Origin of the sequence: Myxococcus sp. AM010 (assembly GCF_013372585.1) — a bacterium.
GTDB classification, from domain to species: Bacteria; Myxococcota; Myxococcia; order Myxococcales; family Myxococcaceae; genus Myxococcus; species Myxococcus vastator.
In genome coordinates this window covers 1-99,382 of record NZ_JABXEO010000021.1, presented here as the reverse complement: position 1 = coordinate 99,382, position 99,382 = coordinate 1, and the positions used below count along the sequence as shown (strand labels likewise).

Genomic DNA, 99,382 nt, shown 5'->3' with positions numbered 1-99,382 from the left:
GAGATGTGTAATAAGAGACAGGCGCCAGGCTCCGCTCCAGCCCCACCACGCGCCCCGAGGGCCCCACCGCCAGCGACGCCACCATCGCGTCCTGCGCCAGCCCCAGCGTGCAGTCCAGCACCGCGTCCCCGGCGCGAAGCTCCGCCACCCGAACGAAGGCATCCGGCTCCCCCGCCCGCAGCCGCATCCGCCGCAGGTGCGCCATGCCCGCGTGGAATCCAAACGAGCCCTCCGCGTCCCACAGCGTCACGCCGTCTCCGCCCACCACCAGCAGCGCCGCCGCCTTTGTCCCCAGCCACGGCGCCACGCTCTCCTTCGCGCGCCGCGGCAGGAAGGGCACGCCCCACCGCGCCGCCACGGCCCGCGCCTCGCGCACCAGCGCCGCGTCCACCTTCGTGCTCGTCGTCACCGCCAGCGGTACCAGGACCACCTCCTGCCTCGCATCCACCATGCCCGCGGCGAAGGGGCAACGGATTCCGCCCTCCATGACGCTCCGCGCCACGTCGCGACTGGCCCATCGCGTCAATCGTGGAAGGCCCTGCCTGCCTCCGTCTCGGAGCCGACAGGATTAGTACGAATTAACGAACTCCATAGGAATTCCTGCCTTCGTGCCTCAGAATCGGACTTCCTTCGGACGATGGAGAATCTCCCCAATCCGCGCCCGGAGTGGATCGCTTGGAGAGGACAACGATGCACAACAGAGCAACAGGAATGGCCGTTGTCGTACTGGTCGCAACCCTCTTGGTGGGCGACGCGTTCGCAGCCACCTTTGGAGTCACGCCGTCGGGCTCGTCCGCCGTCTTCTTTGTCGACACCACCGCCTGGGCGGACATCCACTACGTCCGCAACAATCAGGGGCAGCTCAACTATCGGATGGGCATCGTCAACGGCCGGAACCAATACACGGTGACCGGCCTGTCCGCGGGCGACACCATCGACTACTCCTTCACGTACTGGGACGTGTCCTGCAACTGTGCTCGTGACACGGCCTGGACGCGCTACACGCACTCCGGCACGCAGCCTCCGCCGCCCCCGCCGGACGCGGGCACCGACGCGGGCACGCCGCCGCCTCCCACGGACGCGGGCACGCCGCCGCCTCCCACGGGCCCCATCGTCCCGCTGTACACCACGTCCACGCCGCTGGAGCCCGCGACGGTCCAGGAGACGGCCACCGCCATCATCACCCGCGTGGGCGACCGCGTCCGGGATCGCCACGCGCGCGAGGACATGTTCCAGTCGTATGACCACTACCTGCCCCTCTATTTCCAGGCGCGCACGCACTACATCGAAATCGTCGACGAGGTCGCCAAGGGCGGCAACCGCGTCACGGTGAACCTGCACACCGTGTACCCGTATGACCGCCCCGACTTCCGCGCCTTCTTCCGCGGGCTCGGCACCGTGGCGGAGTACTTCCACAACGCCCAGTTCACCACGGTGAACGACTACCTCTACACGTCCAGCGTCAACTTCAACGCCAAGGAAGGCCGCGCCATCCGCGTGGGTGACCGCATGGAGCTGGAGGTGGGCGTCTTCCTTCGTCAACCGGTGGAAGGCCGTTTCAACTACTACTCCACCACGTACCTCTACATGGTCGGCTCGGGCGGCGTGGTGCCCTACGACGTGACGGGCGCCATCCGGGACTCCATCCCCATGCCGCAGGCGGGCTGGAGCGGCGGCCGCACCACGCTGAGCTCGCCGCAGTCCAACGAGCCCGACAACCGCTTCCTGCAGATGGCCAACAACCTGGCGCCGGTGAGCGCGCAGGCCTTCGTGGAGGGCCGCCGCATCCACCACACGAACTTCGGTGATGGCAGCCACTCCGAGCCGGGAAACCCCGCCCTCACCCAGCACCAGGGCAAGCTGGGTCCCAGCTACGTCGCCCCGTCCTGCGTCTCCTGCCACGTGCAGAACGGCCGCGCCCTGCCCCCGGGCACCAACACGACGCTGACGAACTACGTGGTGAAGGTGGGCCAGGCCAACGGCGCCGCCGACCCGTTCCTCGGCTACCGGCTGCAGCCGCGCCGCACCAGCGGCACGCCCGAGGGCGCGGCCCGCATCACCGGGTGGACCGTCACCTCCGGCACCTACGGGGACGGCGCCGGGTTCGAGCTGCGCCGGCCCAACTACGCCTTCACCAACAACACGCCCACGAACTACTCGGCGCGCATCTCCCCGCAGTTGGTGGGTATGGGCCTGCTGGAGGCCGTCCCGGAGTCGGCCATCGCCGCGCTGGCGGACCCCAACGACAGCAACGGTGACGGCATCTCCGGCCGCATGCACCAGGTGAGGGATCCGCAGACGGGCGTGACGCGGCTGGGCCGCTTCGGCTGGAAGGCCAGCACCGCCACGGTGCGCCACCAGGTGGCCGAGGCCCTCAACAGCGACCTCGGCGTCACCACCTCCGTGTTCCCGTCGCTGGACTGCGGCCCGTCGCAGCAGGGCTGCGCCGGCACCAGCACCGAGCTGGCCAACACCGAGCTGGACAAGCTCACGCGCTACATCTCCCTGCTGGGCGTGCCGGCGCGCCGCAACCTGAGCGACGCCACGGCGCTGCGCGGTGAGACGCTGTTCAACAACGCGGGCTGCGCGCGGTGCCACACGGCCTCCCTGACGACCAGCGCGTACCACCCGCACGCGGAGCTGCGCGGTCAGAGCATCCGTCCATACACGGACCTGCTGCTGCACGACATGGGCCCGGGGCTGGCGGACAACCTGGTGGACGGCCAGGCCACCGGCGCGGAGTGGCGCACGCCTCCGCTGTGGGGCATTGGCCTGACGGCGGGCGTCAGCGGCGGCGAGGCCTACCTGCACGACGGCCGCGCCCGCAACCTCTCCGAGGCCATCCTCTGGCACGGCGGCGAGGGCCAGGCGGCGCGCAACAACTTCGCCAACATGAACAGCGCGGACCGCAACGCGCTGCTGGCGTTCCTGCGCTCGCTGTAGGCCGCTGAAGCCTTTCCAGGGGGCCGCGCGTCACGGGCGGCCCCCTGCTTCAAACTCAGGACGCGTTCGCCGCCTGGAGCTTCCGGCCGCCCTGCATGATGGCCACGGTGACGGACTGGTTCCGGCCGTTGCGCTTCGAGTGGTAGAGGCACTGGTCGGCCAGGTCGATGAGCTGCTGCTTCTCCGTGCCGCTGTCGGGGAAGGTGGCGATGCCCAGCGACATGGTGATCTTCAGCGGCCCCATCTCCGTCTGGAACGTCTCCGCCTTCACGGCCTCGCGGATGCGCTCGGAGATGATGAAGGCGCCCTTGGCGTCCGTCTCCGGCATGATGATGACGAACTCCTCGCCGCCGTACCGCGCGACGATGTCCGTGTCGCGCGCCATCGTCTTGATGATGCGGGCCACGCCCTTGAGCACCTGGTCTCCCGTCGGGTGGCCGTAGGTGTCGTTGACGCTCTTGAAGTGGTCCACGTCGGTGAGGATGATGGAGCACTTGCGCTGGTACCTGCGCGCCTGGGCCAGGATTTCATCCGCCTTCGTCTGGAAGGTGCGGTGGTTGAACAGGCCGGTGAGGCCGTCCGTGGTGGCCATGCGCTCCATCTGCTCGAAGAGCTGCGCACGGAGCACCGCCTGCGCGGCCTGGATGGCGATGACCTCGATCATCCGCAGCACGTCCTGCTCGAACGCGGCCTTCTTGCGCGAGCCCGCCACCAGCGTGCCAAGAATCCGGTCCCCCGCCACCAGCGGGAAGATCTTCAGCGCGCCCAGGCCGCGAATCTGCGTCTCGTCGTCGAAGATGATCTGCCGGTCCATGGCCTTGATGTCGCGACCCGGCAGCGGCGCCCCGTAGCGGACCACGTTGGCCACCAGCCCGTTGTTGTCCTCGAAGCTCTGGCCGGACAGCGCCTGGCCCTGCGCCGTCACGCCGGACATGCGCACCACGCGGTGCATGCGCTTGCCGTCCGCCTCGGACACCAGCGTCACCGCGCAGAAGTCCAGGCCCGCCAGCTGCCGGGTGCTCTCCAGCACCGCCACGAACACCTGGTCCGGGCTGCCCGCGCGGTTGAGCTCCTCGATGGCGCGGAAGAACCGGTCCTTCTCGTCGCGCGTCTTGCGGATGTAGCTCATCACCCGCTCCACCTCGATGGAGCGCAGCACCTCGCCGGCGATGATGGAGAGCAGCTTCTCATCCTGGTCGCTGAAGGGCTCGTTCGCCAGCCGGTCCGCCACCAGCACGCCGCGCACCAGGCCGCTGGCCTCCAGGATGGGCACCGCGAGCAGCGCCTGCACTGCGGGGCCGCCGCCCTCGTAGTGCGTCACGCCCTTGAGCCCGCTCGGCGAGTTCATCCGCACCGGCGCGCGGCGCTTGAGCACGCCGCCGATGATGCCCTCGCCCGCGTTGAAGCGCTCGCGCTGCACCCGCTCGGAGCCGGAGCGGCAGTCGTACAGCTTGAGGCTCCGGTCATCCGACGTGAGCAGGAACGCGGCGCAGGTGTTCGTGCGCAGCCCCGTCTCCGCGATTTCGAGCGCGGCCTGCACGGCGCCTTCAATCTCCTTCACCGAGGCCACCAGCCACTTCTCGTCCGAGCTCATCCCGCTGAAGCTGTCCTGCGTGCCGGACGACACCAGCCGGAAGGTGCGCGCCCGCTCCTCCACCTCGCGGATGCGCTTCTGCACCGCGTCGCTCTCCGCCCGGCGCGCGGCGGCGATGCGCGTCGCCAGCACCAGGTGGTAGAGGCCGGAGAACAGGGCCAGGAAGGCCGCGTGCGTCAGGTAGCCCGTGGCGTTGGGCACCGGACCGACCAGCGTCACCAGCGCGTCGTACACCAGCGCCACGCCCAGCAGCGTCAGGCCCGCGTTGCGCGGCAGGAAGGCCACCAGGAACGCCATCAGCAGGTAGACGATGGGGAACAAATCCCCGCCGCCAATGGCCACCACGACGAAGGCCGCGGAGATGAGCGCGCCGCCCAGCTCCAGGTCGTCCCGCAAATCGATGACGGCGCCCACCGCGCCGCGCATGGCCCGGCGCCAGGCGGCCACGGCGATGCCCACCAGCAGGCAGCCCACCAGGGCCGCCTCGGTCCACCCCAGCGTGCTCAGCCCCCGGAAGCCGCCGCGCGCCAGGTGGATGAACGTGGCGAGCGCGGCCGCGGCCGGGATGGACCGGACCGCGAGACGCAGCAACCTTCCGGGAGACGGAAACTCGGGCAGCGACGTCATGGGGACTCCAGGTGGAAGACCAGCTCCCCCGGCTTCACGAAGCCGAGTTCCTCGCGCACGGCGCGCTCCAGCGCGGCCGGGTCCTTGCGCAGGGCGGCAATCTCCTTGCGCAGGGCCTCATTCTGGGTCGACAGGGAGCGGTTGCGGGCCTGCACCGACTCCACGTCCTGCCGGAGCGAGAGGTAGCGGCGGAAGCCCTTCGCGTCCACGACGGACACGAGGCTCAGGGCCGCAGCCACCCCCACCGCCACCACCAGGAACTTTCGCCTCGCCGTCATGAGCGCGGAGGACCGTACCAGTGGCCCCCTGCCCCGCAAGATTTCCGCTCCAGGCCTGTAGCAATGCCGAGGAGCTACTCGGGCTGGGCCAGCAGCTTCTCCACGGCCTTCGCCATGTCGGTGTGGGACTCCACGCCATGCCAGCCCGCCACGGCCCGGCCCCGGCGATCCAACAGCACGGTGGTGGGCAGGCCCTGGATGGCCCCGAAGGCGCTGTGGCCTTCAATCATCGCCTGGTTCGCGATCAGCACCGGGTAGCGCAGCGCATAGTGGTCCGCGAAGGGGGCCAGGACCTTCTCCCCCTCCAGGTCCATGCCCACCGCCACCACCTGGAAGCCCCGGGGGCCGTAGTCCTTCTGGAGCGCCTCCAGCGTGGGCATCTCCGCCAGGCACGGGAAGCACCACGTCGCGAAGAACGAGACGAGCACCACCTTCCCGTCCAGCGCGCGCAGGTCATGCGGGGTGGGCCCCACCGACGGCAGCGCCAGCGCGTTGAGGAAGGCGTGCCCCGCGTCCACCGGGCGAGTCCCCCGGCAGCCGGCCAACGCCACCAGCGCCACGAAGGCTCCCCGGAGCAGCGCGCGGGACATGACGCTCAGGCCTCCGAGGCGGGCGGCCCGGCCCGCTGACAGTCACGGCACAGGCCGTACAGCTCCATCTTGTGCGACGTCACCTTGAAGCCGTGCTTGCGGGCCACGGCGTCCTGGAGCGCCTCGATGCGCTCGTTCTCGAACTCGATGATGGCGCCGCAGCGCGTACAGACCAGGTGGTCGTGGTGGTCGCGCCCCGCGGCCGCCTCGTAGCGCGTCTGCCCGTCCCCGAAGTTGCGCGCGTGGGCCAGGCCACACTCGTTGAGCAACTTCATGGTGCGGTACACGGTGGCGACGGACACCTTGGTGTCCTGTTCGCGCACCTTGTTCCACAGTTCCTCCACCGACAGGTGGCCTCCCACCGAGAAGAACGTGTCGATGATGAGGCTGCGCTGGCGCGTGCTCTTCAGGCCGTGCTGGGCCATGTAGCGGGCAAGCACCTCGTCCTTGTCCCGGTCGTCGTCGTGGTGGTGATGGCTGTGGCTCATGTGAAATCCTTCAAGGTCGACCCGGCCATTTCCCACCAAAGGCGCCCCGCCGGAGAAGAAAACGTCACCGACATGTGTTGGTCTGCGAACGCGGCGGGCCTGATACTCCTGTCCCATCCTCCCCGCAACGCCTGGCGTGCGGCCCCGGGGGGCGCCTCCCCTCCCGCCCGCTCGTCCCCTCGACTTGCACTCGCCGTAGGCTGTTTAGATTGGAATCGGACTGGCTCATTGACACCTGTCTGCAGGCGAAGATAGAGGCATCCGCCCTCGTAAACGAGCATTTTTCCGCGACCTTCATGAACAGTCCCTGGCAGAGAAGACGGCAGCCCGACGACGTCCCCACCCCCGTGGCGGTTGCCGTCTCGGACTTCTGCAGGCGCGCGAAAGCACCCGCACCGGCACCCGAGGTCCGCGAGGCGCTGGCCCTCCTGGCCGAGGCCGATGATTTCCGCGTCCGCGCACTGACGGACGGCGAACCCGAGGCCTCCCCCCTGGGGCCCTTCGCCGTCATCGACATCCTCAGCGGCACCCAGGCCGCCGTGGCCGCGCAGCGTCAGGCGTGCGGCTTCTATGAGGTCGCCCGCGAGCTGGCCCACGTGCGCGAGCAGAGGACGCCTCCTCCAGCTCCCGCGGAGCCCACCCTCACCTTCGCCCCGCCACCCGCCGCGGAGGCGTCCTCCGGGAAGAAGGGTGGCAAGGCCTCGAAGGAGGACCTGGAGGCCACCGTCAAGGAGCGCATCGCCCCGCGCAAGCGCGCCCCCACGGAGGACACCCTGGGGTCGCCCGCCGACTTCGCCGAGGAGCCCGCCCTCTCGCGCAGGGACCTGCCGCGCCCCCGGGGCCGCTTCACCCGCGTGGAGGCGCCGCGCGCGTCCTTCCTGGAGCTGACGCGCCTGACGGGCAAGCCCATCGTAGAGGCCGCGCTGGAGGCGGCCGACCACCGCTTCGCGCTGCTGCGGGCCCTGTCCCAGCGCTTCAATGGCGCGCGAGGCGAGCTGACGCAGATGGACCTGGAGAACGTGCTCCGGGACCACGCGCTGATGGACACGATGGTGGAGAAGGAGCGCCGCCAGGTGCTGGACGGCTTCACCGGCCAGCGGGGCGCCGCCGGCCGCGTGGCCTGGGCCCTGGGCCTGAGCCCGTCGGAGCTGCAACGGCTGGTCTCCGTGCTGTCGCTGACGGAGGAAGTGGAGGCCCTGCGCGAGCGTTTCCGCCGCGAGGCCCTGGCCGCGCCCCACCTGACGCACCGGCTGGATTTGCTCGGGCGCGAGAAGTACCTGGCCGACCTGGGCATCCAGAAGAAGTTCGCCGACATGCTCCGCAAGGAACTGGAGCGGCTGGTCGGTGAGGTCCTGAACGATGCCAGAGACCTGCACGAACTGGCGGATGCCGTCGCCCGCAAGCACGGCGCCCCGGCCGAGCTCGTCTTCCGCGCCTTGGAGCGCTTGGGACTGGCGGACGGACTGCGCAAGCAGCTGCTGGCCGGCTCCCGCTGAATCAACACCCTGACGAGGCACTGAGAACCATGCCCATCTACGAGTACTCCTGCCAGAGCTGTGGAAAGATGATCGACGTGCTGCAGAAGATCTCCGACCCCGCCCCTGCCACGTGCAGCGCGTGCGGGGCCGAGGGGTCGATGACCAAGGTCGTCAGCCGCTCGAGCTTCGTCCTCAAGGGCGGGGGGTGGTACTCCGACCTGTACAGCTCCACCAAGAAGGACGGCGGCGGCTCCACGTCGAGCAGCAGCGCCTCCTCCTCGTCGTCGAGCGCGTCCTCGCCGGCCAGCAGCGCGCCCAGCACGCCGGCACCGGCCCCCGCCGCGCCGGCCGCCTCGGGCGACAAGAAGTAGTCCCCGGCCCGCGCCCCCTTGGGGCCGGGCCCGCCGAAAATTCGCTCCGGGCATGGGAGCGGCGCACACTCACGCCCCGTGCCCTTTCCCCCCTCCAAGCGTCCTCCCCGTCACTGCGCGCTGTGTGGTCATCCGGAGCTGACGGACACCCGCGGGTTCGGCCGTTTCCTCCTCGTCGCGGACCCGCATGGCCGCGGCCCCATCTGCCCGTCCCAGCGCGGATGCCGCGGCGGCAAGCGCGAGGCGCTGGAGCCATCCCCGCTGACGCAGCCAGCCCGGTGAGCTAATCAGGACACCTGCCGGGCCCTGTCCCGCGGAGGTGCCATGCCGCTCGCCCCATTCCGAATCCTGTCCCTCTCCCTGCTGACCGTGCTTGGCGCGGGCTGTGCGTCCCAGACGCGCATGCCACCCGAGGCGCGGACCTCCCTCCACCAGACGCTCTCCGGCCCGGAGGCGGAGCAGTACCTCCGCGTCTCCAGCAACGTCACGCCGCTCTTCGGTGACGCCTCCAAGCGCCTGCTGACGCCCTACGCGCCCGAGGACGTCCGGCTGCTCGACGACACGAAGGGCGCCCCCATCAACCCGGGCGCCGTGGAGCGCGTGCTCCCCGCCGGGACGAAGGTGCGCATCACCCGCGTGGAGTTCCCCACCTCCTGGGTCATCACCGAGCGCGTCCTCTACAGCCCGCGCGCCTGGCCCTGGGTGTACCTCACGGAGGCCGGCGCGCCCGCCAACGCGCCGCCGCTCATCCTGGTGATGCCGCCCAACCTGGACCGCCCGGAGGACTTCCGCACGGAGCTGGAGAAGTACCTGTCCGCGCGGGACTTGAAGCCCACCCTGGACGCGCTGCCCCCCGCGGTGCAGGAGGCCGTGCGCGAGAAGCGACTGGTAGCCAACATGTCCGCGGACGCGGCGCGCATGGCCTGGGGCCCGCCGGAGACGGTGCGGCGCTCCCTGGAAGGCACGGCCAAGAACGAGGAGTGGATCTACCCCGGCGGCCGCCGCCGCGCCTTCTTCACGGACGGGCGCCTCGCTCGCGCCGAGGAAGGCGGCGGCCAGGTCGTCCCCTGAGCGGACCGCGGTGAGCGCCGGCTAGCGACGGCGGCGCTTGCCACCACCGCCGCGGCCACCACCACCGGACTTGCGCGCCGCCTGGGCTTCTCCCGGGCGCGTGAGCCGGGGAAGGTCGCCGGCCATCACCGGCCAGAAGTCGCCCTTCAGCAGCTCGGCCACCAGCTCGGCCTGCGTCTGCACCGGCCGCTTGAAGAGCGTGGCACCCCGGCCGACCTCGTCGAGCGAGCCCCGGGCGTCACTGTCTCCGACACACGGAAGCTTCAGCGCCGCCGCGGCCTCCACGGCCAGGTCATTGGACGTCTGCTTCACCCGGGCGTTGTAGCCCTCCACGGCGCTCAGCACGCTGAGGGAGCGGATGAAGTCCATGGCCGGGTTCTGCGAGTCCCGGTCATAGGGCCGCGCGGCGATGATGGCGGCGCCCAGGGCCTTCACCTTGGGCAGGCACTCGGCGGCGCTCCACGGCTTCTCGCGGTTGCTGCCCCACATCTGCACCGGCTCCGGGGCCAGCTCCGGCTTCGGGAAGAAGCACAGGTACTGTCCACGGTCCGTCACCAGCTCCAGCCCGACGAAGACCTTCAGCTTCGACTTCGCGCCGATCTCGAAGAGCTCGTCACAGCCGTCCTGGGTGTTCGTCTCGGTGAAGGCCACCCCGTCCAGGCCGAACAAGGCGGCCCGCTCCAGCACGGCGCGAGGATCCAGCTCGCAACCCTTGGACAGGTGGGAATGGGCGTGCAGGTCGATGAGCATGGGCGCTGCTCCCTAACAGGCTCCCCCGAGCCCTGTCGAGCCTGCAACGCCCTGCCCCCGGCTCAGGCGAACGCGTAGGACTGGAAGGTGCCCTGGGTGGCCTGGGTGTTCTTCTCCTCGTAGGTGCGGATGAGGTACCCCATCAGCATCAGCGAGGACGTGTTCTCCAGCACCCGGGACGGGTCCTTGGAGATGAGATTCGCGCTGTAATTGAGGAAGAACTGGGCCAGCTCTTCACCTGCCTCCTTGACGATGAGCGCATTCAGCGCGGAGGGCTCCATCGTCCGGATGGTGTTGATGAAGTCTACGGCCAGGTCCTTCTTGGTCTTCATGTCCACGGGCCTTCCCCCTTCCCCACTCCGCCGCCACTCGCGGCCCCCTGCCACGAGCGCCCCACGCAATCAGGTGCGACTCGAGCAACATAGGCACGGGCAAGAGGCTGCAAACCCCCAGGCGTGGACGAGCAATATCCCCGCGGCAGGGAAGCCGGGTTTTTGACACCCCGGAACGGCGCGTGCGATAACCCCCTATTGTCCTGAATCAGCACCGCACAAGGAGTGGCAGGCGATGTTCACGGGCGTGAAGGTCTTCTCCGCCACCAAGGCGAAGGAGCGCGAGGAGCTGGGTGAGAACGTCACCCGGTGGCTGAAGAGCAACTCCGACCTGGAGATTGTGGACCGGGTCGTGTGTCAGTCTTCCGACAACGAATTCCACTGCTACACCATGGTGTTTTTCTACAAGCACGGCAAGAGCGAGCAGGCGGCCCCGCAGTCCTGAGCGGGATGCGCCGGCGGAAGGGGGACGGCCCACCCCTCCACCGGAACATCCCCGCGCGGTTACCCCTGGTGAGGCACGTAGACAGCGACGCCGCGCGGCGGGACGACGAGCACCGTCTCCGTGCCGGCGAGCTGCAGCGTCTGCCCCGTGAAGATGTCCGCGTAGGTGTCGCTGCTCGCGGCCAGGCTCCCCATCAGCTCCAGCACCAGTGAGCGCTCCACGGCGCCGCGGTTGATGGCCACCAGAGCGCCCCGCCCGTCCGGCAGATCGCGCTGGAACACGTAGAGGTCGTTCTCCACGCGCAGGGTCCGCCGCGCGCCCGTCTGCAGCGCCTCGTGCGCCAGGCGCGCCTGCCCCAGCTTCTGCACGAAGCCGAGCAGCTCCTGCTCCAGCGGCGCCAGCGTGCCGCCGAAGCGCATGAAGCGGCGGTTGTCCGGATCCCCCGCGCCCGGCAGGCCGACCTCGTCGCCGTAGTACACCAGCGGCACGCCCGGCTGCGTCAGCACGAAGGTGAAGCCGTACTTCATCTTCTCGAAGGCGGTCGGGTCCGTCACCACCGCGGACGGGCGGTTGGGGCCGAAGGGGTCGCTCCCCTCCCCTTGCAGCTGCCCCGCGGCCTGGGAGATGAAGCGCGCCACGTCGTGGTTGCCCAGGAACGGCGAGTTGAGCGTCCCCGGCGCGTAGAAGACCTCGTTGGCGCGCACCGCGTCGTCCACGCGCTGCAGGCCCTGGCCGTCCGCGAAGGCCTCGCGCACCGGCCAGTACAGGGGGAAGTCGAACTGCCCGTCCAGCTCACGCGGGCTGATGTAGCGGGCAATCTGCGAACGGCCGTCCGCGCCGACGAACGTCTCGCCCACCAGGTAGAACTCGGTGCCCGTCATGGCGGTGATTTCCTTCAGCTTCCCGCGGATGGTGCGCCCGGCCACCTGCTCCATGTGCTTCACCGCGTCCAGGCGGAAGCCGTCGAAGTCCGCCTGCTCCAGCCACCACAGCGTGTCCGCGGCGAACTGGTCCACGAAGTCCGTGGAGCGCCAGTTGAAGTCCGGCAGGTAGTCCGTGAACTTGCAGATGAGGCGCTGGGCCTCCCAGTCGCAGTCCTGCGAGCCGCACACGCAGCTGGCGGAAGTATTGAACCAGCCTTCCTGGCCGTGGTTCGTCCAGTAGGGGTGCTCCTGGTGGACGTGGTTGAGCACCAGGTCGGCGATGACGCGGATGCCCCGCTTGTGCGCGGCCTGGGTGAGGGCGCGCAGCTCCTCCAGCGAACCGAAGCGGTGCTGCGTCTCGCGCGGCTTCGACGGCCAGTAGCCGTGGTAGCCCGTGTAGTACTTGCCGCCGGTGCCGATGAAGCGCCCCTCCGGGTTCTGATCCACCGGCGAAATCCAGAGCGTGCGCACGCCCAGCGCGTCGAAGTAGCCCTCTTCCAGCTTCTGGGTGATGCCCGCGAAGTCACCGCCCAGGTAGTTGGCGATGGGGTCCACGTCCGCCACCGGGCCGTCGTTCTCCGGCCGGGCATTGTTGAAGCGGTCGGTGAACGCGAAGTACATCAGCCCCGACTCCCAGCGGAACCGCTCCGGCTCCACCCAGAACGGCAGGTAGAGCGGCTCCGCCTCTCGGCCCTGGCTGTCCCGGGCCACCACCTTCACGTGGTGCTTGCCCTGCGCCAGGCCCTGCACCTTCAGGCTGAAGCGGCCGGTAGCGGCGTCATAGGCGTCCGGCCGGGGCGTCCCGTCCAGCGACAGCACCAGGCCCTCACCCGCCGGGCCGGCCTTGTCAGTCCCATCGAGGTAGGAGACGGCCACGTCCAGCGCGCCCTCGGGCGTCACCGTGAAGCGGTTCAGCTCCAGCACGGGCTGGCGACAGTCCGGCACGGTGAGGCGCGAATACTCCTCCGCGCGAACCCAACGCGAGTACGGGTTCTCCGGGTCCAGCTCCTGCTTGTCGCCCAGCACGAAGCGGTAGCCGTAGTCGCGCGGCTCCAGCCCCTCCAGGCGGAGCGTGAACACGCCGTCGCCCCGGTCGGTCATGGCCTGAGGCAGGGAGGCGAAGTTGTTCCACTCCCCCATGACCTGAACGTCGCCCGCGACGGACTGCTGCGGTGCGTAGGTCAACGTCACGTCACAGGTCCGGACAGGGATGGAGTCAGACTCACCACATGCGGCCGCCGTCAGCAGCGCAGGGAGCGTCAGGAGTCGAGGAAAGCGGAGGTGCGTCATGCGAGCCCCGTTGTACGGGAGGCTCCCTCGCTTTTCCAAGCCCCCGGCGCGCAACCGGATGACTCGTTGCGTCGAATCATGGACGGCCGGGCTGGCGGGCTTCGTACTCCTGCAGGGTGCGCAGGACGGTGCTCGCGAGCGGATGGTCCGAAGGGGCCAGCTCCAGGAAGCGGTGGTAGTTGCGAGCCCCCTCCTCGACTCGCCCCAGCTTCACCTCCACCGCCCCCAGCAGCAGGTAGCACTCGGCGTTGTCGGGCTCGAGCCGGACACACTCGCGGGCGGAGCTCCGTGCGGCCGTGAACTTCCCCTCGCGCTGGAGGGTCCGCCCGGCGATGAGCACCCTGTACGCGGGCCCCGCCGTCACCTGCGACGCCGCCAGGGCGTTGCCCGCCTCGCCCAGCCGCGTCGCCTGGGCCTGCCGCGTCGGTCCTCGTGCGCCCGAGCCAGTCGCGGGAACGACCTTGCCGCTCCGCGCTCCGGAGACCGGCCGCGCCACGCCGGAGCGTCCGGCTGCGGCCTCCGGCGTGTCTGCGTTTTCCGACACCTCTTCGTCATCCGCGCTCTCAACCACGGCCGCGGAGGCCCGCGAAGGCGCCGCTGCCGCGACCGGGCGTGTGGCGGCTGCGACGGGAGGAATGATCCGCTGCGCCACGGGCGGCCCGGGCACGCGCGCCTCCTCCCTGGCGGCGGCCAGCAAGTCGGACCCCACCCGCGTCACCGCCACCGCGGCGAGCACCGCGGCCACCACCAGGCCGACCCTGGCCACCCACTGGGAGCTCCGGCTGCCTTCGGCGAACAGGCCCACCCGCGTCACGCGCGGCGCGGGCGCCTCCCGCGCCGCGTCGTCCACCTCGACCGGCCCGCGCTCCTCGGTGCGGGAGTCCGGCGCCAGGTCCAGCGCTGGCACGCCGTGCTGCGTGGGCGCTGGCAGCGGGGGCGCCTCGCGCCAGATGGACAGCTCCTCCGCGAAGGCGGCCGGCACGCGGGCATCCACCCCCAGCGCCTCCAGGTCGGGGCGGAACAGCTCCCGCAGCAGGTACGCCACGGACATGGGCGAGAAGCGCGGGGTGGACGAGTAGAGAAAGCCGGCCAGGGCATCCCCGAGCGCGTGAGCGGACGCGAAACGGGAGTCCTTCCGGAGCGCGAGCGCCCGCTGGAGGATGGCGTCCAGCGCCACGGGGATGTCGGACCGCACCTGTCGCGCCGAGGGCAGCGGCTGGCCGCTGTTCAACCGCTGCAACACCGTGTGGACCTGGCCCTCCAAGGGCAGCCGGCCGCAGAGCATCTGGAACAGCACCACGCCGGTGGCCCAGACGTCCGTTCGGGCATCCACCGCTTCGCCCCGCGCCTGCTCCGGCGAGAAGAACAGGTACTTCCCCTTCACCACGCCGGGCTCGGTGTTGAAGCTGCGCAGGGAGCGCGCCTTGGCGATGCCGAAGTCGACGATCTTGACCTCTCCCTCGTAGCCGATGAGGACGTTGTCGGGAGAGATGTCCCGGTGGACGATGCCCAGCGGCTCGCCCTTCTCGTCACCGCGCGTGTGGGCGTAGTGCAGGCCGCGGCACATCTCCATGGCGATGAAGACGGCGATGGGCACCGGCAGGGAGTGGAAGCCGGAGCGCAGCGCTCGCTTCATGATGCGGTTCAGCGGCTGGCCCTCCACCAACTCCATGGCCAGGAAGTACTGCCCGTCCACCTTCCCGAAGTCGAAGACCTGGGCAATGGCCCCGTGCGACAGCGTGGCGGAGATGCGCGCCTCGCTGATGAACATGGACACGAAGGCTTCGTCGTTGGCGTACTCCGGGAGCACCTTCTTGATGAGCACGGACTTGGTGACGCCCGCCGCGCCCCGGAGCCGGGCGCGCCACGTCTCCGCCATGCCGCCATGGCCCACCCGCTCTTGAAGCTCATACCGGCCGAATCGCTCTCGCGGCGCACTTGCCATCGCGGCTGACACCCCCTTTCAAAGTTTACCGCATAACCCGGGAATGCGGAGGCCAACCCCGCAAGGCGGCTGTGATATCGTCCGCGCCGTGGCGAGTCTGGGAGATGAGGACGGGGACGACGAGCTGGTCCGCACCGATGCGTTGCCGGCCATTCGCGTCCAAAGGGTACGTACCCGGCTGGTGGTGTTGTCGGGTCCGGACGCTGGCCGCGACTGGCCGCTGATGCCTGGACGTTATCGCGTGGGTTCGGGCCGGGATGCGGACATCCTCCTCTCGGACCGGGCGGTGTCGCGGCAGCACCTCCTCCTCGAGGTGAACGAGAGCGGCGTGCGCGCGGTGGACCCGGGCTCGCGCAATGGCTCCTTCTGCGAAGGCATGCGCTTCCAGGAGCTGGAGGTGCGCACGGGCGCGGTCCTCAAGCTGGGCACCACCGAGCTGAAGCTGATGCCGGAGAGCGAGCGGCCCCGGGCGCGCCCCCTGTCCGCGCGCAGCGCCTTCGGCGCGCTGGTGGGCAACAGCCGCCGCATGCGGGAGCTCTTCACGTTGCTGGAGCGGCTGTCCGCGGGTGAGTCGGACGTGCTCATCCAGGGCGAGACGGGGACGGGCAAGGAGCTGTGCGCGGAGGCCATTCACACGCACAGCCCTCGGGCCCGGGGGCCCTTCGTCATCGCCGACCTGGCGGGTATCGCGCCCGCGCTGCTGGAGAGCGAGCTCTTCGGCCACGTGAAAGGCGCCTTCACGGGCGCGCACGCCGACCGCGCGGGCGCCTTCGAGCGCGCCCACGGCGGCACGCTGTTCCTGGACGAGGTCGGCGAACTGCCGCTGGAAGTCCAGCCCCGGCTGCTGCGCGCGCTGGAGCGCCGACAGGTGAAGCGCGTGGGCTCCAACGACTACCGCACCGTCGACGTGCGCGTCGTCGCGGCCACGCACCAGGACTTGGAGGGCTCGGTGCAGACCGGGCGCTTCCGCGGCGACCTCTTCCACCGGCTCGCGGTGCTCCGCGTCGGCCTTCCGCCGCTGCGGGAGCGACTGGAGGACGTGCCGCTGCTCGTCGACACGGTGCTGCAACGCATGGGGCGTCCTCCCAGCGCGCTGTCGGACCAGACGCGCGCTTTGCTCGCGCAGTACCCGTGGCCGGGCAACGTCCGCGAGCTGCGCAACGTGGTGGACCGGGTGGTGAACCTGGGTGACGAGGCCCTGCCGGACATCCCGGACCTGCCCTCCCACGCCGAGGACCCCACCACCCTGCCGCCGCCTTCGGACGACCCGGAGAGCACGCGCCCCATCTCCCTGGACCTCCCCTTCAAGGAAGCCAAGGACCGCATCATCGAAGGCTTCGAGCGCGACTACCTGCGCGCCCTCATCGACCGCTGCGAGGGCAATGTGTCCCGCGCGGCCCGCGAGGCGGGCATCGACCGCGTGTACCTGCGCAAGCTGCTGCGCAAACACGGCCTGGACACGTCGCCGGCGTAAGTGGGTGTAGGCCTCCGGCCGCCCTGCTTTCGCGGTGACGTGTGCAGGTTCGCGTGGCCGGAGGTTTCCGGGCTGGGTCATTACGTATCGAACGGCCCGGAATTCCGGCGGGCCCCTTTCGGGACGTGCCGACCATGACTCTTCGCTCGCGCTTGTTGGCCCTGCTGCCCATCGCCCTGCTTCCCCTGATGGCGTGTGGCGGCAATGAAGGCAAGGTCACCCTGCTGCTGACCGACGCGCCGGGGGACGACCTCCGCACCGCCGTCGTCACCATCTCTGAAATCTACCTCCAGGGCGGCGACGACGGCCGCGTGGTGCTGCGCGATTCGCCCGCCACCGTGAACCTCCTGGAGCTCGCCAATTCGACGTCCGAGCTGGTCTCCGAAGCCGTGGTCCCCAATGGGGACTACTCCGAGCTTCGCTTCGTCATCACCGGTGGCTACATTGAGGTGGCGAACGAGGATGGCTCGTCGACCGTGTTCGCGTCGTCAGCCGACTACGCCGGCCTGCCCGCGGGCACGCAGGTGGGCGGCCAGCTCCACATGCCCAGCTACGGCGCGTCCGGGCTGAAGGTGAAGTTCTCCGAGAAGCTGACCATCGAAGGCGAGCAGAAGGTGCTGCTCGTGGACTTCGACGTCGGCCAGAGCTTTGGCAAGGAGGCGGGCAACTCAGGCAGGTGGGTGATGAGTCCGGTCATCAAGTCCGCCGAGATGACGGCCTCCGGCAGCATCCGCGTGACGGCGGACACGGCCGCCACGGTGGCGCTGCCAGTGGTGGACGGCCGTCAGGTGACGCTGGGCGACTTCAGCGCGGTGATGACGAACGAGGCGGGCAGCCGTGAGCGGCTGGCGCTGGCCGACGCGGACGGAGACGGCACCTATGATGCGGTCTTCAAGTTCCTCATCCCGGGCACCTTCACGGTGCAGCTCGAGCCGCCCGCCTCCGTCAGCGCCTCCACCGCGCCTGAGCACCCGGTGACGGTGGACGTGGGCTCGGGCCGCGATGTAGCGCACCACTTCACGATTATGGGCGCGACCCGGCAGTAGCGCGGGCGCGACCTGCACACGGTTTCATGGGGACTGGCGCGGGGTCGGTTTCCATGGCGAGGCGTCGGGGCGAGTTCCCCGACGCCTCGTTTTTTTTCTGCGTCATCAAGGCTTTCGTAGGAAATCCGGTCACGGGTACGCTCGGTGATTCCACCACGCCGCGAAGAGGCAAGCGTGCTCACCGAACAGGTCCGCCAGGCGCGTCAGAAGCTCGTATTGGCCCACTTCCGTGACGAGGTCCGGCAGGACTGGGACGCGGTGCTGTCGACCTTCCCGCACCCGCATTACGAGCTGGTCCCGACCCTGACGGTGCACGATGGCGACAGCGCGGTGCGCACGTACTACCGCGACACCCGCATCGCCTTCCCGGACCAGACCCACGAAATCATCTCGCTGCGCCACAGTGACGACGCCGTCATCGTGGAGTTCTGGCTGATGGGGACCCACCTGGGGCCCCTGGGCGCGATACCGCCGACGGGCAACCGTTTCCGGGTGAGGATGACGGGGTTCTTCATCTTCGATGAAGCCGGGACGCTGGTCTGCGAGCGCGTCTATTTCGACACGCTCAGCATCCTCAAGCAGCTCGTCGGCGGGCTCGACTTGAAGCGCCCGAAGAACTGGCTCCTCGCCGTCCGGTGCTTCAAGGGACTCCTCGCGATGTCCAGCGGTCAGCCTGCCCCGGCCCTGACGCAGACCCCGCCGCCGTCCTTCAGCGACGAGCCCGCGTCGAAGGCCGCTCAGTAGACGACGAGCGCCTGCGGCGCGTGGTAGCTGACGATGGTCAGCACCGGGATGCGCGGCGCCTCGTCATCCGTCTCCGCGCCGCCCGACGTGAGGCGGACGCCGTCGAAGCGCGCGAGGATGACGTAGTCGCGCCGGGTCTCCAGGAACGGGTCGGCGCTGGCCAGACGGCCGAGTGCCTCGCGGCCCGTCTCGTCGGAGATGTTCTCCACGAAGCGCCGCGTGGTGCCGCGGCCGGAGCGCTCCGCCGTGGTCACCGCGCCGCGCCCGCCCACGTCACCCGAGTACGCGATGACGGAGTCGATGCGCTCGCCATAACCCACGACCTCGTCCGTCTGGACGGAGCGCAGGGCTTGCTCCACCAGCCACACCGTGGGTCGCGCACCTTCCGAGCGCTGGTCCGCGACCTGAGCGCGCAGCAGCACGTAGCGGCCCTTGTACGTGTCCGGCCGATCCATGGCGGAGGTCAGCGAGAAGATGGGGATCTGCTTCTCCTGGAGGTAGCGCAGCTCGCCCGTCACGCTGCCACCGCGCTGGGCCACCACGCGGGCGATGAGCTTCGCGCCTTCGGGACGGACGCTCAGCTCCTTCGCCCAGGCGCGGCCCAGCAGCGCGTTGAGCTGGGTGAAGGGCGTGTGCTCGATGCAGGCCTTCAGGCCATCCCACGCCTCATCCCGTGAAGCGCCCTGGAGGCGCCGCGCGGCGGCTTCACACACGGCCGGGTTGGCGTACCGGGCGGCGAAGGCCCTGGGGTCCGCGGTGGGGCTGGGCGCGGGCGGCTCCGGCGGAGGCCTGACGGCGAACACCTCCTCCTTCGGGTGCGGCGCGTCCTCAGACCACGTCACATGGGAATGCGAGGCGCCGCAGCCGGCGGCGAACGAGCCCAGCAGGGCCCAGGTGGACAGCTTCCAGGAAGGATGGCGCATGGGCGGAACCCCTAGAGGGAAGCGGAGCCAGGGCTGGTGGAGCGGTTGCGCTGCTGGACGGTGGGCGCGGGGTGCGCACCGGAGCGAGGCGCCGGCAGCACGACGGCGCACGCATCCGCGCACCTGTCACTCAGGCACGCCTGCGTCTGGGGCGCGGTGGCTTGCTGGGCGACCTCCGCATAGCAGCGGTCCGCGGTGCCCGGACAGTTGGCGCGGGCGGCGCACTCGCAGCACGGCGAGGCCACCGTGGCCATGAACTGCACCTCTTGAAGGACGCTGGCCAGCGCGCGGTAGCAGGAGCGAGCGCCGGGAGCGAAGCGGCCCTTGGCATCCACCACGAACGACGTGCCCTCCAGGCCGCACTGGTCCACGGCGGTGATGTAGCGCCGCTCACAGAGCGCGGTGAGCGTCGCGTCCGGGCGGCCCTCGCGGATGTTGCCCACCGCCTCCGTGCACAGCGCGCGGCTCACGTCCTGGAGGAGCTTCTTGTTGGACGCGTCCTGCGCATCGCTGGGCGAGCCCGCGGACAGGTCCGCCTCAAAGACGCATTCCTTTCCAGCGCGCAGGGTGTCCACGGTGCAGGACCACGCGGTGGGAGACTCATCCGCGACAGGGGGCGCCGCGAGCGCTTCGGGCGGAATCGCTGGCGCGCTGGACTCCGGCGCCGAGCCCAACAGGAAAAGGGAGACGAGGATCGCCTTCATGGACATGGCAGGTTAGGACGACGCCTCGCCGGGCACAAACCGCCCCGCGTCAACTGTTCCGCGAACAGCGGCGTGCTCCCCTTCCCTACCTCCGCCGCGCCGGTCCGACGTCCACCGCCCGACGAAGCGGAGGCCTCGGAGCCCTGGAGCGTCCGCCCCGAGCCACGCATGATGGCGCCGGTTTCCTCGCAAGGGGTGGATGGTGGGACGTTCGGAAGACGCGGCGTGGCGGCCATATGAAGACGGGGGCTCCATCGGGTGGATGGGGACCCAGGGCGGCATCATCGCGCGGGATGAGGACTTCGGCGGGCTGGCGCGGCTCACCTACGAGCTGGATGACACCCGCTCCTTCCACGCCATTGCCTGCTCCGTCACCGGCTGGCTCCTCTACCACCGCTTCTTCGACAACGCGGCGGCGGCCACCGCCGCCTTCGAGGAGATGAAGCCCGCACTGGAAGCGCTCCTCACTCAGCTCCCCGAAGGAGGGCCGACGTCTCCCGCGAACACCCGCCTTGCCGGGCCCGTGTTGGCGGCCTTCACCGTGCGTCATGGATAGATGCCCGGAGCGAAATGCCTTGGCCAGCGAGCGCCCACTGGCGTTAGTGACGGGCCCGCCATGTCCTCCCAGCGCCTCCATGAAGAAGACAGCTTCGAGAACGAGACCTTCGCCGACCTGAACCTGCAGGAGGCGGACCTCGGCGGGAAGGAGTTCTACCGCTGCACCTTCCGCGACTGCACCCTGCAGGAGAGCCGCTGGACGAGGACTCGGATGGAGGCCTGCGTCTTCACCGGCTGCGACCTCACGCGCGCGCGGTTCACGGAGACCTCCCTGCGAGACGTGCGGTTCGAAAGCTCCAAGTTGATGGGCATCGACTGGAGCGACGTGGGCACCTTCCCCGAGGTCACCTTCGACGGCTCCAACCTGCGCTACTGCACCTTCGCGGGGCTCAGCCTGCGGAAGACGGCGTTCCTGCGCTGCACTGCGATGGAGCTGAACTTCATCGACACGGACCTGTCCGAGTCGGACTTCAGCGAGTCGGACATCACCGGCAGCAACTTCCGAGGCTGCACGCTCACGAAGGCGGACTTCGGGACCGCGAAGGGCGTGTTCATCGACCCCGCGCGCAACCGGGTGAAGGCCACGCGCATCCCCGTGGAGGCCGCGGTCAACTTCGTCCAGACGCTCGGGCTCGTGGTGCCCGGCTACGGAGAGGCCCCGTCGGCGAAGACGGAGCGCAAGAAGGGCCGTTGAGGGAATCTCAGGCGCTTGGGCGCAGCACCTCCAGGAGCGCCCCCAGCTTCTCCAACGCGAGCCGCGCGCGCGTCTTCACCGTGCCCAACGGGTCGCCGGTGCGCTCGGCAATCTCCCGCTGGGAGAGGCCTTCGAAGTAGGCCAGCGCCACCACCTCGCGCTGCTCCGGCGGGAGCTGGGCCAGCGCGGCCACCACCCGGACACGCGCCTCCCCTTGGCTGGCCGCTTCGTCGGGCGCGTCGGGCGCGGCGCTGACCGGAGGCGCCTGGCGCGCCGCGCCCTCCACCAGGCGGGCCGCTGTTCCCTGCGCCCGCAGCCGGTCGATGGCGCGCGTGCGCACAATCGTCGTCACCCAGGCCTCCAGGCCGCCGCGTTCTGGATTGAACTCTCTGGCGCGCCGCCAGACCTCCAGGAAGGTCTCCTGCAACACCTCCTCCGCGTCAGCGTGGTTTGGTAGCAACCGCAACGCGATGGCGAAGCACCGTCCGCCGCAGCGCGTGTAGACGTCGCGCATGGCCCGCGGGCTTCCCAGGGCGACCTGCCGGAGGAGGGCCAGGTCCAGCGCAGGGTCGCTTGCTCGGAGCACAGCGGAGGAAGGAGGCGCCATGTTCGTCCCGGATAGCTCAATCAGCAGGGCAGTTCCCAGCTTCAAGTATCGGCAGGCGGGCGCCCGGGCGCGCTGTGCCTTCCAGGGTGGGCAGTGCCCGCCCCCATCCTTAACGTTGACGAGCCAACGCGGCCGGCGCGCAAGCCGTCCAGCATCGACAACAATCGCGATTCGCCGCGAGGCCATCACAACCCAAGACCTATAAGGGCCGCCAGCCACCATGACTGAACGACTCGGAAGCGTATTCATCGAGGGAGTCAGCCCCGAGCTGGACGCGGGACGCCACGCCGTGAAGCGCGTCGTGGGAGAGCGGTGCACCGTCAAGGCCGATGTCTTCAAGGAAGGCCATGACGTCCTCGTCGCCGTCATCCGCTGGCGCCAGGTGACACCCAAATCCCAGCAGACCGACTGGGCGGAAGTGCCCATGCGCTTTCTCGGCAATGACCGGTGGGAAGGCGACTTCCCCCTGACGCGGAACGGCCGCTACGAGTACACGATAGAAGCCTGGCCAGACCTCTTCCGGACCTGGACGTCCGAGCTGAAGCGCAAGGTCGACGCGGGCCGCGACGTGCGCAGCGAGCTGCTGGAAGGCGCCGCCCTGCTGGAAGGCGCCGTCGCCCGAGCCCGCTCGGCGAAGCAGTTGGACGACGCGCGGGTGTTGACCGAAGCGGCTGCCCGGCTGCGACAGGCCCCCTCCCCTGACCTCCTCGCCGTGGCCCTGGCGCCCGAGCTGGCCGACGTGGCCTCGGCCCATCCGGACCGGTCGCTGGCCCGCCGCTACGACAAGGTGCTGGAGGTCTTCGCGGACCGGCAGAAGGCCCGCTTCAGCGCGTGGTACGAATTCTTCCCCCGTTCGGCGCTGCGCGACGGCGTCACCCACGCCACGTTCCGGGACGCGGAGGCCTGGCTGCCGTACATCCAGCAGCTCGGCTTCGACACCGTCTACCTCCCGCCCATCCACCCCATTGGCCGCACGGCGCGCAAGGGCAAGAACAACAGCCTCACCGCGGCGGCCGACGACGTGGGCAGCCCCTGGGCCATTGGCGCCTCGGAAGGCGGCCACAAGGCCGTGCACCCGAAGCTGGGGACGCTGGAGGACTTCCGGCACTTCGTGGAGACGGCGCAGGCGCACGGCATCGAGGTGGCGCTGGACCTGGCGTTCCAGTGCTCACCGGACCACCCCTATGTGAAGGAGCATCCGGAGTGGTTCCAGCACCGGCCGGACGGCACCATCAAGACGGCGGAGAACCCGCCCAAGCGCTATGAGGACATCGTCAACTTCGACTGGATGGGCCCCGCCCGGGAGTCGCTCTGGGCGGAGCTGGAGTCGGTCGTCCTCCATTGGGTGAAGCACGGGGTGAACACCTTCCGCGTGGACAACCCCCACACCAAGCCCACGCAGTTCTGGGCCTGGCTCATCCGCCGCGTGCAGGAGGCCCATCCGCAGGTCCTCTTCCTGTCCGAGGCCTTCACCCGGCCCAAGGTGATGAAGGCCCTGGGCAAGGTGGGCTTCACCCAGTCGTATACCTACTTCACCTGGCGCAACTTCAAGGGCGAGCTCCAGGAGTACCTGGAGGAGCTCACCCAGCCGCCGGTGTCCGACTACTTCCGCGGCAACCTCTGGCCCAACACGCCGGACATCCTCCCGGAGTTCCTCCAGAACGCGGGGCCTGGCGCCTTCCGCCTGCGCGCGGCGCTGGCGGGCACACTCTCCTCGGTGTGGGGCATGTACTGCGGCTACGAGCTGTGCGAAGGCCGCCCCATCCCGGGCAAGGAGGAGTACACCGATTCGGAGAAGTACCAGTTGGTCGCATGGGATTGGGACCGGCCCGGCAACATCCGGGACTGGATTGCGCGCCTCAACGCCGCGCGCCGCACGCACCCCGCGCTGCACCAGTACGGGACGCTGCGCTTCTTCTCGTCGAACAACGACCGCGTCCTCTTCTACGGCAAGCGCACGCCCGACGGCGGCAGCATCGTGCTGATGGCCGTGAGCCTGGACCCGTATGCCGCCCAGGAGGCGCTGCTGCACGTCCCGCTGGAGTGGCTGGGCGCGCGCCCCGACGAGACGTATCAGGTGCACGAGTTGATGTCGGACCAGCGCTCGCTGTGGCAGGGTCCCGACGTACAGGTGCGCCTGACGCCCGAGCAGCCCGCGGCCCTCTGGGCCGTCCACCGGTTCCGCCGCACCGAGAACGCGTTCGACTACTACGAGTGACACCCCGAGAGGCGTATGGACCTGGATCCCCTCTGGTACAAGAAGGCTCTTATCTACGAGCTGCACCTTCGTGCCTTCCATGACTCCAACGGCGACGGCCACGGGGACATCCCCGGCCTGATAGAGAAGCTCCCGTACCTCCAGGACCTGGGCATCAACTGCCTCTGGCTTCTGCCCCACTACCCCTCACCGCTGCGCGATGACGGCTACGACATCGCGGACTTCTACGGCGTCCACCCGGACTACGGCACGCTCGCGGACTTCCAGCGGCTGGTGGATGAGGCGCACAAGCGCGACATCCGCGTCATCACCGAGCTGGTGGTGAACCACACCAGTGACCAGCACCCCTGGTTCCAGGAGGCGCGCAGCGACCCCAACAGCCCCAAGCGCGACTGGTACGTCTGGAGCGATACCGACGAGCAGTACAAAGGCGCGCGCATCATCTTCCTGGACACGGAGCGCTCCAACTGGACGTGGGATCCCGTGGCCAAGCAGTACTTCTGGCACCGCTTCTTCAGCCACCAGCCGGACCTCAACTACGACAACCCCGAAGTGCAGGAGGCCATGCTGGACGTCATGCGCTTCTGGCTCAACATGGGCGTGGACGGGTTCCGCTGCGACGCCGTGCCCTACCTCTTCGAGCGCGAAGGCACCAACTGCGAGAACCTCCCGGAGACGCACGCCTTCCTCAAGCGCCTGCGGAAGACCATCGACGCGGAATACCAGGGGAAGATGCTGCTGGCGGAGGCGAACCAGTGGCCGGCCGACGTACGCGTGTACTTCGGCGACGGCGACGAGTTCCACATGGGCTTCCACTTCCCGGTGATGCCCCGCCTCTTCATGGCGGTGCGCCGCGAGGACCGCACGCCCATCGTCGAAATCATGCAGCAGACGCCGGACATCCCGGACAACTGCCAGTGGGCCATCTTCCTGCGCAACCATGACGAGCTGACGCTTGAGATGGTGACGGACGAAGACCGGGACTACATGTACCGGGAGTACGCCACCGACCCGCGCATGCGCATCAACCTGGGCATCCGCCGCCGGCTGGCGCCGCTGATGGACAACGGCCGCCGGCGCATCGAGCTGATGCACAGCCTGCTCTTCACCCTGCCCGGCACGCCCGTCCTCTACTACGGGGACGAGATTGGCATGGGCGACAACATCTACCTGGGCGACCGCAACGGCGTGCGCACGCCCATGCAATGGACGGGAGACCGCAACGCGGGCTTCAGCCGCGCGGACTACGCACGCCTGTACGCGCCCGTCATCGCCGACCCGGTGTACGGCTATCAGTCCATCAACGTGGAAGCCCAGGATCGGGTGAAGTCCAGCCTCCTGCACTGGGTGAAGCGGATGATTCGCATCCGCCAGCGCTACCCTGTCTTCTCCTTGGGGAACCTGCGCTTCCTCCAGACGGACAACCGCAAGGTGCTGGCCTTCATCCGTGAATGGGAAGGCCAGACAGTCCTCGTGGTGTGCAACCTGTCGCGCTTCGCCCAGCCCGCGGTGCTCGACATGCGTGATTGGGAGGGCTCGGTGCCGGTGGAGTTGATTGGAGAGACCCCCTTCCCGCGGGTGGGTGAGCTGCCGTATCAGCTCTCCATGGGCCCCTACATGTTCCTGTGGTTCCGGCTGGACAGGCCGCAGCAGGTGAGGAGCCTCGAATGATGACCCTCGATTTGACCAAGCTGCCTGACTACCTCAAGCACCAGCGCTGGTTCAGCGGCAAGGCTTGGCCCATCAAGCAAGTCACGGTGATGGACCACGCCACCATCGAATCAGGCGGCTGCTCCTTCAGCCTCGCCGTGGTGGACGTCATCTACGAGCTGGGCAGCCCGGAGCGCTACCTGCTGCCCGTGCATCCCTCCACGGAGGGCGTGCGGGACGCGCTGGAGAGCGACGAGTGCCTGCGGGGCCTCTTCGACCTCATCCGGACCGGAGGCCAGGTGGCGTCCGCGTCCGGCCGCGTGCAAGGCGAATGGATTGGCGGTCAGGACGGCTTGCTCGCCCTCCCCGCGTCACCGGAGGTGCGGCGGCTGCAGGTGGAGCAGAGCAACACCTCGGTGGTGCTGGGTGAGCAGGTCATCCTGAAGATCATCCGCAAGCTGGAAGCCGGCGTGAATCCGGAGCATGAGGTGGGCCGCTTCCTCGCGACCAGGACGTCGTTCCGCGCCACGCCGACGCTGTTGGGCGCGCTGCAGTTGGAAGGGGCGGCGGGCGCGACGCTCGCGGTGGCCCACCGCTTCGTGCCGGATGCGACGGACGGCTGGAAGTACACGCTGGACCGGCTGCGCCAGGAACGCGCCGTGGGTGAGCGCTTCCAGTCAGAGATGCGAGACCTGGGCGCGCGTCTGGGCGAGCTCCACCTGGCGTTCGCCTCGGCGACCGACGAAGACCCGGCCTTCACGCCGGAGCCGCTGTTGCAAGAGGACCTCCAGCGCTGGAGCGCCTCCATCGTCGGGGAGCTGGGCGTGACGCTGGCGGACGCCAGCCGGCAGAACCCGGAGCTGGAGCACCGGCGCGAGGACCTCATCGAGTACGCCAGGCGCCTGGCGCAGGTGTCGCCCTCCGGCCAGAAGATTCGCATCCACGGCGACCTCCACCTGGGGCAGGTGCTGCGCGCCAAGGACCAGTGGCTCCTCTTCGACTTCGAGGGCGAGCCCGCGCGCTCCTTCACCGCCCGCCGGGAGAAGTACAGCGCGCTGCGCGACGTGGCGGGGATGATCCGCTCGTTCGACTACGCGGAGGCGACGGTGGCGCTGGAGGGTGGCACGCCCCACGAGCGCATCAACACCATCCGCGACGCCTTCGTGGAAGGCTACCGGCAGGTGACGCGCGGCGCGGCCTTCCTGCCCACGGACGAAGACGCCTTCGACGTCATGCTGCGCGCGTTCGAGTTGGAGAAGCTCCTCTACGAAGTGCGGTACGAAATGCAGAACCGGCCCGACTGGGTGCGCATCCCCGTCCAGGCCCTCTTGCGCATGGAGGCATCCAAGTGAGGAAGCCAGCCGACAAGGCCCAGATCGACGCGGAGCTGCAGCGCGTCGTGGAGTTGCGGCATCCGGAGCCCCACTCCGTCCTGGGCATCCACCCGGATGGGGATGGCGTGGTGATTCGCGCCTTCCGCCCGGACGCCGTGGCCATCCACGTGCTGCCAGAGTCCGGCGGTCGCGTCGCGATGACGCACCGCCTGGGCGGCGTCCATGAGGCCCGCATCAACGGCAAGGACCAGACGTTCAACTACCTGCTGGAGGTGGAGTACCCCGGCAAGCGCGTCTTCACGCTCCGCGACCCGTACAGCTTCCTCCCCACCCTGGGGGAGATGGACCTGTATTACGCCGGTGAAGGCCGCCATGAGCGCCTCTGGGAGCGCATGGGCGCGCACCTGCTGCATCACAACGGCGTGCGCGGCACCTCGTTCGCGGTGTGGGCCCCCACGGCGGCGGGCGTGTCCGTCGTCGGTGACTTCAACGGCTGGGACGGCCGGCTGCACGCCATGCGCCGCATGGGCTCCTCCGGCATCTGGGAGCTCTTCGTTCCCGAGGTGGGCGAAGGCACCCGGTACAAGTTCGAGATTCGCCCCGGCCAGGGCGGCCCCAACGTCCTCAAGGCGGACCCGTTCGCCTTCCGCACCGAGGTCCCCCCCGCCACGGCCTCCGTGGTGCACGACCTGGCGCGCTACACCTGGGGCGACGCGGCGTGGCTGGAGCAACGCGCGCAGCGGCGGGACGTCCATCACCAGCCGTGGAGCGTGTACGAGGTCCACCTGGGCAGCTGGCGCCGGGTGGTGGAGGACGGCGACCGGCCCATGACGTACCGGGAGCTGGCCCCCGCGCTGGCCGAGTACATCAAGTTCACCGGCTTCACGCACATCGAGCTGCTCCCCGTGGCCGAGCACCCCTACGGGGGCTCCTGGGGTTATCAGGTCGGTGGCTACTACGCCCCCACGGCGCGCTTCGGCCACCCGGACGACCTGCGCTTCTTCATCGACCACATGCACCAGGAAGGCATCGGAGTGCTCGTGGACTGGGTGCCCGGACACTTCCCGCGCGACCTGCACGCGCTGGGACAGTTCGACGGCACGGCGCTGTATGAGCATGCCGACCCGCGCAAGGGCGCGCAGCCGGACTGGGGCACGCTGGTCTTCAACTTCGGCCGCAACGAGGTGCGCAACTTCCTCATCGCCAACGCGCTGTTCTGGATTGAGGAGTACCACATTGACGGGCTGCGCGTGGACGCGGTGGCGTCGATGCTCTACCTCGACTACAGCCGCAAGCAGGGCGAATGGATTCCCAACCGCTGGGGCGGACGGGAGAACGAAGAGGCCATCCATTTCCTGCGCGAGCTGAACGAAACGGTCCACCGCAAGCACCCGGGCGTCGTCATCATCGCGGAGGAGTCCACGGCCTGGCCCAAGGTGTCCGCGCCGGTGTCCGACGGCGGCCTGGGGTTCGACTACAAGTGGAACATGGGGTGGATGCACGACACGCTGTCGTACTTCTCCAAGGACCCCATCTACCGGCAGTACCACCACAACCAGCTCACGTTTGGCCTGCTGTACGCGTTCAGCGAGCAGTTCATGCTGCCGCTGAGCCATGACGAGGTGGTGCACGGAAAGGGCAGCCTGTATGGGCGCATGCCGGGCGACCCGTGGCAGAAGCGCGCCAACCTGCGCTCCCTGTTCGCCTGGATGTGGGCGCACCCGGGCAAGAAGCTCGTCTTCATGGGCGGCGAGTTCGGCCAGCCGGCGGAGTGGAACCACGACAAGAGCCTGGACTGGCACCTGACGCACGATGCGGGGCACCACGGCATCCTCCAGCTCGTCTCCGACCTGAACCGCATCTACCGGGACATGCCCGCGCTTCACGACGCGGACGGCGAGCCCGTGGGCTTCCAGTGGCTCCAGCCGGACTCGGCCGCGTACAACGTGTTCGCCTTCGTCCGGCGCGCGCGTCAGCCAGGACGGCACGTGGTGTGTATCGCCAACCTGTCGCCGACGGTGCGGGAGGACTACCGCGTGGGCTTCCCGCTGCAGGGCCGCTACGTGGAGCTCATCAACACGGACGCCGAGCAGTACGGCGGCTCCAACCTGGGCAACATGGGGCAAATTCACACCGAGCCCACGGGCTGGGATGGCCAGCCGGCGTCGGCCACCCTCACCCTGCCCCCGTTGTCCGTGTTGTGGTTCACGCCGGGCTGAGCCAGGGCCTGGGCGCGGGGGCGTTCACCACAGCATCACCGCGGACTCCCCTGCCCGCTCCTCGTAGAACATCCGGACGCGAAGCACGTACTCGCGTCCCTGAAAGAGCTTGAGCTTCAGGGACGCGTTGACGTCCTGGCCGCTGTCGTCGGCGCCCGTCAGGAACTGGTAGGCGCCCTGGGTGTTGTCGAACAGCACCATCACCGTGTCCGACGTGCCGAAGGTCCGCAGCTCGAACTCGCGGGTCTCCGGCGCGGTGAAGGTGAAGTTGCGCTGCTGGCCGGGCTTGAGCGCCAGGCTCACGGACTGGAAGGGCTGGAGCGGCGTGAGGTCCTTCTCCGCGATGGGCGGATAGAGGCGCTTCACCCATTCCCTGTCCCGGTCGGAGATGCCGCCCTTCGGATTCAGGCCCTTGTCGAAGTAGGGCCTGGGCTCCTTGATGAGGCCCGGACCGAAGGGATAGTGCATCACGGAGTCTGGATCCCAGGTGGAGCCCTCCACCGAGGTGGGGTCCAACTGCCGGATGATGTTGAAGAAGGTCGTCTGCCGGCTCCAGCGGTTGGGCGGCTTCGCGAGCGCCGCATAGACGGCCTCCTCGTCCCACACGATGCCGGCGTTGGGGTTCTGGTGCTCGTGCGGGAAGCCCAGCGAGTGCCCTATCTCATGGATGGCGGTGTCGAGCTCCCGGCTGCTCTCGGTCAAATCCCAACCGAAGTTCATGGTCCGCTCGTCCGGACCATGCCGGAGGACGTCGCGCCCGACAAAGGACCAGGCACCGTCTTCGCGCATGAAGCCGATGCGAAGCTCCGCCTCGCTCCGGGACTTCACCTCTTTGAACTCCAGGCCGATGCCCACCTGTTTCCATCGGCGGAAGGCCTCGCGCACGACGTCCTTCTCGGCGTCCGTCGTGGTCCACGGTATCCATTGCGTGCCGCCGTCCTGGAGCCGAACGTTCTCCCCATCCGTGGACCGGTCGAAGAAGTAGTAGCGCAGCACGGTGCCGTTGGCCCACTTCTTCTCGTTCACCCGGATCAGATGCACCCGGTGCGGATTGAGGTCCGCGGGCAGCACGCGCTCGGGTTCCTGCTTCAAGGCGCAGTGCGCGAGCTCGGGGGCGACGGCGACGACCGCTCCCCGCCGTCCCGAGGTCGCGGCGCGCCCCACGGACTTGCGGCCCTGCTTGCGCTCCACCTCCTGGCTCCTCTGAGGCTCCGATTCCGTGCGCGCCGTCCGCCCCCTGCTCCGCCCGCCTCGTCGCCTGGTGTCGTTCGTCTTCGCCATGGTTGCCCTCCCAGTGGCATGGGTTCACCCGACAATGTGATTCCCCCCTGCTCCGCGAAGCGACGTTCGGCCGGAGCAGCCGCCGCCCCACGCGTGAATCAGCCTGCGCTCCAGCGAGCCCTTCAATGCCTCTCCGCACTGAGCAACGGTGAAACACAGACATCAAAGACAAGCATCAATGACAGACAGACAAATATACATGCACTATCATCAGGCGCAGTGGGCTTACTGAACATCCAGGCATGTGGGTGTTGGCATTCGGGGGCTCCCAAAATCACTGAACATCTAGTCAGCCTGAAGACAGCGATCAGTCCCGTGGTGCCACTGAACATGACATCATGTAGGCATGATCATTTCAGACAGTGCTCGAACCACTAAACATCCAATCAGTCACAGGCGGCGATCAGCACGAGGCGCGGCACTGAGCGCACAGATGAGGTCGAGAATGCCTGCTAGTCCGTTCATGTAGGCACGACCCAGCCAGTCGCCGCACGACACACTGAACATCCGGACAGGCAACCGGCTCCGATCAGCAACCCCGGGACTCCTGCTCCGATGTTCACGTAGGCATTGCCCGGCGGGATTCCGACACACCGCCCGCACACCAGGCGCGCAGGCACCGCCGCTTGCTCCCTCCTTCATTCGACCCCAGCCTACTCCTGGGCGATCGACTCACCAGGAGGACGGGGATGACGAAGAAGAAGATCAGCGAGGGGTACGGCGGGACCAGTGAGCAGCGTCAGCGCCACCTCCAGAACGACAGCTTCTCGGAGCGGGCGCCTCGAACGCCGGACGAGACGGAGGCGGTGCGCAGCACGCCCGACAAGGACGGGCGCGAGATCACCATCCATCCGCTGGACGCCGAGGACTCGGACGACCTGTGGCGCGGCCAGCCGTGAGCCGAGCCCAGGGGCCGGCCTCAGCGCATGAACAGGAAGTAGAGCACCGCGCTCAGGGCGACGGACACCAGGATGCTGCCGATACAGCCGAGCCGGTTCGAAAAGAAGAAGAACATACGCGCGGCCCAAGCTGCGCACTCCCGGCGCGGAGGGAAGGCACCTCGCCGCGTTCTGTCCGGGGGCTTACGGAGTGCCCGCGTCGGCTACTCGCCGCGCTTCAGCCGCTCCACGTAGTCCGCCGGTAGGCCCGCGGACTGGGCGCCACGCACCAGCGCGTCCACGAAGCGGGGGCTGATGGAGCCCTCCGCCGACGCACGCCGTGGATTCGTGACGAAGGCCGTGGCCTCCAGCTCCTGACCGTCCACCCGCACGCGCACCGGTCGCTCCACGCACATGCTCGTCACGAAGCCTTCCTTGTGCTGGATGATGGGCCAGTCCTGGCCGCGAATCTCGAACAGGCGGCCGTACACCTTCTGGCCCGCGGAGTCCGCCAGCCCCGCGACACGCCCGCCCCACCAGCGCGACGGGAAGTCATAGACCAGGTCCACATCCAGGGCCTCGGCCAGCCGCCCCTCGGGCAACTCGAAGAAGTCGTAGCTGTGCTGTGAGCGCCACTCCTCGAACGCGGCGCGGTCCAGGATGGTCGAGTACGCGAAGTACAGGCGCGTGGCCGACGGGTCCGCCCCCGCACGCGCCTTCATCACCTGATCGTAGTGCGAATCCATGTCCGACCCTCCTCCAGGCTACTTCGAGCCCCGGCGCGACCCAGTGGCCTCGTCCCGGAACACGGACAGCACACCGGACACGTCCAGCCGGGACGTCTTGATGAACAGCCGCAGCGCGCGCTCCACGTGCTCGGCCAGCGTGGCCATCTTCTCCAGCCGCTGGAGCCGCTCCGGGGACAGCCCATCCTGCGTCTCGGCCAGCCGCCGGGCCTCCGCCAGGTCGGCGCGGATGCGCGCGACGAAGCCCGCCTCGCGCTCCTCGATGACGTGCGTCACCATGCGGACCAGATCGTTCTCCGCGCCGTAACGCCAGACGGTGTCCTGGGGCAGGCGCACGCGCTGGATGACGCCCCAGCGCTCCAGATCGCGCAGCAGCATGGAGACCCCGCCCTTGGACAGGTCCAGCTCCCGCTCGATTTCACCCGCGGTCAGGGGCTCACCACGCAGGTACAGCAGGGCCCAGACCCGGCCCTGGTTGCGCTTGAACCCCCAGAACTCAATGACGTTGCCCACCGCGTCCACCGCGATGGCTTCCCAGGGCGCCAGCCGGCCCTCCGCTGGCGGCGCCTCCGAGGCAGCGCTACCGGGTCCCCCCGTCCACAGGTAGCCTTTCATGCGGCGCGCCCCTGGACTTGCTCGGCGATGCCGTCCGACAGCCGCCGCGCCCAGCTCACCAGCTCCGCGCCCGCGGGCTCCTTGGCGAAGTGGCCCAGCTTGTCGAGCGCCGCCTCGATTTCGACGTTCATCCGCGCCATGGAGGCGTCCACCGCGCCCGTGGCTTCGATGGCCGCGCCAATCTCCTTCGTGCGCTCCGGCGTGATCGCGGAGAACGCCCACGCGTCCTTCAGCTTGCGCCGCAGCGACTCATCCTTGGCCACCGCCAGGAGGATGGGCATGGACGGCGTGCGCGAGTGCACGTCCGCATAACGCGGCTTGCCCACGTCCGTGCCCAGGATGTCGCGAATGTCGTCGGCAATCTGGAACGCCACGCCCAGGTGACGCCCGAAGCCGTCGAAGCGCTCCACCGCCTCGGGGTGCTCCGCCAGCGTCGCCGCCGCGTTGCCACACCAGCCAAACAGCGAGCCCGTCTTGCCCTCGGCGATGAAGCGCAGCCGGTTGAGCGGCAGGTCCAGGTCGCCGCGCGCCTCCACCTCCGCGATGGCCGCGCGGGTCATCTCGGAGACGACCGACAGCGCGCTGCGCGTCAGCCGCGCGTCCAGCAGCGACAGCTGGTGCAGGCCCGTGGACAGGATGAGGTCGCCGCTCATCACCGCGACGATGTTGCCCCAGCGCGCGTTCACCGTGGGCCGGCCGCGGCGGAACATGCCCGCGTCCACCACGTCGTCGTGCAGCAGGCTGGCGGAGTGGATGAGCTCCGCGGCCACGGCCACGTCCACCAGCCGCTCCGCCGCGACCCCCACCGCGCCGCCGAACAGCCGCGTCAGCATGGGGCGCGCGCGCTTGCTGCCGCTGCCCAGACAGAGGTGGCGGGCCGCCTCCATCAGCGTGTCGCCCTTCACGTCCGGACCGGCATCGCCATCCACCAGGGTGCTGCCAAGCCGCTGCTCCACCGCCCCCAGAAAGTCCGTCAGCTCCCGAGCCAGATCCATAGTGCGCCGTCTCCTCGTCCGTTCATATAGTTCAAGACCGCTTGAACTGCACCTGATTCCAGCGCCGCTCAGCAGCCGGGCGCGGACGGGTGCCAGGGCATGTGGGACAGCCGCGCCGCTGCCGCCTGGAGGGCGGCCGAGCGCCCTGGGGCTCACCCGGAGTGGATTGAGAGGGCCCGGCGGAGCGTGCGACAGAGAGCGGACCTGTGACTCGCGCAGCCCTCCGCCGGAAGTTCCTCCGCAGCTTCAGCTTCGCCTCCCTTGCCTCCGCGGTTCCGCTGTTCCGGCCCGGCGCGTCCCTGCCCGGCTCGACGGCGCCGCTCCTGGGCGCGCCGCCCACGGACGGGCCCGGGCCCCAGGTGCGCCCCCAGCAGGGCCGGCTGCGCCGGACGCTGGGTGTCTCCGTGGTGGAGGGCATGTTCTCGGAGGTCTTCACCGCGTGCGCGGGCGCGACGGTGCTCACCGCGTGGGCCATCGCGCTGAAGCTGGGGCCCTTCCTCGTCGGGGTGATGACGGCCCTGCCCTTCTTCGCGCAGTTCGTGCAGTTCCCCGCGGCCTGGCTGACGGGCCTCTTCGGCCACCGGCGCGTGGCCCTCACCGCCGTGTGCCTGTCCCGCGTGGTGATGTTCCCCCTGGCGGTGTTGCCGTGGCTGGACCTGCCCTTCGAATCCCAGCAGCGCCTGCTGCTGACGGTGGCCGGCGGCTCCGCCGCGCTGAGCGTGGTGGGCAACAACGCCTGGGTGGCGTGGATGGGAGAGCTGGTGCCCCGCGCCGTCCGGGGCCGCTTCTTCGGACGCCGCACCGCGCTCACCACGCTGGCGGGCACGCTGGCCTCTTTGGGCGCGGGCCTGCTGATGGACCGGCTGCGCCCCACGGGCGGCGTGGGCGTGGCCCTGCCCCTGCTCGCGTTGGGCGCGTGCGTCATGGGCATCGTCACCACCCTGTTCATGGCCTCGCAGCACGACCCGGCGCCCCCGGGCACCACCCCGCCCCTGGAGCTCAAGGGCGCGCTGGTCCCTTTCAAGGATGACAACGCGCGCCGGGTGCTCACCTACCAGGTGACCTGGAACGCGGCGGTGGGGGTGTCCGCGCCCTTCTTCGCGCTGCACAGCCTCCAGAACCTCCAGATGACCTTCGTCGTCATGGCGCTGCACGCCGCGGCGGTGGCGGGCGTGCGCATCCTGACGGCGCCGCTCTGGGGCCGCGCGATTGACCGCTGCGGCGCCCAGCCCGTGTTGATGGCGTGCTCACTGGGCATCGCCGCCATCCCCGCCCTGTGGCTGCTGCCCTCCGCGGGGACGCTGTGGCCCCTGCTCTTCGACGTCCTCCTCGCCGGGGCGCTGTGGAGCGGCCACGGCCTGGCCATCTTCGAGCTGCCCCTGGCGGTGGCGCCCCGGAAGAACCGTCCCTTCTATCTGGCCGCCTTCGCCACCGCCGGCGGCCTGGCCTATGCCGCCGCGGCCGCCCTGGGAGGCGCCATCGCCGCCGCGCTGCCCACCCAGTTCACCTTGGGAGGCCAGGTCTGGGTGAACCTGCACGTGCTCTTCGTGCTGTCCTCGGTGGCCCGCCTGGGCGCGGCCCTGCTCACGGCGCGCATCCCCGAGCCCGGCGCCCACCCCGTGCGCTCCGTGAGCGCGATGCTGTCGCGCCTGCTTCCGCGGCCAATCGCTGCTCATCGCACCGCGTTAGACGATTGACACTCAAAAGACATGACAGCGCCATTGCTTGTCATACTGCGGGACTGTGCAAATTCGTCGCGCAAAACCGGAGAATTCCAGACTAGCTGGTGATTTGCTATTTTCACTCAAAGTATGCTTTCTGCCGTGCCAGCACCGCAGCTCCCAGAGAGCGCGGTCAACCCGCAGTGCAGGAGCACGACATGTCCTCAGGTCCTTACCGAAGGCGCCTTTTTCATGCGGTGTTTCTCGTGGGAACCCTCTCGGGTTCTGCCGCAATGGCAGTCCATTCGGAGGAAGGCGTTCGCAATTACGATGCGCGTGATGCCTACAACGCGCAGGCTCGGTTTGGCGTCTCGTCTGCCCAGAAGTCCAGCCAGGCCGCGCTGAGGCAGACGGTGCCGGAGCTGATGGTGGAGTTCGACGAGTCCAACGGCCTGGTGCGCTCGCTCACCAATCCGGTGGGTGCGCTCTCCAGTCCGCGCAGCGGCGACCCGATGGCCATTGGCCTGGACTTCGTCCAGAAGCACCGGGACGCGCTCGGGCTGGGGCTCAACGACCTGGCGAACCTCGAGGTGACGGACCGCGTCTATTCGAAGGTGAGCGGCATCACCAACCTGTACCTGCGCCAGACGTACCGGGGCCTGCCCGTCTACAACGGCCAGCTCCAGATCAACGTGGACCGCGATGGCCGCGTGCTCAGCGTGCACAGCGACTTCCTCCCGGCCCTGGAGTCCTCGCTCGCGGGCACCTCGCCCCGCCTGAGCGCCGCGGACGCGGTGGTGGGCCTGGCGAAGCACCTGGGCGTCCGCATCTCCGCGGCGCCGGAGGCCCTGAAGGCCGAGCCCGGCGCGCGCCAGCGCACGCGCGTGGCGGTGGAGGGCCTGTCCACCGAGCCCATCGACGCGGAGCTGGCGGTGCTGCCGGTCCGCCGAGGTGAGGCCCGGCTGGTGTGGCGCTTCCAGGTCCACACCCTGGACAGCGACCACGCCTACGACGTCACCGTGGACGCGTCCACCGGCGAGGTGTGGACGCGCTTCGACTGGGTGGCCGCCGATACCTACCGCGTCTACCCCATGCCGGTGGAGAGCCCCAACCACACCACGCCGCTGCCGCCGTCGGACGGCCGCGTGCTGGTCACCAACCCCGCCAACACCACGGCGTCGCCCTACGGCTGGCACGACACCAACGGCGCGGCTGGCGCCGAGTACACCACCCTCCGCGGCAACAACGTCCACGCCTACGAGGACACCGACAACAACGGCCAGCCGCCCGCCTCGCAGCCCAACTGCACCGCGTCCCTCGCCTGCAGCTTCCCCATCACCCTCACGGGCGCGCCGTCCACGTACATCCCCGCGGCCGTCACCAACCTGTTCTACTGGAACAACATCATCCACGACGTCCAGTACCAGTACGGCTTCGACGAGCGCTCCGGTAACTTCCAGGTCAACAACTACGGCCGGGGCGGCGTGGGCAACGACGACGTGCGCGCGGAGGCCCAGGACGGCGGCGGCATGAACAACGCCAACTTCCTGACCCCGCCGGACGGCCAGCGGCCGCGCATGCAGATGTACCGCTGGAACACGGTGACGCCGAACAAGGACGGAGACCTGGACGCCGGCATCATCGTCCACGAGTTCGGCCACGGCATCTCCAACCGCCTCGTGGGTGGCCCCAGCAACGTGTCCTGCTTGTCGAACCGCCAGCAGCCGGGCGAGGGCATCAGCGACTTCCTGGCGCTCTTCTACACCGCGAAGGCGACGGACACCGGCGCGCAGGGCCGCGGCGTGGGCACCTACGCCTTGAACCAGCCCACCACGGGCCCGGGCATCCGCCCCCAGCGCTACAGCACCAGCCCCTCCGTCAACACCTGGACCTACGCCAGCATCAACGGCATGGCGGTTCCGCACGGCGTGGGCGCGGTGTTCGCCCAGGGCATGTGGGAGGCCTACTGGGCCCTGGTCAACCACCACGGCTTCAACTCCAACCTGTACAACGCCACGGGCACCGCGGGGAACCAGCGCATGATGCTGTACTTCACCCAGGGCCTGAAGAACACGCCGTGCAGCCCCACCTTCACCCAGGTGCGTGACGGCATCATCACCGCGGCCACCACCCTGCACGGTGGCGAGGACGTCTGCCGCCTGTGGACGGCCTTCGCCGCCTTCGGCCTGGGCAGCAACGCCGTGTCCGGCAGCTCCGGCAGCACGGCGCCCACCAACGGCTTCGCGGTGCCCGCCGCCTGCGCGTCCTTCAGCGCGACGGCGGCCAAGCTCTAACCGTTGAACGCCACCGGGCCGGAGCTCCCTCGTGGGCTCCGGCCTGGCCCCAGTCGCGCATGGCAGGCGCCGCGTCTTGAGGTATCACCCTCTGGATGCGCCCCCCCGTCGCCTTGAGCATGCTCCTGCTCGGCCTGTCGCCACTGGCCTGGGCCTGCAAGAGCGAGCCACCGCCAGCCTATGTCCGGCTCCACGAGGCTGCGCCCGCGCTCGCGGACGTACCGCCCTCCCGCGCCGTGCTCGTCGTGTTCTGGGCGACGTGGTGTCCCCCTTGCCGGCAGGAGACGCCCCAGCTCGTCGCCCTGGCCAAGGCGCCTCCCGAGGACCTCCAGGTCGTGGTCTTCAGTCATGACGAGACACCCCAGGCGGTGGAGTCCTTCTTCGAAGGGCCTCCGCCCACGACGCTCCACCTGCGCCTGGACACGGGCAAGCAGGCCGGCAGCGCGTTCGGCGTGGAGCAGCTCCCCGTCAGCGTCCTCGTGGTGGACGGCGGCCAGGTCGCCCGCTTCTCCGGCCCCCGGGACTGGAATGCCCGCGCCATGCGTCGGCTGCTGGAACGCTTGATACGCGAGTCACACCCGCTGGATTGACACCGACAGGCCCCTTTTAATAAGCCGGTCCTGAATGCAGTTCCTCCTGCGATTCCTCGCCGTGCTCCTCGTCCTGATGACGGGCGGCGTCTTCCAGACGCTGGCCCTGGCGTCGGACGTGCACGACGACTGCGCGGAAGAGTCCTCCGACGAGTGCGAGGACTGCTCGCCCAGCTGCGTGCTGTGCGTGTGCTGCCCGCTGAGGGCCGCCCCCGGTCCCGCGTCATCCATCGCGCGTTTCATCCCGCCGCCCCGGCCGCTGCCCATCCCCTCGCGCGTGGATGAGCCCACGCTCTCCGGCGTGGGGACCGACATCTTCCAGCCGCCCAAAGCCTGACACCGCCCTTCACGGGAGACGTGTGTCTTGGCGAGGGCCGTGGCCGGATGTGCCCGCACGTCCTCCCGCTCCGCCCAAGCCCTGTCCGACCTTCCCGCGCACCTTCGCGCGGACCACCACCGCCGTGGGCGCGCGCCCCGGCAGGAGCGCTTCACCATGCACTCGCTGCGTACGCTGTCCGTCGTCCTGTCCCTGTTCGCCGCCCCCGTCCTGGCCGACGAGAGCAAGCCCGCCCAGACTGCCGCGTCGCAGAAGCCGCGCTGCGAGCACGGCGTCCAGAAGCGCCTCTGTGCCCGCTGCAACCCGAAGCTGGCCCCCGTCTTCAAGGCCAAGGGTGACTGGTGCCCCGAGCACGCGCGGCCCGAATCCCAGTGCGTCCTCTGCAACCCGGAACTCGCCAAGAAGGGCGTGAAGTAGATGCGTGCCTCCCGAGTCGGCCCCAGCGTCCTGGCGGTGCTGCTGGCACTGAGCGCCGCCAGTTGCAGCCAACCAGCGAGTCCCTCCACGGCGAAGGCGCCTCCTCCGCCGCCAACCGCCTCGGGAGGCACGTCCACCCCGTCCGAGCTCGCGCGCTGTGAGCACCGCGTCCCCGCGGAGCTGTGCACCCGGTGCAACCCCGACCTCATCGACGTCTTCAAGGACCAGGACGACTGGTGCGGTGCGCACGGCGTCCCCGAATCCCAGTGCTTCCAATGCAACCCGGACCTCGCGTTCACCGCGCGGGACACCGCCCCCAAGGATTGGTGCAAGGAGCACGCGGTCCCCGAGTCTCGCTGCACCCAATGCAACCCGTCGCTGGTCGCGAAGTTCATCGAGGCCGGTGACTACTGCCGGGAGCACGGCTTCCCGGAGTCCGTCTGCCCATACTGCCACCCGGAGTTGGTGAAGGCCGCGGGTGCCCAGCCCCCCACCTTCCCCGAGCCGGGCACACGCGTCCGCCTCGCGTCCGCCGAGACGGCCCGCGAGGCTGGCATCCAGACACGCCGCGCGGTGAAGCGGCCCTTTGCCCGGACCCTGGACGTCGTCGGGCAGCTCGACTTCAACCAGAACCGGCTGGCGCAGCCGTCCGCCCGCAGCGAGGCGCTGATAACGGACGTCCGCGTGGACGTCGGCGACGAGGTGAAGGCGGGCCAGCCACTGGTGCTGGTCTCCTCGGGGGCCGTGGGCGCGGACCAGGGACGGCTGTCGGCGGCCCAGTCGCGGCTGACGGTGGCGCGCTCGGCGCTCGAACGCAAGCAGCGGCTGGCCGCGAGCGGAATCAGCGCACGAAAGGACGTCGAGACCGCCCAGGCGGAGGTCGCGGCCGCGGAGGCCGAGCGCAATGCCGCCCGCGCCGCGCTCTCCGCCGCGGGCGCCAATGTCCAGGGCCCACAGGGTACCTATGCCCTGTCGGCGCCCTTCGCGGGGACGGTGGTGGCACGAGACGCCATCGCCGGACGCCATGCGTCCGCCGGACAACCGCTCATCCAGGTGGCGGACCTGAGCACCATGTGGGCCCTGCTGGAGATTCCGGAGGCTGACGCGGCCCAGGTTCGCCCGGGACAGCGCGTCACCCTCACCTTTGAAGGCATGCCCGGACAGACGCGTGACGCCACGCTCACCCGCGTGGGCGCCTCCGTGGACCGGGCCTCTCGCACGGTGCGCGCCCGGGTCGAGCTGCCCAACCCCGACGGCGCCCTCAAGGCCGGGCTCTTCCTCAGGGCCCAGGTGCAGGTCGCCCCGAAACATGAGGCGGTGCTGGTTCCCCACGCGGCCATCCAGCGCGCACATGGCCAGACGCTGGTCTTCGTGCGCAAGCAGCCAGGGCTCTACGAGCCCGTCGCGGTGGAGCTGGGCGCCAGCACGCGCGAGGAGGTGGAGATCGTCAAGGGGCTCTCGGCGGGGGCGGAGGTCGTCACCACCGGCGCCTTCCTTCTCAAGACGGAGATCCTCAAGGACGCCATCGGCGCGGGCTGCTGCGAGACGGCGGGAGGCGAGTAGCCGCGATGCTCACCCGGGTCATCGAATGGTCGTTGTCCCACCGCTGGGCCGTCCTGCTCGGAACGGGGGCCCTCGTCGTTTCGGGCCTGCTCGCCTTCCGGGCGCTGCCCATTGACGCCATCCCGGACACGACGCCCACGCAGGTGCAGGTCAACACCGTCGCACCGGCGCTCACGCCCAACGAAGTGGAGCGCCAGCTCACCGTCCCCGTGGAGCAGGCGCTCGCGGGCTTGCCTCGCGTCAGCGAGCTGCGCTCCATCTCCAAGTTCGGCCTCTCCCAGGTCACCCTCCAGTTCGAAGACGGAACCGACCTGTGGTTCGCGCGGCAGCAGGTGTCCGAACGGCTGAGCCGGGTGCGGATGCCAGCAGGCATCGCGCCCCCGACGCTCGGGCCCGTCGCCACCGGCCTGGGCGAGGTCTTCCACTATCTCGTCAAGAGCCGGACGAAGGGACTCGAGGAGCTGCGCACCCTGCACGACTGGGTCATCGCGCCCCAACTGCGCAGCGTGCCGGGCGTGACGGAGGTGAACGCCTGGGGCGGCGAGGAGAAGCAGTGGCACGTCATCGCCGACCCGCGCCGCCTGCAACAGTTCAACCTCTCCCTTGGAGACCTCTACCGGGCGCTGGAGGAGAACAACGCCAACGTCGGGGGTGGCGTGCTGGAGCGAGGCGGCACGGCGACGCTCGTGCTCGGGGTGGGCGTGCTCGCGGACGGCAAGGCCATCGAGGACGTGGTCATCGCGGCGCACCACGGCGTCCCCGTGCGCATCCGGGACGTGGCCCGCGTCAAGGTGGGCCATGAAATCCGGCGCGGCGCCACCACCGCGGATGGCGAGGGCGAGGCCGTGCTGGGCCTGGGCTTCATGCTGGTGGGCGAAAACTCCCACACGGTGACCAGGGCGCTCGCCCAGCGGCTGGAGGACCTCCGGCGGACGCTGCCGGAGGACGTCCGCGTGGAGCCCGTCTATGAGCGCACCGAGCTGGTGGACCTCGTGCTGCGCACCGTCCGGACCAACCTGCTGGAGGGCGCGCTGCTCGTCACCGCGGTGCTCTTCATCTTCCTGGGCAACTGGCGCGCCGGCCTCATCGTGGCGGCGGCCATTCCGCTGTCGCTCCTGTTCGCCTTCAACGCGATGCTGCGCTTCGGCATCGCTGGCACGCTCATGTCGCTAGGCGCCATCGACTTCGGGCTCGTCGTCGACTCCTCCGTCATCATGGTGGAGAACGCGGAGCGGCGGCTCTCCGAGGCCCGGGACGGACGCTCCCTGCTGGAGGTGGTGCGGGATGCCGCCGTCGAGGTCCGCAAGCCCACGCTCTTCGGCGAGCTCATCATCATGGTGGTCTACCTGCCCATCCTCGCCCTCGAAGGCGTGGAGGGGAAGCTGTTCCGCCCCATGGCGCTCACGGTCATCTTCGCGCTCCTGGGCAGCGCGGTGCTCTCCATGACGCTGATGCCAGTGCTGGCCTCCTTCGCGCTGAAGCGAGGCGTTGGCGGCCCCCACCCCGAGCCACGGCTCATGCGCTGGCTCCAGCGCCTCTACAGGCCCGTCCTCGCATGGGCGCTGGCCCACGCGCGGGTCACGCTGACGGCCGCCGCGCTCCTCATCGTGGGAGCCACCCTCGCCGCCACGCGCCTCGGGAGCGAGTTCGTCCCCCGCCTGTCCGAAGGCACGCTCGTCATCAACACGGTGCGCCTGGCGGAGGTCTCCCTCTCCGAATCCATCCGCTATGGCAGCCAGATAGAGCGGGTCCTGCTGTCCCGGTTCCCAGACGAGGTGCGACGCGTCTGGACGCGGACTGGCACCGCGGAGGTGGCCACGGACCCCATGGGCGTCGAGCTGTCCGACGTCTTCATCACCCTTGAACCCCGGGCGCAGTGGAAGCGGGCCGCCACACAGGAGGAGCTGGTGAACGAGATGAAGGCAGAACTGGCGGACCTCCCGGGCATGCGCATGGCGTTCCTCCAGCCCATTGAAATGCGCGTCAACGAGATGATCGCGGGCGTGCGAAGCGACGTCGGCATCAAGCTCTTCGGGGATGACCTTGACGTGCTCAAGGCCAAGGCCCGCGAGCTGGAGGCCCTGGTGAGGGCCATTCCCGGCGCCGCCGACGTCACCGTGGAGCAGGTGACGGGCCAGCCCGTGCTGGAAATCGCGGTGGACCGGGCCGCGGTAGCCCGTTACGGGATTCCCGCCCGCTCCGTCCTCGACGTGGTGGAAGCGGTGGGCACGCGCATCGTCGGAGAGGTGCGCGAAGGCGAGCGGCGCTTCGACCTGGCGGTGCGCCTCTCCGAGGAGTACCGCGAGGAGCCCACGCGGCTCGCCACCATCCCCGTGGCCGCGCCCGGCGGCGAGCGCGTTCCCTTGGGACGGCTGACGCTCATGAAGGAGACGTCCGGCCCCACCACCATCCAGCGCGAGTGGGGCAAGCGGCGGCTGGTGGTCCAGGCCAACGTGAGCGCGCGCGACCTCGGCGGCTTCGTCGCGGAGGTCCGCCGCACACTCGACGAGAAGCTGGAGCTGCCCGCGGGCTACTACCTCCGCTACGGTGGTCAGTTCGAACACCTCGAGCGCGCGCAGACGCGCCTGCTCATCGTGGTGCCAGTCGCGCTGGCGCTCATCTTCCTGCTGCTCTACCTCACCTACCAGCGTGTCCTGGACGCCGTGCGCATCTTCGCGGGCGTCCCCTTCGCGCTCGTGGGCGGCGTGCTCGCGCTCCTGCTGCGGGGCCTGCCCTTCTCCATCTCCGCCGCCGTGGGCTTCATCGCCCTGTCCGGGGTCTCCGTCCTGGGGGACATGGTGCTCGTCTCACGGGTCCGCGCCCTGCTGGAGCAAGGCCAGGGCCTGGGCGAGGCCATCCGTCAGGCGGCCGTGTCCCGGCTGCGGCCCGTGTTGATGACCGCCGCGGTGGCCGCCATCGGCTTCGTGCCCATGGCGCTCAACACCGGCGTTGGCGCGGAGGTCCAGCGGCCCCTGGCCACGGTCGTCATCGGAGGCATCCTGTCGTCCACCCTGCTCACCCTCGTGGTGCTCCCAGTCCTCTATTCGGTCTTCGGCGCCGGGAAGGACACGCCCTGACAAGGAGTCCGTGTCAGTTCTCCGGACTCGCTCTACCCTGTGGGCATGTGCCGGAACATCAAGCCCCTGTTCAACTTCGCGCCGCCCGCCACGGACGCAGACATCCGCGCGGCGGCGCTTCAATTCGTCCGGAAGATCGCCGGGACGCGGACGCCGTCGAAGCAGAACACCGACGCCTTCGAGGTCGCCGTCGAGGAGATCTTCCAGAGCTCGAAGCGCATGCTCGACGGCCTGGTGGCCACCACGCCTCCCAAGGACAGGGCCCGCTTCGAGGCCATGAAGCGCCTGCGCTACAAGAAGGCCGAGCCGCGCTGACGGAGGAGACTCCCCGTCCCCCGCAGCCATGCCTACCCTTCCGCTCGGCAGCCTCCTGAAGACGGGGTGGATGTGACGCGGAAGTCCAGAAGCTCGAAGCCACGGCAGTTGACGTCAGCGGGGAAACGCTCCGACACGGCCCTGCTCATCATCGACGTCATCAACGACCTGGACTTCCCCGGCGGGGAGAAGGTCCTCCCCTGGGCCCTGCGCATGGTGGAGCGCCTGGGCCCCTTCACGGCGAGGATGCGGCGGGCCCGCGTCCCCGTCATCTACGTCAACGACAACTTCGGGTACTGGCGCAGCAACTTCCGCGACACCTACGCCCACTGCACCCGCAAAGGCAGCCGGGGCCAGCGCGTCGCCCGGGCCCTCAAGCCGAAGCCGGATGACTACTTCATCCTCAAGCCCAAGCACTCGGCGTTCTTCGCCACCTCCCTGGTGCCCTTGCTGGAGCACCTGGGCACCCGGAAGCTCATCCTCGCGGGCCTGGCCACCAACCTGTGCGTCTTCTTCAGCGCCCATGACGCGCACATGCACGAATACCCGCTCACGGTGCTGAGCGACTGCTGCGCGGCGGAGAGCGACCACGACCATGACCTGGCGCTCTCCCAGCTCCAGCGCTTCCTCCACGTGCGCGTCTGCCGGAGCGATGAGGTGCGGCTGAGCGCGAAGCGGCGCCGTCAGATGTCGTAGGCCCGGACGACCTGGGAGACGCGCTCGGAGAGCATCTTCAGGGACAGGGCGGAGTCGCTGGTCGTGGAGATGCGGGACACGGTGTCCGTCATCAGGGTGTTCAGCTCGTTGACCGCGGTGAAGATCTGCTCGATGCCCGTGGCCTGCTGGCTGACCGTCCGCGCGATCTGCCGCGCCGCCGCGGTGCTGTCCTCGACGATGGCGGTGAGCTGCTTCAGGGTCTCCCCGGACGTGCGGACCTGCGTCAGCCCCGCCTCCATGAGCTCGGTGCCTTCGACGGTGATCTCCACCGTGCCGATGATGGCCTGATTGATGTCCTGGAGGATGCGCCGGACCTGGTTGGTGGCGCGGATGGACTGGTCCGCCAGCGCGCGAATCTCCTTCGCCACCACGACGAAGCCCTTGCCGTGCTCCCCGGAGCGCGCCGCTTCAATGGCGGCGTTGACGGCCAGCAGGTGGGACTGGTCCGCCAGGTCCTTCACCGTCTCGGTGATGCCGCTGATCTGCTTGGTCCGCTCGCCCAGGGAGGTGATACGCGCGGCGATCTCCGACACCTGGTTGCGCACCTCCTCCATGCCGTCGATGCTCGCCGAGACGGCCTCTTCGCCGGTGCGGCTCAGCTGCTCGGCGCGCTCGGCCACCTGGATGACGGACTCCGCGGAGCCCGACGCCAGCATCGCCGTCTGGCGAATCTCCTGCGCCGTCACCTGCGTCTCCTGCAGCGCGGCCGCGTGGCGCGTCACCATCTCATTCTGCTGGTCCGCTGACTCCGACAGCCCAGACACCGAATCACTGAGCAGCTCCGTGGAGGACTGGAGCTGGTGAAGCAGCTCCTTCAGCTTGCCCACCAGCAAGCCCACGGCCCGCGCGAGCTGCCCCACCTCGTCATCCGAGTCGATGCGAATGGTCTGCCGCAAATCGCCGTGCTCGGCGATGTGGCGCACCGCGGAGGAGAGCTGGAGCAAGGGCGCCACGATGGCGCGGCTGACCATGAAGGCCGCCGCGACGAAGACGAGGAGCGCGACCAGCACGGTGAGACCCACGTTCGCCAGCGCGCCCTCCACGCGCCCACGCGCATGGGTCCGGTCGAAGCCCACGTGGACCCAGCCGGCGTCACCCGGAACCGGCGCCACCAGGTCCTGCAGCTCCGTGTCTCCATCCCGCAGGACGAGCCCACCCACGGAGGACTTCAACTGCTCGCGAGCATCCCGCAGCACCTGGGCCTTCTCACCGGCCACGCCCACCAGCGTCCCGCCCGCGTCGAAAGCGGCGACGTAGGCCAGCCCCCCATGTCGCGCCACGGCCTCCAGCGTCTGCTGGACCTCGTCGTGCGCGCTCCGCTTCATGCCGTCCGCCAGCGCGGAGGCGAGCACCGTGGGCAGCGCGCCGCTCAGCTCCCGCCCCTGCGCCTCGAAGGCTTCCTGGAGCCGAGGCACGGTGTAGCCCTGTGAGAGGAAGACGAACAGGAGCGCCACGACGATGGGCGCCAGGGTGATTTTATGAGTGAGTGAGAGTCGCATCCGGCCGTGCCCGACTCGGGCTCAAAACGGGGAATGATGCTCCATCCAACAATCCAGACGCGTCGCATTGTGGGCGGCTGCGTGCGGGGGTGCAATCCCTCGGGAAACCACTACTCCGCGGATACGTGAGGCCGCTTTCTCAGCGTAAATTCACGCCGGACATGGACTTCGCCTGGCGCAGCTGACGTCAGGTCCTCCGCGGAGCCTCAGGGCGTGTCGCCAGCGACAGCCGCCGTCCGCACCGTGCTCCACCACGCCGTGTCCGCCCGCTCCCGCGTCGGCTCCACGGGACGCCCCAGGACCGGCGTAAGCAGGCTCACGCCTCGCTCGCGGGCCTCGGCCGCCAGCTCGTTCGCGGGCGCGTCCCAGGCGTGCAGCGCCAGGTTGAACGTCCCCCAGTGGATGGGCAGCAAGGCGCGCCCACGCACCATCTCATGCGCCTTCAGCGCCTGATGCGGCCCCAGGTGGATGCTTCCCCAGGACGGATGGAAGGCGCCCACCTCGAACATGGTGACGTCGAACGGACCGAAGCGGCGGCCCACCTCCGCGAACTCCTCCGTCAGCCCCGTGTCTCCGCTGAAGAAGACCCGGTGCCGCGGGCCCAGCAGCGTCCACGACGTCCAGGACGTGCTGTCGCGGTCCGTCAGGCCTCTACCGGAGAAGTGCTGCGCGGGCGTGGCCACCATCCGAAGGCGGCGCTCCCCCTCCCCCAGTGACACCTCCTGCCACCAGTCCAGCTCCACCACGCGCTCCGCCGGAACGCCCCACTTCTCCAGGTGCGCCCCCACGCCCAGCGGCACGTAGAACTTCACCTGACGCGGCACCAGCGCCCGGATGGTGGGCATGTCCAGGTGGTCGTAGTGGTCATGCGACAGCAGCACCGCGTCCACGTCCGGCAGCGCCTCCAGTGGCAGCGGAGGCGGATGGAACCGCTTGGGCCCCGCGATGGTGGACGGCGACGCGCGCTCGCCCCAGATGGGGTCGGTGAGGATGCGGAAGCCGTCAAGCTCCACCAGCAGCGTGGAGTGGCCCAGCCACGTCACACGCAGACCGCTCTCCGGCGGCTTCGCCAGCGCCGCGGCCACGTTCCGCTCCATGGGCAGCGCGGACGGAGGCGTGCGCTGCTGCGTGCCGAAGAGCAGCTCCTTCAACGTGCCCCAATCCGGTCCGTTCCGCGGCAGCGTGGCACCGGCGGTGTTGAGGAAGACGCCGTCCTGGTAGCGCGGCGAGGCCTGCATCCGCTCCAGGCGCGCCCCCTCCGCACGCGCGCCCAGGGACTGGAGGCCGTCCGTCGTCGTCCAGGTGAGGACGGCGCCAACCCCAGCGCCCAGCCCCACCACGCCCAGGGCATAGCGCCACCGGCTCCGCCGCTTCGGACGACCTCCACCCAGGAACACATTGCGCATGGCCCCAACGTGTAGCGCTCCCGTAGGGACCGCGCCTGCGAAATCAGCAGCGGCGGGCCAACAGCTACCGGCCGCTGGTGACCTTCAAGCCCACGATGGAGATGACCAGCAGCGACACGAAGAAGAGCCGCGCGGGCGTGGCGGGCTCCTGGAAGAGCACGATGCCCATGATGGCCGCGCCCACCGCGCCAATGCCGACCCACACTCCATAGGCCGTGCCAATGGGCAGGCTCTTCGTGGCGAGCCCCAACAGCACCATGCTGGCGACGATGGCGCCGCCCGTGAGGACGCTGGGTACCAGCCGGGTGAAGCCCTCGGTGTACTTGAGCCCGATGGCCCAACAGACCTCGAGCAATCCCGCGATGACGAGGAGAATCCAGGACATGACGTACGACTCCCGTTGTCGCGTCGTCTTGTCCTGACCGGGTACGGCGCGCCTCGTCCGGGCAAGGCGACCTCACCACGAGGGCGCCCGCCGCCCCTGTATAGAGGCCCGCCGCCCCTGGTTCAACTGGATCGCCGTGGCACTGGCCCGGGCCCTGCCGGGCAGCCACGCCCCGCGCCACCGCCCGCGGTGCTGGCGCACGAGCACGCGGCGCTCCGTCACGCCGTCGCGAGGACCATTCCCTCGGCCCCGGGCGCCTCCCAGCTTGAAGAGACGCGCATGACTCAAATGACAACGAATTGGAGAAAGAGCGATGAAAGGATTGTTACTGGGGACAGCCTCGATGCTGGCCCTGTGGGGCTGCGCGAACAACGACGCCAGCGAGCGGTCGGCCGCGTGGCAGGAGGACCCCGACAGCACGGGTGAGTATTTTGAGCCCGCGGCGGAGAAGGAACGCGAGTCGAGAGCCGCGTCGGACGAGACGGTCTACGACGACTCCGCCACGGGTGGCAGCGGACAGAACGAATCCGTGACGAACGAGTCGGGGACGTGGGACACGCTGGAGGAGCCGGGTGGCGATGAGCCGCGAGTCCAGCCGAAGCCGGAGCGCGATGTGCCCAAGGCGGACTCGGAGGTCATCGACGAAGGGCCGAACATCCCCCGCCCGGTGGAGCGCTGAGCGCAGGCCGAGTGCGCGCCGCCTCCCCGTCCCCCCCCCAGGATGCGCGGGCGTCTCGTGATCCGCATCAGCACCTCCGCCACCAACAGGCACCCGAGGGAGGGCTCGCGGCGGAGCAAGGCTGGTCCAGGTTGAACCGGGCGACCCACGGTCCCAGCTTCTGACGGAACAACCCATCCGTCGGAGGCACTTGAGATGAAACGAATCCAGGCACTGGTCGTGGCGGGCGCGGTGTGCGGAGGCGGTGGGGCCCTGGCCCAGGATGCGGCGAACATGAGAGGGCTCACCGTCACCGTGGGCGGCGGCGTGGAGGGCTACAGCGGTGGGCTGGCGCCCCGCCTCGACCCCGGCGCGGCGTATGGCGCCACGGCCACGCTCAAGCCGTCCACCGTGCTGGGCATCGAGGTGGGCTACACCGGCGCCATCAACAAGATCGACTTGCGCGGCCTGGAGGAGCTGGCGCGAACCCCGGACATCGTCCGCAACGGTGGGCAAGCGGTGGCCACCATCGGCCTGACGGCGAGCCCCGTGCAGCCCTACCTCCTCGGCGGCATCGGCATGAACTGGTACAACGTCCGCCGGGGCGGCGAAGTGTTGGGCTACCGCGACGACACCGCCGGCGCCGTGCCGCTGGGCGCGGGGCTGCGCTTCTACACGGGCTCCTTCACCGCGGACCTGCGCGCCAACTACAACCTCCTCTTCGACCAGGAGCTCGTCCCCACGCTGCCCCCCGCGGAGAACCAGCCCGTGACGGACGTCACCTTCGCGGGAGGCTCCAGCTACAACGCCATGCTGAACCTCGGCGCAACGTTCTGAGCGCGCGTCCGGATGACCGGGCTCGGAGCCACTCTGGGCCCGCGTCACCGCAGACCGTCGTGGATGAACTTGAGGACGGCGAGGAACTGCCGGTCCACCACCAGGAGCAGGACCAGCGGCGCCAGCGCCGAGCCCACCACGGCCTGCAAGGCCAGCAGGTCCCAGGGAAACAGGCGCATCTTCCGCGCCAGGGTGAAGGCCGTGCCGATGTCCGCAAGCGAGGACAGCTCCGGCGCTCCCAGCAGCTCCGGCTCCGGTCCGCGCCGGAACCACTTGTGTTCGAACTGCCGCGAGTGCTTCGACGCGACCTTCGAGAAGGCCTCATCACCCAGGCGCTTCGCCCGCACGAGCTGGGGCACGAAGAAGCTCATCGGCGCGAACACCAGCACCACCGCGCCGGCCGCGATGACCATCAGCGGAATCACATAGGCCACGGGGTTGGCCGACAGACCCTTGGGCTCCACCCGGGACGTGTACGCCGCCACCACCACGGCCAGGGAGAACACCACGGGCGAAAAGCTGGCCTGGCAGAGGGGCAGGAACCCGAGCCCGCCCATCATGTCCGGATGTGTCGGCACCAGCGTCAACGGCAGCCGAGACACGCGCAGCAGGAAGGCGCTCCACACGACGCCGCGCCAGATCCACCGGAGCGCCAGGAACCGGAACAGGGGCTGGCTCACGGCCAGGTTCCACCAACCCGCCATCGAATACCCGTCACCGCTGAGGGTCCACGACCGGCTGGCGTCGGCAGGGGCGATGAACGTGAGCGCATACGCCAGGATGAGCAGCAGCGCCTCCACGACATAGCTGTCCCGCCACCGCATGACGCGACGGGCATCTTCTTCGAACGTCTGAAGGCCATCCGTCGCCACCAGGTTTGAATTGAGGAACTGGCGGACCGCGGCCGACAGGCGGCAATCAATGTAGGGCTCCGCGACGAGAAGCACGGGCAGCGCGATCAACAACTGCGCATGGACCTGGAGCTCCATGAACAGGGAGTTCACGGTCGCACCGCCCGACGGCAGCGTGAAGAGCAGCAGGGGCAGCCATCCAATCGCCGAGAAGGCCAGCGCCCGCCACACCAGGTCATGGCGCTTGCGCGGGCCCCGCCGGAGCCGGCGCTCGGTTTCGAAGAGCAGCCCGCCCTTCACCAGGGAGAATTCAGCAATCGTCGAATGCGGGTCCATGTGGGCGCCGTCTCCACGTTGGGGATGCGTCCAGGAACCCACAAGCGGCCTCCGCGCCAGGGACGACCGGGAGGCCCAGGCACGGACACGAGGCCTACCCCCGAGGGCCGGATTGCTCCGTGCCGCGCGGCCCCCACGTTTCAAGCCGGGGCACGGCGCGCCCCTCCGTTCTCGCAGGGAAGGAGGCACGCACATGAGCATCGACGTCGTCGACGAAGTCGCGGCCCGGGGCGGCCGGCCCCTTGAGGGCGGCACGGCGCAGGAAGCCCGCTCGCTACCGGGCATGGTCTACATCCCTGGTGGGACGTTCTGGATGGGCTCGGACCACCACTATCCGGAGGAGCGGCCGACGCATCAGGTGACGGTGACGGACTTCTGGATCGACAGCCAGCCGGTGACGAACTCGGACTTCGCGCGCTTCGTGGAGGCCACCGGCTACGTCACCGTGGCCGAGCGCCCCTTGAACCCCGACGACTTTCCCGGCGCGAATCCGGCGCTGCTCGTCCCGGGCTCGCTCGTCTTCAAGAAGACGCTGGCGCGCGTGGACCTGCGGGACTTGACGCAGTGGTGGTTCTACACGGCGGGCGCCTGCTGGAAGCACCCTGAAGGCCCGGACAGCACGTGGCAGGGACGCGAGCAGTACCCGGTGGTGCACGTCTGCTTCGAGGACGCGCTCGCCTATGCGCACTGGGCGGGCAAGGCGCTGCCCACCGAGGCGGAGTGGGAGTACGCCGCGCGCGGAGGACTGGAGCGGAAAGTCTACGTCTGGGGCGACGAGTTCGCGCCGGGGGGCAAGCTGATGGCCAACACCTGGCAGGGCGAGTTTCCCTGGCGGAACCTGAACACGGACGGCTTCGAGGGCACGTCCCCCGTGGGCAGCTTCCCACCGAACGCCTTCGGCCTCTTCGACATGGCCGGCAACGTGTGGGAGTGGACCTCGGACTGGTACCAGGAGCGGCACGAGAGCCACGGCGGGAAGCCCTGCTGCATCCCCGTCAATCCCCGGGGACCGGCCACGTCGGATCGCAGCCTGGACCCATGCCTGCCGAAGGTGAAGATTCCCCGGCGCGTCCTCAAGGGCGGCAGCCACCTGTGCGCGCCCAACTACTGCCTGCGCTACCGCCCGGCGGCGCGCTCACCCCAGGCCGAGGACAGCGGCACGTCGCACATCGGGTTCCGCTGCGTCGTCCGCCCCTGAGCCGCCTACAGCTCCAGGACTATCTTCCCGAAGCTGGCATTGGACTCCATGCGTCGGTGCGCGTCCGCCACGCGCTCCAGCGGAAACGTGGAGTCGATGATGGGACGCACCCGCCCCGCCTCCAGCTCCGGCAGCCACCGCTCGCGGAAGCGGCGCGTGACGGCCACCTTCTCTTCCAGGGGCAGCGGGCGCAGCGACATGCCGCGAAGCTGGAGCCGGCGCAGGATGGCCTGCCGCACGTCCAGCGCGCCCTCCATCCCGTCCAGCACGCCCAGCAGGAGCAGGCAGCCGCCGAACTTCAACACGGACAGGTTCCGCGCCAGCGCCGCGCCGCCCACGAAGTCCGCCACCAGGTCCACCCCCGCGCCTCCCGTGAGGACGGGCAGCTCCCGCGCGAAGTCCTGCTCGGTGCGCAGCACGCCCGCCTCTCCACCCAGGGCCAGGCAGCGGCGGCGCTTCGCCTCGGTGCTCACCGTGAAGAACACCCGCGCGCCCACCGCGCGGGCCACCTGGATGCACGCGGTGCCAACGCCGCTGCCTCCCGCGTGGACGAGCACCGCCTGTCCCGCGCGCAGGCCGCCCAGCTCCAGCAAGGCTTCGTGCGCGGTGAAGAAGGCCTCCGGCGTCGCCGCCGCCTCCACGAAGCTCCAGCCGGCCGGCATGGGGATGGCCATCCCCGCCTCCATGAGGCATGCGTCCGCGTAGCCGCCGCCATCCACCAATCCGAAGACACGCTGGCCGGGCTCGAAGCCGTGCACCTCCGCGCCGCGCGCCTCCACCTCGCCCGCGACCTCCACGCCAATCAACGGACTGGCCACTCCCGGAGGCAGCGGGTAGGCCCCGCTGCGCTGGAGGATGTCTCCGCGATTGAGGGCGGACGCGCGCACCCGGACGCGGAGCTGACGCGGACCCGGCATCGGACGCGGCAGCGCACACAGCCGGAAGACCTCCGGCCCGCCCGGTCTGTCCTGCGTCACCGCGCGCATCACCGCGTCAGTAGTTCGCATCCACGTCCACGCTGTGCTTCTTGAGCGGCACCAGGAACGAGCGCTCGAACGTCATGAACACGGTGCCGTCCGCCTTCACGCCCTTCGTCTCCACGGAGACGATGCCCTGCGTTCCGCGGGAGCGGGACCTGCGCTTGGCCAGCACGCGGCTCTCCGCGTAGATGGTGTCCCCCACGAAGACGGGCGCCGTCAGCCGGACCTTGTCCCAGCCGAGGTTCGCCACGCCCTTCGCGCTGGTGCTGTTGAGGCTCATGCCGCCGACGATGGCCAGCGTCACCAGGCTGGACATCAGCGGCCGCTTCCACTCCGTCTTGCTGGCATACACCGCGTCGATGTGCAGCGGATGCGTGTTGAGACACAGCAGGGACTGCCACATGTTGTCCACGTCGGTGAGCGTGCGCCCGGGCCGGTGCTCGAACACGTCCCCCACCTCGAAGTCGTCGAAGTAGAGGCCGTGCGTCTCGCGGTAGCGCTGCTTGCCCACCTTCTTGTGGGCGGTGACCATCTTCTTCATGTGTCTCCTGTCCTGGCGCCCTGCCGCCGGGGCGCGGACTCCAGCTCCTCCATCCGGTGCTCGTTGGCCAGGACCCGCCGCGCGGCCGCCACCAGCGGAGGCCCCACCATGCCGTTGCCCAGGCGCCGGATGCCTCCCTTCCCGTCCTCCGCCTGCGCCACCACGCGGCGCGCGTGGTCCACCGAGCGCGCGCACGGACGCAGGGCCCGGTGGACGGCGGCCACCTGGGCCGGGTGGATGACAATCTTCCCGCCGAACCCCAGCGCCCGGGCGCGGCGCGTCTCCTCCTCCACCGCGTCCAGGTCCGCCAGGTCGAAGTACGGTGAGTCGATGGCGGACAGCCCCGCCGCCCCCGCCGCCATGGCGATGCGCGCGCGCGCGTACAGCATCGGCTCCCACGTCAGCGGGATTCCCAGCTGCGCGGACAGGTCGGCCGCGCCGAACACGAGCCCCTGGAGCCGCGGCGTCGCGCTCGCGATGTCCTCCACCGAGGCCACGCCCCGCGACGTCTCGATGATGGCCAGCAGCGCCACGTCCGGCAGCCGGGGACTCAGCAGCGCGTCGAGTTGTTGCAGCTCGGCGGGTGACTCCACCTTGGGGAGCAGGACGATGTCGGGCCGGGCCCCCGTGTCCAGCAGGGCCAGCACGTCCCGGAGCCCGTCCTCCGTGCGCAGGCTGTTGATTCGCAACGCCATGGGGCGCGAGCGGCGGCCTCGCGCCAGGTGCTCGGTGGCCAGGTGGCGTGCCTCGGGCTTGAAGGCCCTGGGCACGCCGTCCTCCAGGTCGAGCAACCCCACGTCCGCGCCCACCTCCGCCGCCTTGTCGAAGCGCGTCGGCTCCAGCGCGGGCGTCACCAGCATGGACCTGCAAGCCATGGACAACGGCATGACGCCACCTCCACTCACTCAGGCTGTGGGTGCGGAAATCTCCCGCACGGCGTCGCACAAACGCCGCACGTCCGCCTGCGACAGGTTGGACCGCAACATGATGCGCAGGCCCGCGCGTCCCTTCGGGACGATGGGGAAGAACACCGCCGACGAATAGAACCCGCGCTCCAGCAGGCGCCGCGAGCGCTCCACCGCGACGTCCTCCGGGCCGACGTCGATGACCTTGATGGGGAAGTCCTCGCCCGCGGTCCGCGTCGGGATGTGCTCGTCGAAGAGACGGATGTTGGCGCGCAGGGCCTGCTGCCGCTTCGCCAGCTCCGGCGTGCTGTGGATGCGCGCGGAGGCCATGCTGGCGCCAATGGCGGGGATGGACAGGCTCTGCGACCAGCCCAGGGGCCCGGCGAAGCGCCCCACCAGGTCCGCGTGCTGGCTCGGCCCGAGCATGACGGCGCCACCCGCGGTGCCGAAGCCCTTCCCCAGCGACGCGATGATGATGGTGCGCGGGTTCAGCTCGCTCCCCGCCAGCGTCCGCACGAAGCCCTCCCCCGCCGCGCCGTAGACGGAGAGCGCGTGGGAGTCATCGAAGTACAGGAACAGGCCGTAGCGGTCCTGGAGCGCGAGCAGCTCCTTCACCACCGCCGCGCCGCCCATCGAGTAGAAGCCGTCCGCGACGTAGGCCACGCGCGCGTGCTTGCGGCAGGCGTCCTCGAGGAACTCGAGGTCATTGTGCGGCGACGTCAGCACCTCCGTCTCGTCCGCGCAGATGGGCTTGATGAGGTTCATGGAGAAGTGCGCGGACTTGTCGAAGACCATGACGGGCCGCGAGCCCTCCGGCAGCAGGTGCCCGGATGCGATGAGCGGCAGCAGGCCCGCGCTGGCGTAGCTGGCCGTGGTGGTGACGATGACCTTCGAGCGCCAGAGCGTGGACAGCCTCGCTTCGAGCTCGTCCAGGATGGCCAGCCGGATGCGCAGCCGGGAGATGGCCATGTCCATGGTGCGCTCGCGCTGGAGCACGTCGATGGCGCCCTGGAGCACCTCGGGCTCGGCGTCCAGGCCCAGGTAGGAACACGAGCACATGTTGATGAACTCGCGGCCGTCCGGCAGCGCGAGCGTGCCATGCCCCGTGTTGTGCACCGCCAGGTCCAACAGCCCCGCTTCCTTCGCCGCCTGGAAGGACGGGTTGCCGTGGACAATCATCGACTCGCTGTTGCGGTACCGGTTCTTCCCTTCCATCGACGCCTCCTTCAAGAGCGCGCGTCGACCATGTTCTGACTATTCACGCCTTCCTGGGAAGGTCAGCCCATGAATTGCTCACGAGCCATCGTTCGCGCGCACAACGGCAGTGGAAACTTGGAGCCAGAGCCCGGGTGCCGGTTTGACCCGCCCGTGTTGGTGAGCCTGCCTGGCAAGGGACCGGGCATGCGAGCAACGCGGCTCATGAAGGCACGCGGGAGTCGTGGCTGTCGCTCGTGGGGCGCTCCAACTCCGAGGTCGAACTCGCGTCACCTGCGACGAAAGAACGTGTGAGGGCGGCGAGACACTCGCCCGCCTCACAACCAGGAGCGTACCCAATGACGTGCAGGCACTGGCGCTGGCGTGTTGCCACCACCCAGCGGGAGCTCGATGACGTGGCTCGCATCCGCTGGGCTGTCTTTGGCGGAGAAATGGGACTGCTGCCCGAGCAGTCCGCGCTGTCTCGGCGGGAGGTGACCTGCGTCGACACGCTCGACACCACGGTGCACGTGCTCGTCTACGCCGGCGACGAGCCGGTGGCGACCATGCGAGTGGCGTTGCCCAACGCGGAGGTGGCGGCGAACCTGGGTGGGAAGGTGGGGCTCGAGATGGAGCAGCAAGTGGACCTCTCGGGCCTGCTCCAGCCGGACAGGCTGTTCGCGGAGCCCTCGCGCTTCTGCGTGTTGCCGAAGTGGCGGCGCTCGGAGGCCGTTACGTGGCTGCAGGCGGGCATGTACACGGAGAGCCGGCGGCGCGGGGTGACGCACTGGATTGCGTCCGCGAACCTGGAGACGGACTCGCCCGAGGACGCGCTCCTCTCATGGAAGGTGGCGGCCCGTCGGGGGTGGCTGAGTCCGCACTGGCGTGTGGCCGTGCCCGACCCGAGGCGGGCCCCGGTGCATCCCCGCAGTCCCTTCTACACGCCGGAGGAGCGGGCGAAGGCGGCGCAGGGGCTGTTGGACGGGCTGCGGCTGCCCAGGGCGCCCGCGCTCTTCGCCACGACGATGGGGGCGCGCTTCATCGCAGAGCCGCTCTACGACACGTATTTCCAGTGGTTCACGCTGCCGCTCGTCATGGCGCTCGCTGAAATCCCGGCGGACTCCGTGGCGCGCTTCCTCGCGTTGGAAAACAGCGCGAGTCCCGCCGCCTAGAACGGGGCGGTTCCTCCCTTCCTTTTACCTTCAACACGCTGCGACCGGGAGCCCCACGGGCACCGGACAGGAGACGTACGTGCGAACACAGGCGGAGCATGACGCGGGGACGAATTGGTTGGCGGCGCTGGACGCGGAGGCGCGAGGACTGGTGGCGGCGGTGGATGCGCAGCCCGACGCCCGCCGCCTCTTCGACGGCACCCTCGACACGGCGGGCTACATCCACTACCTCGTCCAGACGTACCACTACGCCCGCTGGAGCACGCCGATCCTCGGCGAGGCGGGCGAGCGGCTGAAGCGGCTGGGCCGGCACCCGGAGCTGGCGGAGCTGCTGATCCAGAAGGCGGAGGAAGAGCGAGGGCACGACCGGTGGCTGCTGTCGGACCTGAAGAACCTGGGGTGCCCGGAGGCGTCCGTGGAGACGGCGGCGCGGAGCCCGGCGGTGGAGGCCTATACGGGGTGGAACTTCTTCACGTCCCGCGCGGGCGTGCCGACGGCGGCGTTGGGGACCTCGTACGTGCTGGAGTACCTGTCGCAGACGCGGGCGGGCGTCTGGGCCAAGCGACTGCAGGAGGTGGCCGCCATTCCCAACATCCACAAGTCCGTGACGTTCCTGCGCAGCCACGGGGCACTGGACGGAGACCACGTGGCGGAGATGGCGCGGCTCCTCGGGCGGCTGACGGAGCCGGAGGACCAGGAGGCAATCCTCTTCTCGGCCCGCGTCGCCCGGAGCGTCTACCCGTGCATCTTCCGTGAGGGCGGCGCCTCCGGCCTACCCCTCGGGAGGTAGAGACAACCGCACGCAAGCTGGGGGAACCTCCCGTTTGAACCCTTGCACTCGGGAGGCGCCTTCCCATGCGGTCCCTCACGGCAGTCTCCGCCCGTCGCGAGGGTGCGCGGGCTGCGTCACACCGGCCTGTTGAGGTGGGCTGCCTGGTAAAGGAAGTCGACGCGGCCGTCGACGCCCAGCTTGTCGAAGAGGTTTCGCACGTGGGCCTTCACTGTCTGGCCCGAGATATTGAGTTCATCGGCGATTTGTCCATTGGACCAGTTTCGAAGCACGCCCCTCGCGATGTCGAGCTCGCGGGGCGTGAGCGCGCGCTGCATGTCCAAGGGGAGTGGGATGGAGTGGGGAAGCTCGGACAGCAGGAGGGCCCATTGCCGCGGTCCGTCACTGGCGGGCAGCTCGACGAACCGGCACGTGCGGTAGCCCTCGGGATGGTTGATGACCCAGAGGTTCTTCCCAATCCGCGAGTCCGCGTCCATCCGAACCAGGGCATCCAACTGCTCCTGGAGGACGCGAGGCAGCCCGGAGGCGTGGAGGTCCGAAGGGGTGAACCAGCGCTCCAGCAGGGCGGTGGCGTGCAAGGAGCGAGACACCTCGCGAGTGGGAGGCTTCAAGACAAGGAAGGCGCAGTCCTTGCGATGGTAGAGCTCTTGAAGCAGCTGCGCGCCAGCGGTCAGGTCCTGATAGGCGTGGCAGTTGCCCAGGGTGCTCGCCAGGTGTCTGGTGAGGCCGGAGAGGGCGGTGATGCTCTGGGACGGGAACGGGTATCGTTCGTGCCGGTAGAACGCGAGGGCGCCAACGAGACCGGGCCGGATGGGCACGAGGACGGCCATGATGTGTTCCAGGCGCGGCTCCAGCTCCAGGCTGCGCTGGTAGATGAGGGTGCGTTCGTACTCCGCGCGAGAGAGCAGCTGCGTATCGCAGATGGGCACTCCGGGCCGGGCGAGGATGGGGTCCCGGAGGAAGTCATGGTCGACCACGCCGGCATACTCCTCGAGGATGGGGATGGGAGGGCCCGGGACGTGCCATCGGAAGTCGAGCGAAGGCGCGACGCGCATGAGGCACAGGGCCATGGAGTCGGCCTGGACGAACTCGAGAAGCGGCGCTCGAGTCGCTGACAGGACCTCCGGAAGGGACAGCGAGCCGCAGAGTGCCTCGGTGACCCTGTTCCGAGCCATGAGCTCGTGAGCGTTGAAGTCCATCGGGTTGAACATCCGCCTCTCCTTGTCAGACAACTCCGTGAGGTGTGCGGGGATGTCCTCCGTCCCTAACTCCGGACTGAAAATCCGTCCCTCACCCCTGGGGGGTATTGACAGAATACCTTACGGAGGCCTGGGCGCGTTGCGTCAAAGACAGTGCAGCATCAATCCATCAAACCCGATGAAATTGCATGGCTTCCGAATGTGGAGGCGGCGGGAATCGAAGCCGCGCGGGTGGCGATGGGATCCACGCTCTTACGATCCCCCAGCAGGTCGTTCAGACCTCTTCGAATTTGCCCCCGACGATGCCGTTCACTTCGAGGGCAGCCTTGATCTCTTCATCGACAATGATGGGGATGTGATAGCCCCAGAGCCTGAAGACGCGGGCGTCACGGACCTTCGCCTTATAATAGGCAGCTATGGGGCTCGTCCTGTCGCTGGCAAATGCGCTCGTATGCCGAGGACCAACTGCAAGCACATCGACAGGCAAAGAGGCCACACCCCAGCCACGTCTGACAATCTCCATGGCCCTGGGAGACGATGCGAACCTTAGAGGTCTACTGCATCGTCGGCCCCTGAGGCGCCGCAGAATTGCCTGGCGCGGGGGGCCGAATCCTCACGGAGACGAGGGCGGCTCTTCCATGTCGTCGAGAATCGCGAGCGCGAGGGGCTTCGCTTCGCGGTTCAGGTTGAAGGCGTGCGCCGCGCGAATCCTTGGGATGGACGCGCGGTCGCCAAGCAGAGCGAGGCTCAAGGAGGCCAGCGCGCTCTCATTCATGGAGTTCGTCCGCGCGAAGAACCGCTCGTCCAAGACGCGGTGCAGCGTGGGAATCACGCCCGGGTCTCCCGCGAGAGCCCCCCTGACCGCGTCCGCCAGCTGCGCGTAGGCACTGAGTGGCCTCCCCTCCTCGCGAGTCGCCCGCTCCCAGTGGGGCACATGATTCAGGAGGATGGCGCGAGCGCGCTCGATGAGTCTCTGCTTCTCCTCGGGAGTCATGGTGGCTCGGGAGGCTAGCCGCCCCCGCGTGCCTCCGCGAGGGGTTCGTCCTCGGCCAGCCTCGGCTCGTCCCGCGCCACATGGCCCTGGAGCAGTTCGAGGAGTCGCAGCGCCCGAGGGCATTGGTGGGTTTCCGCGCCGCTCCGGGGTTCACGCTCCACGCGTCGGCCGCCGGTTTCCACGCGTGGAAACCGGCCGTTCCCACGCGTGGAAGGGCCGCTCCCCCACAGAAGCCTCGGGCGGCGGCCCCGTGGCACGTCGGCTGCTCTGGGCAGCGGCGCGCGGTCGCGGCGAGCCGGTATGTCGCCGGCCCCTCCGGCCGCGTGAACCCCATCCAGAGACCGATACATGTCCCCGACCCGAATGTTCCGCCTCCCCTGGTTCGTCAGCCTCGCGGGCGCCGCGCTCCTTGGCGCGTGCTCCCCCGACGCCGCCGAGCAGCTCCCTCCAGCTGACCTCACTGGCACCACCGCGCCGCAGGCGCTGCTCCCCACTCCCAACCTCGCGCTCGGCAAGCCGACGCAGCAGTCGAGCTTCTATCTCGGCGGCGGCGGTGAGCCGTCGCTCGCGGTGGACGGAAATACCGACGGCGACTTCTGGGACGGCTCCGTCACCCACACCGCCCTGCAAAGCCAACAAACCCAGCCGTGGTGGCAGGTCGACCTCCAGGCGTCACACCTCATCTCCAACGTGGTCCTCTACAACCGCACCGACTGTTGCTCGGACCGGCTCCAGAACTTCCGGGTGCGCATCTCGGACAACGGCACGACCTGGCAGGACTACCCCTTCGCGGGCGTGGCGCCGCGGCAGACCTCCTTCAGCATCCACAGCAAGGCCCGCTATGTCCGCGTCCAGCTCGGCACCACCAACAACCCCCTGAGCCTCGCCGAGGTCCAGGTCTTCGGGCAGGACGCATACATGCACTTCGGAGGCATGTATGGGTTCTTCAATGGGGGCACCTACGTCAACCCCTATACCGGAAGCCCCTCCTGCCCTCCGGAGTACACGGCGTACCAGACGCTGGGGACGACCAACGTCGACTACAACATGTACTTCTGTGGCCGCTACGCGGTGGAAGGGACCGTGCCCCTGGCGGAGTTCGGCGGGGCGTATGGCTTCGGGAGTATCGGCGCCTACAAGAATGACATCACCCAGGCCGCCTCATGCCCCAATGGCTACCTGACCGACGCGGCGTTGGGGTCCTCGGGCATCGACTACGACCTCCGCTACTGCCACCGTCCCTACGAGCCCCATCTGCCGTCTCCCTTCCGCTTTGGCGGAATGTACGGTGAAGGCAGCGGCGGCCCGTATGTGAATCCCCTCACCGGAATGGCGTCTTGCCCGGATGGCTTCAAGGCGGTCCAGATACTGGGAACCTCCGGCGTCGATTACCCCGTGTTCTACTGCTATCGCAAGCAGTAGCACGGCCGCGGACAACCGACACCGGAGACGTCCGGCCACCTGGAAGCCAAAAATCGCGTCATGCGGCAATGGCTCACGGACCTACGTCTCGCGTCATTGTCCACGCCAGGGGCAGACAGCAAGATGCCTTTGCTGCTCTGCCCCGTCGTGCCATCCCCCAAGGAGAAGTCCGAATGACACCCTCGAAGCCACGGCCCAACTGGGTCGCGAGGCAGCCACGCGCCCATGCGCTGGCGCTGCTCGCGGCCGTCCTGCTCGCGCTGCCCACCGCCGCGCGCGCCCAGCCGACGTACACGCTGTTCGCCCCCACCTCCACCCCGGCCGTCCCCTCCGTCACCAATGACTTCGCCCCGGTGGAGCTGGGCGTGAAGTTCCAGTCCGACATCGAGGGAGACATCCTCGGCATCCGCTTCTACAAGGGCACCGCCAACACCGGCACCCACGTGGGCAGTCTCTGGAGCGCCGCGGGCGCGCGCCTCGCCTTCGCCACCTTCACCGGTGAGACGGCCTCCGGCTGGCAGGAGGTGATGTTCTCCACGCCCGTGCGCATCAGCGCCAACACGACCTACGTCGCCTCGTACCACGCGCCCGGCGGCGCCTACGGCTTCACCAGCGCGGGACTGGCCTCGGCCGTGGACGCCCCTCCCCTCCACGCGCTCGCGGGCGCCACCAGCGGCGGCAACGGCGTCTTCACCTACGGCGCCGCGGGCTCCTTCCCCAGCAGCAGCTTCGGCGACTCGAACTACTGGGTGGACGTCGTCTTCCGCCCGGCGGAGCCCGTCACCCTGTGGCCTTCCACCGCCACGCCCGCTGTCGCCTCCGTCACCAACGACTCCGCCCCCGTGGAGCTGGGCGTGAAGTTCACGACGAACGTGAGCGGCAACGTGCTGGGCGTGCGCTTCTACAAGGGCGCCGCCAACACCGGCACCCACGTGGGGAGCCTCTGGAGCGCCAACGGGCAGCGCCTGGCCTTCGCCACCTTCACCTCCGAGACGGCCACCGGCTGGCAGGAGGTGACGTTCTCCACCCCTGTCGCCATCGCCGCCAACACGACCTACGTCGCCTCGTACCACGCCCCCGTCGGTGCGTACGCCTTCGACAACGGTGGCCTCGCCAGCGGCCAGGACACCCCGCCCCTCTTCGCGCTGCCCGGCAGCACCAGCGGCGGCAATGGCGTCTTCACCTACGGCGCCGCGGGCTCCTTCCCCATCAACAGCTTCGGCAACTCCAACTACTGGGTGGACGTCGTCTTCCAGGCCACCGGCGCCTTGCCCCCGACGCAGCCTCCGGACAACACCTTCCGCCTCTTCGCCCCCTCCGCCACACCCGGCACCGCCACCGCCCCTGACACCGCCGCCATCGAAGTGGGCGTGCAGTTCCGCGCGGACGTGGACGGACAGGTGACGGGCGTGCGCTTCTACAAGGGCAGCGGCAACCACGGCACGCACGTGGGCAACCTGTGGAGCGCCACGGGCCAGCCGCTCGCCACCGCCACCTTCACCCACGAGACGGCCGTCGGCTGGCAGGAGGTGACGTTCGCATCCCCCGTCGCCATCACCGCCGGCACCACCTATGTGGCGTCGTACTTCGCGCCACTCGGCGGCTACTCGTTCGACAGCTATGGCCTGGCCACCGGCGTGGACGCCCCTCCGCTGCACGCCCTGCCCGGCGCCACCACCTCGGGCGGCAACGGCGTCTTCGCCTATGCCTCCACGTCCACGTTCCCCAACGGCAGCCACCAGGACTCCAACTACTGGGTGGACGTCGTCTTCGAGTCCTACGGACCGCCGCCCCGGCCGGGCGTCCACGGCGCGGGCCCCGTGCTGGTCGCCACCGCTCCCGGCAACCCCTTCACCGACTACCTGCGCGAAATCCTGGAGGCCGAGGGCATCGCCGCCTTCGCCACCACCGATGCCGGCAACCTGGGCGTCTCCGTCTCCCTCGATGACTACAAGGTGCTGGTGCTCGGCGAGCAGACGCTGAGCGCGGCCCAGGTGACGCTCATCACCGACTGGGTCACCGCCGGCGGCAGCCTCGTCGCCCTGCGGCCCGCCGCGAACCTCCAGTCGCTGCTCGGGCTCAATGCCTCTCAGGGCACGCAGGCCAACGGCTACATCCTGGTCGACGACACCCAGGCCCCGGGCACGGGAATCACCGCGGAGACGATGCAGTACCACGGCCTCGCGGACCAGCGCACCGTCGTCACCGGCACACGCACCGTCGCCACGCTCTACTCGAACGCCACCACCGCGACGACGTTCACCGCCGTCAGCCAGCGCACCGTGGGCAGCGGCACCGCCACCGCCTTCATGTATGACCTGGCGAAGTCCATCATCTACACGCGGCAGGGCAACCCGGCCTGGCAGGGACAGAACCGGGACGGCTCCTCCATTGGCCCGGGCGCGCGCGCCAGCGACATGTTCTACGGCAACGCGTCCTTCGACCCGCAGCCGGACTGGGTGAACCTGGCCAAGGTCCAGATTCCCCAGGCGGACGAGCAGCAGCGCCTGCTCGCCAACGTGCTGCACCAGACGAGCACCACGCCACTGCCGCGCCTCTGGTACTTCCCCAGCGCCCACAAGGCCGTCGTGGTGATGACGGGCGACGGACACCCGGGTGGCGCCACCTCCCAGCGCTGGGACCAGTACCTCGTGGACAGCCCCACCGGCTGCAGCGTGGACGACTGGGAGTGCATCCGCGGCACCATCTACGACTACGTGGGCGGACTGAGCGCCACCCAGGCCAACGACTACGTGGCCCAGGGCTTCGAGTACGCCCTGCACATCAACACCGGCTGCGCGGACTACACGGCCAACACGCTGGACCCGAACTTCTTCACCCCGCAGCTCGCCAGCTTCGCGTCCGCCTTCCCCGCCGTCCCCGCGCCCGTCACCAACCGCACGCACTGCATCGCGTTCAGCGACTGGTCCACCCAGCCCAAGGTGTCGCGCCTGCATGGCATCCGCCTGGACACCAACTACTACTACTGGCCCGATTACTGGGTGCAGGACCGCCCGGGCCTGTTCACCGGCTCCGGCCTGGCCATGCGCTTCGCGGACCTGGACGGCACGCCGCTGGACGTCTACCAGCTCGCCACGCAGATGACGGACGAGTCCGGCCAGTCCTACCCGCTGCACATCGACACGCTGCTGGACAACGCGCTGGGCACCCAGGGCTACTACGGCGCCTTCAACGCCAACATGCACGTCGACTCGCAGCCGTCGGCCGGCTCCTCCGGCTCGGCCGCCATCATCGCATCCGCCCAGCGTGAAGGCGTGCCCGTCATCACCGCGAAGCAGCTGCTGGCGTGGCTCGATGCCCGCGAGGCCACCCAGGTGTCCACCGTGGCCTTCACCGGCACGGTGCTCACCTTCGACCTCGCGAGCCCCGCGCGCAACCTGTCCCTCATGGTGCCCACCCGCACCACGACGGGCCAAACGCTGCTGTCCGTCACCCGCGCGGGCGCCCCCGTGACGACGGTGACGCGCACCATCAAGGGCGTGGACTTCGCCTTCATCGACGGCGCCCTGGCCGGCACCTACACCGCCACGTACAACTGAGTCACTCGCGCCCTCCAAGGCGATTCATTCTCCGGGGCCCGGCGCGATGCATTCGCGTCGGGCCCCGTTTCATTCCACTTCGGATGAAACCTGGGAGGTCATGCCCGTGACATGGGGCGCATCCCCGAGGAGAAGAGGCATGCCTCACTCAACACAGCGACGAAGCTTGAATTTTCGCCACTCGCTGGCGGCAATCCTCGGTGGGGGCGCTTGGGTCGTAGTCAGACATGGCTCGTGCCCGTTCCGGAAAAAAGCGTTGGAGATTCTGAAACCCAATGCTCCTGCGGAGGACCGAATCAGACCGCATCATCTGAAACACCTCCCCCTCAAGGGATGCCCAGGCCTCCCCCCGCCTGTTCAACTCATCCAGGATCATGCCCGAAATGTAATACTCATCGACCAACCGCTGCTTCAGTGCGACCGAGTCGGCCCCGCTGAGGTCTTTCCTCAAGGCTCGCAGGGAGAGCGTGTATGGGAGACCGCCCAGCCACCATCCAAGCGCCATCCCCGCCAATGCCCCTCCCGCTCCACCTCCCACCACCGCGAGCCGGAGGCCGGCAAGCCCTCCCACCAAGGCACCAGCGGCAACTGACACCCATCGTATCAGCCCAAAGAGGGTGAACACCCGCGGTCTCCTTCCTGAAAGTCACTGACCCAAATGCCGCTCAACGAATTCGCCTTGAGCGGCACTCAAAAGACCTCAATGACGCGACTGATTCGGCGCGGGAGCGGTTTCTCTTCCCAGCAAGTAGCCTGCCAAACCGCCTCCTCCCATGGCAAGACCTTGGTGGAGGAGAAACCGAGCCGCAGGCCCCACCCACTATCGTCTGGATAAACGACCCCGCGCGGCGCTCCACCTCACTGGAGGCTGCTCCGGAAGCTCTCGAACTCACTGTCTCACTTGCGTTGACAGGTTCCGGTCAAGCCCATGACACACGTAAGGAGGTTTCAAGATGTCTCTGGGTAAGGAGATTCAAGAGCAGCTCGTGAAGGCCGCCACGGACCCGCACGTTCCCGCGCGGGTCCGGACCGCCCTCGAGACCTGGCGTGCTGTGGACCAGCGCTACAATCAATGGTTCCTGAAGGAGGCCAAGGTACGACTGACCACGGAGCAGCTCCTCGATGACGTGCTGGCGCAGGACGAGGAATGCTTCGATTTCGCCGGTGAGCGCTGGCTGAACTATCAGGCGCATCCGACGCCCGAAAACGAGGCCGAGCTGCTGCGCGCGCTGTCCCATTGGAGCGAGACGCAGACCCGCCTGATGCAGAAGTACGCCGGGTGAGCTGACGGCCTGGCTCCATCCGGAGTGAAGGGCCTGGTCGTTGTGCGCTTCGAGAACAACGACCAGGCTCACCCCATGTGATGCGCCAAGAGCATCCCCTGGACGGGTCGGGCGCGCAGCCCGGTGGATCGCTGTTCGGAAATGTCGGGACTTTTGTGGCGTCAAAACCCCCGACATTTCCGAACAGCGAGCTACGGGAGTGACTCCGGTCCCCCCGCCGGAGGGGGCCCCTGGGGTGGCCTCGTGGTTCGCTCAGCATGAAGTCCGGCACGGAAATGATGGCATGGCATCCGCGCGCGCCGTGCGCTGACGAGGTGCCCCGCGCGCATGCACTCCCACGCGAACCGCTCCGTCCTGCTGTCGCTCCTCCTGCCCTGCCTGGCGCTCGCGCAGCCCCTGGACGACACGCCGCGGAGGACACGTCCACTGCGGCGGCGCCGTCGCTCAGTTCATCTGCGCTGCGCGATCAGTCGTCCGAGCGCAGCGCCTCGTACAGCGGCACGCGGGTGACACGGCGCGCGGGCAGCCAGCTGGCCAGCAACGCCACTGCCGCGAGCAGCGCGGGCACGGCCGTGAAGGTGACGACGTCGAACGCACCCACGCCATACAGGACACTGGACAGGCTGCGCGCGAGCACGGCGGCGCCGCCAAGCCCCAGGAGGACGCCGGACACGGCCATCCAAAGCCCCTGCCCCACCACCCGCCACACCAGGTGTTGCCCGGTCGCGCCCAGCGCCATGCGGATGCCCAGCTCGCGCGTCCGCTGACTGACCGAATAGGACAACACGCCGTAGAGCCCCACGCCCGCGAGCACCAGCCCCAGCACCGCCAGGGCCACCAGCAGCGAACCCAGCACCTTCGTGTGGCCCAGGCTGGCGTCCACGACGGACTCCAGCGAGCGCACGGGGGCCCTCGGGAGCGCGGGGGCCACGGCGCGAAGCTGCTCGCGCAGCACCGGAGCCAGCAAGGCAGCGTCCTGCGAGGCACGCACGGTGAGCAACAAGTGCAGTCCCCAGAGCTGTCCCATGGGGACGAAGGCCTCGCTGGCCGGGAGCGCGTCCAGGCTGTTGTGCTGGACGTCCCCCACCACGCCCACGACTTCGCGGAAGGGCTCACCGTCGAGCACCAACTGCACGCGCTGCCCCACCGCGCTCCGCCCGGGGAAGTAGCGGCGAGCGAACGTCTCGTTCACCACGACCACCGGCGCGGTGCCCGGCCCATCCCAGGCTTCGATGGCGCGCCCTTCCTTCAGCGGGATGCCCAGGGTGTTGAAATAGCCGTCGCTGGTGGTGCGGAAGAGGACCCGCTCCCGGGAGTCCGCCTGCGCTGCCGATTCGCCCGGCAGCAGCACCGGCGCCAGGCCATCGCGCCCCCACAGGGGCACGGTGCTCGACATGCCCGCGGACGTCACGCCCGGAAGCGCGCGCACCCGCTCCAGCACGCTGGAGAAGAGGGCCCGCTGGGCGGCCTCCTCCCGGTACTTCGACGAAGGCAGGGAGAGGTCCACCACCGTGACGCCCTGGGGATTGAAGCCCAGCGGCACCGCGCTCAAGGCCTGGAGGGTGCGGAGCATCAGGCCCGCGCCCACCAGCGGAATCAGCGCCAGGGCCACCTGCGCGACCACCAGCACCACGCGCCCGCCTTCACGCCGCGTGGCCCCCGCGCCGCCTCGCAGCCCGCCCAGCACGCCCCGCGCATCCGCGCGCGACACCCGCAGCGCGGGGACCAGGCCGAAGAGCAGGCTGGTCACCACCGAGAGCAACAGCGCGATGCCCAGGACATGCGGCTGCAGGCGGAGTGCCTCGGCGTCCACGAACTGAGGTGGCATGAGCGCGCGCAGCAGCTCCACGCCCCACATCGCCAGGAGCAGGCCGGCGGCGCCCCCCATGAGCGCCAGCATCCCGCTCTCCACCAGGAACTGCCGCACCAGCCGCGCTCGGCCCGCGCCCAGGGTGGCGCGCACCGACACCTCGCGCTCCCGCGCGGAGGCCCGGGCCAGCAACAGGTTGGCCACGTTGGCGCAGGCCACCAGCAGCACCAGCGCCACTACGCCGGCCAGGAGCCATAGCCGCTCCTGGGAGCCCTCCACCACCTGCGTGTGCAAGGGCACGAGCCGCACTCCGGCGGGCTCCTCCGTGAAGCCCGGCTCGCGCACCAACGCGGCGCCCAGAGCCGTCAGCTCCGTGCGTGCCTGCTCCGCGGACACGCCTTCACGCAGGCGCCCCACCACGCGCAGCCACACCCCTCCGGCCGACTCCTCCGCGGACAGCACCAACGGCTTCCACGCCTCCACGTCCGGTGCGAAGCGGAAGCCCGCGGGCAACACCCCCACCACCGTGTGGAGTTGGTCATCCACCCTCAACGTCTGTCCCACCACGTCCGTGCGGCCACCGAAGCGCCGCTGCCACAGCGCATGCGACAGGAGCAGGCCGTTGGCGTCCGTCTCCGATCGGAAGTCCTGTCCCAACAACGGCCGCACGCCCAGGAGCGAGAACAGGCCCGCCGTGGCCCGCCCCGCGCGCACCCGCTCCAGTTCGCCGTCACCCGCCAAGGTGATGTCGCGTATCGACAGCCCCTCCAGCCCCTGGAACGAGAATGCACGCTCGCGCCACGCCTGGAGCGACCGCAGCGACACACCCAGCCGCTCGCGCTGGGGCGTCGACTGGTACAGCGTCACCAACTGCTCCGGCGCCCGGTACGGCAACGGCCGCAGCAGCACCTGGTACACCGCGCTGAAGACGGCGGTGGTGGCGCCAATGGCCAGCGCGAGCGTGGTGATGAGGACCAGCGTGAAGGCGGCCTCACGCCGCATGCGGCGCAGGGACAAGCGAACGTCCAGAAGAAGCTGGGACATGAAGGACCGGCTCCGTTGCAACTCCAACGCCATCAAGCGTCGCGCCGGACAGGGCCCGTTGTACACCCGGCCGGGGCGTGCCTCGCGTTCGCCTGTGGCACGCGAAATCCCATCATCGGACAAGCGCCCGGACCACGAGCAAGACGCGCTTGGCCCAAGCTGCGTATTCCTGACAGCTTCAATGTTCCGGAGCGTCAATGCGCCATCGGTGACTTTCGGCGAGCGGAGGCAGGTGGTACGGCCCCCCCATCGAGGTCCCCATGTTCCGAAACCTCTTGGTGCTGGCGAGCATCGCCTCCTGCGCTGCCTGTGTCTCCGAGCCGAAGAGGTTGCCCGCATCAATGGACCCATCGAATCCGGATGCGCCCGAGGCCCCTCATGCGCCCGGGTTGACCGCATTCACGGCCTCCACTCCGGAGGCGCCCGCACCTGGTGGCACGGAGGCACGGGACGCGGGGCCCCCGGGTGCTGCGTCGCCCGACCATGACCACGCCCCCGGACACGGTGGACCTCCGTGAGGTGGTCCTTGCGCGTGGGCGCGGCACTGCTCGCGGGCGGTTGCGCGTCCATCCAGAAAGAGCGGGGCCACGCGGAGGTAGCGGCGCTCGTCGAGGAGCGGCTGGGCCGAAAGACACGTTGGAACCAGGGCACTCCGGAGGACGCCGAGGTCGCGCGCCATCTCGACGCGCTCCTGAAGGAGGACCTCACCTCGGACCGCGCGGTGGAGGTGGCCCTGCTCAACAACCCGGCGCTCCAGGCCACCTACGAGGACCTGGGCGTCTCGCAGGCCGACATGGTTCAGGCCGGCCTGCTCTCCAACCCGACGTTGGGCGGGAGCATCGGCTTTCCCATTGCCGGGCGTGGCGTGTCAGAGCACGAGGTCTCGTTGGTGCAGGACTTCGTGGACCTCTTCACGCTGCCCCTGCGCAAGCGCGTCGCCCGGGAGCAGTTCATGGCCGACACGCTACGGGTGGCGCACGAGGCGCTGGCCACCGCGGCCGAGGTGCGTAAGGCCTTCAGTCAGGTGCAGTCGCTCCAGCAGTTCGTGGAGCTGCGCCGCATGGCGCTCCAGGTGGCCGAGGCGGCGACGGACCTCTCCGCCCGGCTGCGCACCGCGGGCAACCTCACCGAGCTGGACCTTGCGAGTGAACAAGCAGCCGCCGAGGGAGCCCGGCTCGAGCTGGCGGAGGGTGAGCTCGCCCTGGTGGAGGCCCGGGAGCACCTCAACCGCCTCATGGGGCTGTGGGGGCAACGCACGCAGTGGACCCTCTCCGAGAAGCTCCCGCCGTTGCCTGACCAGGAGGCCTCACTGGAGCACCTGGAGTCGCTCGCCATCCGTCAACGGCTGGACATCGACGCGGCCCGAAAGCAAACCATGCTGCTCTGGAATGCGCTGGAACTCGCGCGGAGTACACGCTTCTTCGGGCGCGTGGACGTGGGCGTTCACGAGCACCGGGACGCGGACGGCCCCAGGCTCTTTGGCCCGACCCTGTCTTTGGAGTTGCCCATCTTCGACCAGCGACAGGCCCTCATCACTCGGCTGGAAGCGCAGCACCGCCAGGGCGAGCGGCGACTGATGGCGCTGTCCGTCAACGCCCGCTCGGAGGTTCGCGCCGCCCGCGCCCGGCTGCTGTCGCTTCGTCTGATTGCCGACCGCTACCGGCGGGTGGTGCTGCCTCTTCGTGAGAAGGTCGTCGCGCAGTCGCAGCTCCAGTACAACGCCATGCAGATAGGCCTCTTTCAGCTGCTCTCCGCCAGGCGCGAGCAGGTGGAGGCGTATCAGGGCTACATCGAGTCCGTCCGCGACTACTGGATGGCGCGGGCCGACCTGGAGCAGCTCGTGGGCGGCCGGCTTCGGGCGGGCAGCGAGTCCCCCACGCCCTCTCCCACGCAGCCAGCTCAGCCCGGGACGCACACCGGGCACGGACAGGACACCCCCCCATGGCACGAAGAGGCCCCATGAGCACCCGCGCGACTGAACCCGAGCGCGCATCGGGCTGTGAGGATGACGCCCTCGGAGCACCGGAGCGCGGGGGGACTCCCGGAGGCCTCCCGGAGACTGACGTCAAGGGAGCGCTGACGCGGCGGACCCTGCTGGTCACCACGGGGGCCACGCTCACCGGAGGCGCACTCCTGCTGAGCGGCTCCGCGGCTCGCGCCCAGTCCGCCGTCCCAGGGGCCTCCGGGCCTCGCGAGCGCTCCCTCGCTGACACCGGCCAGCGGCACGCACGACAGCCCAACCGGAACTACCGGCCCGTGGTGGTGCCCAATGGCTCCAAGCTGCCGTGGAAGGTCGTGGACAACGTGAAGGTCTTCCACCTGGTGGCCGAGGAGGTGGAGCATGAGTTTGCCCCGGGACTGAACGCGTGCTGCTGGGGCTACAACGGCCGGGTCCACGGGCCCACCATCGAAGCGGTGGAGGGTGACCGGGTGCGCATCTACGTCACGAACCGGCTACCCGCGGCCACCACCATCCACTGGCACGGCATCCTGCTCCCCAGCGGCATGGACGGAGTGGGTGGCCTCAGCCACAAGTCCATCGCCCCAGGTGAGACGTTCCGATACGAGTTCACCCTGCGCCAGGCGAGTACGAACATGTACCACTCGCACCATGACGAGATGACACAGATTGGCCTCGGGATGACGGGCATGTTCATCATCCACCCGCGCCGACCCGTGGGGCCCCGCGTCGACCGGGACTTCGTCATCCTGCTGCATGAGTGGCGCATCGACGTCGGCACCGGACGGCCCAATCCGAATGAGATGACGGACTTCAACGTGCTCACCATGAACGCGAAGGCGTTCCCGGGCACGGAGCCGCTCGTGGTGCGCCAGGGCGAGCGAGTCCGCATCCGGCTGGGCAACCTGAGCCCGCAAAACCACCACCCCATCCACCTGCACGGCTTTCACTTCCGCATCACCGAGACGGATGGCGGGCGAGTCCCCGAGTCCGCGCAACAACCCGAGGGGACGGTGCTCGTCCCCGTGGGCAGCACACGCGTCATCGAGTTCGTGGCGGACGTTCCAGGGGACTGGGCCCTGCACTGTCACATGACGCACCACATGATGAACCAGATGGGCCATGCGTTCCCCAATATGATTGGCGTGAAGCCGGGGAACCTGGACGCGAAGGTCCGCACACTGTTGCCGGGCTACATGACGATGGGCCAGACGGGGATGGCGGAGATGGGCGAGATGGGGATGCCCGTCCCGCCCAACTCCATTCCCATGCTGGGGGCCCAGGGCAAGCATGGCTACATGACCGTGGGAGGCATGTTCACCGTGCTCAAGGTTCGCGAACGGCTGGAGCGCTACGCGGACCCAGGCTGGTACGACAACCCGCCCGACACCCTGGCCGTTGCGGCCAGCCCTGACGAGCTGCGCCGGGACGGTATCGACGTGAATGCCCCGGCCCCGGTCGAGCCCGGCACACCGGCCTGAGCCTTTCGACAGCCCGACCCGGCGGCCATCGCAGTTTTCGTTACCGGCAATTCCCTACTTCCCTTCTTGACACCCCTGACGCTGCGTGGCACATATCTGCGTCGCATCAATAATGAGAATCATTCTCATTATCCACTTATCGCCCCGCCCCTCGGGCGCAGGCATCCAGAAGGAGGAGCAGAAACATGGGAACGCCCACCCGGGTGGCGCTCGTCACAGGTGCCGCACAAGGTATCGGCGCTGCGGTGGCGCGTGCGCTCGCGGGCGAAGCCCTCATCGCCGCGGTCGACACCAACGCGGACGGCCTGTCCGCCCTCGTGGCCGAGCTCCGGCAGAAGAATCAACACGCGGTGGCGTACCCGGCCAGCGTGAGTGACGTCGCCGCGGTCGACGCGGTGGTGGAGCGCATCGAGCGGGAGCTGGGCCCCATCGAAGTGCTGGCCAACGTGGCGGGCGTCCTGCGCACGGGCCCCATCCTGTCCTACAGCGATGAGGACTGGGCGTTCACCTTCTCCGTCAACACGCTGGGCGTGTTCCAGGTGTCCCGCGCCGTGGCCCGGCGCATGGTGCCCCGGCGCGGCGGCGTCATCGTCACCGTGGGCTCCAACGCCGCCGCCGTGCCCCGCACGCAGATGGCCGCGTACGCCGCCTCCAAGGCCGCCTCCAGCATGTTCACCAAGTGCCTGGGCCTGGAGCTGGCCCCGCACGGCATCCGCTGCAACGTCGTGTCCCCCGGCTCCACGGACACCGCCATGCAGCGCGCGCTCTGGGCGGATGACTCCGGCGCGCAGGCGGTGATTGCCGGCTCGCCCGAGGCCTACCGCCTGGGCATCCCCTTGCAACGCCTCGCCACCCCCGAGGACATCGCCAACGCGGTGCGCTTCCTCGTCTCGGACGCGGCACGCCACATCACCCTGCACGACCTCCGCGTCGACGGGGGTGCGACGCTCGACGCCTGAGCCCGGCCTCACGCGGCCCCGCTCAGCCCCACGTCCGTCAAGAATTTGAGAATGATTATTAGGATCCACTTCATCACCTGTTGCCGAGGCGCCGCCGTGTGGCGCCCTGTGCGCGACGCCCGCTGAGCTGAAGGAACAGGAACACCCCATGGGACCGCAGACACTCGCCGCGCAGTTGCTCGAGAGCTACGAAGCTGGCTCTTCGTTCTTCTTCGCCACGCCCCGCCGCACGTTGCTGGCGCGCGGCACCTTCGCCACCGTGCCGCACCTGGGCGGCGCGGATGCCCTGGCGCGGCTCCCCGAGCGCGTGACGGCGGTGCTGAATGACGCCCGTCAGGCCGACCATGACATCCCGGTGGCGGTGGGCGCGGTGCCCTTCGACGGCTCGGTGCCCGCGCAGCTCGTGGTGCCGCTGACGCTCCAGCGCGCCGGGCCGCTGGTGTTCGACCAGGACGTTCCGGTCCAGCGGCCCATCAGCGCCAGCTACACCGTCCAGCCGGTGCCTGAGCCCGCCGCGTACCTGAGCGGCGTCGCGCGGGCGCTGAAGCTGATGCAGCGCGGGCCGCTCCAGAAGGTGGTGCTGTCGCGTTCGCTGCACCTCAACGCCGCCGCCCCCATCGACCTGCGGCAACTGCTGCGCAACCTCGCGCAGCGCAACCCGTCCGGCTACACCTTCGCCGCCGACCTCCCCCAGCAGGACGGGGCCAGCGGCGCGGGGCTCCGCACGCTCATTGGCGCCAGCCCCGAGCTGCTCGTGTCCCGCTCCGGGCTCCAGGTGGTCGCCAATCCCCTGGCTGGCTCCGCGGCCCGCAGCGCGGATCCGCTGGAGGACCAGGAGCGCGCCGCCGCGCTGCTGAAGTCTCCCAAGGATTTGCACGAGCACGCGGTCGTCATTGACGCCGTCGCGGAGGCGCTCCGGCCCTACTGCAAGACGCTGAACGTGCCCGCGGCGCCATCGCTCGTGAACACCGCCACCATGTGGCACCTGTCCAGCCGCATCACCGGCGAGCTGGCCGACCCCTCCATCTCCTCGCTGACGCTGGCGGCGGCCATGCACCCGACGCCGGCGGTGTGCGGCTACCCCACGCGGCTGGCGCACGAGGCGATTGGCTCCATCGAGCCCTTCGAGCGCGGCTACTACACCGGCACGGTGGGCTGGTGCGACGCCACGGGTGACGGACAGTGGGCGGTGACCATCCGCTGCGCGGAGGCCAGTGAGCGCACCCTGCGTCTCTTCGCGGGCGCGGGCATCGTGGTGGGCTCCACGCCCGAGTCCGAGCTGGCGGAGACCGAGGCCAAGTTCCGCACCATGCTCCACGCCATGGGCCTGGGCGCCGGGGTGCAGTCATGACGTCCCCCGTCCTCCCCGGCTGTCCCACCTGGCCGGAGGCCTACGCCGCCCGCTACCGCGAGGCCGGCTACTGGCGCGGCGAGACGTTCGGCCAGCTCCTCCACGAGCGCGCGCAGCGTCACGGCGAGCGGACCGCGCTGGTGGCCGGTGAGCGCCGCCTCACCTATGCCGACCTGGACGTTCGCGTCAGCCAGCTGGCCGCCGGCTTCCATGCGCTGGGCATCCATGCCCGGGACCGCGTGGTGGTGCAGCTGCCCAACGTGGCCGAGTTCTTCGAGGTCATCTTCGCGCTCTTCCGCCTGGGCGCGCTGCCGGTGTTCGCGCTGCCCGCGCACCGCGCGTCGGAGATTGGCTACTTCTGCGCCTTCACGGAGGCGGTGGCCTACGTCATCGCGGACAAGCAGGCCGGCTTCGACTACCGCACCCTGGCCGAGCAGGTGCGCACCACCTGCCCCACGCTGAAGCACGTCATCGTCGCCGGTGACGCGGGCCCCTTCACGGCGCTGAGCGGCCTGTACGCCGCGCCCACGGCGCTGCCGCCCGGGCCCGCGCCCAGCGACGTGGCCTTCTTCCAGCTCTCCGGCGGAAGCACGGGCGTGCCCAAGCTCATCCCGCGCACGCACGACGACTACATCTACAGCCTGCGCGGCAGCGTGGAGGTCTGCCAGCTCGACGAGGCGAGCGTGTACCTGTGCGCGCTGCCCGCGGCGCACAACTTCCCGCTCAGCTCGCCGGGCGTGCTGGGCACCTTCTACGCGGGCGGCACGGCGGTGCTGGCGCCCAACCCCAGCCCGGACACGGTGTTCCCGCTCATCGAGCGCGAGCGCGTCACCCTCACCGCGGTGGTGCCGCCGCTGGCCATGGTCTGGATGGACGCGGCCAGGACGCGCCGGCACCAGCTCGCCAGCCTGCGGGTGCTCCAGGTCGGTGGCGCGCGCCTCAGCACCGAGGCCGCCCAGCGCGTGAAGCCCACGTTGGGCTGCACGTTGCAGCAGGTGTTCGGCATGGCCGAGGGCCTGGTCAACTACACGCGCCTGGATGACCCCGAGGCGCTCATCGTCAGCACCCAGGGCCGGCCCATCTCCCCGGACGACGAGCTCCGGGTGGTGGACGAGGACGGCGAAGACGTGGCGCCGGGCGAGACGGGCCAGTTGCTGACGCGCGGGCCGTACACCATCCGCGGCTACTACAAGGCGGAGGCCCACAACGCGAAGGCCTTCACCGACGACGGCTTCTACCACACCGGTGACGTGGTCCGCGTGACGCCCCAGGGCTACCTGGTGGTGGAGGGCCGCGCCAAGGATCAGATCAACCGGGGCGGAGACAAGATCGCGGCCGAGGAGGTGGAGAACCACCTGCTGGCCCACCCCGACGTGCACGACGCCGCGGTGGTCGCCGTCCCGGACGCGTTCCTGGGCGAGCGCACCTGCGCCTTCGTCATCGCGCGAGGCACGCCGCCCGCGCCCAACGTGCTCACGGCCTTCCTGCGCCAGCGGGGACTGGCAGCCTTCAAGATTCCCGACCGGGTCGAGTTCGTCGAGGCGTTCCCCAAGACGGGCGTCGGCAAGGTCAGCAAGAAGGCGCTGCGCGACGTGCTCGCCGGCGCTCCCTCCCCCACTCCGGTTTCGCGCGCGACGCGCTGAAAGGACCCACCCCATGGCGCTCCCCGCCATCGCCCCCTATCCCATGCCCGGCGCCGCCGACCTGCCGAAGAACAAGGTCTCCTGGACGCCGGACCCGAGCCGCGCCGTGCTGCTCATCCACGACATGCAGCGCTACTTCGTGGAGGCCTTCGCGCAGGGCCAGTCGCCCGTGACGGAGCTGGTCGCCAACATCCAGCGGCTGCGCCAGCACTGCACGGCGCTGGGCATCCCCGTCGTGTACTCGGCCCAGCCGGGGGGCCAGACGCCCGAGCAGCGCGGGCTGCTGCTGGACTTCTGGGGCGGCGGCATCAACGGCGGACCGGACCAGAAGCGCATCATCGACGCGCTGACGCCCGCCGAAGGCGACATCCAGCTCACCAAGTGGCGATACAGCGCGTTCCGCAAGACGGACCTGATGGACCAGATGAAGACGCGGGGCCGAGATCAGCTCCTCATCTCCGGCATCTACGCGCACATCGGCTGCCTGCAGACGGCCAGCGACGCCTTCATGAGCGACGTGCGGCCCTTCCTGATCGCCGACGCGCTGGGTGACTTCTCCCTGGCGCACCACCAGCTCGCGCTGAGCTACGCGTCCCAGCTGTGCGCCGTCACCACCACCACGCAGTCGGTGCTCGACGCGCTGGGGCCCACCACCACGTCCAGCACGCTGACCCGCGAGCAGGTGCGCGCGGACGTGGCGGAGCTGCTCCAGGAGTCGCCGGAGGCGCTGGGTGACGACGACAACCTGCTCGAGCGCGGCATGGACTCCATCCGGCTGATGACGCTGGTGGAGAAGTGGCGGGCCGCTGGCGCGGAGACCACCTTCGTGGAGCTGGCCGAACGGCCGACGCTCTCCGACTGGTTCACGCTGCTCTCCCTGGGCACCACGCCTGCTTCCCGGAACGCCGCGTAGCTCCGCGGCGCGCGAGTCACCTCGCGCTTCTGACGCATGAACACACGGGAGTCCCTGGCGATGGGCGAAACACACGAAGCAGGTTGGCCGCTGTCCGCGGCCCAGCATGGAATCTGGGTCGGCCAGCAGTTCGACCTCACGAGCGCCGTCTACAACGCGGGGGAGTGCATCGAGATCCGCGGGCCGCTCGTCGTGGAGCACTTCGAGTCCGCCCTGCGTCAGGCCATCGACGAGGCGGAGGCGCTCCACGCGCGCTTCGTCCCCGGCGCCTCCGGCCCCGTGCAGCTCGTGCAGCCCCGCGCGTCGTGGCGGCTGCACGTCGCCGACGTCAGCCACACGCCCGACCCCTGGGCCGCGGCGCAGGCCTGGATGCACGAGGACCTGACGCGCACGGTGGACCTGAGCCAGGGCCCGCTGTTCGCGGAGGCGCTGTTCAAGGCGGCGCCGGACCGCTCATTCTGGTTCCAGCGGGCGCACCACATCGCCCTGGACGGCTTCGGCTTCTCGCTGGTGGCCCGCCGCGTGGCGGACCTCTACACGGCCCGGGTGACGGGGAAGCCCGCCACGAACGGGTTCGGCTCGCTCCGTGCCGTCATCGACGAGGACGTCGCCTACCAGGGCGGGGCGCAGCACGCCGCGGACCGCGCCTTCTGGGTGGACCGCTTCACCCATGGCCCCACGCCGGTGACGCTCGCCGAGCCCGCGCCCATGTCGCCGCGGTTCGTGCGCCAGACGCGGCACCTGTCGCCCGCGGACCTGGAGCGGATGCAGGCCGCCGCGAAGCAGGCCGGGCTCACGTGGCCGGACCTGGTGCTCGCGGCGACGGCGGCCTGGCTTCATCAGCACACCGGTGTGCCCGAGGTCGTGCTGGGGCTGCCGGTGATGACCCGCCTGGGCTCGGCCGCCATCCGCGTGCCGTGCATGGCCATGAACATCGTGCCGCTGCGCGTCCCGGTGCGACCCGACGCGGGCTTGCTCGCCATGGCCCGCGACGTGGCGGCGGAGCTGCGCGCCATGAGGCCGCACCTGCGCTACCGCTACGAGCAGCTTCGCCGCGACCTGAAGCGCGTGGGTGGCCAGCGGCGGCTCTTCGGCCCCGTGGTCAACATCATGCCGTTCGATTACGCCCTGCGCTTCGCGGGCATGCCGGCCTTCGCCCACAACCTCTCCGCGGGCCCCGTCGAGGACCTGTCCATCGGCATGTACGCCCGCTCCGACGGCAGCGGGCTGCGCGTGGACTTCGACGCGAACCCCGCTTGCTACAGCCCCGACGTCCTGGACGCCCACCAGCGCGGCTTCCTCCAGTTGTTGAAGTCATTGGTGGCCTCGCCCGAGCAGGCCGTGCGCGCGGCGCCTGCCACCGCGCGGCCCTCCGTCGTGGATGGCGGCCCCTTGCCGATTCCGCGACGGCCCGTGCTGGAGCTCTTCAAGGAGCAGGCGCGCGCGCGGCCGGAGGCCATCGCCGTGGAGCATGGCGAGCACCGCCTCACCTACGCGGCCCTGCTCCAGTCCGCCCAGGCGCTCGCGGAGCAACTGCGGGCCGACGGGGCGCGGCCCGACACGCTGGTGGCCGTCTCCCTGCCCCGGAGCATCGACGCCATCGTGGCCACGCTGGGGGTCCTCATCTCCGGCGCGGGATACCTCCCCGTGGACCCCTTCGGTCCCGAGTCCCGGACGAAGGCCATCCTGGATGACGCCGCGCCTCGCCTGACGGTGAGCAGCGCCGTGAAGGACCTCACGGCCGGCATGCCTCCGCGGGCCCCCGGGCAGCTCGCGGTGCACCGGCGCGCCGGCCCGGAGCTGCCGGCCATCGCGCCCCAGCCGAACGCGCCGCTGGCCTACGTCATCTACACATCCGGCTCCACCGGCCAACCCAACGGCGTGCAGATCGACCACGACGCCCTGGCCCACTTCGTGGCGGGCGCGACGTTCCGCTACGAGGTGACGTCCGAGGACCGGGTGCTGCAGTTCGCGCCGCTGCACTTCGATGCCAGCGTGGAGGAGCTCTTCGTCTCCCTGTGCGCTGGCGCCACGCTGGTGCTGCGCACGGACGAGATGCTCCAGTCGGTGCCCCGGCTGATGGAGGCCTGCGCCACGCATGGCATCACCCTGCTGGACCTGCCGACGGCCTTCTGGCACGAGCTGGCCTACAGCGTGTCCACGGGGGCGGCCCGGCTGCCTCCGTCGCTGCGCACCGTCATCATCGGCGGAGAAGCCGCGCTGCCCGAGCGCGTCGCGCGCTGGCGGGCCTCCGCCGGTCCCCAGGTCCGGTTGCTCAACACCTACGGCCCCACCGAGGCCACCGTGGTGGCCACCGTCGCCACGCTCAGCGGCGACCCCGACGTGACGTCCGCCGGAGACGACGTGCCCATCGGCCGCCCCCTTCCCGGCGTGCGCGCGGTGATCGCCGACGCGCAAGGCCGCATCGTCCCCACGGGTGAGGAAGGAGAGCTCCACCTGCTGGGCGGCGCGCTCGCTCGGGGCTACCTGGGCCGCGAGGCGCTGACCGCCACGCGCTTCATCCCGCTCGACGCCCTGCCGGGAAGCCCCCGCGCCTACCGCACGGGCGACAAGGCCCGGCTGCGCGAGGACGGCCAGCTCGTCTTCGTCGGCCGCGTCGACGACGAGTTCAAAATCAGCGGGCACCGCATCGACCCGTCCGAGGTCGAGACGGCGCTGCTCGGCCACCCGGGCGTGCGTGAGGCGGCCGTCGTCGGACAGGTGCTCCCCAGCGGCTCGCGCCGACTGTGCGCGCACGTCGTCACCACGCAGCCCGCGCCCACCGTGGCCGAGCTGCGGCAGCACCTGCTGGACGGCCTGCCCGCCCCCATGGTGCCCGGCACCTTCGTCTTCACGGAGCGGCTGCCGCGCACCAGCACCGGCAAGCTGGACCGCGCCGAACTGCGCCGCCTGCTGCCCACCGAGGAGGCCGCGGCCACGACGGCGGGCACCACGGCCCTGGAGCGCGTGGTGTTGAAGGTCTGGGAGGAGGTGCTGGGCGTGACGACGACGTCCGCGCAGGACGACTTCTTCGACCTGGGCGGCCAGTCGCTCCAGAGCATCCAGGTGGCCAACCGGCTCAGCGTCGAGCTGGGCCGCGAGATTCCCGTCGCCACCGTCTTCCGTTACCCGACGGCGGCCGGGCTGGCCCAGGCGCTGGAGCAAGGCAGCGACAGCGCCTCCAACGCCGGGGGCCTCACCGAAAGCATGCTCGCCGACGCCGTGCTGTCCGAGGACATCGTCCCCCCGCTCACGCTGGAGGCCGCCGAGTCCCCGCGGCTGCGGCAGGTCGTCCTCACCGGCGCCACGGGCTTCGTCGGGGCGCACCTGCTCCACCAACTCCTGCGCCAGACGGACGCGCGCGTGGTGTGCCTGGTCCGCGCTCGTGACGAGTCGCACGCCCTGGAGCGCATCCAGGCGGCGCTGGCGTCCCAGCAGCTCTCCCCCGAGCACCTGACGGAGCGCGTGGTGGCGCTGCCCTCGGACCTCACCCAGCCCTGGCTGGGCCTGAGCCAGGCGCGCTTCCACGGGCTGGCCTCGGAGTGTGACGCCGTCATCCACAACGCCGCCGTGGTCAGCGTGGTGCGTGAATACGGCAGCCTCCAGGCCGTGAATGTGCGAGGTACGCGCGAGCTGCTGCGCCTGGCCGCCGCGGTCCGCGCCAAGCCCTTCCACTATGTCTCCACCCTGGCGGTGGCGCCGCAGACGGACCTCAGCCCCGACGTCCCGGAGGCCTTCGTGCCCGCGCACCCGGGCCTGCGCGACGGCTACCAGCAGAGCAAGTGGATCGCCGAGCGGCTCGTTGAACAGGCCGGAGCGCGCGGCCTCCCCGTGGCCGTGTACCGGCTGGGCCGCGTGGTGGGCGCGCCCGATAGCGCCATCGTCAACCCGCAGGATTTGGTGTGGCGCATCCTGCTGGCCGGCATCCCCGTGGGCGCGCTGCCCCAGCTCGACGTCGCGGAGGTGTGGACGCCCGTGGACTACGTGGCGGGAGCCATCGTCCGCATGGCGCGCGACGCCCGCCCGCCCACGGTGTTCAACCTCTGTCCCACCCCCGAGGTGAAGCTCCGAGAGCTGTTCACCTGGGTCCAAGACTACGGCTACCCCGTGGAGCACTGCTCCGTGGGTGAGTGGCGCGACCGCGTGGCCGAGCGCGCCGGCACCGGGGAGCACCAGTCCACGCTCGCCTTCTTCGACCTGCGCTCGGGCACGGACGTGCCCGTGTTCGGGCTGGGCCCCATCCGCTGTGAGCGGGTCCATCAAGCGCTCGAGGGGACGGGCATCACCTGCCCGCCCACGGACCGTGCGCTGCTCTACCGATACCTCGACTACTGCGTCGCGCGCGGCCTGCTGCCGCCCGTGCCCGCAACCCGCCCTCCTACTGAAACGGCACTCCCGTGACGAACCCCACCTGGACGCCAGACTCCTGGCGGCACAAGCCCGTCAAGTACATGCCGGAGGACTATCCGGACGCGCGGGCTTTGGCGCGGACGGAGGCCGAGCTGTCCCGGCTGCCTCCGCTCGTCTTCGCGGACGAGACGCGCCGGCTCACCTCCCGGCTCGCCATGGTCGCCGAAGGCAAGGCCATCCTGCTGCAAGGCGGCGACTGCGCGGAGAGCTTCAAGGAGTTCACCACCGACAACATCCGGGACACCTACCGGCTGCTCCTGCAGATGGCCATGGTGCTGACCTTCGCCGGCAACCGTCCGGTGGTGAAGGTGGGCCGCATCGCCGGGCAGTTCGCCAAGCCGCGCTCCAACCCCACGGAGACGCTGGACGGCGTCACCCTGCCCAGCTACCGCGGGGACATCATCAACGGCATGGAGTTCGACGCTCAGGCGCGAACGCCCGACCCGGGCCGGCTGCTCAAGGCCTATCACCAGTCGTCCGCCACGCTGAACCTGCTGCGCGCCTTCGCCCAGCGCGGCTACGAGGAGCTCGCCGAGCCCCAGCGCTGGCCCCAGGGCGGCATCAACCGCTTGCTGGCGGACCGCATCCTCGAATCCCTGTCCTTCATGCGCGCGCTGGGCGTCAGCCCGGAGCCTCGCGGCGGCTCCAGCGCCACTGACTTCTTCACCAGCCACGAAGCCCTGCTGCTCAACGTGGAGGAGGCCATGACGCGCGCCGAGCCCGACGGCAGCGGCTGGTACGACACGTCCGCGCACATGCTGTGGATTGGCGAGCGCACCCGCCAACTCGACGGTGGCCACGTGGAGTTCATGCGCGGCCTCCAGAATCCCATTGGCATCAAGTGTGGCCCCACCATGGAGCCCGACGAGGTGCTCCGGTTGATGGACGTCCTCAATCCCCAGGGCCGCCCGGGCCGCATCACCCTCATCGGGCGGTTTGGCGCGGACCGGGTCGCGGAGCGGCTGCCTCGGCTCATGGCCGCCACCCGCCGGGACGGCCGCCCCGTCATCTGGTCCATCGACCCGATGCATGGCAACACCCACAAGGCCGGCAATGGCTACAAGACACGCTCCTTCGACCGCATCCTCACGGAGGTGTGTGGCTTCATGGACGCTGCCGCCGCGGAGGGCGTCCACCCGGGGGGCCTGCACCTGGAGATGACCGGGCAGAACGTCACCGAGTGCCTGGGCGGCCCCCAGCCCGTGACGGAAGACGACCTCTCCAGCCGCTACCACACCCACTGCGACCCGCGGCTCAACGCGGACCAGGCCCTGCAACTGGCCTTCCTGGTCGCCGAAGCAATGCCTCCCCTTCGCGCGCACGAAGCCCGTGCGGCCTGAATCGCTGGAGCCTCTCGTGACAGCCACCTTCTCACCGCGTCAGGAGCGGCTGCTCATCCTGCTGCTGGCGGGCGTGCAGTTCACCCACCTGCTGGACTTCATGATTGTCCTGCCGCTGGGTCCGGAGTTCATGCGGCTGTTCAGTCTGTCAGCCGCGCAGTTCGGAACGCTGGTGTCCTCCTACACGTTGGCCTCCGCCGCCATGGGCGTGCTGGGGCTCGCGTGGGTCGACAGGTTTGGCCGCAGAAGCACGTTGCTGGTCATCCTGGGGGGGTTCATCACAGCCACGCTGGCCTGCGGCGCGGCGCAGAGCCACGCGTGGCTGCTGGTGGCCCGGAGCCTCGCGGGAGGCTGCGCGGGCCTCATGGGCGCGGTCATCATGTCCATCATCGCGGACACCATCCCCGGTGAGCGCCGTGGCCAGGCCATTGGCACGGTGATGTCCTCGCTCGGGTTGTCCGCGGTGGCGGGGGTTCCGCTGAGCCTGGGCCTGGCCAACCTGCTCGGCTGGCGCGCGCCCTTCTGGGCCATTGGCGTCCTCGGGGCCCTCCTCTGGTTCGGGCTGCTCGCCGTGCTTCCGCGGCTGGATGCGCACGTCACCCCGGGCACGGATCGTCAGGCGCCCTCCGTCACGGCGCTCTTCACGCCGGGCTTCGCGCTGGGCTGGCTGCTGACGTTCAGCGTCGCCTTCTCCAGCTTCTTGCTGATTCCGTACCTGAGCGCGTTCATGGTCGGGAACCTCGGGCTGGCGCAGACCGACCTGCCCTGGGTGTACCTGGCCGGCGGCGCCGCCACGCTGCTCGCGGCGCGTCAGGTGGGCCGCTGGGTGGACCGGTTCGGCCCCGCCCGGGTGCTCGGGCTGCTGCTGGTGGGCACCATGGTGCCGCACCTGGGCTTCACGCACCTGCCCGCCTCGCCGCTGCCGGTGGTGATGGTCGCCTTCGTCCTCTTCATGTCGCTGACGTCCACGCGCCCCATCCCCACCATCGCGCTCATCTCCGCGCGGGTGCCGCCGCCGCTGCGCGGGCGGTACATGGCCATGAACATGGCCGCCAGTGACGGCGCCTCCGGGCTCGCGGCGTGGGCCAGCGGCCTGCTGCTGGTCACCGCGCCGGGCGGCGGGCTGGTGGGCTTCGGGCTGGCCGGATGGCTCGCCGTGGGCGTCACCACCGTCTCGCTCTTCATCCTCTGGACCTTTGGCCGTAGCGCCGCCTCAGTGAATCGCAGTCTCCATCTCGCCCCATAGAAGGAAACGTCCATGGACACTCCCGTCAAGAAGCACCCTTCCCTGCCTCGTCCCATCCAGGGCGAGCTGAAGCTCGACCGCTCCAACCAGCTCCTCGCCGAGGCGCGGCGGCTGGTCCCTGGCGTCACGCAGTCCATGATGAAGCGCCCGGAGATGTTCGCGCCTGGCGCCTTCCCCGTGTTCCTGGCCAAGGGCAAGGGCGCGTTGGTGGAGGACGTGGACGGCCAGGAGTACATCGACTTCATCGGCGGCCTGGGCGCCAACATGCTGGGCCACAATGACCCGGCCGTGCTGAACGCCATCCGGGAGCACCTGGAGGAAGGCGTCCTCCACTCGCTGCCCACGCCCGTGGAGGTCTCCGCCGCCCAGACGCTGGTGGACCTCATCCCCGGCGCGGAGATGGCGCGCTTCTTCAAGACGGGCGCGGATGCCACGTCCGCCGCCGTGCGCCTGGCGCGCCACATCACCGGCAAGCAGAAGATCATCACCGTCGGCTACAACGGCTGGCACGACCACTTCATGTTCGACACGCCGGGCGTCCCGGCCGCGCTGGCCGCGCTGACCCTCCGGATGCCGCTCTTCACGCCCCCGGACGAGCCGGCCCTGCTGGCCGCCATCGAGAAGAACGCCAGCGAGCTCGCCCTGGTGCTGCTGTCGGTGCCCTACAACCGGCCCCTCACGTCGGCCTTCCTGCAGCAGGTGCGCGCCACCTGCACCGCGAACAACGTCCTGTTCGCCCTGGACGAGGTCGTCACCGGCTTCCGGCTCGCCGTGGGCGGCGCCCAGGCGTTCTTCGACGTCCGCGCGGACTTCGTCACCCTGTCCAAGAGCATCGCTGGGGGCATGCCGCTGTCGGCCATCGCCGGTCCGGCGAAGCACCTGAGCCGCCTGAGCGAGCTCCAGGTGTCCACCACCTTCGGCGGTGAGCTGCTGTCGCTGTACGTGTGCGAGGCGGTGCTGAAGGGCTACAAGGATGGCGCCTACGTCCAGCACCTGGCCCGCCTGGGCCGCAAGCTGCGCGAGGGCGTCAACGCCCAGGCGGAGGCCGCGGGCGCGTCGCTGCGCGTGATTGGCTACGACGCCATCCCCTTCTTCCTGTTCGCCAAGGACCCGGCGGAGCACGCGAAGCAGATGCAGCCCTTCCAGGCGGGCATGGCCCGCCGGGGCATCCTGCTGCGCCGCGACGTCACCTTCCTCAGCACGGCGCACACGGAGGAGCAGATTGACTACGCCATCGAGATGACGGGCGAGGTCCTCCGCTCCCTCGCGAAGCCAGCGGCGGCCTAGCCCTTCGCGTCGTGGTGGTCCGAGGTGCCGCGCTTCCAGTAGCCCGTCACCCGGACCCAGCTCTTGTTGGCGCCACGCTCGTTGATGAGGTGGTCCTTGATGGGGCGCACGGTGTGCGCCTCACCCGCCACCCAGGCGAAGTAGTCCCCCGCGGGGAACTCCAGCCCGCGGATGGCCTGCTGCAGCACGTCCGAGTGCCCCGCCTCCACGCCGTCGCGGTGCAGCCACGTCACCGTCGCGTTGGCGCGGGTGGTGAACCGCTGCTCCTCGGACGCGTCCGGCACCTCGCAGAACACGATGGCGCGCGTCCCCTCCGGCAGCTCCTCCAGGATGCGGCCAATAGCGGGCAGCGCGGACTGGTCGCCCGCGAGCAGGTACCAGTCGAAGTCCTGCGCGACGAAGGTGGAGCCGCGCGGCCCACCCACGGCCAGCAGGTCTCCCACCTGCGCCTTGCTCGCCCACGTCGTCGCGGGCCCCGTGCCGTGCACCACGAAGTCGATGTCCAGCTCGCCCGCGGCGGCGTCGTACCGGCGCGGCGTGTAGTCACGCGCGTCCGGCTTGCGCTCGCCATCCTTCAACACCAGCCCCGTGGGCGTCACCGTGGGGACGACAGGCCTGCGCTTGCCCTCCTCCGGGAACAGCAGCTTCACGTGGTCGTCCGCGCCGGGGCTGTAGAAGCCCTCCAGGTCCTCGCCCGCCAGGGTGATGCGGACCATCTGCGGCGTCACCCGCGTCACCCGCTTCACCTCCAAGAGGCGGAACTTCACGGGGAACGGTCCCCGCCGATAGACACGCTCAGTCGTCGTCATCACGAAGGCTCCAGGCATCGATATTGACTCTCATTTTCGATACCACGGCGCCCCCAGTCGGGCAACGAATGAAGGGCCCCGCGGTGGCCGAACCACCGCGGGGACCCCTGGCATGTGCGCTGAGCTACCTCGCGCACATGCCAGGAAGCGACCTCAGCCGCAGGTCATGGTCCAACGGCAGTTGTTGGACAGGCACTCGCGGGCGCTGCCGCAGATGGCGCCCCGGGCCTTCTTGTTCTGGCACTTGCCGGCGTTGAGCCCCCAGCCGCAGTACTGGGTGCTGGCGCAGTGGCTGTCGTTGGTGCAGGTGGAGGTGGTGGGGTACCAGGACGCGCGGGTCTCCTTCGGCACGTAGGCCGCCACGCCGCTGGTGTCGATGTTCGTCGCGCTGTCCGCCATGCCGGTGCGCGTGCCGGTGGCGCGCTCCCACATGCGGATGAAGGTCTCGGACGAGCCCTCCAGGCCCGTGGTGTTGACGCCGAGCTGCTTCAAGTCACGCACCACGTCCGGCAGCAGGCCCACGTGGGCCAGGCCGTAGTTGTCGAAGTCCGTGCCCAGCGGCGGCGGGCCGGCGGTGAGCTGCTGCTGGGCCTGGGCCGCCGCCTCCGCGGCGAAGCCGGCCGAGCAGGCGCCATGGGGCCCGAAGCGCGGGCGGGTCTGCTGGATGAAGCCGTTGAGGTCCGCGCCGAAGCCCATGTTCACCTTGAGGCCCAGGCGGCCGAACTCGTAGGCCTGCGCCAGCGAGCGCGTGGAGCCCTGGCAGTTGTTGGCCACCGGCGTGCGGGTGTAGTCGCGCGTCTCGTCGTGCGCGGTGCGCAGGCCGAACATGCCGCCCGTCTGGCGCAGGTAGCGGATGATGGACGCGGGCGTCGTCTTCTCGTTGGCCGCGAGCCCCGGGTGCATCACCTCACGGAAGTGGCCGTGGGAGATGTACATGGGGTAGTAGTTGCGGCCCTGGGCGATGGCGTACGTGTCGTTCACGGAGCGCTCGGACATGTGCGCCACGTCGACGAGCATGCCCTTGTTCATCATCTCCGCGACCAGCGCCCGGCCCTCGGTCGTCAGGCCCTTGGTGTTCTTGCAGTTGGCGTCCACGTTGAAGCCCAGCGTGAAGCCGTTGCCCGTGAGGCCGCAGTCGGTGTCGATGTGACAGTTCTCCAGGAACTGCGCGACCTGGAAGATGGCGTTGTGGGGCGCCGCGCCGCCGAAGCGGTTGTCCAGCTGGTGCACCGGCTGGATGGAGCGCACGCCCAGCGAGTAGACGCGGTTGAGCTCGGTCTGCCAGTTCTTGGTGCCGAACAGCTTGCTCGACTCGATGGAGAGCACCATGGCCAGCTTGCCGGAGGCGATGATCTGCCGCGCGTGCGCTGGCGACAGCGCGATCTCCGCCCACGACGTGCGGGCGTCGAAGTCACGCGCCATCTGCAGCTGCACGTCCACGTCCACCATCTCGTCGCAAGGGCGCTTGATGTTCTGGTACGGCAGCGCCTTGCAGAGGAACTCGTTGCTCACCAGGGAGATGGTGACCAGGGACATTCCCCCCAGGTGCGCCTGCCGCAGCCAGCCCTCCCAGGCCTGCTGATGCGCGATGGTGTCCCAGCGCGGCCACTGCGTGGGCACGCTCATCCGGCCCAGGTGGAGGCCCGTGTCGCCCTCCGTCCCTTCGACCTGCCCGATGATCTCCGACGCCACCGCGCCGCCCACGCCGAACATCTCTGACAGCACCGGCACGCCGCCCAGGTCCACGCCGCCCGCGTTGGGACACACGTTGAGCATGGAGCCCAGGTCCATGCGGACGCGCGCATGGTCGCTCTCCGGGAAGCCACCGTCACAGCTCACCAGGGAGCCGTTGTGCTTGCCGTGGAACCAACCACCGCTGAACGCCTCCTCGGCGAACATGTGGTGGTGCATCTCCGCGAAGCCCGGAACCGCGACGGGCTGTGCGACTTCGCCGGTCGCGGACTCCTCGACAGGCACGTCTTCATCCGTGGGCTGGCACCCCTGGCTCAGCGCCATGACGGACACGAGTGAGAGGGACAGGAAACGCCGTGGGGCTGCTCCGATATATCGCTGCATGCAGTGCACCTTTCCGATACCGCGGTGAGGTGCTCCCGGAGTACCAGGAGTGTGTCCTGTTTTTCAATGTTTTCAACTTTTTCTTGGGACACGAAACAGGCAGGTGTCACACGATCTCCCAGCCGGAGGGCTCCACCCCCACCCATGAGGTCGCGGACCTTGTCCCAGTCGAGGACAGCCTTTGCTGAACAGGAGCCGCGCGTAATCGAGGACACCCCCTGGCTGCGCCGCTTCGCCACGCCTATCCATCATGGCGAGGGGCCGGCCACTCGAAGGCGGGGGGAACATTCATGCGTGCATGGCGCTGGTGGGCTGGAGTCTGTGTATTGGCAATGGGATGCGGGGAAGCCTTCACGGAGGAAGCGCTCTCGGACAATGACGCTCCCGAGCCTGTCGCGGTTCAAGGGGCAGACCGGCCTCCCGCGCTCGGCCCGGCGTCTCTCCTGAAGGACATCTACCCGCCGCCCGAGGACCCGGTGCCTGGCCCATTCGGCGGCACCGCACCCACGGACCTGACGTCCTTCCGGGGGCGGCTCTTCTTCGCCGCTTTTGACTTGGAGGCAGGCCAGGGCGCCCTGTGGCGCAGCGAAGGAACGACCGCGAGCACCGTGCCGGTGAAGCACCTGGTGGACGTGCCCGGCCGGCTGACGGTGGTGGGCAAAAAGCTCTTCTTCACGGGTGGATTCAGCGAAGAGCATGGCGCCGAGCTGTGGGTGAGCGATGGCACGACCGCTGGCACGCGTCTGATCAAGAACCTCCGCCCGGACTCCGGCTACACGCTCCTGGGGGACTTCATCGCGGTGGGCGACACCCTCTTCTTCTTCCGCATGGTCCGCCCGGACATCATCGCCTCTGGCAACCTGGAGCTCTGGCGCAGCAACGGCACCTCCGCGGGCACGGTGCGCGTGAAGGACCTGGGGCCGGAGGGCGACTTGAACGGTCCCCTGGACCTGGCGAGCGTGGGCAACCGCCTCTTCATGAGCCTGGGCAGGACGGAGACGGGCACGGAGCTGTGGGTCAGCGACGGCACGTCCGCGGGGACCCACCTGGTGAAGGACATCCTCCCGGGCACGGAGTCGTCGTTTCCGCGGCATCTGACTGCCGCGGCGGGCGTCCTCTACTTCTCCGCCGACGACGGCGAGCACGGACGCGAACTGTGGCGCAGTGACGGCACGGCCCGGGGGACCGAGCTCGTCGAGGACACCCGGCCTGGCCCCGAGGGCTCGGAAGCACAGCCCATCACCGTCTTCAAGAAGCGCCTCTACTTCGCGGCGTTCACCCCTGGCTACACGGTGACCGAGCTCCGCAAGCTGGATCCAGACCCGAGCTGCCACCCGCGCTCGAACCGTGTCGCGACCATCCCCAACCCGTACGCGAACATACCGCGCGAGTTCTTCATCTTCGTGTCCTCGTTCACGGCGACCGATCGAAAGCTCTACTTCACGCTCTTCTACGACGTCGGGAGTCCCGCCCCGGCCGATGTCCAGCTGTGGAGGACGGATGGCACCCGGAATGGCACCAAGCTGCTGTATCAACCGCTCATCGTCTCCCCGGACCTGCGAGTGCCCACGCCCGTTCCCACGAATGACGGCCGAGTCGTCCTCTACGCCTACGACACGGCCCACGGCCACGAGCCATGGGTGAGCAACGGACAACCTGGGGGCACCCGGCTGCTCCAGGACATCCTCCCCGGGCCCGCCTCTTCCTATCCACAGGACCTGCTCCGCGCGGGCGACTTCATCTACTTCACCGCCCAGGATGCGGTGCATGGGCGGGAGATCTGGGTGCTGCCCGTTCCGCCAGACAGGGAGTGACTCCCAGCGCAGGTGATGAGCGTGTCCGCCTCATCACCTGCGACAGGTGAACGTCTACGGGGACGACTTCAGCGTCATCATCTCCGCGAGCACGTCAACCGCGGGCGCCCGGAGGATGGAGTGGTGGTCGCCGGAGAGTTCGTGCACCTCCACCCCTCCTGCCGCCAGCGCGCCCCAGCCGCCATCCGTGCCCGTGGGTACATGCGTCTCGCTCGCGCGCAGCAGCGTGACGCGGCCACCGTAGCGTCCCGGCTGGTAGTCCCAGAGGGCGCGGAGGTTGCGCTCGTAGACCCGGTACAACACATGGAGCTGTTCGGCTCCAACGCCCGGAGGGAGCACGCCGGTGCGCCGCCCCAGCTCCAACAGGCGGCCCAGCAGCGAAGCCTCATCCGCGGGCTGCGCATCCGCCATCAACTCCGAGACGGGAAGACCCAGGAGCTGGCCCGTGAACTCCACGAAGCGGGCGGCAATCCACTCCGCGCCCACGGGCGCCACTGGCCGCTGGTCGAAGGCGTAGGCGTCGATGAGCGTCAGCTGCTCCACCTGCTCTCCCTGCTGCTCCAACTGCCGCGCCATCTCGAAGGCCACCACACCTCCCAGGGACCACCCCGCCAGCCGGTATGGCCCGCTGGCCTGGACGCCGCGCATGGCCTCGACATACGTGGCGGCCATCGCCTCCACGGTCCCCAGCGGAGCCCGCTCGCCTTCGAGGCCCGGAGCCTGGAACGCGTAGAACGGTTGGTCCGGCCCCAGGCACCGCGCCAGCTCCAGGTACGGCAGGACGTTGCCGCTGACAGGGTGGACGCAGAAGACGGGCCGCCGCGAACCGCCACTCTGGATGGGCACCAGCGGGGACACGTGCCCGGGCGCCTGTCGGAGCCGGGAAGCCAGCTCCGCCAGCGTCCCCGCCTGGAACAGTGAAACCACGGGCAGACTCCGCCCGAGGCGCTCACGGATGAGCGACACCAGCCGCATGGCCAGGAGCGAGTGGCCTCCCAGTTCGAAGAAGTCGGAGTGGATGCCGATGGGGCCGGTGCCCAGCAACTCCTCCCAGATGCGCGCGAGCACGAGCTCGAACGCATCCCGAGGCGCCGCATACGCCCGCGTCGACTCCGGACGGAGGGCGTCCGGCGCCGGGAGCGCCTTGCGGTCCACCTTGCCGTTGGGCGTCAGCGGCAGCGCGGCCAGCACCCTCACCACCGAGGGCACCATGAAATCCGGCAGCCCTTCCTTCACGAAACGCCGGAGCGCCGTGACATCGGCCACTGTGTCCGGATGGGGCACGATGTATGCCACCAGGCGACGCCCTTCGCGCCCGTCCTCGCGCACGAGCACCACGGCCTCGCGCACGTCCGGATGCCTTCGCAGCGCCGCCTCGATTTCGCCCAGCTCGATGCGGAAGCCACGCACCTTCACCTGCTGGTCGATTCGGCCCAGGTACTGCAGCGTGCCCTCCGGCAACCACCGCACGCGGTCTCCAGTGCGGTACAGCCGCGCGCCGGGCCGCGGACTGAACGCGTCGGGGACGAAGCGCTCGGCGGTCAACTCGGGCCGGTCGACATATCCTCGGGCGAGCCCGGCCCCGCCCAGGTACAGCTCGCCCGCCACGCCCTGAGGCACGGGCTGGCCGAGCGCATCCAGCACATACACGCGAGTCCCCTCGATCGGCCGCCCCACGGTGGGCTCCCGCGTGGCGCCGCGGTGGGCCACGGTCCAGGTCGAGTACGTCGTGTCCTCGGTGGGGCCGTAGAGGTTGAGCACGCGCTGCACACCGGGTGCGGACTGGTGGATGGCTTCCACCAGGGACTGGGCCAGCGGTTCTCCCGCCAGGTTCACCGTGCGCACCGAGTCCGGAACGGCCTGGGCGCGCACCAACTCCGCCATCGCGGAGGGCACCGTGTTGAGGAGCGTGACCCGCCGGGCCCCGGGGAGCGACGGCAGCTCCAAGGCATTGCGAGCGAGGACCACGGCCCCGCCACGGAGGAGCGGCGCGAACAGCTCGAACACGGACAGGTCGAAGTTGAGCGACGTGGAGGCGAGGACTCCCGCCAGTTCGTCCGACGAAAAGGCCCGCGTCGTCCAGCGCAGGAAGGCCACTGCGCCGCGATGCGCCAGGGCCACGCCCTTCGGCCGTCCCGTGCTTCCTGACGTGAACAGCACGTAGGCCAGATGGTCAGGACTGGCCATGGACACAGGCGCCGCCTCGGCCTCCGCCACGAACTCGTTCACATCGTCGAGCGCCAACCGGACCACGTCTCCGTGAGGCAGCGCGTCGAGCAGCGCGCGCTGGCCCACCAGAACGCGAGGCTGGGAGTCCTCGATCATGAAGGCCAGCCGTTGGCTCGGGTAGGCAGGGTCCAACGGGACGTATGCGCCTCCTGACTTGAGGATGCCGAGCACCGCGACCAGGAGGTCCGCGTTGCGCTCCGCGCAGAGGCCCACGCGAACCTCTGGCCCGACACCCAGCGCGCGGAGCTTCCGTGCCAGCCGGTCCGACCGACGCATGAGCTCGCGGTACGTCAGCACTTCGTCACCGGCCACCACGGCCACGGCGTCGGGCGTGGCCGCCGCCTGCCGTTCGACCAGGGCGTGGATGCTCGTCTCCGCGACTTCGCCGGAGCCGGGGTCACTCCACTCCACCAGCAACCGCCGCGCTTCGGCCGCGCTCAGCATGGGCAGCGCGAACACGGACCGGTCCGGCGCCGCCAGGGCACCTTCCAGCAGCGTCTTCAGGTGGACCAGCAGTCGCGCTGCCGTCTCGGGCTCGAACAGGACGGTGCTGAACTCCAGGCCACCGGAGAAGCCGTCCTTGCCCTCCACGAAGCCGAGCGAGAGGTCGAACCGCGACACCCGGTGCTCCACGGCGACGTGCTTCATCCCCGTGCCGGTCTGCGCGTCTCCCCCAGCGTCTGGCGTGCTGTCGAAGGTGAGCATGACCTGGAACAGCGGCGAATGACTGAGGCTGCGCTCCGGACGCAGCGCCTCGACGAGCTTCTCGAAAGGCACGTCCTGGTGCGCATAGGCGCCCAGCGTGACCTCCCGGACCCGAGCCAGCAGCTCGCGGAAGGATGGGCTGCCATCCAGCCGGGTCCTGAGCACCAGCGTGTTCACGAAGAAGCCGATGAGCCCCTCCGTCTCCGCGCGAGTGCGTCCGGCGATGGGCGAGCCGACACTCACGTCGTCCTGCCCCGAGTAGCGCGCCAGCACGGCCTGGAACGCAGCCAGCAGCACCATGAACGGCGTGACGCCTTCACGGCGGGCGAGTGCATGCACCGCGTCGGACAGCGCACGGCCCAATGAGAAGGGCACGTACGCCCCTTCCAGGGACTGGACCGCCGGACGCGGCCTGTCCGTGGGCAGCTCCAACAACCGGGGCGCGCCGTCCAGATGTTGCTTCCAGTAGCCAAGCTGCGCCTCCAGGACGTCTCCCTGGAGCCACTCGCGCTGCCACACCGCGTAGTCCGCGTACTGAAGCGGCAGCTCTGGCAGGCGCGACGGCTGCCCCTGGGAGAAGGCCGCATACAGCTCGGTCAGCTCGCGAACCAGGAGCCCCATGGACCAACCGTCCGAGACGATGTGGTGCATCACCAGCACCAACACATGGTCCTGCTCCGACAGCGCGAGCAAGGCGATCCGGAACAGCGGACCGCGTTCCAGGTCGAACGGGCGCTGAGACGCCTCTTGCGCGATCCGCTGCGCCTCCTCTTCCCGCCGCGCCACTGGCAACGAGCGCAGCTCCACGATGTCAAGCCGAGCGCTGCCCTGCTTGTCGATGACTTGTACCGGCGAACCGCCCTCGGTCCGGAACGTGGTGCGCAGCGACTCGTGACGGCGGACCAGTGCGTCGAAGCTCTGCTCCAGCGCGGGAACGTTCAAGGCGCCCGACAAGCGCACCGACGCAGGGACGTTGTAGACGATGCTCCCCGGCTCCAGTTGCGAGAGGAACCACAGGCGCTGCTGGGCGAACGACAACGGCAGCGCCCTGTCGCGAGGAACCCGTACCAACGGCGGTGGCTGTGCGCCACCCTCCGTTTTCGAAGTGCGGTCCAGGCGCTGGGCCAGCTTCTCCACCGTGGGGCACTCGAAGATGTCTCGAAGGGGGAGCTCCACTTGGAGTTCTTCCCGCACGCGAGACACCAACTGCGTGGCCAGCAATGAGTGGCCGCCCAGTTCGAAGAAGTCTCCGTCGAGCCCGACCCGCGCGACCTTCAGGACGTCGACGAAGATTGCGGCCAACGTCTTCTCGGTCGCCGTTCGAGGCGCCACGTACGTCTCGCGCGCCGTGCCCTCCGTGTCCGGCGCCGGCAGGGCCTTGCGATCCACCTTGCCGTTGGGCGTCAGCGGCAGCGCCTCCAACACCACATACACCGACGGCACCATGTACTCCGGCAGCCGCTGCTTCATGTGGCCTCGCAGTGCACCCGCGTCCAGCGAGGCAGCGTCTCGGGCCGTGACGTAGGCCACCAACCGCTTGCCCTCGCCATCTTCGCGAGCCACCACGACGGCTTCGTTGACGCCACTGTGCTGGGCCAGCGCCGCTTCCACTTCGCCCAGCTCAATTCGGTAGCCGCGCACCTTCACCTGCGTGTCCGCTCGGCCCAGGAACTCCAGCGCCCCGCTCCTCAGCCATCGCACCACGTCCCCGGTGCGGTACAGCCGCTCTCCCTCACCGTACGGACTCGGAACGAAGCGCTCCGCCGTCAACTCCGGGCGCCCCACGTACCCCACCGCCAACCCGTCTCCGCCCACGTACAGCTCGCCCGGTACTCCCACTGGCACCGGACGCATCCCACCGTCCAGCACGTACGCCACCGTGTTCTTCACCGGCCGGCCGATGGACACCGACACTCCGACTTCCTCGGGCTTCTCCATCCGGAACGTGCTGGAGAACGTCGTGTTCTCCGTCGGGCCGTACCCGTTGATGAGCACACCGCCCGCTGCCAGCCGCTCCTTCACGCGGGACACTGGCAGCGCGTCACCACCCGCCAGCAACTGACGGACACTGGCCAGGGCCTTCGGCTGCCGCGCCTGCATCTGCTCGAAGAGCGCCGCCGTCAGCCACAACGACGTGATGCCCGTGCCTTCCAGCTTTCGGCCCAACTCCTCCAGCGACGGCGTCCCCGCCGGGTACACCACCAGCTTCGCGCCGTGCAGCAGCGCGCCCCACACCTCCAACGTCGAGGCGTCGAAGGAGATGGGCGCCAGTTGTAGCCACACCTCCTCCGGCCCGAAGTGCGCGAAGTCCGTCCCCAGCACCAGGCGCGACACTGCTCGGTGCGGCACCCCCACGCCCTTCGGCTTCCCCGTGCTTCCAGACGTGAACATCACATACGCCAGGTTGCTCCCGCCCACGTTGGCGACGGGCGTGCTCTCCGGCTGCAAGGCAATCTGCGTCTCCCACTCCGTGTCCACGCACACCACCAACTCGCCGCCCGCGGCCACTTCGTCTGCCAGCTTCTCCTGCGCCACCAGCAGCGCGACGCCCGCCTCCGCCTTCATCCACGCCAGTCGCTCCAGCGGGTAGCTCGTATCCAGCGGTACGTACACACCCCCCGCCTTCAGGATGCCCAGCACGCTCACCATCAGCTCCAGTGAGCGCTCCACGCACAAGCCCACCCGCACCTCGGGCCCCACGCCCATGCCCTTCAGGTGGTGCGCCAGTTGGTTGGCGCGACGGTTCAACTCCGCGTACGTCAACCGCTGGTCCTCGTACTCCACCGCCACCGCGTCCGGCGTCCGCTGCGCCTGCTCCTCGAAGAGCGCGCTCAGGCTCGCATCGCGTGGGTACGCCGACGCCGTCCCGCTCCACTCCTTCACCAACCGCTGCTGCTCCTCGCTGCCCATCAGCGGCAGCTCGGCCAGCCTCGTCTCTGGCGCGCTCACAGCGGCTTCCAGGAACACCCGCAGATGCTCCAGCAGCCGCTCCATCGTCTCGGCTTCGAACAAGTCGCTGTTGAACTCAAGCGCGCCCGACAGCCCTCCCGCGCTCGACTCTCCCAGGCCCAGCGTCACGTCAAATTTCGACGTCTTCCCGGACGACTCCGCCGCCTCCAGCCTCAGCCCCGGCAGGCTCACCGCCCCGCCCGGCGCGTTCTGCAGCACCAGCATCACCTGGAACAGCGGGCTGCGACTCAAGTCCCGCTCCGGCTGCAGCTCCTCCACCAGCCTCTCGAAGGGCACTTCCTGGTGCGCGTACGCACCCAGCGTTACTTCGCGCACCTGCGTCAGCAACTCCCGGAAGCTCGCTGTCGGCGACACCTTCGTCCGCAGCACCAGCGTGTTCACGAAGAAGCCAATCAGCCCCTCCGTTTCGGCTCGCGTGCGGTTGGCGATAGGGGAGCCCACAGAGACGTCGTCCTGGCGCGTATAGCGAGACAGCACCACCTGGAAGGCCGCCAGTAGCACCATGAAGGGCGTCGCGTTCTCCCGCTGCGCCAGCCCCTTCACGCGCTCCCACAGCCCCTTCGGCCACTCCAGCCCTCTCGTCTCTCCCCGGTACGACTGGACCGTCGGCCTCACCTTGTCCGTCGGCAACTCCAGCACCGCTGGCGCACCAGCCAGTTGCTGCCTCCAGTACCTGAGCTGCTCCTCCAGCACCTCATCCTTCAGCCACTCTCGCTGCCACACCGCGTAGTCCGCGTACTGCACCTCCAGCTCCGAAAGCGGTGACTCGCGCCCCTGCGAGTACGCCTCGTACAGCGCCACCAACTCCCTCACCAGCACCCCCATCGACCACCCGTCCGACACGATGTGGTGCATCACCAGCACCAACACGTGCGCGTCCTCCCCCTCCTTCAGCAGCGTCGCCCTCAGCAGGGGGCCCACCTCCAGGTTGAACGGACGAAGTGTCTCTCGCTCCGTTCGACGCTGGACCTCCTGGGACTTCTCCGTGCCCTGGAGTGAACTCAGGTCCACGAACTCCAGCGCGACCCTTCCCGAGGGAGAGATGACCTGGGTGGGGACACCTGCCTCGGAACAGAAGGTCGTGCGCAGCGCCTCATGGCGGAGAACAAGCGATTGGAAGCTCCGCTCCAGCGCGGCAACATCAAGGGCCCCCGAGAGCTTCACCGCCACGGGCACGTTGTAGAAGGCGCTGTCGGGATCAAGCTGGTGGAGGAACCACAACCGTTGCTGCCCGAACGACAGGGGAAGCGCGCCGTCGCGTGAAGCGCGGACCAGCGGAGGCGCTCTCAGCGCAACAGCGGCTCCTGAGGCACCGTCCAGCCGCTTCGCCAGCGTCTCAACAGACCGGGACTCGAAGACTGTCCGAAGCGGCAGTTCGACCCGGAAGGCCTCGCGCACGCGAGACACCAACTGTGTTGCCAGTAACGAGTGGCCACCCAGCTCGAAGAAGTCTTCGTCGACGCTGACGCGCTCGACATTGAGCACCTCGCTGAAGAGGGACGCCAACTTCTCCTCTGTCGGTGTCCGTGGCGCCTCGAAGTGCGCTGGCTTCTGGATGTGTGTATCCGGGGCTGGCAGCGCGTTGCGGTCCACCTTCCCGTTGGGCGTCAGCGGCAGCGACTCCAGCACCACGTACGCCGACGGCACCATGTACTCCGGCAGCCGCTGCTTCACGTGGCTTCTCAGCGCACCCGCGTCCAACGAGGCAGCGTCCCGGACCGTGACGTAGGCCACCAGTCGCTTGCCCTCGCCATCCTCGCGAGCCACCACGACGGCTTCGTTGACGCCACCGTGCTGGGCCAGCGCCGCTTCCACTTCGCCCAGCTCAATTCGGTAGCCGCGCACCTTCACCTGCGTGTCCGCTCGGCCCAGGAACTCCAACGTCCCGTTCCTCAGCCACCGCACCACGTCCCCGGTGCGGTACAGCCGCTCTCCCTCACCGTACGGACTCGGCACGAAGCGCTCCGCCGTCAACTCCGGGCGCCCCACGTACCCCACCGCCAACCCGTCTCCGCCCACGTACAGCTCGCCCGGTACGCCCACTGGCACCGGGCGCATCCCACCGTCCAGCACGTACGCCACCGTGTTCTTCACCGGCCGGCCGATGGACACCGACACTCCGACTTCCTCGGGCTTCTCCATCCGGTACGTGCTGGAGAACGTCGTGTTCTCCGTCGGGCCGTACCCGTTGATGAGCACACCGCCCGCGGCCAGCCGCTCCTTCACGCGCGACACCGGCAGCGCGTCACCACCGGCCAGCAACTGACGGACGCGGCCCAACGCCTTCGGCTGCCGCGCCTGCATCTGCTCGAAGAGCGCCGCCGTCAGCCACAGCGACGTCACGCCTGAAGCCTCCAGTTTGCGGCCCAACTCCTCCAGGGACGGTGTCCCTGCTGGGTACACCACCAGCTTCGCGCCGTGCAGCAGCGCGCCCCACACCTCCAGCGTCGATGCGTCGAAGGAGATGGGCGCCAACTGCAGCCACACCTCCTCCGGCCCGAAGTGCGCGAAGTCCGTCCCTAGCACCAGGCGAGACACTGCTCGGTGCGGCACACCTACTCCCTTTGGCTTGCCGGTACTTCCCGACGTGAACATCACGTACGCCAGGTTGCCCCCGCTCACATTGGCGCTCGAAGTGCTCACGGGATGGTGGGCAATCTGCGTCTCCCACTCCGTGTCCACGCACACCCTGGACTCGGTGCCGGAACGCCCCATGGACTCAAGCAACTGCTGCTGCCCCACCAGCAGCGCGACGCCCGCCTCCTGCTTCATCCACGCCAGTCGCTCCAGCGGGTAGCTCGCATCCAGCGGTACGTACACCCCCCCCGCCTTCAGGATGCCCAGCACGCTCACCATCAGCTCCAGTGAGCGCTCCACGCACAAGCCCACCCGCACCTCGGGCCCCACGCCCATGCCCTTCAGGTGGTGTGCCAGCTGGTTCGCACGCCGGTTCAACTCCGCGTACGTCAACCGCTCGTCCTCGTACTCCACCGCCACCGCGTCCGGCGTCCGCTGCACCTGTGCTTCGAACAACCGCGCCAGCGACTCCTCCCGTGGGTAATGCGCAGCCGTCCCGCTCCACGCCTTCACCAGCCGCTGCTGCTCCTCACTGCCCATCAGCGACAGCTCGATGAGCCGCGTCTCAGGCCGAGCGACGGCGGCCTCCAACAGCACCCGCAGATGCTCCAGCAGCCGCTCCATCGTCTCGGCTTCGAACAGGTCGCTGTTGAACTCGAGGCCGCCAGAAAGGCCCTCAGCCGTCTCACTCAACCCGAGCGTCAAGTCGAACTTCGACGTCTTCCCGGACGACTCCGCCGCCTCCAGCCTCAGCCCCGGCAGGCTC

Annotated in this window: 74 protein-coding genes, 1 pseudogene and 1 riboswitch; of the genes and pseudogenes, 43 read left to right on the top strand and 32 right to left on the bottom strand. The window is 69.4% G+C overall.

From position 1 onward, the window contains the following. Positions 1 to 487 (bottom strand): annotated as a pseudogene (locus HV826_RS13405) (hypothetical protein); the annotation flags it as partial. 203 nt (positions 488 to 690) lie between these two features. Here HV826_RS13405 and HV826_RS13400 point away from each other — a divergent pair. Next, positions 691 to 2,943 carry a di-heme oxidoredictase family protein gene (locus HV826_RS13400; RefSeq protein WP_176417406.1) on the top strand — a complete coding sequence of 751 codons (2,253 nt, stop codon included), beginning with the start codon at positions 691 to 693 and terminating at the stop codon, positions 2,941 to 2,943. Positions 2,944 to 2,998: 55 nt separating this feature from the next. Here HV826_RS13400 and HV826_RS13395 read toward each other — a convergent pair whose 3' ends face one another. The 4 genes from HV826_RS13395 to HV826_RS13380 form a co-directional block, all read right to left on the bottom strand. Continuing rightward, complete coding sequence (locus HV826_RS13395) at positions 2,999 to 5,164, bottom strand: diguanylate cyclase (RefSeq protein ID WP_176417405.1); 2,166 nt, start codon at positions 5,162 to 5,164, stop codon at positions 2,999 to 3,001. Beyond that, positions 5,161 to 5,442 (bottom strand): septum formation initiator family protein, encoded by a 282-nt coding sequence (locus HV826_RS13390; protein ID WP_176417404.1) that lies wholly within the window; start codon positions 5,440 to 5,442, stop codon positions 5,161 to 5,163. The genes HV826_RS13395 and HV826_RS13390 overlap by 4 nt, the downstream gene beginning before the upstream one ends. Positions 5,443 to 5,516: 74 nt before the next feature. Then, a complete protein-coding gene (locus HV826_RS13385; protein WP_176417403.1) occupies positions 5,517 to 6,032 on the bottom strand; it encodes a TlpA disulfide reductase family protein in 516 nt (171 codons plus the stop codon). Positions 6,033 to 6,037: 5 nt separating this feature from the next. Continuing rightward, positions 6,038 to 6,520, bottom strand: coding sequence for a Fur family transcriptional regulator (locus HV826_RS13380; RefSeq protein WP_176417402.1), 483 nt, complete (start codon positions 6,518 to 6,520; stop codon positions 6,038 to 6,040). Positions 6,521 to 6,867: 347 nt separating this feature from the next. On the opposite strand from HV826_RS13380, the gene HV826_RS13375 reads away from it, so the two are divergent. The 3 genes from HV826_RS13375 to HV826_RS13365 all read left to right on the top strand — a co-directional run bounded on the left by HV826_RS13375 (position 6,868) and on the right by HV826_RS13365 (position 9,440). Next, positions 6,868 to 8,016, top strand: a complete 1,149-nt coding sequence (locus tag HV826_RS13375) for a hypothetical protein (protein WP_368670911.1) — start codon at positions 6,868 to 6,870, stop codon at positions 8,014 to 8,016. A gap of 29 nt (positions 8,017 to 8,045) precedes the next feature. Beyond that, entirely contained in the window at positions 8,046 to 8,369 is a 324-nt protein-coding gene (locus tag HV826_RS13370) for an FmdB family zinc ribbon protein (RefSeq protein ID WP_176417400.1), read from the top strand. A 324-nt stretch (positions 8,370 to 8,693) separates the two neighbouring features. Then, positions 8,694 to 9,440: a hypothetical protein gene (locus tag HV826_RS13365; protein ID WP_176417399.1), complete on the top strand. Its 747-nt coding sequence runs from the start codon at positions 8,694 to 8,696 to the stop codon at positions 9,438 to 9,440. A 21-nt stretch (positions 9,441 to 9,461) separates the two neighbouring features. Here HV826_RS13365 and HV826_RS13360 read toward each other — a convergent pair whose 3' ends face one another. After that, the gene (locus HV826_RS13360) at positions 9,462 to 10,190 is read right to left on the bottom strand and encodes a PHP domain-containing protein (RefSeq protein ID WP_176417398.1); all 729 of its coding nucleotides are present in this window, start codon (positions 10,188 to 10,190) and stop codon (positions 9,462 to 9,464) included. A 62-nt stretch (positions 10,191 to 10,252) separates the two neighbouring features. Then, complete coding sequence (locus HV826_RS13355) at positions 10,253 to 10,528, bottom strand: hypothetical protein (RefSeq protein WP_090492493.1); 276 nt, start codon at positions 10,526 to 10,528, stop codon at positions 10,253 to 10,255. Positions 10,529 to 10,757: 229 nt separating this feature from the next. On the opposite strand from HV826_RS13355, the gene HV826_RS13350 reads away from it, so the two are divergent. After that, complete coding sequence (locus HV826_RS13350) at positions 10,758 to 10,967, top strand: hypothetical protein (RefSeq protein WP_163787247.1); 210 nt, start codon at positions 10,758 to 10,760, stop codon at positions 10,965 to 10,967. Positions 10,968 to 11,026: 59 nt separating this feature from the next. Here the strand turns inward: HV826_RS13350 and HV826_RS13345 are convergent, their stop codons facing one another. Both HV826_RS13345 and HV826_RS13340 read right to left on the bottom strand, forming a co-directional pair. Beyond that, on the bottom strand, positions 11,027 to 13,180 hold the full coding sequence (locus HV826_RS13345; RefSeq protein ID WP_176417397.1) for an alpha-amylase family glycosyl hydrolase: 2,154 nt from the start codon (positions 13,178 to 13,180) through the stop codon (positions 11,027 to 11,029). A gap of 76 nt (positions 13,181 to 13,256) precedes the next feature. Then, positions 13,257 to 15,125 (bottom strand): serine/threonine-protein kinase, encoded by a 1,869-nt coding sequence (locus HV826_RS13340; RefSeq protein WP_176417396.1) that lies wholly within the window; start codon positions 15,123 to 15,125, stop codon positions 13,257 to 13,259. An 88-nt stretch (positions 15,126 to 15,213) separates the two neighbouring features. Between HV826_RS13340 and HV826_RS13335 the strand changes: the two genes are divergently transcribed. From HV826_RS13335 to HV826_RS13325, 3 genes are all read left to right on the top strand, one after another. Beyond that, entirely contained in the window at positions 15,214 to 16,599 is a 1,386-nt protein-coding gene (locus tag HV826_RS13335; protein WP_368670910.1) for a sigma 54-interacting transcriptional regulator, read from the top strand. Positions 16,600 to 16,733: 134 nt separating this feature from the next. After that, positions 16,734 to 17,645, top strand: coding sequence for a DUF4382 domain-containing protein (locus HV826_RS13330; RefSeq protein ID WP_176417394.1), 912 nt, complete (start codon positions 16,734 to 16,736; stop codon positions 17,643 to 17,645). 174 nt (positions 17,646 to 17,819) lie between these two features. Beyond that, positions 17,820 to 18,389 (top strand): ester cyclase, encoded by a 570-nt coding sequence (locus HV826_RS13325; protein WP_176417393.1) that lies wholly within the window; start codon positions 17,820 to 17,822, stop codon positions 18,387 to 18,389. Here HV826_RS13325 and HV826_RS13320 read toward each other — a convergent pair. Continuing rightward, the gene (locus HV826_RS13320) at positions 18,383 to 19,312 is read right to left on the bottom strand and encodes a hypothetical protein (protein WP_176417392.1); all 930 of its coding nucleotides are present in this window, start codon (positions 19,310 to 19,312) and stop codon (positions 18,383 to 18,385) included. The genes HV826_RS13325 and HV826_RS13320 overlap by 7 nt on opposite strands. 11 nt (positions 19,313 to 19,323) lie before the next feature. Further along, positions 19,324 to 20,022, bottom strand: coding sequence for a hypothetical protein (locus HV826_RS13315; protein WP_176417391.1), 699 nt, complete (start codon positions 20,020 to 20,022; stop codon positions 19,324 to 19,326). A 193-nt stretch (positions 20,023 to 20,215) separates the two neighbouring features. Between HV826_RS13315 and HV826_RS13310 the strand changes: the two genes are divergently transcribed. Together HV826_RS13310 and HV826_RS13305 are read left to right on the top strand one after the other, a co-directional pair. Then, positions 20,216 to 20,572, top strand: a complete 357-nt coding sequence (locus HV826_RS13310; protein ID WP_176417390.1) for a hypothetical protein — start codon at positions 20,216 to 20,218, stop codon at positions 20,570 to 20,572. A 60-nt stretch (positions 20,573 to 20,632) separates the two neighbouring features. After that, on the top strand, positions 20,633 to 21,268 hold the full coding sequence (locus tag HV826_RS13305; protein WP_176417389.1) for a pentapeptide repeat-containing protein: 636 nt from the start codon (positions 20,633 to 20,635) through the stop codon (positions 21,266 to 21,268). Between the two features lie 7 nt (positions 21,269 to 21,275). On the opposite strand, the gene HV826_RS13300 is transcribed toward HV826_RS13305, so the two are convergent. Then, positions 21,276 to 21,875 (bottom strand): sigma-70 family RNA polymerase sigma factor, encoded by a 600-nt coding sequence (locus HV826_RS13300; RefSeq protein WP_176417388.1) that lies wholly within the window; start codon positions 21,873 to 21,875, stop codon positions 21,276 to 21,278. A 220-nt stretch (positions 21,876 to 22,095) separates the two neighbouring features. Between HV826_RS13300 and HV826_RS13295 the strand changes: the two genes are divergently transcribed. The 4 genes from HV826_RS13295 to glgB are packed head-to-tail and all read left to right on the top strand — an operon-like array spanning position 22,096 to position 29,296. Then, positions 22,096 to 24,093, top strand: a complete 1,998-nt coding sequence (locus HV826_RS13295; protein WP_176417387.1) for an alpha-1,4-glucan--maltose-1-phosphate maltosyltransferase — start codon at positions 22,096 to 22,098, stop codon at positions 24,091 to 24,093. 15 nt (positions 24,094 to 24,108) lie between these two features. After that, positions 24,109 to 25,764 (top strand): maltose alpha-D-glucosyltransferase, encoded by a 1,656-nt coding sequence (gene treS, locus HV826_RS13290; protein WP_176409327.1) that lies wholly within the window; start codon positions 24,109 to 24,111, stop codon positions 25,762 to 25,764. After that, complete coding sequence (locus tag HV826_RS13285; RefSeq protein ID WP_176417386.1) at positions 25,761 to 27,095, top strand: phosphotransferase; 1,335 nt, start codon at positions 25,761 to 25,763, stop codon at positions 27,093 to 27,095. The genes treS and HV826_RS13285 overlap by 4 nt, the downstream gene beginning before the upstream one ends. Beyond that, a complete protein-coding gene (gene glgB / locus HV826_RS13280; RefSeq protein WP_176417385.1) occupies positions 27,092 to 29,296 on the top strand; it encodes a 1,4-alpha-glucan branching protein GlgB in 2,205 nt (734 codons plus the stop codon). Before HV826_RS13285 ends, glgB begins: the two co-directional genes overlap by 4 nt. Positions 29,297 to 29,320: 24 nt before the next feature. Here glgB and HV826_RS13275 read toward each other — a convergent pair whose 3' ends face one another. Beyond that, positions 29,321 to 30,487 (bottom strand): M12 family metallopeptidase, encoded by a 1,167-nt coding sequence (locus tag HV826_RS13275; protein ID WP_217917100.1) that lies wholly within the window; start codon positions 30,485 to 30,487, stop codon positions 29,321 to 29,323. Between the two features lie 779 nt (positions 30,488 to 31,266). Here HV826_RS13275 and HV826_RS13270 point away from each other — a divergent pair. Beyond that, positions 31,267 to 31,476 carry a hypothetical protein gene (locus tag HV826_RS13270; protein WP_176417383.1) on the top strand — a complete coding sequence of 70 codons (210 nt, stop codon included), beginning with the start codon at positions 31,267 to 31,269 and terminating at the stop codon, positions 31,474 to 31,476. Positions 31,477 to 31,679: 203 nt separating this feature from the next. Here the strand turns inward: HV826_RS13270 and HV826_RS13265 are convergent, their stop codons facing one another. The 3 genes from HV826_RS13265 to HV826_RS13255 are packed head-to-tail and all read right to left on the bottom strand — an operon-like array spanning position 31,680 to position 33,811. Further along, on the bottom strand, positions 31,680 to 32,201 hold the full coding sequence (locus tag HV826_RS13265; protein WP_176417382.1) for a gamma-glutamylcyclotransferase: 522 nt from the start codon (positions 32,199 to 32,201) through the stop codon (positions 31,680 to 31,682). A gap of 18 nt (positions 32,202 to 32,219) precedes the next feature. Next, complete coding sequence (locus tag HV826_RS13260; RefSeq protein ID WP_176417381.1) at positions 32,220 to 32,816, bottom strand: GbsR/MarR family transcriptional regulator; 597 nt, start codon at positions 32,814 to 32,816, stop codon at positions 32,220 to 32,222. Beyond that, positions 32,813 to 33,811 carry a polyprenyl synthetase family protein gene (locus HV826_RS13255; protein WP_176417380.1) on the bottom strand — a complete coding sequence of 333 codons (999 nt, stop codon included), beginning with the start codon at positions 33,809 to 33,811 and terminating at the stop codon, positions 32,813 to 32,815. The genes HV826_RS13260 and HV826_RS13255 overlap by 4 nt, the downstream gene beginning before the upstream one ends. 206 nt (positions 33,812 to 34,017) lie before the next feature. On the opposite strand from HV826_RS13255, the gene HV826_RS13250 reads away from it, so the two are divergent. The 9 genes from HV826_RS13250 (at position 34,018) to HV826_RS13210 (ending at position 44,761) form a co-directional block, all read left to right on the top strand. Next, positions 34,018 to 35,508, top strand: coding sequence for an MFS transporter (locus tag HV826_RS13250; RefSeq protein WP_176417379.1), 1,491 nt, complete (start codon positions 34,018 to 34,020; stop codon positions 35,506 to 35,508). A gap of 257 nt (positions 35,509 to 35,765) precedes the next feature. After that, positions 35,766 to 37,766 carry a M36 family metallopeptidase gene (locus HV826_RS13245; RefSeq protein WP_255217198.1) on the top strand — a complete coding sequence of 667 codons (2,001 nt, stop codon included), beginning with the start codon at positions 35,766 to 35,768 and terminating at the stop codon, positions 37,764 to 37,766. Between the two features lie 95 nt (positions 37,767 to 37,861). Further along, positions 37,862 to 38,356, top strand: a complete 495-nt coding sequence (locus HV826_RS13240; protein WP_176417377.1) for a TlpA disulfide reductase family protein — start codon at positions 37,862 to 37,864, stop codon at positions 38,354 to 38,356. Positions 38,357 to 38,390: 34 nt separating this feature from the next. Beyond that, entirely contained in the window at positions 38,391 to 38,693 is a 303-nt protein-coding gene (locus HV826_RS13235; RefSeq protein ID WP_176417376.1) for a hypothetical protein, read from the top strand. A 156-nt stretch (positions 38,694 to 38,849) separates the two neighbouring features. After that, positions 38,850 to 39,110, top strand: coding sequence for a hypothetical protein (locus HV826_RS13230; RefSeq protein ID WP_176417375.1), 261 nt, complete (start codon positions 38,850 to 38,852; stop codon positions 39,108 to 39,110). After that, a complete protein-coding gene (locus tag HV826_RS13225) occupies positions 39,111 to 40,673 on the top strand; it encodes an efflux RND transporter periplasmic adaptor subunit (RefSeq protein WP_176417374.1) in 1,563 nt (520 codons plus the stop codon). It abuts the gene before it with no gap. Between the two features lie 5 nt (positions 40,674 to 40,678). Continuing rightward, positions 40,679 to 43,750 carry an efflux RND transporter permease subunit gene (locus HV826_RS13220; RefSeq protein ID WP_176417373.1) on the top strand — a complete coding sequence of 1,024 codons (3,072 nt, stop codon included), beginning with the start codon at positions 40,679 to 40,681 and terminating at the stop codon, positions 43,748 to 43,750. A 45-nt stretch (positions 43,751 to 43,795) separates the two neighbouring features. Next, positions 43,796 to 44,065 carry a DUF2277 domain-containing protein gene (locus HV826_RS13215; protein ID WP_163782009.1) on the top strand — a complete coding sequence of 90 codons (270 nt, stop codon included), beginning with the start codon at positions 43,796 to 43,798 and terminating at the stop codon, positions 44,063 to 44,065. A gap of 108 nt (positions 44,066 to 44,173) precedes the next feature. Next, positions 44,174 to 44,761 (top strand): cysteine hydrolase family protein, encoded by a 588-nt coding sequence (locus tag HV826_RS13210; RefSeq protein WP_217918610.1) that lies wholly within the window; start codon positions 44,174 to 44,176, stop codon positions 44,759 to 44,761. Here HV826_RS13210 and HV826_RS13205 read toward each other — a convergent pair. From HV826_RS13205 to sugE, 3 genes are all read right to left on the bottom strand, one after another. Then, positions 44,749 to 46,281, bottom strand: coding sequence for a methyl-accepting chemotaxis protein (locus HV826_RS13205; RefSeq protein ID WP_176417371.1), 1,533 nt, complete (start codon positions 46,279 to 46,281; stop codon positions 44,749 to 44,751). The two genes, HV826_RS13210 and HV826_RS13205, sit on opposite strands and share 13 nt — an antisense overlap. Positions 46,282 to 46,487: 206 nt before the next feature. Beyond that, positions 46,488 to 47,687, bottom strand: coding sequence for an MBL fold metallo-hydrolase (locus tag HV826_RS13200; protein ID WP_176417370.1), 1,200 nt, complete (start codon positions 47,685 to 47,687; stop codon positions 46,488 to 46,490). Positions 47,688 to 47,751: 64 nt separating this feature from the next. Continuing rightward, positions 47,752 to 48,072, bottom strand: a complete 321-nt coding sequence (gene sugE / locus HV826_RS13195) for a quaternary ammonium compound efflux SMR transporter SugE (protein WP_176417369.1) — start codon at positions 48,070 to 48,072, stop codon at positions 47,752 to 47,754. Positions 48,073 to 48,089: 17 nt separating this feature from the next. Beyond that, a riboswitch (guanidine-III (ykkC-III) riboswitch) is annotated at positions 48,090 to 48,153 on the bottom strand. Positions 48,154 to 48,385: 232 nt separating this feature from the next. Between sugE and HV826_RS13190 the strand changes: the two genes are divergently transcribed. Next, on the top strand, positions 48,386 to 48,751 hold the full coding sequence (locus HV826_RS13190; RefSeq protein WP_176417368.1) for a hypothetical protein: 366 nt from the start codon (positions 48,386 to 48,388) through the stop codon (positions 48,749 to 48,751). 195 nt (positions 48,752 to 48,946) lie between these two features. Next, positions 48,947 to 49,567: a hypothetical protein gene (locus tag HV826_RS13185; RefSeq protein WP_176417367.1), complete on the top strand. Its 621-nt coding sequence runs from the start codon at positions 48,947 to 48,949 to the stop codon at positions 49,565 to 49,567. A gap of 44 nt (positions 49,568 to 49,611) precedes the next feature. Here the strand turns inward: HV826_RS13185 and HV826_RS13180 are convergent, their stop codons facing one another. Further along, a complete protein-coding gene (locus HV826_RS13180) occupies positions 49,612 to 50,754 on the bottom strand; it encodes a hypothetical protein (protein WP_176417366.1) in 1,143 nt (380 codons plus the stop codon). A gap of 193 nt (positions 50,755 to 50,947) precedes the next feature. On the opposite strand from HV826_RS13180, the gene HV826_RS13175 reads away from it, so the two are divergent. Beyond that, a complete protein-coding gene (locus HV826_RS13175; RefSeq protein WP_176417365.1) occupies positions 50,948 to 51,952 on the top strand; it encodes a formylglycine-generating enzyme family protein in 1,005 nt (334 codons plus the stop codon). A gap of 5 nt (positions 51,953 to 51,957) precedes the next feature. Here the strand turns inward: HV826_RS13175 and HV826_RS13170 are convergent, their stop codons facing one another. Genes HV826_RS13170 through HV826_RS13155 form a run of 4 tightly spaced genes read right to left on the bottom strand, consistent with a single transcriptional unit; the run spans position 51,958 to position 55,593 of the window. Beyond that, positions 51,958 to 52,959 carry an NAD(P)H-quinone oxidoreductase gene (locus HV826_RS13170; protein WP_255217197.1) on the bottom strand — a complete coding sequence of 334 codons (1,002 nt, stop codon included), beginning with the start codon at positions 52,957 to 52,959 and terminating at the stop codon, positions 51,958 to 51,960. Beyond that, a complete protein-coding gene (locus tag HV826_RS13165; protein WP_163781990.1) occupies positions 52,946 to 53,473 on the bottom strand; it encodes a MaoC/PaaZ C-terminal domain-containing protein in 528 nt (175 codons plus the stop codon). Before HV826_RS13165 ends, HV826_RS13170 begins: the two co-directional genes overlap by 14 nt. Continuing rightward, positions 53,470 to 54,360: an aldolase/citrate lyase family protein gene (locus HV826_RS13160; protein ID WP_255217196.1), complete on the bottom strand. Its 891-nt coding sequence runs from the start codon at positions 54,358 to 54,360 to the stop codon at positions 53,470 to 53,472. The genes HV826_RS13165 and HV826_RS13160 overlap by 4 nt, the downstream gene beginning before the upstream one ends. 18 nt (positions 54,361 to 54,378) lie before the next feature. Next, entirely contained in the window at positions 54,379 to 55,593 is a 1,215-nt protein-coding gene (locus tag HV826_RS13155; protein ID WP_176417364.1) for an aminotransferase class I/II-fold pyridoxal phosphate-dependent enzyme, read from the bottom strand. A 338-nt stretch (positions 55,594 to 55,931) separates the two neighbouring features. On the opposite strand from HV826_RS13155, the gene HV826_RS13150 reads away from it, so the two are divergent. Together HV826_RS13150 and HV826_RS13145 are read left to right on the top strand one after the other, a co-directional pair. Continuing rightward, a complete protein-coding gene (locus HV826_RS13150) occupies positions 55,932 to 56,744 on the top strand; it encodes a GNAT family N-acetyltransferase (RefSeq protein WP_176417363.1) in 813 nt (270 codons plus the stop codon). A gap of 79 nt (positions 56,745 to 56,823) precedes the next feature. Continuing rightward, positions 56,824 to 57,534: an iron-containing redox enzyme family protein gene (locus HV826_RS13145; RefSeq protein ID WP_176417362.1), complete on the top strand. Its 711-nt coding sequence runs from the start codon at positions 56,824 to 56,826 to the stop codon at positions 57,532 to 57,534. Positions 57,535 to 57,650: 116 nt separating this feature from the next. On the opposite strand, the gene HV826_RS13140 is transcribed toward HV826_RS13145, so the two are convergent. The 3 genes from HV826_RS13140 to HV826_RS13130 all read right to left on the bottom strand — a co-directional run bounded on the left by HV826_RS13140 (position 57,651) and on the right by HV826_RS13130 (position 59,727). Further along, the gene (locus tag HV826_RS13140) at positions 57,651 to 58,745 is read right to left on the bottom strand and encodes a helix-turn-helix transcriptional regulator (RefSeq protein ID WP_176417361.1); all 1,095 of its coding nucleotides are present in this window, start codon (positions 58,743 to 58,745) and stop codon (positions 57,651 to 57,653) included. A 262-nt stretch (positions 58,746 to 59,007) separates the two neighbouring features. After that, positions 59,008 to 59,256, bottom strand: coding sequence for a hypothetical protein (locus HV826_RS13135; protein WP_176417341.1), 249 nt, complete (start codon positions 59,254 to 59,256; stop codon positions 59,008 to 59,010). 90 nt (positions 59,257 to 59,346) lie between these two features. Continuing rightward, positions 59,347 to 59,727 carry a hypothetical protein gene (locus HV826_RS13130; protein WP_176417360.1) on the bottom strand — a complete coding sequence of 127 codons (381 nt, stop codon included), beginning with the start codon at positions 59,725 to 59,727 and terminating at the stop codon, positions 59,347 to 59,349. A 348-nt stretch (positions 59,728 to 60,075) separates the two neighbouring features. On the opposite strand from HV826_RS13130, the gene HV826_RS13125 reads away from it, so the two are divergent. Beyond that, on the top strand, positions 60,076 to 61,149 hold the full coding sequence (locus HV826_RS13125) for a discoidin domain-containing protein (protein WP_176417359.1): 1,074 nt from the start codon (positions 60,076 to 60,078) through the stop codon (positions 61,147 to 61,149). 173 nt (positions 61,150 to 61,322) lie between these two features. Then, the gene (locus HV826_RS13120; RefSeq protein ID WP_176417358.1) at positions 61,323 to 64,709 is read left to right on the top strand and encodes a DUF4082 domain-containing protein; all 3,387 of its coding nucleotides are present in this window, start codon (positions 61,323 to 61,325) and stop codon (positions 64,707 to 64,709) included. Positions 64,710 to 64,857: 148 nt separating this feature from the next. Here HV826_RS13120 and HV826_RS13115 read toward each other — a convergent pair whose 3' ends face one another. After that, positions 64,858 to 65,334 carry a hypothetical protein gene (locus HV826_RS13115; protein ID WP_176417357.1) on the bottom strand — a complete coding sequence of 159 codons (477 nt, stop codon included), beginning with the start codon at positions 65,332 to 65,334 and terminating at the stop codon, positions 64,858 to 64,860. A 328-nt stretch (positions 65,335 to 65,662) separates the two neighbouring features. Here HV826_RS13115 and HV826_RS13110 point away from each other — a divergent pair, with 328 nt between their 5' ends. Continuing rightward, positions 65,663 to 65,992, top strand: coding sequence for a hypothetical protein (locus HV826_RS13110; RefSeq protein ID WP_176417356.1), 330 nt, complete (start codon positions 65,663 to 65,665; stop codon positions 65,990 to 65,992). A 466-nt stretch (positions 65,993 to 66,458) separates the two neighbouring features. Here HV826_RS13110 and HV826_RS13105 read toward each other — a convergent pair whose 3' ends face one another. Beyond that, entirely contained in the window at positions 66,459 to 68,846 is a 2,388-nt protein-coding gene (locus HV826_RS13105) for an ABC transporter permease (protein WP_255217195.1), read from the bottom strand. Between the two features lie 514 nt (positions 68,847 to 69,360). Between HV826_RS13105 and HV826_RS13100 the strand changes: the two genes are divergently transcribed. From HV826_RS13100 to mxcL, 10 genes are all read left to right on the top strand, one after another. Continuing rightward, positions 69,361 to 70,809 (top strand): TolC family protein, encoded by a 1,449-nt coding sequence (locus tag HV826_RS13100; protein ID WP_368670909.1) that lies wholly within the window; start codon positions 69,361 to 69,363, stop codon positions 70,807 to 70,809. Beyond that, positions 70,806 to 72,287, top strand: coding sequence for a multicopper oxidase family protein (locus tag HV826_RS13095; RefSeq protein WP_176417354.1), 1,482 nt, complete (start codon positions 70,806 to 70,808; stop codon positions 72,285 to 72,287). The genes HV826_RS13100 and HV826_RS13095 overlap by 4 nt, the downstream gene beginning before the upstream one ends. Positions 72,288 to 72,472: 185 nt before the next feature. Further along, complete coding sequence (locus HV826_RS13090; RefSeq protein ID WP_176417353.1) at positions 72,473 to 73,246, top strand: 2,3-dihydro-2,3-dihydroxybenzoate dehydrogenase; 774 nt, start codon at positions 72,473 to 72,475, stop codon at positions 73,244 to 73,246. A gap of 148 nt (positions 73,247 to 73,394) precedes the next feature. Continuing rightward, positions 73,395 to 74,597, top strand: a complete 1,203-nt coding sequence (gene dhbC, locus HV826_RS13085) for an isochorismate synthase DhbC (RefSeq protein ID WP_176417352.1) — start codon at positions 73,395 to 73,397, stop codon at positions 74,595 to 74,597. Continuing rightward, positions 74,594 to 76,240 carry a (2,3-dihydroxybenzoyl)adenylate synthase gene (locus HV826_RS13080; RefSeq protein ID WP_176417351.1) on the top strand — a complete coding sequence of 549 codons (1,647 nt, stop codon included), beginning with the start codon at positions 74,594 to 74,596 and terminating at the stop codon, positions 76,238 to 76,240. The genes dhbC and HV826_RS13080 overlap by 4 nt, the downstream gene beginning before the upstream one ends. A gap of 13 nt (positions 76,241 to 76,253) precedes the next feature. Further along, a complete protein-coding gene (locus HV826_RS13075; RefSeq protein ID WP_176417350.1) occupies positions 76,254 to 77,153 on the top strand; it encodes an isochorismatase family protein in 900 nt (299 codons plus the stop codon). Positions 77,154 to 77,213: 60 nt separating this feature from the next. Then, positions 77,214 to 81,554 (top strand): myxochelin non-ribosomal peptide synthetase MxcG, encoded by a 4,341-nt coding sequence (mxcG, locus tag HV826_RS13070; protein ID WP_176417349.1) that lies wholly within the window; start codon positions 77,214 to 77,216, stop codon positions 81,552 to 81,554. A 50-nt stretch (positions 81,555 to 81,604) separates the two neighbouring features. Further along, on the top strand, positions 81,605 to 82,903 hold the full coding sequence (locus HV826_RS13065; protein WP_217918613.1) for a class II 3-deoxy-7-phosphoheptulonate synthase: 1,299 nt from the start codon (positions 81,605 to 81,607) through the stop codon (positions 82,901 to 82,903). A 16-nt stretch (positions 82,904 to 82,919) separates the two neighbouring features. Next, positions 82,920 to 84,149 carry a myxochelin export MFS transporter MxcK gene (mxcK, locus tag HV826_RS13060; RefSeq protein ID WP_176417347.1) on the top strand — a complete coding sequence of 410 codons (1,230 nt, stop codon included), beginning with the start codon at positions 82,920 to 82,922 and terminating at the stop codon, positions 84,147 to 84,149. Positions 84,150 to 84,161: 12 nt separating this feature from the next. Then, positions 84,162 to 85,436 (top strand): myxochelin B biosynthesis transaminase MxcL, encoded by a 1,275-nt coding sequence (mxcL, locus tag HV826_RS13055; RefSeq protein WP_176417346.1) that lies wholly within the window; start codon positions 84,162 to 84,164, stop codon positions 85,434 to 85,436. On the opposite strand, the gene HV826_RS13050 is transcribed toward mxcL, so the two are convergent. Both HV826_RS13050 and HV826_RS13045 read right to left on the bottom strand, forming a co-directional pair. Continuing rightward, positions 85,433 to 86,248 (bottom strand): siderophore-interacting protein, encoded by an 816-nt coding sequence (locus tag HV826_RS13050; protein WP_176417345.1) that lies wholly within the window; start codon positions 86,246 to 86,248, stop codon positions 85,433 to 85,435. The genes mxcL and HV826_RS13050 overlap by 4 nt on opposite strands. Before the next feature lie 150 nt (positions 86,249 to 86,398). Next, positions 86,399 to 88,321 carry a membrane dipeptidase gene (locus tag HV826_RS13045; RefSeq protein WP_176417344.1) on the bottom strand — a complete coding sequence of 641 codons (1,923 nt, stop codon included), beginning with the start codon at positions 88,319 to 88,321 and terminating at the stop codon, positions 86,399 to 86,401. A gap of 332 nt (positions 88,322 to 88,653) precedes the next feature. Between HV826_RS13045 and HV826_RS13040 the strand changes: the two genes are divergently transcribed. After that, positions 88,654 to 90,135, top strand: coding sequence for an ELWxxDGT repeat protein (locus HV826_RS13040; protein WP_255217194.1), 1,482 nt, complete (start codon positions 88,654 to 88,656; stop codon positions 90,133 to 90,135). A 54-nt stretch (positions 90,136 to 90,189) separates the two neighbouring features. On the opposite strand, the gene HV826_RS38250 is transcribed toward HV826_RS13040, so the two are convergent. Then, positions 90,190 to 99,382 (bottom strand): non-ribosomal peptide synthetase (locus HV826_RS38250; RefSeq protein ID WP_176417342.1); only part of this gene is annotated, 9,193 nt, incomplete at its 5' end.

Bases quoted from the DNA above. Each gene is read 5' to 3' on its own strand.
- HV826_RS13150 (WP_176417363.1), top strand. From the start codon at position 55,932: ATGACGTGCAGGCACTGGCGCTGGCGTGTTGCCACCACCCAGCGGGAG.
- HV826_RS13090 (WP_176417353.1), top strand. From the start codon at position 72,473: ATGGGAACGCCCACCCGGGTGGCGCTCGTCACAGGTGCCGCACAAGGT.
- HV826_RS13295 (WP_176417387.1), top strand. From the start codon at position 22,096: ATGACTGAACGACTCGGAAGCGTATTCATCGAGGGAGTCAGCCCCGAG.
- HV826_RS13255 (WP_176417380.1), bottom strand. From the start codon at position 33,811: ATGGATCTGGCTCGGGAGCTGACGGACTTTCTGGGGGCGGTGGAGCAG.
- HV826_RS13135 (WP_176417341.1), bottom strand. From the start codon at position 59,256: ATGGAGATTGTCAGACGTGGCTGGGGTGTGGCCTCTTTGCCTGTCGAT.
- HV826_RS13215 (WP_163782009.1), top strand. From the start codon at position 43,796: ATGTGCCGGAACATCAAGCCCCTGTTCAACTTCGCGCCGCCCGCCACG.
- HV826_RS13345 (WP_176417397.1), bottom strand. From the start codon at position 13,180: ATGACGCACCTCCGCTTTCCTCGACTCCTGACGCTCCCTGCGCTGCTG.
- sugE (WP_176417369.1), bottom strand. From the start codon at position 48,072: ATGTCCTGGATTCTCCTCGTCATCGCGGGATTGCTCGAGGTCTGTTGG.
- HV826_RS13360 (WP_176417398.1), bottom strand. From the start codon at position 10,190: ATGCTCATCGACCTGCACGCCCATTCCCACCTGTCCAAGGGTTGCGAG.
- mxcG (WP_176417349.1), top strand. From the start codon at position 77,214: ATGGGCGAAACACACGAAGCAGGTTGGCCGCTGTCCGCGGCCCAGCAT.
- HV826_RS13095 (WP_176417354.1), top strand. From the start codon at position 70,806: ATGAGCACCCGCGCGACTGAACCCGAGCGCGCATCGGGCTGTGAGGAT.
- mxcL (WP_176417346.1), top strand. From the start codon at position 84,162: ATGGACACTCCCGTCAAGAAGCACCCTTCCCTGCCTCGTCCCATCCAG.
- HV826_RS13225 (WP_176417374.1), top strand. From the start codon at position 39,111: ATGCGTGCCTCCCGAGTCGGCCCCAGCGTCCTGGCGGTGCTGCTGGCA.
- HV826_RS13330 (WP_176417394.1), top strand. From the start codon at position 16,734: ATGACTCTTCGCTCGCGCTTGTTGGCCCTGCTGCCCATCGCCCTGCTT.
- HV826_RS13400 (WP_176417406.1), top strand. From the start codon at position 691: ATGCACAACAGAGCAACAGGAATGGCCGTTGTCGTACTGGTCGCAACC.
- HV826_RS13140 (WP_176417361.1), bottom strand. From the start codon at position 58,745: ATGTTCAACCCGATGGACTTCAACGCTCACGAGCTCATGGCTCGGAAC.
- HV826_RS13040 (WP_255217194.1), top strand. From the start codon at position 88,654: ATGGGATGCGGGGAAGCCTTCACGGAGGAAGCGCTCTCGGACAATGAC.
- HV826_RS13240 (WP_176417377.1), top strand. From the start codon at position 37,862: ATGCGCCCCCCCGTCGCCTTGAGCATGCTCCTGCTCGGCCTGTCGCCA.
- HV826_RS13190 (WP_176417368.1), top strand. From the start codon at position 48,386: ATGAAAGGATTGTTACTGGGGACAGCCTCGATGCTGGCCCTGTGGGGC.
- HV826_RS13110 (WP_176417356.1), top strand. From the start codon at position 65,663: ATGTCTCTGGGTAAGGAGATTCAAGAGCAGCTCGTGAAGGCCGCCACG.
- HV826_RS13315 (WP_176417391.1), bottom strand. From the start codon at position 20,022: ATGTCCATGAAGGCGATCCTCGTCTCCCTTTTCCTGTTGGGCTCGGCG.
- HV826_RS13350 (WP_163787247.1), top strand. From the start codon at position 10,758: ATGTTCACGGGCGTGAAGGTCTTCTCCGCCACCAAGGCGAAGGAGCGC.
- HV826_RS13125 (WP_176417359.1), top strand. From the start codon at position 60,076: ATGTCCCCGACCCGAATGTTCCGCCTCCCCTGGTTCGTCAGCCTCGCG.
- HV826_RS13270 (WP_176417383.1), top strand. From the start codon at position 31,267: ATGACGAAGAAGAAGATCAGCGAGGGGTACGGCGGGACCAGTGAGCAG.
- HV826_RS13370 (WP_176417400.1), top strand. From the start codon at position 8,046: ATGCCCATCTACGAGTACTCCTGCCAGAGCTGTGGAAAGATGATCGAC.
- HV826_RS13220 (WP_176417373.1), top strand. From the start codon at position 40,679: ATGCTCACCCGGGTCATCGAATGGTCGTTGTCCCACCGCTGGGCCGTC.
- HV826_RS13105 (WP_255217195.1), bottom strand. From the start codon at position 68,846: ATGTCCCAGCTTCTTCTGGACGTTCGCTTGTCCCTGCGCCGCATGCGG.
- HV826_RS13180 (WP_176417366.1), bottom strand. From the start codon at position 50,754: ATGGACCCGCATTCGACGATTGCTGAATTCTCCCTGGTGAAGGGCGGG.
- HV826_RS13340 (WP_176417396.1), bottom strand. From the start codon at position 15,125: ATGGCAAGTGCGCCGCGAGAGCGATTCGGCCGGTATGAGCTTCAAGAG.
- HV826_RS13120 (WP_176417358.1), top strand. From the start codon at position 61,323: ATGACACCCTCGAAGCCACGGCCCAACTGGGTCGCGAGGCAGCCACGC.
- HV826_RS13080 (WP_176417351.1), top strand. From the start codon at position 74,594: ATGACGTCCCCCGTCCTCCCCGGCTGTCCCACCTGGCCGGAGGCCTAC.
- HV826_RS13235 (WP_176417376.1), top strand. From the start codon at position 38,391: ATGCAGTTCCTCCTGCGATTCCTCGCCGTGCTCCTCGTCCTGATGACG.
- HV826_RS13065 (WP_217918613.1), top strand. From the start codon at position 81,605: ATGCCGGAGGACTATCCGGACGCGCGGGCTTTGGCGCGGACGGAGGCC.
- HV826_RS13245 (WP_255217198.1), top strand. From the start codon at position 35,766: ATGGCAGTCCATTCGGAGGAAGGCGTTCGCAATTACGATGCGCGTGAT.
- HV826_RS13185 (WP_176417367.1), top strand. From the start codon at position 48,947: ATGAAACGAATCCAGGCACTGGTCGTGGCGGGCGCGGTGTGCGGAGGC.
- HV826_RS13230 (WP_176417375.1), top strand. From the start codon at position 38,850: ATGCACTCGCTGCGTACGCTGTCCGTCGTCCTGTCCCTGTTCGCCGCC.
- HV826_RS13380 (WP_176417402.1), bottom strand. From the start codon at position 6,520: ATGAGCCACAGCCATCACCACCACGACGACGACCGGGACAAGGACGAG.
- HV826_RS13385 (WP_176417403.1), bottom strand. From the start codon at position 6,032: ATGTCCCGCGCGCTGCTCCGGGGAGCCTTCGTGGCGCTGGTGGCGTTG.
- HV826_RS13160 (WP_255217196.1), bottom strand. From the start codon at position 54,360: ATGCCGTTGTCCATGGCTTGCAGGTCCATGCTGGTGACGCCCGCGCTG.
- dhbC (WP_176417352.1), top strand. From the start codon at position 73,395: ATGGGACCGCAGACACTCGCCGCGCAGTTGCTCGAGAGCTACGAAGCT.
- HV826_RS13310 (WP_176417390.1), top strand. From the start codon at position 20,216: ATGGTGGGACGTTCGGAAGACGCGGCGTGGCGGCCATATGAAGACGGG.
- HV826_RS13205 (WP_176417371.1), bottom strand. From the start codon at position 46,281: ATGCGACTCTCACTCACTCATAAAATCACCCTGGCGCCCATCGTCGTG.
- HV826_RS13045 (WP_176417344.1), bottom strand. From the start codon at position 88,321: ATGCAGCGATATATCGGAGCAGCCCCACGGCGTTTCCTGTCCCTCTCA.
- HV826_RS13170 (WP_255217197.1), bottom strand. From the start codon at position 52,959: ATGCGAACTACTGACGCGGTGATGCGCGCGGTGACGCAGGACAGACCG.
- HV826_RS13175 (WP_176417365.1), top strand. From the start codon at position 50,948: ATGAGCATCGACGTCGTCGACGAAGTCGCGGCCCGGGGCGGCCGGCCC.
- HV826_RS13390 (WP_176417404.1), bottom strand. From the start codon at position 5,442: ATGACGGCGAGGCGAAAGTTCCTGGTGGTGGCGGTGGGGGTGGCTGCG.
- HV826_RS13155 (WP_176417364.1), bottom strand. From the start codon at position 55,593: ATGGAAGGGAAGAACCGGTACCGCAACAGCGAGTCGATGATTGTCCAC.
- HV826_RS13260 (WP_176417381.1), bottom strand. From the start codon at position 32,816: ATGAAAGGCTACCTGTGGACGGGGGGACCCGGTAGCGCTGCCTCGGAG.
- HV826_RS13320 (WP_176417392.1), bottom strand. From the start codon at position 19,312: ATGCGCCATCCTTCCTGGAAGCTGTCCACCTGGGCCCTGCTGGGCTCG.
- HV826_RS13165 (WP_163781990.1), bottom strand. From the start codon at position 53,473: ATGAAGAAGATGGTCACCGCCCACAAGAAGGTGGGCAAGCAGCGCTAC.
- HV826_RS13300 (WP_176417388.1), bottom strand. From the start codon at position 21,875: ATGGCGCCTCCTTCCTCCGCTGTGCTCCGAGCAAGCGACCCTGCGCTG.
- HV826_RS13285 (WP_176417386.1), top strand. From the start codon at position 25,761: ATGATGACCCTCGATTTGACCAAGCTGCCTGACTACCTCAAGCACCAG.
- treS (WP_176409327.1), top strand. From the start codon at position 24,109: ATGGACCTGGATCCCCTCTGGTACAAGAAGGCTCTTATCTACGAGCTG.
- HV826_RS13075 (WP_176417350.1), top strand. From the start codon at position 76,254: ATGGCGCTCCCCGCCATCGCCCCCTATCCCATGCCCGGCGCCGCCGAC.
- HV826_RS13305 (WP_176417389.1), top strand. From the start codon at position 20,633: ATGTCCTCCCAGCGCCTCCATGAAGAAGACAGCTTCGAGAACGAGACC.
- HV826_RS13395 (WP_176417405.1), bottom strand. From the start codon at position 5,164: ATGACGTCGCTGCCCGAGTTTCCGTCTCCCGGAAGGTTGCTGCGTCTC.
- HV826_RS13200 (WP_176417370.1), bottom strand. From the start codon at position 47,687: ATGCGCAATGTGTTCCTGGGTGGAGGTCGTCCGAAGCGGCGGAGCCGG.
- HV826_RS13265 (WP_176417382.1), bottom strand. From the start codon at position 32,201: ATGGATTCGCACTACGATCAGGTGATGAAGGCGCGTGCGGGGGCGGAC.
- HV826_RS13365 (WP_176417399.1), top strand. From the start codon at position 8,694: ATGCCGCTCGCCCCATTCCGAATCCTGTCCCTCTCCCTGCTGACCGTG.
- HV826_RS13130 (WP_176417360.1), bottom strand. From the start codon at position 59,727: ATGACTCCCGAGGAGAAGCAGAGACTCATCGAGCGCGCTCGCGCCATC.